This is a genomic window from Phenylobacterium parvum (genome assembly GCF_003150835.1).
GTDB lineage: Bacteria > Pseudomonadota > Alphaproteobacteria > Caulobacterales > Caulobacteraceae > Phenylobacterium > Phenylobacterium parvum.
Window position 1 is genome coordinate 775497 of the sequence record NZ_CP029479.1, and the last position, 110557, is coordinate 886053.

At 70.8% G+C, this 110557-nt stretch carries 109 protein-coding genes, 1 tRNA gene, 1 other RNA gene and 1 pseudogene (2 of these 112 only partly in view); 61 read left to right on the plus strand and 51 right to left on the minus strand.

What is annotated here, in order from left to right:
• On the plus strand, positions 1-63 hold the 3' end of the coding sequence (locus tag HYN04_RS03685; protein WP_110449502.1) for a polyprenyl synthetase family protein. The gene continues 960 nt to the left of window position 1, outside the view; only the last 63 of its 1023 coding nucleotides appear in the window; its start codon lies off the left edge, out of view; its stop codon occupies positions 61-63.
• A gap of 147 nt (positions 64-210) precedes the next feature.
• Here HYN04_RS03685 and fumC read toward each other — a convergent pair whose 3' ends face one another.
• On the minus strand, positions 211-1602 hold the full coding sequence (gene fumC, locus HYN04_RS03690; protein WP_110449503.1) for a class II fumarate hydratase: 1392 nt from the start codon (positions 1600-1602) through the stop codon (positions 211-213).
• Positions 1603-1681: 79 nt separating this feature from the next.
• On the opposite strand from fumC, the gene HYN04_RS03695 reads away from it, so the two are divergent.
• Positions 1682-2059, plus strand: coding sequence for a RusA family crossover junction endodeoxyribonuclease (locus HYN04_RS03695; protein WP_110449504.1), 378 nt, complete (start codon positions 1682-1684; stop codon positions 2057-2059).
• Between the two features lie 123 nt (positions 2060-2182).
• Here HYN04_RS03695 and sciP read toward each other — a convergent pair whose 3' ends face one another.
• From sciP to HYN04_RS03715, 4 genes are all read right to left on the minus strand, one after another.
• Positions 2183-2476: a CtrA inhibitor SciP gene (gene sciP, locus HYN04_RS03700; RefSeq protein ID WP_110449505.1), complete on the minus strand. Its 294-nt coding sequence runs from the start codon at positions 2474-2476 to the stop codon at positions 2183-2185.
• A 166-nt stretch (positions 2477-2642) separates the two neighbouring features.
• Positions 2643-4040 (minus strand): flagellar hook protein FlgE, encoded by a 1398-nt coding sequence (locus tag HYN04_RS03705; protein WP_110449506.1) that lies wholly within the window; start codon positions 4038-4040, stop codon positions 2643-2645.
• Positions 4041-4083: 43 nt separating this feature from the next.
• Positions 4084-4752: a flagellar hook assembly protein FlgD gene (locus HYN04_RS03710; protein ID WP_110449507.1), complete on the minus strand. Its 669-nt coding sequence runs from the start codon at positions 4750-4752 to the stop codon at positions 4084-4086.
• Between the two features lie 4 nt (positions 4753-4756).
• Positions 4757-6553, minus strand: a complete 1797-nt coding sequence (locus HYN04_RS03715) for a flagellar hook-length control protein FliK (RefSeq protein ID WP_162599525.1) — start codon at positions 6551-6553, stop codon at positions 4757-4759.
• 426 nt (positions 6554-6979) lie between these two features.
• Between HYN04_RS03715 and flgK the strand changes: the two genes are divergently transcribed.
• From flgK to mnmA, 3 genes are read left to right on the plus strand one after another with little or no spacing between them, the layout of a single operon-like run.
• The gene (flgK, locus tag HYN04_RS03720; protein WP_110449509.1) at positions 6980-9073 is read left to right on the plus strand and encodes a flagellar hook-associated protein FlgK; all 2094 of its coding nucleotides are present in this window, start codon (positions 6980-6982) and stop codon (positions 9071-9073) included.
• A gap of 11 nt (positions 9074-9084) precedes the next feature.
• Positions 9085-10014 (plus strand): flagellin, encoded by a 930-nt coding sequence (locus tag HYN04_RS03725; protein WP_110449510.1) that lies wholly within the window; start codon positions 9085-9087, stop codon positions 10012-10014.
• 42 nt (positions 10015-10056) lie between these two features.
• Positions 10057-11217: a tRNA 2-thiouridine(34) synthase MnmA gene (mnmA, locus tag HYN04_RS03730; protein WP_110449511.1), complete on the plus strand. Its 1161-nt coding sequence runs from the start codon at positions 10057-10059 to the stop codon at positions 11215-11217.
• On the opposite strand, the gene HYN04_RS03735 is transcribed toward mnmA, so the two are convergent.
• Positions 11195-11902, minus strand: a complete 708-nt coding sequence (locus HYN04_RS03735; RefSeq protein WP_199285989.1) for an SOUL family heme-binding protein — start codon at positions 11900-11902, stop codon at positions 11195-11197. The two genes, mnmA and HYN04_RS03735, sit on opposite strands and share 23 nt — an antisense overlap.
• A 98-nt stretch (positions 11903-12000) precedes the next feature.
• Here HYN04_RS03735 and HYN04_RS03740 point away from each other — a divergent pair, with 98 nt between their 5' ends.
• Positions 12001-13191 (plus strand): acetyl-CoA C-acyltransferase, encoded by a 1191-nt coding sequence (locus tag HYN04_RS03740; protein WP_110449512.1) that lies wholly within the window; start codon positions 12001-12003, stop codon positions 13189-13191.
• 279 nt (positions 13192-13470) lie between these two features.
• Complete coding sequence (locus tag HYN04_RS03745; RefSeq protein ID WP_338418732.1) at positions 13471-13821, plus strand: GNAT family N-acetyltransferase; 351 nt, start codon at positions 13471-13473, stop codon at positions 13819-13821.
• A gap of 9 nt (positions 13822-13830) precedes the next feature.
• On the opposite strand, the gene uvrB is transcribed toward HYN04_RS03745, so the two are convergent.
• Together uvrB and HYN04_RS03755 are read right to left on the minus strand one after the other, a co-directional pair.
• On the minus strand, positions 13831-16083 hold the full coding sequence (uvrB, locus tag HYN04_RS03750; protein WP_110449514.1) for an excinuclease ABC subunit UvrB: 2253 nt from the start codon (positions 16081-16083) through the stop codon (positions 13831-13833).
• Positions 16084-16136: 53 nt separating this feature from the next.
• A complete protein-coding gene (locus HYN04_RS03755; protein ID WP_110449515.1) occupies positions 16137-16751 on the minus strand; it encodes a thioredoxin domain-containing protein in 615 nt (204 codons plus the stop codon).
• A 289-nt stretch (positions 16752-17040) separates the two neighbouring features.
• Between HYN04_RS03755 and HYN04_RS03760 the strand changes: the two genes are divergently transcribed.
• On the plus strand, positions 17041-17838 hold the full coding sequence (locus tag HYN04_RS03760) for a cell wall hydrolase (protein ID WP_110449516.1): 798 nt from the start codon (positions 17041-17043) through the stop codon (positions 17836-17838).
• Between the two features lie 28 nt (positions 17839-17866).
• Here the strand turns inward: HYN04_RS03760 and nadC are convergent, their stop codons facing one another.
• Genes nadC through nadA form a run of 3 tightly spaced genes read right to left on the minus strand, consistent with a single transcriptional unit; the run spans position 17867 to position 21323 of the window.
• Positions 17867-18712 carry a carboxylating nicotinate-nucleotide diphosphorylase gene (nadC, locus tag HYN04_RS03765; RefSeq protein ID WP_110449517.1) on the minus strand — a complete coding sequence of 282 codons (846 nt, stop codon included), beginning with the start codon at positions 18710-18712 and terminating at the stop codon, positions 17867-17869.
• Positions 18709-20229 carry an L-aspartate oxidase gene (locus HYN04_RS03770; protein WP_422385666.1) on the minus strand — a complete coding sequence of 507 codons (1521 nt, stop codon included), beginning with the start codon at positions 20227-20229 and terminating at the stop codon, positions 18709-18711. Before HYN04_RS03770 ends, nadC begins: the two co-directional genes overlap by 4 nt.
• Positions 20226-21323 (minus strand): quinolinate synthase NadA, encoded by a 1098-nt coding sequence (gene nadA / locus HYN04_RS03775; protein WP_110449519.1) that lies wholly within the window; start codon positions 21321-21323, stop codon positions 20226-20228. The genes HYN04_RS03770 and nadA overlap by 4 nt, the downstream gene beginning before the upstream one ends.
• 345 nt (positions 21324-21668) lie before the next feature.
• Here nadA and HYN04_RS03780 point away from each other — a divergent pair, with 345 nt between their 5' ends.
• A complete protein-coding gene (locus HYN04_RS03780) occupies positions 21669-22688 on the plus strand; it encodes a cell wall hydrolase (RefSeq protein WP_241962687.1) in 1020 nt (339 codons plus the stop codon).
• On the opposite strand, the gene HYN04_RS03785 is transcribed toward HYN04_RS03780, so the two are convergent.
• From HYN04_RS03785 to trxB, 3 genes are read right to left on the minus strand one after another with little or no spacing between them, the layout of a single operon-like run.
• Positions 22679-23182: a GNAT family N-acetyltransferase gene (locus HYN04_RS03785; protein ID WP_110449520.1), complete on the minus strand. Its 504-nt coding sequence runs from the start codon at positions 23180-23182 to the stop codon at positions 22679-22681. The genes HYN04_RS03780 and HYN04_RS03785 overlap by 10 nt on opposite strands.
• A gap of 16 nt (positions 23183-23198) precedes the next feature.
• Positions 23199-24497 (minus strand): UDP-N-acetylglucosamine 1-carboxyvinyltransferase, encoded by a 1299-nt coding sequence (locus HYN04_RS03790; RefSeq protein WP_110449521.1) that lies wholly within the window; start codon positions 24495-24497, stop codon positions 23199-23201.
• The gene (gene trxB / locus HYN04_RS03795; protein WP_110449522.1) at positions 24494-25471 is read right to left on the minus strand and encodes a thioredoxin-disulfide reductase; all 978 of its coding nucleotides are present in this window, start codon (positions 25469-25471) and stop codon (positions 24494-24496) included. The genes HYN04_RS03790 and trxB overlap by 4 nt, the downstream gene beginning before the upstream one ends.
• Positions 25472-25599: 128 nt before the next feature.
• Between trxB and HYN04_RS03800 the strand changes: the two genes are divergently transcribed.
• Positions 25600-26277, plus strand: a complete 678-nt coding sequence (locus HYN04_RS03800; RefSeq protein WP_110449523.1) for an META domain-containing protein — start codon at positions 25600-25602, stop codon at positions 26275-26277.
• Positions 26278-26283: 6 nt separating this feature from the next.
• Here HYN04_RS03800 and pseG read toward each other — a convergent pair whose 3' ends face one another.
• From pseG to HYN04_RS03830, 6 genes are all read right to left on the minus strand, one after another.
• Positions 26284-27309, minus strand: coding sequence for a UDP-2,4-diacetamido-2,4,6-trideoxy-beta-L-altropyranose hydrolase (gene pseG / locus HYN04_RS03805; protein ID WP_241962688.1), 1026 nt, complete (start codon positions 27307-27309; stop codon positions 26284-26286).
• 67 nt (positions 27310-27376) lie between these two features.
• Entirely contained in the window at positions 27377-28351 is a 975-nt protein-coding gene (locus tag HYN04_RS03810; protein ID WP_110449525.1) for a mitochondrial fission ELM1 family protein, read from the minus strand.
• Between the two features lie 13 nt (positions 28352-28364).
• A complete protein-coding gene (greA, locus tag HYN04_RS03815; protein ID WP_110449526.1) occupies positions 28365-28838 on the minus strand; it encodes a transcription elongation factor GreA in 474 nt (157 codons plus the stop codon).
• A gap of 125 nt (positions 28839-28963) precedes the next feature.
• On the minus strand, positions 28964-30859 hold the full coding sequence (locus tag HYN04_RS03820) for a transglycosylase domain-containing protein (RefSeq protein ID WP_110449527.1): 1896 nt from the start codon (positions 30857-30859) through the stop codon (positions 28964-28966).
• A gap of 92 nt (positions 30860-30951) precedes the next feature.
• Positions 30952-31452 carry a P-loop nucleotide/nucleoside kinase family protein gene (locus tag HYN04_RS03825; protein WP_162599526.1) on the minus strand — a complete coding sequence of 167 codons (501 nt, stop codon included), beginning with the start codon at positions 31450-31452 and terminating at the stop codon, positions 30952-30954.
• 8 nt (positions 31453-31460) lie between these two features.
• Positions 31461-32258 carry an SDR family NAD(P)-dependent oxidoreductase gene (locus HYN04_RS03830; protein ID WP_110449529.1) on the minus strand — a complete coding sequence of 266 codons (798 nt, stop codon included), beginning with the start codon at positions 32256-32258 and terminating at the stop codon, positions 31461-31463.
• A gap of 105 nt (positions 32259-32363) precedes the next feature.
• Here HYN04_RS03830 and HYN04_RS03835 point away from each other — a divergent pair, with 105 nt between their 5' ends.
• Entirely contained in the window at positions 32364-32885 is a 522-nt protein-coding gene (locus HYN04_RS03835) for a GNAT family N-acetyltransferase (protein ID WP_110449530.1), read from the plus strand.
• 198 nt (positions 32886-33083) lie between these two features.
• On the opposite strand, the gene carB is transcribed toward HYN04_RS03835, so the two are convergent.
• From carB to carA, 3 genes are all read right to left on the minus strand, one after another.
• A complete protein-coding gene (gene carB / locus HYN04_RS03840) occupies positions 33084-36374 on the minus strand; it encodes a carbamoyl-phosphate synthase large subunit (RefSeq protein WP_110449531.1) in 3291 nt (1096 codons plus the stop codon).
• 217 nt (positions 36375-36591) lie between these two features.
• Positions 36592-36798 (minus strand): cold-shock protein, encoded by a 207-nt coding sequence (locus tag HYN04_RS03845; protein WP_110449532.1) that lies wholly within the window; start codon positions 36796-36798, stop codon positions 36592-36594.
• A gap of 187 nt (positions 36799-36985) precedes the next feature.
• Complete coding sequence (carA, locus tag HYN04_RS03850; protein ID WP_110449533.1) at positions 36986-38152, minus strand: glutamine-hydrolyzing carbamoyl-phosphate synthase small subunit; 1167 nt, start codon at positions 38150-38152, stop codon at positions 36986-36988.
• A gap of 148 nt (positions 38153-38300) precedes the next feature.
• Between carA and HYN04_RS13395 the strand changes: the two genes are divergently transcribed.
• The 4 genes from HYN04_RS13395 to rpoD all read left to right on the plus strand — a co-directional run bounded on the left by HYN04_RS13395 (position 38301) and on the right by rpoD (position 43247).
• Positions 38301-38468, plus strand: coding sequence for a hypothetical protein (locus tag HYN04_RS13395; protein ID WP_162599527.1), 168 nt, complete (start codon positions 38301-38303; stop codon positions 38466-38468).
• Between the two features lie 10 nt (positions 38469-38478).
• Positions 38479-39180, plus strand: coding sequence for an HAD family hydrolase (locus HYN04_RS03855; RefSeq protein ID WP_162599528.1), 702 nt, complete (start codon positions 38479-38481; stop codon positions 39178-39180).
• Positions 39181-39382: 202 nt separating this feature from the next.
• On the plus strand, positions 39383-41248 hold the full coding sequence (gene dnaG, locus HYN04_RS03860) for a DNA primase (protein WP_110449534.1): 1866 nt from the start codon (positions 39383-39385) through the stop codon (positions 41246-41248).
• A gap of 70 nt (positions 41249-41318) precedes the next feature.
• The gene (gene rpoD, locus HYN04_RS03865) at positions 41319-43247 is read left to right on the plus strand and encodes an RNA polymerase sigma factor RpoD (RefSeq protein WP_422385658.1); all 1929 of its coding nucleotides are present in this window, start codon (positions 41319-41321) and stop codon (positions 43245-43247) included.
• 270 nt (positions 43248-43517) lie between these two features.
• On the opposite strand, the gene HYN04_RS03870 is transcribed toward rpoD, so the two are convergent.
• A complete protein-coding gene (locus HYN04_RS03870) occupies positions 43518-44138 on the minus strand; it encodes a TIGR02466 family protein (RefSeq protein WP_110449536.1) in 621 nt (206 codons plus the stop codon).
• Between the two features lie 167 nt (positions 44139-44305).
• Complete coding sequence (locus HYN04_RS03875; protein WP_110449537.1) at positions 44306-44527, minus strand: flagellar basal body rod C-terminal domain-containing protein; 222 nt, start codon at positions 44525-44527, stop codon at positions 44306-44308.
• A 120-nt stretch (positions 44528-44647) separates the two neighbouring features.
• On the opposite strand from HYN04_RS03875, the gene HYN04_RS03880 reads away from it, so the two are divergent.
• Both HYN04_RS03880 and HYN04_RS03885 read left to right on the plus strand, forming a co-directional pair.
• A complete protein-coding gene (locus HYN04_RS03880; RefSeq protein ID WP_110449538.1) occupies positions 44648-44956 on the plus strand; it encodes a hypothetical protein in 309 nt (102 codons plus the stop codon).
• Positions 44957-45001: 45 nt separating this feature from the next.
• Positions 45002-45958 carry a TraB/GumN family protein gene (locus HYN04_RS03885; protein ID WP_110449539.1) on the plus strand — a complete coding sequence of 319 codons (957 nt, stop codon included), beginning with the start codon at positions 45002-45004 and terminating at the stop codon, positions 45956-45958.
• 6 nt (positions 45959-45964) lie between these two features.
• Here the strand turns inward: HYN04_RS03885 and HYN04_RS03890 are convergent, their stop codons facing one another.
• On the minus strand, positions 45965-47200 hold the full coding sequence (locus tag HYN04_RS03890; protein WP_199285991.1) for a serine hydrolase domain-containing protein: 1236 nt from the start codon (positions 47198-47200) through the stop codon (positions 45965-45967).
• 136 nt (positions 47201-47336) lie between these two features.
• Here HYN04_RS03890 and HYN04_RS03895 point away from each other — a divergent pair, with 136 nt between their 5' ends.
• Positions 47337-47819, plus strand: coding sequence for a hypothetical protein (locus HYN04_RS03895; RefSeq protein WP_110449540.1), 483 nt, complete (start codon positions 47337-47339; stop codon positions 47817-47819).
• A gap of 169 nt (positions 47820-47988) precedes the next feature.
• On the opposite strand, the gene HYN04_RS03900 is transcribed toward HYN04_RS03895, so the two are convergent.
• Both HYN04_RS03900 and HYN04_RS03905 read right to left on the minus strand, forming a co-directional pair.
• Positions 47989-48795 carry an enoyl-CoA hydratase/isomerase family protein gene (locus HYN04_RS03900; RefSeq protein ID WP_110449541.1) on the minus strand — a complete coding sequence of 269 codons (807 nt, stop codon included), beginning with the start codon at positions 48793-48795 and terminating at the stop codon, positions 47989-47991.
• Position 48796: 1 nt separating this feature from the next.
• Positions 48797-49516 (minus strand): SIMPL domain-containing protein, encoded by a 720-nt coding sequence (locus HYN04_RS03905; protein WP_110449542.1) that lies wholly within the window; start codon positions 49514-49516, stop codon positions 48797-48799.
• Between the two features lie 135 nt (positions 49517-49651).
• Between HYN04_RS03905 and HYN04_RS03910 the strand changes: the two genes are divergently transcribed.
• A tRNA-Ile gene (locus HYN04_RS03910) sits at positions 49652-49727 on the plus strand.
• A 90-nt stretch (positions 49728-49817) separates the two neighbouring features.
• Positions 49818-50192, plus strand: coding sequence for a VOC family protein (locus HYN04_RS03915; protein ID WP_110449543.1), 375 nt, complete (start codon positions 49818-49820; stop codon positions 50190-50192).
• A gap of 74 nt (positions 50193-50266) precedes the next feature.
• Here HYN04_RS03915 and HYN04_RS03920 read toward each other — a convergent pair whose 3' ends face one another.
• The 4 genes from HYN04_RS03920 to HYN04_RS03935 form a co-directional block, all read right to left on the minus strand.
• A complete protein-coding gene (locus tag HYN04_RS03920) occupies positions 50267-50476 on the minus strand; it encodes a DUF1272 domain-containing protein (RefSeq protein WP_110449544.1) in 210 nt (69 codons plus the stop codon).
• The gene (locus HYN04_RS03925) at positions 50477-50653 is read right to left on the minus strand and encodes a rubredoxin (protein ID WP_110449545.1); all 177 of its coding nucleotides are present in this window, start codon (positions 50651-50653) and stop codon (positions 50477-50479) included.
• Between the two features lie 16 nt (positions 50654-50669).
• Complete coding sequence (locus tag HYN04_RS03930; protein WP_241962689.1) at positions 50670-51941, minus strand: cytochrome P450; 1272 nt, start codon at positions 51939-51941, stop codon at positions 50670-50672.
• Between the two features lie 252 nt (positions 51942-52193).
• Complete coding sequence (locus tag HYN04_RS03935; RefSeq protein WP_110449547.1) at positions 52194-52886, minus strand: sulfite exporter TauE/SafE family protein; 693 nt, start codon at positions 52884-52886, stop codon at positions 52194-52196.
• Between the two features lie 44 nt (positions 52887-52930).
• On the opposite strand from HYN04_RS03935, the gene HYN04_RS03940 reads away from it, so the two are divergent.
• The 4 genes from HYN04_RS03940 to HYN04_RS03960 all read left to right on the plus strand — a co-directional run bounded on the left by HYN04_RS03940 (position 52931) and on the right by HYN04_RS03960 (position 57615).
• Complete coding sequence (locus tag HYN04_RS03940) at positions 52931-53428, plus strand: GAF domain-containing protein (protein WP_110449548.1); 498 nt, start codon at positions 52931-52933, stop codon at positions 53426-53428.
• A 108-nt stretch (positions 53429-53536) separates the two neighbouring features.
• Positions 53537-54709: an acetyl-CoA C-acetyltransferase gene (locus HYN04_RS03945; protein WP_110449549.1), complete on the plus strand. Its 1173-nt coding sequence runs from the start codon at positions 53537-53539 to the stop codon at positions 54707-54709.
• A gap of 7 nt (positions 54710-54716) precedes the next feature.
• Positions 54717-55415: an SDR family NAD(P)-dependent oxidoreductase gene (locus tag HYN04_RS03950; protein WP_110449550.1), complete on the plus strand. Its 699-nt coding sequence runs from the start codon at positions 54717-54719 to the stop codon at positions 55413-55415.
• Between the two features lie 76 nt (positions 55416-55491).
• On the plus strand, positions 55492-57615 hold the full coding sequence (locus HYN04_RS03960; protein WP_162599529.1) for a TonB-dependent receptor plug domain-containing protein: 2124 nt from the start codon (positions 55492-55494) through the stop codon (positions 57613-57615).
• 10 nt (positions 57616-57625) lie between these two features.
• Here the strand turns inward: HYN04_RS03960 and HYN04_RS03965 are convergent, their stop codons facing one another.
• A complete protein-coding gene (locus HYN04_RS03965; RefSeq protein WP_110449553.1) occupies positions 57626-58939 on the minus strand; it encodes a PQQ-dependent sugar dehydrogenase in 1314 nt (437 codons plus the stop codon).
• A 136-nt stretch (positions 58940-59075) separates the two neighbouring features.
• On the opposite strand from HYN04_RS03965, the gene HYN04_RS03970 reads away from it, so the two are divergent.
• A complete protein-coding gene (locus HYN04_RS03970) occupies positions 59076-59474 on the plus strand; it encodes an MAPEG family protein (protein WP_110449554.1) in 399 nt (132 codons plus the stop codon).
• 130 nt (positions 59475-59604) lie between these two features.
• Positions 59605-60225, plus strand: coding sequence for a pseudaminic acid biosynthesis-associated methylase (locus HYN04_RS03975; protein ID WP_110451293.1), 621 nt, complete (start codon positions 59605-59607; stop codon positions 60223-60225).
• A 70-nt stretch (positions 60226-60295) separates the two neighbouring features.
• Here HYN04_RS03975 and HYN04_RS03980 read toward each other — a convergent pair whose 3' ends face one another.
• From HYN04_RS03980 to HYN04_RS03990, 4 genes are all read right to left on the minus strand, one after another.
• Positions 60296-60571: an HU family DNA-binding protein gene (locus HYN04_RS03980; RefSeq protein WP_110449555.1), complete on the minus strand. Its 276-nt coding sequence runs from the start codon at positions 60569-60571 to the stop codon at positions 60296-60298.
• A 339-nt stretch (positions 60572-60910) separates the two neighbouring features.
• Entirely contained in the window at positions 60911-60985 is a 75-nt protein-coding gene (locus tag HYN04_RS13810; protein WP_422385667.1) for a hypothetical protein, read from the minus strand.
• Between the two features lie 5 nt (positions 60986-60990).
• Positions 60991-61125: a hypothetical protein gene (locus HYN04_RS13760; protein ID WP_277870416.1), complete on the minus strand. Its 135-nt coding sequence runs from the start codon at positions 61123-61125 to the stop codon at positions 60991-60993.
• Positions 61126-61161: 36 nt separating this feature from the next.
• Positions 61162-61701 carry an HXXEE domain-containing protein gene (locus tag HYN04_RS03990; protein ID WP_162599530.1) on the minus strand — a complete coding sequence of 180 codons (540 nt, stop codon included), beginning with the start codon at positions 61699-61701 and terminating at the stop codon, positions 61162-61164.
• A gap of 83 nt (positions 61702-61784) precedes the next feature.
• Between HYN04_RS03990 and HYN04_RS03995 the strand changes: the two genes are divergently transcribed.
• A complete protein-coding gene (locus HYN04_RS03995) occupies positions 61785-62420 on the plus strand; it encodes a TetR/AcrR family transcriptional regulator (protein WP_110449557.1) in 636 nt (211 codons plus the stop codon).
• A gap of 142 nt (positions 62421-62562) precedes the next feature.
• The gene (gene dusA / locus HYN04_RS04000) at positions 62563-63606 is read left to right on the plus strand and encodes a tRNA dihydrouridine(20/20a) synthase DusA (RefSeq protein ID WP_110449558.1); all 1044 of its coding nucleotides are present in this window, start codon (positions 62563-62565) and stop codon (positions 63604-63606) included.
• On the opposite strand, the gene HYN04_RS04005 is transcribed toward dusA, so the two are convergent.
• The 4 genes from HYN04_RS04005 to HYN04_RS04015 all read right to left on the minus strand — a co-directional run bounded on the left by HYN04_RS04005 (position 63529) and on the right by HYN04_RS04015 (position 65380).
• A complete protein-coding gene (locus tag HYN04_RS04005) occupies positions 63529-64026 on the minus strand; it encodes a TIGR02281 family clan AA aspartic protease (RefSeq protein WP_110449559.1) in 498 nt (165 codons plus the stop codon). The genes dusA and HYN04_RS04005 overlap by 78 nt on opposite strands.
• A 91-nt stretch (positions 64027-64117) precedes the next feature.
• Positions 64118-64279: a hypothetical protein gene (locus HYN04_RS13400; RefSeq protein ID WP_162599531.1), complete on the minus strand. Its 162-nt coding sequence runs from the start codon at positions 64277-64279 to the stop codon at positions 64118-64120.
• A complete protein-coding gene (locus tag HYN04_RS04010) occupies positions 64264-65118 on the minus strand; it encodes an MBL fold metallo-hydrolase (RefSeq protein WP_162599532.1) in 855 nt (284 codons plus the stop codon). Before HYN04_RS04010 ends, HYN04_RS13400 begins: the two co-directional genes overlap by 16 nt.
• 43 nt (positions 65119-65161) lie before the next feature.
• The gene (locus tag HYN04_RS04015; RefSeq protein WP_110449561.1) at positions 65162-65380 is read right to left on the minus strand and encodes a DUF1289 domain-containing protein; all 219 of its coding nucleotides are present in this window, start codon (positions 65378-65380) and stop codon (positions 65162-65164) included.
• Here HYN04_RS04015 and HYN04_RS04020 point away from each other — a divergent pair.
• The 3 genes from HYN04_RS04020 (at position 65379) to HYN04_RS04030 (ending at position 68195) form a co-directional block, all read left to right on the plus strand.
• Positions 65379-65702 carry a hypothetical protein gene (locus HYN04_RS04020; RefSeq protein WP_110449562.1) on the plus strand — a complete coding sequence of 108 codons (324 nt, stop codon included), beginning with the start codon at positions 65379-65381 and terminating at the stop codon, positions 65700-65702. The two genes, HYN04_RS04015 and HYN04_RS04020, sit on opposite strands and share 2 nt — an antisense overlap.
• 95 nt (positions 65703-65797) lie before the next feature.
• Positions 65798-67000 carry an acyl-CoA dehydrogenase family protein gene (locus HYN04_RS04025; protein ID WP_110449563.1) on the plus strand — a complete coding sequence of 401 codons (1203 nt, stop codon included), beginning with the start codon at positions 65798-65800 and terminating at the stop codon, positions 66998-67000.
• Between the two features lie 49 nt (positions 67001-67049).
• On the plus strand, positions 67050-68195 hold the full coding sequence (locus tag HYN04_RS04030) for an acyl-CoA dehydrogenase family protein (protein ID WP_110449564.1): 1146 nt from the start codon (positions 67050-67052) through the stop codon (positions 68193-68195).
• Here the strand turns inward: HYN04_RS04030 and HYN04_RS04035 are convergent.
• Positions 68162-68767 carry a gamma carbonic anhydrase family protein gene (locus tag HYN04_RS04035; protein WP_110449565.1) on the minus strand — a complete coding sequence of 202 codons (606 nt, stop codon included), beginning with the start codon at positions 68765-68767 and terminating at the stop codon, positions 68162-68164. The two genes, HYN04_RS04030 and HYN04_RS04035, sit on opposite strands and share 34 nt — an antisense overlap.
• A 108-nt stretch (positions 68768-68875) precedes the next feature.
• On the opposite strand from HYN04_RS04035, the gene HYN04_RS04040 reads away from it, so the two are divergent.
• The 25 genes and pseudogenes from HYN04_RS04040 (at position 68876) to HYN04_RS04160 (ending at position 97625) form a co-directional block, all read left to right on the plus strand.
• Positions 68876-69772 (plus strand): DMT family transporter, encoded by an 897-nt coding sequence (locus HYN04_RS04040; protein WP_110449566.1) that lies wholly within the window; start codon positions 68876-68878, stop codon positions 69770-69772.
• A gap of 162 nt (positions 69773-69934) precedes the next feature.
• Positions 69935-70663, plus strand: coding sequence for an N-acetylmuramoyl-L-alanine amidase (locus tag HYN04_RS04045; protein WP_110449567.1), 729 nt, complete (start codon positions 69935-69937; stop codon positions 70661-70663).
• Positions 70660-71193 (plus strand): GNAT family N-acetyltransferase, encoded by a 534-nt coding sequence (locus HYN04_RS04050; protein WP_110449568.1) that lies wholly within the window; start codon positions 70660-70662, stop codon positions 71191-71193. Before HYN04_RS04045 ends, HYN04_RS04050 begins: the two co-directional genes overlap by 4 nt.
• 36 nt (positions 71194-71229) lie before the next feature.
• An RNA gene (gene rnpB, locus HYN04_RS04055) (RNase P RNA component class A) lies at positions 71230-71615 on the plus strand.
• 292 nt (positions 71616-71907) lie between these two features.
• A complete protein-coding gene (locus tag HYN04_RS04060) occupies positions 71908-72390 on the plus strand; it encodes a division/cell wall cluster transcriptional repressor MraZ (protein WP_110449569.1) in 483 nt (160 codons plus the stop codon).
• Positions 72387-73316, plus strand: a complete 930-nt coding sequence (rsmH, locus tag HYN04_RS04065) for a 16S rRNA (cytosine(1402)-N(4))-methyltransferase RsmH (protein WP_110449570.1) — start codon at positions 72387-72389, stop codon at positions 73314-73316. The genes HYN04_RS04060 and rsmH overlap by 4 nt, the downstream gene beginning before the upstream one ends.
• On the plus strand, positions 73313-73780 hold the full coding sequence (ftsL, locus tag HYN04_RS04070) for a cell division protein FtsL (protein WP_110449571.1): 468 nt from the start codon (positions 73313-73315) through the stop codon (positions 73778-73780). The genes rsmH and ftsL overlap by 4 nt, the downstream gene beginning before the upstream one ends.
• Complete coding sequence (locus HYN04_RS04075; protein WP_110449572.1) at positions 73777-75534, plus strand: peptidoglycan D,D-transpeptidase FtsI family protein; 1758 nt, start codon at positions 73777-73779, stop codon at positions 75532-75534. The genes ftsL and HYN04_RS04075 overlap by 4 nt, the downstream gene beginning before the upstream one ends.
• 5 nt (positions 75535-75539) lie before the next feature.
• Positions 75540-76988: a UDP-N-acetylmuramoyl-L-alanyl-D-glutamate--2,6-diaminopimelate ligase gene (locus HYN04_RS04080; protein WP_110449573.1), complete on the plus strand. Its 1449-nt coding sequence runs from the start codon at positions 75540-75542 to the stop codon at positions 76986-76988.
• Positions 76985-78385: a UDP-N-acetylmuramoyl-tripeptide--D-alanyl-D-alanine ligase gene (locus HYN04_RS04085; RefSeq protein WP_110449574.1), complete on the plus strand. Its 1401-nt coding sequence runs from the start codon at positions 76985-76987 to the stop codon at positions 78383-78385. Before HYN04_RS04080 ends, HYN04_RS04085 begins: the two co-directional genes overlap by 4 nt.
• A complete protein-coding gene (gene mraY / locus HYN04_RS04090) occupies positions 78385-79497 on the plus strand; it encodes a phospho-N-acetylmuramoyl-pentapeptide-transferase (RefSeq protein ID WP_110449575.1) in 1113 nt (370 codons plus the stop codon). Before HYN04_RS04085 ends, mraY begins: the two co-directional genes overlap by 1 nt.
• Positions 79498-79507: 10 nt before the next feature.
• Positions 79508-80925 (plus strand): annotated as a pseudogene (murD, locus tag HYN04_RS04095) (UDP-N-acetylmuramoyl-L-alanine--D-glutamate ligase).
• Positions 80922-82067, plus strand: a complete 1146-nt coding sequence (ftsW, locus tag HYN04_RS04100) for a putative lipid II flippase FtsW (RefSeq protein ID WP_110449576.1) — start codon at positions 80922-80924, stop codon at positions 82065-82067. Before murD ends, ftsW begins: the two are co-directional and overlap by 4 nt.
• Before the next feature lie 63 nt (positions 82068-82130).
• The gene (gene murG, locus HYN04_RS04105; RefSeq protein ID WP_110449577.1) at positions 82131-83237 is read left to right on the plus strand and encodes an undecaprenyldiphospho-muramoylpentapeptide beta-N-acetylglucosaminyltransferase; all 1107 of its coding nucleotides are present in this window, start codon (positions 82131-82133) and stop codon (positions 83235-83237) included.
• Positions 83234-84649, plus strand: coding sequence for a UDP-N-acetylmuramate--L-alanine ligase (murC, locus tag HYN04_RS04110; protein WP_110449578.1), 1416 nt, complete (start codon positions 83234-83236; stop codon positions 84647-84649). Before murG ends, murC begins: the two co-directional genes overlap by 4 nt.
• Positions 84646-85563, plus strand: a complete 918-nt coding sequence (gene murB / locus HYN04_RS04115; protein WP_110449579.1) for a UDP-N-acetylmuramate dehydrogenase — start codon at positions 84646-84648, stop codon at positions 85561-85563. The genes murC and murB overlap by 4 nt, the downstream gene beginning before the upstream one ends.
• Before the next feature lie 54 nt (positions 85564-85617).
• The gene (locus HYN04_RS04120; protein WP_110449580.1) at positions 85618-86577 is read left to right on the plus strand and encodes a D-alanine--D-alanine ligase; all 960 of its coding nucleotides are present in this window, start codon (positions 85618-85620) and stop codon (positions 86575-86577) included.
• Positions 86543-87418, plus strand: coding sequence for a cell division protein FtsQ/DivIB (locus tag HYN04_RS04125; RefSeq protein ID WP_110449581.1), 876 nt, complete (start codon positions 86543-86545; stop codon positions 87416-87418). Before HYN04_RS04120 ends, HYN04_RS04125 begins: the two co-directional genes overlap by 35 nt.
• An 18-nt stretch (positions 87419-87436) precedes the next feature.
• Positions 87437-88756: a cell division protein FtsA gene (gene ftsA / locus HYN04_RS04130; protein WP_110449582.1), complete on the plus strand. Its 1320-nt coding sequence runs from the start codon at positions 87437-87439 to the stop codon at positions 88754-88756.
• A gap of 204 nt (positions 88757-88960) precedes the next feature.
• Positions 88961-90508, plus strand: coding sequence for a cell division protein FtsZ (ftsZ, locus tag HYN04_RS04135; protein ID WP_110449583.1), 1548 nt, complete (start codon positions 88961-88963; stop codon positions 90506-90508).
• A gap of 320 nt (positions 90509-90828) precedes the next feature.
• A complete protein-coding gene (gene lpxC / locus HYN04_RS04140; RefSeq protein WP_241962691.1) occupies positions 90829-91722 on the plus strand; it encodes a UDP-3-O-acyl-N-acetylglucosamine deacetylase in 894 nt (297 codons plus the stop codon).
• Between the two features lie 95 nt (positions 91723-91817).
• On the plus strand, positions 91818-92720 hold the full coding sequence (locus tag HYN04_RS04145; protein WP_110451295.1) for an outer membrane protein assembly factor BamD: 903 nt from the start codon (positions 91818-91820) through the stop codon (positions 92718-92720).
• 52 nt (positions 92721-92772) lie between these two features.
• Positions 92773-94467: a DNA repair protein RecN gene (gene recN / locus HYN04_RS04150; protein WP_110449585.1), complete on the plus strand. Its 1695-nt coding sequence runs from the start codon at positions 92773-92775 to the stop codon at positions 94465-94467.
• Positions 94460-96574, plus strand: a complete 2115-nt coding sequence (gene ligA / locus HYN04_RS04155; protein WP_110449586.1) for an NAD-dependent DNA ligase LigA — start codon at positions 94460-94462, stop codon at positions 96572-96574. Before recN ends, ligA begins: the two co-directional genes overlap by 8 nt.
• A 1-nt stretch (position 96575) precedes the next feature.
• Positions 96576-97625 carry a zinc ribbon domain-containing protein gene (locus HYN04_RS04160; protein WP_110449587.1) on the plus strand — a complete coding sequence of 350 codons (1050 nt, stop codon included), beginning with the start codon at positions 96576-96578 and terminating at the stop codon, positions 97623-97625.
• A 107-nt stretch (positions 97626-97732) separates the two neighbouring features.
• On the opposite strand, the gene HYN04_RS04165 is transcribed toward HYN04_RS04160, so the two are convergent.
• Together HYN04_RS04165 and HYN04_RS04170 are read right to left on the minus strand one after the other, a co-directional pair.
• Positions 97733-98266, minus strand: a complete 534-nt coding sequence (locus HYN04_RS04165) for a hypothetical protein (RefSeq protein ID WP_110449588.1) — start codon at positions 98264-98266, stop codon at positions 97733-97735.
• Entirely contained in the window at positions 98263-100083 is a 1821-nt protein-coding gene (locus tag HYN04_RS04170; RefSeq protein ID WP_110449589.1) for an aminopeptidase P family protein, read from the minus strand. Before HYN04_RS04170 ends, HYN04_RS04165 begins: the two co-directional genes overlap by 4 nt.
• Positions 100084-100140: 57 nt before the next feature.
• On the opposite strand from HYN04_RS04170, the gene HYN04_RS04175 reads away from it, so the two are divergent.
• Complete coding sequence (locus HYN04_RS04175) at positions 100141-100488, plus strand: GIY-YIG nuclease family protein (RefSeq protein WP_110449590.1); 348 nt, start codon at positions 100141-100143, stop codon at positions 100486-100488.
• Between the two features lie 19 nt (positions 100489-100507).
• Here the strand turns inward: HYN04_RS04175 and HYN04_RS04180 are convergent, their stop codons facing one another.
• The 5 genes from HYN04_RS04180 to HYN04_RS04200 all read right to left on the minus strand — a co-directional run bounded on the left by HYN04_RS04180 (position 100508) and on the right by HYN04_RS04200 (position 105339).
• Positions 100508-101374 carry a 50S ribosomal protein L11 methyltransferase gene (locus HYN04_RS04180; protein WP_110449591.1) on the minus strand — a complete coding sequence of 289 codons (867 nt, stop codon included), beginning with the start codon at positions 101372-101374 and terminating at the stop codon, positions 100508-100510.
• Positions 101371-101787 (minus strand): hypothetical protein, encoded by a 417-nt coding sequence (locus tag HYN04_RS04185; protein ID WP_110449592.1) that lies wholly within the window; start codon positions 101785-101787, stop codon positions 101371-101373. The genes HYN04_RS04180 and HYN04_RS04185 overlap by 4 nt, the downstream gene beginning before the upstream one ends.
• Positions 101784-102677, minus strand: coding sequence for an alpha/beta fold hydrolase (locus HYN04_RS04190; protein ID WP_110449593.1), 894 nt, complete (start codon positions 102675-102677; stop codon positions 101784-101786). Before HYN04_RS04190 ends, HYN04_RS04185 begins: the two co-directional genes overlap by 4 nt.
• A 67-nt stretch (positions 102678-102744) precedes the next feature.
• Positions 102745-105102 (minus strand): ATP-dependent helicase, encoded by a 2358-nt coding sequence (locus HYN04_RS04195; protein WP_110449594.1) that lies wholly within the window; start codon positions 105100-105102, stop codon positions 102745-102747.
• A 33-nt stretch (positions 105103-105135) separates the two neighbouring features.
• Positions 105136-105339 carry a ribbon-helix-helix domain-containing protein gene (locus tag HYN04_RS04200; RefSeq protein ID WP_110449595.1) on the minus strand — a complete coding sequence of 68 codons (204 nt, stop codon included), beginning with the start codon at positions 105337-105339 and terminating at the stop codon, positions 105136-105138.
• A gap of 102 nt (positions 105340-105441) precedes the next feature.
• Here HYN04_RS04200 and HYN04_RS04205 point away from each other — a divergent pair, with 102 nt between their 5' ends.
• Positions 105442-106218, plus strand: coding sequence for a Coq4 family protein (locus HYN04_RS04205; protein ID WP_110451296.1), 777 nt, complete (start codon positions 105442-105444; stop codon positions 106216-106218).
• A gap of 139 nt (positions 106219-106357) precedes the next feature.
• On the opposite strand, the gene HYN04_RS04210 is transcribed toward HYN04_RS04205, so the two are convergent.
• Positions 106358-106531 carry a DUF4169 family protein gene (locus HYN04_RS04210; RefSeq protein ID WP_199285992.1) on the minus strand — a complete coding sequence of 58 codons (174 nt, stop codon included), beginning with the start codon at positions 106529-106531 and terminating at the stop codon, positions 106358-106360.
• 2 nt (positions 106532-106533) lie between these two features.
• A complete protein-coding gene (locus tag HYN04_RS04215) occupies positions 106534-107736 on the minus strand; it encodes a pyridoxal phosphate-dependent aminotransferase (RefSeq protein WP_110449597.1) in 1203 nt (400 codons plus the stop codon).
• A gap of 187 nt (positions 107737-107923) precedes the next feature.
• Between HYN04_RS04215 and HYN04_RS04220 the strand changes: the two genes are divergently transcribed.
• From HYN04_RS04220 to HYN04_RS04230, 3 genes are all read left to right on the plus strand, one after another.
• Positions 107924-108508 (plus strand): DUF4136 domain-containing protein, encoded by a 585-nt coding sequence (locus HYN04_RS04220; RefSeq protein WP_110449598.1) that lies wholly within the window; start codon positions 107924-107926, stop codon positions 108506-108508.
• Between the two features lie 58 nt (positions 108509-108566).
• Positions 108567-109250, plus strand: coding sequence for a TVP38/TMEM64 family protein (locus tag HYN04_RS04225; RefSeq protein ID WP_241962692.1), 684 nt, complete (start codon positions 108567-108569; stop codon positions 109248-109250).
• 265 nt (positions 109251-109515) lie between these two features.
• Positions 109516-110557: the 5' portion of a 2-isopropylmalate synthase gene (locus HYN04_RS04230; protein ID WP_110449600.1), read on the plus strand. The gene runs 536 nt beyond the window's last position; only the first 1042 of its 1578 coding nucleotides appear in the window; it begins with the start codon at positions 109516-109518; the stop codon falls past the right edge of the window.

Here is a 110557-nt window from a genome sequence, read left to right on the forward strand (position 1 = left end):
GCCGACGGTTGGAAGGCCGCCCTGGTCGAGCTGGCCGACTTCGCCGTCTGGCGGCGGATGTAGGCGCCCGGGCGCGGCTGAGCCGCCCTTGACCCCCTCACCCGGCTTCGCCGGGAGCTCCCCTTGGGGGAGCAATCAAGCGCTCTCTAATTCCTCCCCCAAGGGGGAGGTGGCGCGCGCAGCGCGACGGAGGGGGTCTACCGAGGCGACTTAGCCCGGCGAGATCATCTTCTCGGGGCGGACGACCGCGTCGAACTCCTCGTTGGTGACATAGCCGCCGCCGACGGCCTCCTCGCGCAGGGTGGTGCCGTTCTTGTGGGCGGTCTTGGCGATCTTGGCCGCGGCGTCGTAGCCGATCTTGGGCGCGAGGGCCGTGACCAGCATCAGGGAGCGCTCGAGGGCGGCCTTGATGTTGTCCTCGCGTGCCTCGATTCCGACCACACAGTTGTCGGTGAAGGAGACGGCGGCGTCGGCCAGCAGGCGGCAGGACTGCAGGAAGTTGTAGGCCATGACCGGGTTGAAGACGTTCAGCTCGAAGTGGCCCGAGGCGCCGGCGAAGGTCAGTGTGGCGTGGTTTCCGAAGACCTGGGTGCAGACCATGGTCAGGGCCTCGCACTGGGTCGGGTTGACCTTGCCCGGCATGATGGACGAGCCGGGCTCGTTCTCGGGCAGGGACAGCTCGCCCAGGCCGGACCGGGGGCCGGAGCCCAGGAAGCGGATGTCGTTGGCGATCTTGAACAGGGAGCCGGCGACGGTGTTCAGGGCGCCGTGGCTGAAGACCATGGCGTCGTGGGCGGCCAGGGCCTCGAACTTGTTGGGCGCCGAGACGAAGGGCAGGCCGGTGATCGCGGCGATCTTGGCCGCGACCAGCTCGGCGAAGCCGACGGGGGCGTTGAGGCCGGTGCCGACCGCCGTACCGCCCTGGGCCAGCTCGAGCAGGCCCGGCTGGCACAGGCGGATGCGCTTCAGGCCATTCTCGACCTGCTGGGCGTAGCCGGAGAACTCCTGGCCGAGGGTCAGGGGCGTGGCGTCCTGGGTGTGGGTGCGGCCGATCTTGATGATGGGCTCGAAGGCGACCTGCTTGGCGCGCAGGGCGGCAAGGAGGTGCTCCAGGGCCGGAAGGACGTCGTGGTGCACCTGCTCGGCGGCGGCGATGTGCATGGCCGTCGGATAGGTGTCGTTGGACGACTGGCTCATGTTGACATGGTCGTTCGGGTGGACCGGCGTCTTGGAGCCCATCTCGCCGCCCAGCATCTCGATGGCGCGGTTCGAGATGACCTCGTTGGCGTTCATGTTCGACTGGGTGCCCGAGCCGGTCTGCCAGACCGACAGGGGGAAGTGGGCGTCGAGCTTGCCGTCGATCACCTCCTGGGCGGCGGCGACGATGGCCTGGCCGATCTTCGGGTCCAGCCGGCCCAGCTCCACATTGGCCTCTGCGGCGGCGCGCTTGACGATGCCGAGGGCGCGGACGACGGGCCGGGGCTGCTTTTCCCAGCCGATCTTGAAATTGCCGAGGCTGCGCTGGGCCTGGGCGCCCCAGTAGACGGAGGCGTCGACCTCGATGGGGCCGAAGGTGTCGGTTTCAGTGCGGGTCTTGCTCATGGCGGGCCTCCGGTCGAATGTGCCCACCGTTTAGCGGAGACCGGCCAGACTTCAAGGCGGCCGCCGCCGGAGGATGGCCATGGACGCGGGCTGGACCCATCACGGCAAGGTGCGCGCCCGCGAGCACGAGGGGGCCATCGAGGTGGTCGTCGACGGCCTGACCACCCAGACGCGCTACTACAAGCCCCTGATCTACGAGTTCTTCCGCAAGGCCTGGCGGGGCGGCCGGCCGGCCTGGGGGGAGTTCTCGGTCGAGATCGTGATGGACTATGTGGGCGATCCGCCCTGGATGGACCTGGACAACCTGGCCAAGGCCCTGCTGGACGCCATCAAGGGCTATGTCTTCCACGACGACGCCCAGGTGGCGCGCCTGCTGGTGGAGCGCCGGGCCGGCGAGCGCGAGCGGATCTCGATCCGGGTGCGCCGGCTTGGGGACGGGCCGGACAGGGCTGCCTGAGAAGGGGCGGCCTGAAGAGGGCGGCCTGAATAGGGGCGGCCTGAAGGCAGGGCCCTGAAACGCGAAACGGCCGCATCCCGGGGGTGGGGATTCGGCCGCTCGGTCGCCCGCAAGGGCGGTAAGTCAGCGGTACTGCTGGAGCCGCGTGGTCCGGAGCCCGGCCATGCCGTGCTTCTCGATGGACTTCTGCCAGGCCTGGAACTCTTCCTGCGTCAGGGAGTACCGGTCGCAAGCCTGTTCGAGGCTGAGCAGCCCGCCGCGGACGGCGGCCACCACCTCGGCCTTGCGGCGGATCACCCAGCGCCCCGTGTCCGGGGGCGGCAGGTCGCGGATCGTCAGCTGGGCGCCGGTGGGGCCGATGACATAGGCCTCCCCCCGGCTGTTGGTCCGCAGCTGCGGCTGTTGTTGCTGATACATGGCTTTACGCCCTTCCCACCATCAGGTCTTGGACCCACTTTGGCGGGCATCGCATAACGCCCGGTGAAAAATCGTAGTAAACAAAGACCTAATCACAGCTTCCCCCATGTATTAAACCGATACAGTCAAGATGTCTGGCGACGTTAAATCGTGTTAACTTCAAGACTTATCGCTTAATATTGATCAATTCCTCCAGCATCTGGTCGGCTGTGGTGATGATCTTCGAAGAGGCCGAATAGGCTCTTTGAGTGGTGATGAGGCCGGTGAACTCTGCAGACAGGTCCACGGTGGAGGCTTCCAATGCAGAGGACTGGATTTTCCCGGCGCCGCCGAGTTGAGGCTGCTTCACTGAATACTCGCCGGACTCCGTCGACTGGACGTAGGCGTTGCCGCCCACCGCATCGAGGCCGTCGGGGTTGGCGAAGGTGGCGAGGCCGATCTGGGCCACCAGGCGGACGAGGTTGTTGTCGAAGATGGCCGAGACCTTGCCGTCCTCGGCGACTTCCACGCCCACCACGTTGCCGACGGGGGCGCCGTTCGGATTGATCGAGGCCACGGTGGATGTCGCCGCGAACTGGGTGAACCGGTCGATGTCCAGGTCGATGCTCGCCGCCTCGATGCCGAGGGCCGAGGCCCACCGGAGGCCGGCGCCGGCCGAGGAGGCGGCGAGGGCGATGTTGGGCGGGTTGCCGACGCCGGCGGTGACGCCGAACAGGGTCGAGCCCGCCTCGTCGAAGGAGCCGTCGGAGTTGAAGCGCATGATGCCCTGGGCGATCTGGCCGGGCCGGGCGGCGCCCGCCACGTCGGAGGCCGGGACAGAGTAGATCTCGGCGTGCCAGGCGTTGGCGGCGCTGGAGTCCTTCAGGAAGGCCATGGCCAACCGCCGGGTGCCGCCGCCGGAGTCGATGACATTCATCTGGAAGGTGAAGTCGGGCTTGGTGCCGGTGGTCGGGTTGTTGGCGTAGTCCGACAGGGAGGCGACGGTGGCCCCGTTGTAGGTGGCGTCGCCCACCGACCCGGTAATGCCGCGCTTGTCCAGGTTGGCGTTGATGATGACGTTGGACGTCTGCAGGACCTGGGCGCCCAGATCCTTGATGTTGATGGAGTTCATCTGCGTCAGGTCGGACGGGTCGGTGAAGATGTTCCCGGTCGCGTCCGAGGGCCAGCCCTGCAGGTAGTATCCGGAGTCATTCACCAGGTAGCCGTCGGAATCCACGCTGAACGAGCCGGAACGGGTAAAGTACCGCGGGTCCTGCGTGGTCAGGTCTGTGCCCTTGTCGGTGACGACAAAGAAGCCGTTGCCGGCGATGGCGAGGTCGGTCGCCGAGGAGGCCGACTGGATCAGGCCCTGGTTGGCGATGAAGTTGCGGGTCACCGCCTCGACGCCGCCGGCGGAGTACCGGCCCTTGACCACCTGCGAGGTGACCACATTGGCGAAGTTGATCTGGGTCCGCTTGTAGGCGGTGGTGTTGGTGTTGGCGATGTTGTCGGAGATCGCCGCCAGGGATGCCGAGTTGGCGATCAGGCCGGAGACGCCGGCGAGAAGGGCGCTGTTGATGCTCATGGTGTCTGTTTCCCGGGGGGTTGGCGCTTGAGGGGGCGGCGGCCTAGGCGGGCTGCCGGACGGAGGTGACGGCGGTCCAGGGCACCCGGGTTCCGCCAATGGAGAGGATGGACTGGCCTGCCGACTGCTCGACGCCGGTCACGACGCCGCGCTGGAAGACCTTGGAGGTGATCGTGGCGCCGGAGGCGTCGGTCGGGGTGATCCGGAGGCTGTACTCGCCCCCGTCCTGGCGCTTCAGGCCCGTCAGGTCGGACCCGTTCCAGGTGAAGGCCTGGTCGCCGGCCTTGAGGTTGGTCGGCGCCGAGACGGCCACGGTGCGGCCGTTGGAGTCGAGGACCTCGATCTTCACCGAGGCGGCGTCGCGGCCGAGGTTGTAGGACCAGTTCGCCCTGCCGCCCGAGAGGGTGGCCTTGGCGCTGTCGGCGGTGACCTCGCGGCCGATCACCGACACCGCCTGGGCCATGCCCGTGCCGGTGTTGGAGACCAGCTGCTTGAGCAGGTCATTGGAGTACAGTTGCTGCTGCACACCGGTCATCTGCACCAGCTGCTGGGTGAACTGGTTGGAGTCCAGGGGCGAGAGCGGGTCCTGGTTCTGGATCTGGGTGGTGAGCAGCTTGAGGAAGGTGTCGTAGCTGCTGGCCAACTGGGCCTTGCCCAGGGCGCCGATGTCCTGGGTCTTGGCGGGAGTTGCGGTCGTGGGCGTGACGGCCATGGCTTCAGATCCTGATGTCGACGCCGGAGCGGGCGGCCATCCGCCGTCCGCTCAGGGCTTCGGTAATGTCGGAGGGGACTTCCCGGCCCGCCTCGCGCTCCGGCGCGGCGGGGGCGGGGTTGCGGCCGTCCCGGGCGTCGGCCCAGCCAGGGTTGCGGCCCTGGGAGCGGTCGCCGGCAACGTCGAAGGTCAGGCCGCCGGACAGGTTGAAGCCGGCGCTCTCGAGGCTCTTCTGCAGTTCGTCGGCGCGCCGACCGAGTTCCCCCGCAGCGTGGGCGTCCTCGAAGGTGAAGGCGGCCCGGATGCCGCCGGCGGCGTCGATCTCCAGCCGCACGTCGACGCGGCCGAGATCGCCCGGGTTGAGCTCGAGGTCGAAGCGGGTGACCCCGTCATCCAGCCGCCGCGCCATCTGCGCGGCAAGGGCCAGGACGGTCTCGGGCCCGGCCCGGGCGGGAAGGGGGGCGGGCTCAGGGCCGGCAAGATCGCTGCTTCGGGTCTCGACCGCCGGGGCGGCGCCGGAAAGGGTGGGCGCCGGGTCCGCGGCCTCGATCCGGACGGCGAGCTCATCCCGGTCGTCCGAAAGGGACCCCGGCATGTCCGCGCGGGCCTGGAGGGCTTCCACCCGGCCCTCGACGCGCGGTGCGCCCGGGAGCGGGGCGGGAGCCTGGGCCTGGGCCTGGGAGGATGTCCCAACGTCATCCGGCCGAAGGGCGGCGGGGACGTCGCCGGCGGCGGCGCCTTCACGGCGGCGGGGCGTGGCCGGCCGGGCCTCGGAGGCGCGAGCTTCAGGAACCTGGACGCCCGTCGGAAGAAGGGCGGCCTGCCGGGCGGTCTCGACGGGCGCCTGCGGCGAGGGCGACCCGGGGACCTCCGGACCGTCTGCAGCCTCAAGGGGGGGCGACGAGGCGGCCTCGGCCCGCCCCGGAAGCCTCTGGCCCGTGACGGCGATCACGCCGGGGGCGAGCGCCAGGGCGACGGCGGCGGCGGGCGAAGGTGTGGCGGGCGAAGGTGCAACGCCACCCTGCACGGGCGCCGCCAGCGGGGCTTCGGCGCGGGCGAGGCCGCGGGGATCGGAAACCGGGACGGACCCGGTTTCAAGGCCCTCCGGGAGCTTTCCGTCCACCGGTCCCGGGACCGGCTGGAGAGGCGCCGCCGCTGCAGGGGGCGTCGTAGGCGCGATCGCCAGCGGGGCGCCGACCGGGGACATTTCGATCGGGGCCGTGCTGGTCGCGCGCGCGCTGGGCTGAGGAATGGTCGTGGGGGGCGTCCCGGCCACTGAAGCCGCAGGGGACAGCCGCGCCGGGATCGCCGCACCCTCGCGGGGTTCGGGCTGGGACCGCGCCTCCTGCGGGCGCTGGACCGGAGGCGGCGTGAAGGCGCCGGGAATCCCCATTTCGGCGAGGCGGCTGCTGGTCTCGGGGGCAGGTTCCCGAGCGGCGCCGGCCTCAACCTCCGCCCCGGGGCCCGGCTCAATCCTGAGGGCGGCCGAGAAGGCCAGGCCCAGGCCCTCGCGGGAAACCCCCGGCAGGGGCGGCAGTTCCATCGCCAGGGCGACCGACGCTTCGACGGCGGGGAGTTCAGGAGAAGGCGGCGCAAGGTTCCCCGAAGGGAACTCGGTGGGCGTCCGCACAGACTTCAGAATGCCCGCGAGGCTCTCCAGCATGGCGGCGAAGTCGCTTCCGCCCGTGGCCTCGCCACTTACAGACGGGCCAGCCGCAGACGGGCCAGCCACCGACGGGCCTGCCGCCGGCACGAGGCCGGTCGCAAGGGGGGCAAGGATCTGGGCGGCGTCGAGACTCAAGGTGGAACAACCGGGGCCGGGTTCACCCTCCGGCGAAGGGGCGCCTGCTGCGCCTCATGACTTCGCCTCACCCGTCGCAACCTTCGCGCCAACTTCGGCGAGGCCTTTCAAGAGATTGTAAAACAATAGAAAAAGTTCGCGTCCGGCGCCCATCGATCCGGGGGAGGTGCGGTTTTTGCCGGGCGCATTCCCGCCGGGAAGGGCGAGTCCTGCCGCCCTGTCCGGCGCCGCCGGGCGGTGGGCATGGGGCGTGGGAGTCGGACTGGCCCGCCTCTTGCGACCCTGTAGATATCTCAAAGCGGCTGCAGAACTCGCCGCGTTGAAATGAAAGGATTTTTTCGGAGGCCTCGCGCAGGCGAAACCTGAAAAGCCCGGCAGAAATCGCCGGGACTGCGCAACGGTTGCCGGTTGAGGGGGATTATTCCCGTGTCACTCACCGCCGTACTGAGCAATGCGTCGTCGGGTCTCATCGCCGCCCAGGCGGGACTGCGAACGGCCTCTGACAACATCGCCAACGTCAATACGCCCGGTTACGTCCGCAAGGCGATCGACCAGACCCACCGGATCATCGGCGGGGTCGGCGCCGGAACGGAGATCAGCGGCGTCCACCGCATCGTCGACCAGTTCCTGGTGTCCGCAGGCCTGAGCGCCACGGCGACGGCCAGCCGCTGGGATCAGGTCGCCCGCGGGCTGGACAACGCCCAGAGCCTCTTCGGCGACCCCACTTCCGACACGGGCTATTTCGCCTCCCTTGACCGGGTCTGGACCACCTTCGAGGCCGCCGCCCAGAACCCGACATCGGGAATCCTGCGCACGCAGTCGGTGTCTGCGGTCGAGGACTTCTTCAACCAGACCTCCCGGATCAACAGCCAGCTCCGCCAGATGGTGGCGTCCTCGGACGCCAAGGCGATCACCACCACCCAGGACATCAACGACCTTCTCTCCCAGATCGCCCGCCTGAACACGGACATCAGCCGGGCCTCGGTGGGCTCGGGCGACGCCACGGGCGCCGAGAACGTGCAGTCGGGACTGATCGAGAAACTCGCGACCCTGCTGGACATCCAGGTCGCCTCCCGGTCGGCCGGGGGCGTCACGATCCGCTCGTCGGAAGGCTTCGAGCTGGTCGGCGATGTCCCGGCCAACCTGGTCTACCGCTCCACGGACTCCACGCCCGGCTACCTCGCCGTCCAGTACCCGACCGGGGCTGAGCAGCCGATCACGGTGACCGGCGGGGAGATGCGGGCCCTGATGGACCTGCGCGACGGAAGCCTGCCGGGCCTGATGGAGCAGTTGGGCGAGTTCGCGAACCGGGCGGCCGAGCGCCTCAACGCCGCCCACAACGCCTCCAGCGCGGCCCCGGCGCGGGCCCTCCTGGAAGGACGCGACACCGGCCTTGACCTGCCGGCAGCGGTGGGCGGCTTCACCGGCTCCACGACCCTTGCGGTGGCCAACGCCTCCGGGGTGCTCCAGCGCCGGGTGGATATCGATTTCGACGCCGGGACGATGAGCGTCGACGGGGGCCCGTCCACGGCCTTCACCCCCGCCAACTTCCTGGCCAGTCTCAACACCGCCCTGGGCGCCTTCGGTACGGCTTCCTTCTCCAACCGGGCCCTGACCCTCCAGGCGACAGCGCCCAACGGCCTGGCCTTCGATGAGGGGACATCCCAGAAGGCCGGGCGGGGCTTCTCCCACTACTTTGGCCTCAACGACCTGGTCCGAAGCTCGGGTCAGACGGCCTACGAGACCGGGCTCAGGGCCACGGACCCGCACGGGTTCACCGCCGGCGACACCCTGACCCTGCGCATGACCCAGTCGGACGGGCGCCCAATCCGCGACGTCGCGGTGGCGGTCCCTGCGGCGGCGACGATGCAGGACCTGGTCAACGCCCTGAACGCCAACAGCACCGGGGTGGGCCTAGTCGGCGCCTTCGCCCTGGACGCCCAGGGCCAGCTGGCGTTCTCGCCCAGCACCAACCCCCCGGTATCGCTGTCGGTGGTCTCCGACCTGACCAGCCGCGGGGCCGGCGGTCCCTCGATCAGCGCCCTCTTCGGTCTCGGGACCGTCGAGCGCGGCTCGCGGGCCGACCGGCTCACGGTCGACACCCGGATCGTCCAGGACCCGAACAAGCTGGCCCTGTCGCGGCTGGACCTCTCGGTCGCCGCTGGCCAGCCCGCCATCCGGCCCGGGGATGGGTCCGGCGCAAGGGCCCTGGCGGCGGCGGGGGAAACCCGCACGGCCTTCGACCCTGTCGGAACCCTCGGGGCCCTGACGGTCTCGCTCAGCGACTACGCCTCGCAGTTCAGCGCCGCGGTCGGCCGGCAGGCCGAGGCCGCCGAGAGCCGAAGGCTGACGACCCAGGCGGTGTCCGGCGAGGTCGCCGCCCGTCGCCAGTCCGTCGAAGGCGTCAACATCGACGAGGAACTCGTCCGACTCACCACTTACCAGCAGGCGTTCAACGCCTCGGCCCGCATGATCCAGGCGGCCAAGGAACTGTTCGACGTCCTCACGAACATCATCTGAGGAGGCCCTGAATGACCCGGGTATCCACGAGCGGCAACTACAGCTCCGTCCTGACCAACCTCATGTCGGCCCAGCAGCGGCAGATGGAGGCGAGCGACCAGCTCAGTTCAGGCAAGATCGGCACGGACCTGAAGGCCTTCTCCCGCAACGCCCAGGTCCTGACGGCCATGCAGACCCTGAACACCCGGCTGACCGGCTTCACGGAACAGAACGCCTTCACCTCCAACCGCCTGGAGATGCAGGACCTGGCCCTCAACAAGGCGGCGGAGGCGGCGCGCATGACCCGCGACGCCCTGTCCAACGCCCTCGCCGCCGACCGAGCCGACGCCCTGATCACCGAGCTGAAGGGGCAGTTCGCGAACGCCGTGGGGGCGCTCAACACCCGTCACGCCGGGAAGTACCTGTTCGCCGGGGGCCAGGTGGACACCCCGCCGGTCTCCGCCAGGCAGCTGTCGGACCTGACCCTCTCGCCGACCGCCGTGGCGGACTCCTTCCACAACGACGACTACATCGACAAGGCCCGGGTGGATGAGACCACCACCCTGGAGATCGGCCAGCTGGCGGACGACCTGGGCACGCCTATGTTCAACGCCTTCCGTGACCTGCAGGCCTTTGAGGAAGGCGCAAACGGTCCCTTCACGGGCAAGCTCACCGCCGCCCAGCGGACCTTCCTGCAGAGCCAGATCGCGGTCTGGGAAACGGTGCAGGGCGACCTGACCACCGCCGCCGCCCGAAACGGGACGGTCCAGGGCCAGCTGGAGTCGGTCAAGCGCGGCCTGACCGCCCGCCAGAACACGGTCGCCGGAATGATCGGCGATGTGTCGGACGCCGACATGGCCAAGGCCGCCACGGCCCTGACCCAGGCGCAACAGGCGGTGCAGGCCTCGTCCCAGGTCTTCCTGTCCCTGAAGAACGTTTCCCTGCTGAACGTCCTCCAGTAGGGGCGGCTCGCAAATGGCGCCGTGCGGGACTAGATAGGCGCCATGACCGGCGCCCTGCTTTCCGACCGACTTGTGGAGGCGACCCGCCAGGCCGTGGGCCTGCCGGCGGGCGCGCGGGTGCTTGCCGCCATGTCGGGCGGGGTGGATTCCACCGTGACCGCCGCCCTCCTCGCCCGGGCCGGTTACGACGTCTTTGGGGTGACCCTTCAACTCTATGACCACGGGGCCGCCATACAGCGGAAGGGCGCCTGCTGCGCCGGCCAGGACATCCACGACGCCCGCACAGCGGCGGAGGCCCTGGGCATCCCGCACTACGTCCTCGACTATGAGAGCCGCTTCCGCCAGCAGGTGATCGACGACTTCGCCGACGCCTACCTGCGCGGCGAGACGCCGGTGCCGTGCATTCGCTGCAACCAGACCGTCAAGTTCCGGGACCTGGTGGACACGGCCCGGGACCTGGGCGCCGCGGCCATGGCCACTGGCCATTATGTCCGGCGGGGAGAGGGGGATTCACGTCCCCAGCTCCGGCGCGCCGTCGATCCGGCCCGGGACCAGTCCTACTTCCTCTTCGCCACGACCCGCGACCAGCTGGACTATTTGCGCTTCCCCCTGGGCGGCCTGCCCAAGGCCGAGGTCCGAGCCCTGGCGACGGAGCTGGGCCTGGCCGTGGCGGACAAGCCGGACAGCCAGGACATCTGCTTCGTGCCCGAAGGGCGCTACACCACGGTGATCGACCGCCTGAGACCCCAGGGCGCCGAGCCTGGCGACATCGTCCACCTGGATGGCCGCGTGCTGGGCCGGCATGAGGGCGTGACCCGTTACACCATCGGCCAGAGGCGCGGCCTCAGCGTGGCCGTAGGCGACCCCCTGTATGTCGTTGGCATAGACGCCGAAACCCGTCAGGTCCGGGTCGGCCCCCGCGAGGCCCTGGCCACCCGCGCAGTCGCCCTGAAGGAGACCAATTGGCTCGGCGACGAGATCGGGCTGGAGGCGGCGGCGTCCCTTGGGCGCCCGGTGCTGGCGCGGGTTCGCTCGACCGCCGAACCGGTCGCCGCGCGCCTGGGCCTGGAGGCGGGAGAGGCGCGCGTGATCTTCGAGACGCCGGAATACGGGGTCTCGCCGGGCCAGGCCTGCGTGCTCTACGCGCCCGAGGACCCCGACAGGGTCCTCGGCGGCGGCTTCATTGCGTCGGCGCTGAAGTAACCGCTTCCACAGGCCGGGCGACCTCGTTGCGCCTCAGGAAGGGCACGGTCCAGGGCGGGTCGTAGTACCAGGTCACGGGCTCGCCCGAAGCCCGCCATGCCGACCCGGCCAGGGAGGCGTCCAGGGCCTTCTCGTGTCGGGCGACGGCGTCGGCCTTGCCGAGTCCGGAGAACCTCACCACGGCGAAGGTGCGGGCCGGGATCTCGACCAGGCGCACCCTCGGGTCATTGGGCTGGGGCAGGGTGGCCATCGTGTACTTCGAGGGCATGATGAACTGGATCGACCAGGTTTCTGCGCCCGCAGGCTGCTGGACCACCGGGGAGGTCATGGCGATGGACTCGCTGCGGCCCGCCCGGGCCTGGACCACGGGGGCGGTCATGGCGATGGACTGCGAGCCGCCCGCCGCTTCACGGCCCTGCACGACCGGGGCGGTCATGGCCACCGAGGCCTTGGCCGTATTGTCGCCGAAGATGTACCCGGCCACGCGCCGGAAGCCCTCGTTCCGGGCGGTTTCCACGGGACCCTCCACCACCGCTTCCGCGGCGATCTGGGGCGCGTAGCGCCGGATCTCGGCCTCGCCGACCCGGCCCACGACCTCGTAGGGGGGCTGTTCGGTCCCCGCCCGGATGCCGACCAGTTGGCCCACCCCGGCCAGGAGGGTGATCAGGATCTCGCCAAGGCCCATGGCTCTTCTCCGGTTGCGAGGGACCAGTATGGGGCGCCCCGCGCCAGGAGCCAAACCGGGGCGTTCCCGCGCCCTCCCGGCGGTTGTATGAAGGCGGCATGACCCAGACCTCTGATCCCGTCGTCATCGCCGCCTACGCCCGCACGCCCATGGGCGGCTTCCAGGGCGTCCTGTCCGCCGCCAAGGCCACCGACCTGGGCGCCGCCGCCGTACGCGCCGCGGTCGCGCGCTCAGGCGTCGACCCCGCGGGCGTCGAGCAGATCTACATGGGCTGCGTCCTGCCCGGCGGACTGGGCCAGGCGCCGGCTCGCCAGGCGGCCCTCGGGGCGGGGCTGTCCCAGGCCTGCCAGGCGACCACCGTGAACAAGATGTGCGGCTCCGGCATGCAGGCGGCCATCCTGGCCCACGACGCCCTGGCGGCTGGCTCCGCGGACATCATCGTCGCCGGCGGCATGGAGAGCATGACCAACGCCCCCTACCTGCTGGCCAAGCACCGGGGCGGCGCCCGCATTGGCCACGACGTGGTCTCTGACTCCATGTACCTCGACGGCCTGGAGGACGCCTACGAGCCGGGCCGCCTCATGGGATCCTTCGCCGAGGAGACCGCCCGGGCCCACCAGGTCAGCCGCGAGGCCATGGACGCCTACGCGATCCGATCCCTGGAGCGCGCCCGGGCCGCCCAGGCCTCGGGCGCCTTCGACCGCGAGATCGTCGCGGTGGAGATCGCCGGGCGGAAGGGCCCGGAGACGGTCAGCGCGGACGAGCAGCCCGGGCGCGCTGATCCGGCCCGCATCCCGACCCTGAAGCCGGCCTTCGCCAAGGACGGCGCCATCACCGCCGCCAACGCCAGCTCGATCTCCGACGGGGCGGCGGCCCTGGTCCTGACCCGGGCCTCCGTCGCCGAGCGGCTGGGCCTCAGCCCCGTCGCCCGGATCGTCGCCCACGCCGCCCACGCCCAGGAACCGGCGAAGTTCGCCACCGCCCCCGGGCCCGCCCTGCGCCGGGCCTTGGACCGCGCGGGCTGGACCGCCGGCCAGGTGGACCTGTTCGAGGTCAACGAGGCCTTCGCCGTCGTGGCCATGCTGGCCGCCCGGGAGCTCGACATCCCGGACGAGAAGCTGAACGTCAACGGCGGCGCCTGCGCCCTGGGCCATCCCATCGGCGCCTCAGGCGCCCGGATCCTCGCCACCCTGGTCGCGGCCCTGCAGGCGCGCGGCGGCCGTCGTGGCCTGGCCAGCCTCTGCATCGGCGGCGGCGAGGCGACCGCGATGGCGGTGGAGTTGTTCTGAGCCGCGGGTTCAGCTTCGCAAGGTTCGGCTGAGCCGCCGTTGACCCCCTCAGTCAGCTTCGCTGACAGCTCCCCCTTGGGGGAGCAATTGCGTACTCATTCCTCCCCCCAGGGGGAGGTGGCGCGCGCAGCGCGGCGGAGGGGGTCTGTGGCGACCAGGATTGCCCCCTCACCGACCTTCGGTCGGAGTTCTCCCTCGGGGGAGCAATTGCGTTCTAATTCCTCCCCCCAGGGGGAGGTGGCGCGCGAAGCGCGTCGGAGGGGGTCAGCTGAGCCGCCAGTGAGCCCTTCAGCCGGCTTCGCCGGCAGGTCCGAAGGGGACTGGATGCGCCGGGCGAAGAACTGCTCTAGTCTTCATCCCATGACCAGCGCTCTCAAGGACACCGGGGCCCGGTTCGAGATGGTCGAACAGGGTCTGACCTCCTTCGCCGACTACAGGCGCGCGGGCGACCGCGTCATCATCGACCATGTGGAGAGCCCGCCCGCCCTTCGCGGGACCGGCGCCTCGGGCCGGCTGATGGAGGCCCTGTCGGCGGACATCCACTCGCGCGGCCTGAAGATCACCCCTGTATGCGGCTATGCGGCGGCCTGGCTTCGGAAGAGCGCCGCCTACCGGGGCCTGCTCGACTGAGACCCGGCCTCAGCGCCGCTTCGGGCGCCTGCGGGCGGCGGCGGCCTCGGCCCGGCTCTCGGCCCTCAGGGACTTGGCCGCGCTGCGGGCTGCGCCCGAGCCCTCTTCCCCCTCGCCGGAGCCCAGGGCGTCGGCGGCGAACTCCAGGTCCAGCAGCTTGAGCCGCTTGATCTCGTCACGCAGCCGCGCGGCGGTCTCGAACTCCAGGTCGGCGGCGGCCTGGCGCATGCGAGCCTCCAGATCCTTGAGCGTCGCCTTGAAATTGTCGCCAAGGAAGGGCTGGGCGCCGTCCTCCGCCACGCCCGCCGGCACGGTGACCCGGTCCTTCTCGTAGGGGCTGGCGAGGATTTCCTTGATCTGGCTGCGCACGCTCTCGGGCGTCACGCCGTGGGCCGTGTTCCAGGCCTCCTGCTTCTCGCGGCGCCGGCGGGTCTCGGCCATGGCCCGCTCCATGGAGCCGGTCACCTGGTCGGCGTAGAGGATGACCCGGCCGTCCACGTTCCGCGCCGCCCGGCCGATGGTCTGGATCAGGCTGGTCTCGGAACGCAGGAAGCCTTCCTTGTCGGCGTCGAGGATGGCGACGAGGCCGCACTCGGGAATGTCCAGGCCCTCTCGCAGCAGGTTGATGCCGATCAGCGTGTCGAAGGCGCCCAGGCGCAGGTCCCGGATGATCTCGATGCGCTCCAGGGTGTCGACGTCCGAGTGCATGTAGCGGACCCGCAGGCCCTGCTCGTGCATGTACTCGGTCAGGTCCTCGGCCATCTTCTTGGTCAGGACGGTGACCAGGGTCCGGTAGCCCTTGGCCGCCGTCTGGCGGACCTGGTCGATGACGTCGTCCACCTGGGAGAAGCCGTCCTTCGCCACGGGGCGGATCTCCACCGGCGGGTCGATCAGGCCGGTCGGGCGGATGACCTGTTCGGCGAAGACGCCGCCCGCCTTCTCCATCTCCCAGGGGCCGGGCGTGGCCGAGACGCTGACGGTCGCCGGGCGCATGGCGTCCCACTCCTCGAACTTGAGGGGACGGTTGTCCATGCAGGAGGGCAGGCGGAAGCCGTACTCGGCCAGGGTGAACTTCCGGCGGAAGTCGCCCCGGAACATGGCCCCGATCTGCGGGATGGTCTGGTGGCTCTCGTCGACGAAGAGGAGGGCGTTGTCGGGGATGTACTCGAAGAAGGTGGGCGGCGGCTCGCCGGGTCGTCGGCCCGTGAGGTAGCGGGAATAGTTCTCGATCCCGGCGCAGGACCCCGTGGCCTGGATCATCTCCAGGTCGAAGGTGGTCCTCTGCTCCAGCCTCTGGGCTTCCAGGAGCTTGCCGTTCGCCACCAGCCAGTCGAGGCGTTCCTTCAGTTCGGCCCGGATGTGGTTCATGGCCTGGTTCAGGGTCGGCCTGGGCGTGACGTAGTGGCTGTTGGCGTAGATCTTCACCGCAGGCAGGTCCGCGGTGCGCTTGCCAGTCAGCGGATCGAACTCTGTGATGGCCTCGATCTCTTCGCCGAACAGGCTGATCCGCCAGGCCCGGTCCTCGTAGTGGGCGGGGAAGATCTCCAGGGTGTCGCCGCGCCGGCGGAAGGTGCCGCGCTCGAAGGCCTGGTCGTTGCGACGGTACTGCTGGGCGACCAGGTCGGCCATCAGCTTCTTCTCGTCGATCCGCTCGCCCACCTTCAGGCTGAAGGTCATGGCGGTGTAGGTCTCCACCGATCCAATGCCGTAGATGCAGGAGACCGAGGCCACGACGATCACGTCGTCCCGCTCGAGGATCGCCCGCGTGGCCGAGTGCCGCATGCGGTCGATCTGCTCGTTAATCGAAGAGTCCTTCTCGATGTAGGTGTCGGTCCGGGGCACGTAGGCCTCGGGCTGGTAATAGTCGTAGTAGGAGACGAAGAACTCGACTGCGTTGTCCGGGAAGAAGCTCTTGAACTCGCTGTAGAGCTGGGCCGCCAGGGTCTTGTTGGGAGCGAGGATCAGGGCCGGCCGCTGGGTCTCCTCGATCACCTTGGCCATGGTGAAGGTCTTGCCCGAGCCGGTGACGCCCAGCAGCACCTGGTCGTGCTCCCGCCCCTCAAGACCCGCGACGAGCTCGGCGATGGCCGTCGGCTGGTCGCCTGCCGGGGCGTAGTCGGAGACCAGCCGGAAGGGCCGGCCGCCCTCGGACTTCTCCGGTCGGTCCGGCCGGTGCGGACGCCAGGCCAGCTCTGCGGCGGCGGCGTCAAGGGCGAAGACCGCCGAGGCGTCGGCGAGTCCGGGCGGGGGAGCTGCGGGCATGGGAAGAGATTAGGGGGCGGCCGGGGCCGGCGCCAGCCCGCCCTGTGCGAATGTCACGGCTTCCGGCGCGCCTTGAGGGCGGCGGCGTAGGCGGCGTCGATCTCTTCCAGCGTCATCTCGCCCGCCTTCACCTTCACGCCGTTGAAGAAGAAGGTCGGCGTGCTTTCGACCCCGCGGCCTGTCGCCGCCTCCAGCTCCCGGTCCAGGGCGGCCTGGCCGGCGGGGTCCGAGAGGCAGGCGTTGAAGGCCGGTCCTGAGACGCCGCCTTCGGCCGCCGCGGCGATCAGGGTCGAGCGGGCGTCGCCCGTCCGGAACATCTCTTCCTGTCGCCGGAAGATTCCCTCGATCACCGAGTAGTAGCGGGCCGGCCCGGCGCAGCGGGCGAGGAGGAAGCCCGCCGCCGCGACGTTCTGGGGCGGGGTCAGAAGGGGGCGGAGCACGTAACGGACCTTGCCCGTATCAATGAAGCGCGCCTTGAAGGCCGGGAAGACCTCGTTGGCGAACCGGCCGCAGTGCGAGCAGGTCAGGGAAGCGAATTCCTCGACCAGGACCGGGGCGTCCGGCCGGCCCATGATGCGGTCAGGTCCGACTGGCGCTTCAGCAGCCAGGGCCGGCCGGCCGGCGAGTCCGATGAGGGTTGCGGCCAGTAGGGCGATGAACGGGCGCATGGCGGGTCTCCTCGAAGCCCCTCGACAACAGGGGTCCGGGTCCGGAGTCAAGGCGGCCGACCATGCTGCAGTGCAATAAGGACTTGCGAATCCCTTCCCGGGCGTCCATATGCCCGCTCACATCGCCATTGTCTGGCCTCCAGCGTGTAGGAGGCGGGCAGGTCGGTCCGGCCGCCAGCATGAGCAGGGGTCCAGACCGACACAGCTGTCTGGGGGCGCTCCGCCCTCGCCGCACGGGACCTCTCCTTTGTCAGAACCTCACCAGGCGCGCGCCTCCCGGCGCGGAGTCATGAGCGCTGTTCTCCTGGGCGCCAGCCTTGGGATCGCCCTTGGCGCGACCTACCAGTTCGGCCTGCGCGCGGGCGCTTCCGCCGCGCCGCCGCCCTCCGCCGCCCCCGCCGTCGTTTCGCCTCTGGCCGATCCCGGGTCCGCCCCGGCGCTTCGCCCGGAAACCCTTTCCAACGCCCTGCCGGCCTCGCTACGCGCGGAGCCGCGCGCCGCCGCGCCGGTGCGCGACCTCGATTGCCTGACACAGGCGGTCTACTTCGAGGCCCGGGGCGAGAGCCCCGCCGGCCAGGCGGCCGTGGCCCAGGTGGTCCTGAACCGCGTGCGCAAGGCGGGCTTCCCCAAGTCCGTGTGCGGCGTGGTCTTCCAGGGCTCGTCCCGCGGCGCCGGCTGCCAGTTCTCCTTCGCCTGTGATGGTTCCATGAACCGGGGGCGGGAGTCCCTGGCCTGGGCCCAGGCCCGGCACATCGCCTCGCGCGCCCTCGCCGGGGCCGTGATGACCGCGGTCGGCGACGCCACCCACTTCCACACCGTCCATGTGACCCCGGGCTGGAGCCGCGAGTTCCGCCAGGTGGCCCAGGTGGGCCTGCACATCTTCTACCGGAACGGCCGCTCCCAGGCGAAGACGATCCTCGCCGAGGCCCCGTCGACGCCGCCTGCGCCTGAACTCCGGGTCGCCGAGGCCCGGCTGGTCTCCGGTCCGCCCGCAGACGCCATCGAGGTGGTGGAAGCGGCTCCCGCGCCCCTGCATGCCGAGCCCGCCCCGGCCGAGGCCGCGGCGGCGGCGTCTCCGGCGGACTGAGCCCGTCTTCCCGGCCTCCGCCGGGGCTTCAGCCGGCGTCGAGCCCGATGTCCAGCACCGGCGCGGAGTGCGTCAGGGCGCCGACGCTGATCACCTGGACGCCGGTCCCGGCGATGTCCCGCACCGTCGACAGGTCAACCCCGCCCGAGGCTTCAAGGGTGACGCGCCCGGCGGTCATGGCGACCGCCTTGCGCAGGTCTTCCAAGCTGAAATTGTCCAGCATGATGACGTCGGGCGCGAGGGGCAGGGCCTCCTCAAGCTGGTCCAGGCCGTCGACCTCGATCTCCACCTTGACCAGGTGCCCCGCCCCCGCCCGGGCCCGCTCCAGGGCCGGGCGGATCCCGCCGCAGGCCGCCACGTGGTTGTCCTTTATCAGGATGGCGTCATCGAGGCCGAACCGGTGGTTCACCCCGCCGCCGCAGCGGACGGCGTACTTCTCCAGGCGCCTCAGGCCCGGCGTGGTCTTCCGCGTGTCGGTGATCCGCGCCCCGGTCCCGGCCACCGCGTCCACATAGGCCCGGGTCAGGGTGGCGACGCCGGACAGCCGGCCCAGCAGGTTCAGCCCCGTCCGCTCGGCGGAAAGCACCGCCCGCGCCGGCGCCGTCGCCCGCGCCAGCGCCTGGCCGGCCGATATGTCCTCGCCGTCCCGGGCCAGGGCCTCGAAGCGGGCGCCGGGCGCCAGGGCGTGGAGGGACAGGCGGGCGCAGGACAGGCCTGACAGGACCCCCGGCTTCCGGGCGACCCAGGCCACCGACAGCTCGGCCTCGGCGGGCACGCAGGCTTCGCTGGTCAGGTCGCCGGCCCGCCCCAGGTCCTCGGCCAGGGCCATGCGGATCAAGGGTTCGACCAGGAGGTCGGAAATCTCGGGGATCATGCAGCCTTCCGGGACAGTCGCCCGGCCTCCAGGGACACCAGGGTGCGCCGCGCCTCCGCCGAGATTGCGGGATAGTCGGCGCGGAAGTGGGCGCCGCGGCTTTCGCGGCGCTCCAGGGCGCATTCGGCGACCAGCCGGGCGGCGACGAGGGGCCCCGCCCGGCCGGCGCGGGCGCCGAGGGCGTCCAGCAGGGAGAGGAGGCGGCCCAGGCCCGCGGCGTCGCGCACGACACCGGCGTCCCGGCTCATCGCCTTTCGCAGGCGCTGGAGGTCCGGGTCGGACAGGCGGGTCATGGGCTCGGTCCGGAGCGAGGGGCGCAGGGCGACGCTTCGGCGGGCGGCGGCGCGCCCCGCCCGGGCGCCGAAGACGGCCGCCTCCAGCAGGGAGTTCGAGGCCAGCCGGTTGGCGCCATGGACGCCGCTGGAGGCGCACTCCCCCGCCGCGAACAGCCCCGGGATCCCGGTCGCGCCGTCGGCGTCCGTCAGCACCCCGCCCATGTGGTAGTGGCAGGCGGGCGCCACGGGAATGGGCTCGATCCGGGGGTCCAGGCCCGCATCGCGGCAGGCCGCGAAGACCGTTGGGAAGGCTTCCGGGAAATGTGCGCCCACCGCTTCCCGGGCGTCCAGGAAGGCGCCGCGCCCTGCTGCGCGCTCAGCGTGGATGGCGCGGGCGACCACGTCCCGGGGCGCAAGCTCGGCGTCCGGGTGCTGGGCCAGGAGGAAACGCTCGCCGGCGGAATTGACCAGGCGCGCGCCCTCGCCGCGAAGGGCCTCGGTGACCAGGGGCGCCGGGTCCCGGCCGACATCCAGCGCCGTCGGGTGGAATTGGACGAACTCGGGATCGGCGATCACGGCGCCGGCCAGGGCCGCCGCAGCCAGGCCCTCGCCCAGCAGGGCCGCCGGCGTGGTCGTCTCGGCGTAGAGGCCGCCGACCCCGCCCGTGGCCAGGATCACCGCCGGGGCCCGGAAGGCGGTCAGGACCCCGTCGCGTTCGGCCAGGGCGCCGATCACCGCGCCGCCGGCGTCCTGGAGGAGGCCGCGCAGGCGAAGGCCTTCATGCACCTCGATGTGGGCCGCCCGACGCACCTGGGCGATGACGGCCGCCATGACGGCGCGGCCCGCCTGGTCGCCGCCGACCCGCGCCACCCGGGCGCGTCCGTGCGCGGCTTCCCGGCTCAGGACGAAGCCGCCGTCCGCGGTCCGGTCAAAGGGTGCGCCGAGCCCGACGAGACGCTGCACCGCCCCGGGGCCTTCCGCCGCCAGCAGGCCGGCGCGCACCGGGTCGACCAGTCCGGCGCCGGCGGCGACGGTGTCGGCCGCGTGCAGTTCCGGGGCGTCGTCCGCGGCGAGGGCGGCGGCGATCCCGCCCTGGGCCCAGGCCGAACTGCAGCCTTCCCCCAGGGGGACCGGGCTCAGGACCCGGACCCGCCGGGGTGCGGCGGCCAGGGCGGCGGACAGGCCCGCGAGGCCTCCGCCAACCACCAGCACGCCATCGAGGTCGGTGACGTCCATGGTCAGATCAGCTCCACGTCCACGTGGTGGCGGGCGCGCACAAGGTCGTAGCGGGCTGTAACGGCCGGCGGGGGCAGGTCGATCATCCTCTGCACGGCGTCGCGGGCGCGGAGGGCGACAGCCGGGTCCACGGTCACCTCGTAACGGTCCTCCAGCAGGGCCTGGTGGATGTTCTCCAGGGTGATGCGCTTCATGTGCGGGCAGAGGTTGCAGGGGCGCAGGAACTCGGTCTCGACGGCGTCGGCGGCGACATTGTCGGCCATGGAGCACTCGGTGATCAGCACCACCTGGCGCGGCTTTCGGGTCAGGACGTAGTCGTTCATGGCCGCGGTCGACCCGGCGAAGTCCGCCTCCGCGATCACCTCGGCGGGGCACTCGGGATGGGCCAGGATCTCCGCGCCCGGGTGGGCCTCGCGGATCTCGCGGATGTCCTCAGCGGTGAACTGCTCGTGCACCTCGCACCGGCCCCGCCAGGCGATGATGCCGACGGAGGTCTGGCGGGCGACATTACGGGCCAGGAACTCATCCGGGATCAGCAGCACCCGGTCCACGCCCCACTCGCGGGCGGCGTGCTCGACGACCTGGACGGCGTTGGCGCTGGTGCAGCAGATGTCGGTCTCGGCCTTCACCTCGGCCGAGGTGTTGACGTAGGTCACCACCGGCAGGCCGGGATAGCGTTCCCGCATCAGGCGGACATCGGCGGCGGTGATCGAGGAGGCCAGGCTGCAGCCAGCCTTCAGGTCGGGGATCAGGACCCGCTTGTCAGGCGACAGGATCTTGGAGGTCTCGGCCATGAAGTGCACGCCGGCCTGCACGATGACGGCGGCGTCCGTACGGGCGGCTTCCCGGGCCAGGCCCAGGCTGTCGCCGACATAGTCGCCGACCCCGTGGAAGATGTCGGGGGTCATGTAGTTGTGGGCCAGGATGACCGCGTTGCGCTCCCGCTTCAGCTGGTTGATCGCGTGGATCAGGGGCGCATGCAGCCGCCATTCCATCGGGGTGACGTGCCGGCGCACCTTTTCCCAGACGGCGGCGGTGGCCGCCTCGATCTCGGGCGTGAAGGCGGGCAGGGCGGCGGTCCCGGGGTTTGCTGACGGCATCGCAGTCTCCTTTTGCTCAAAATGAGCATTAGAGGGGCGGCGGAAGCGCCGGACGATCCCGGTGCTTCCTCCTGTTATGCTCATTAAGAGCATATCCTGGTCGCAATATGAGGGTCCCGACCCCACTTGGCAAGCGGCGCCCAGTCCGGGCCGGACAAGAGCGCGTGATCCGCGAGGGCAATCGTGCTAGGAGCGCGGCCGTCCAACCCCGGAGGCCCCGCCCTGAGGCAGGCTCAAACCCTTGCGCTGATCGCCGCCCTCGGTGTGCTCGGACTCGGAGCCGCGAGCGCGGGAAGGGGGACGCCGCCCCCCTCGCCAGAAGGGCTGGCCGGGACGGGCGCCCCCGTGGCCCGCGCCTTTTCCGAGCCTGCCCTGCAGGCGCGCTTCGCCTCCCTCTCGCCGTCGCTTCGCGCCCTCGTCGATGCGCCGGGGGCCGCTGGAATGGCGTGGCTGGGCCTGACGCCGGGCTGGGAGCGCCTCGATCTGTCCAACCCCCCGCGCCTCGACCTCACCGCGCCCGACGCCGCCGCCCAGGTCGAGGAAGCCCGCCTGATCAACGCCCTCCGGCCCATTTCCCGTGCGCCCCTGGCCGAGATGCCCGGCTTCCGCCTGGCGGGGGAAACCGAAGACGCCCGCCGCGCCCTGACCTGCCTGACCCAGGCGGTCTACTACGAGGCTGCGCGCGAGCCGGAACTGGGCCAGGCCGCCGTGGCCCAGGTCATCCTGAACCGGCTGCGCCATCCGGGATATCCGAAGTCGGTCTGCGGCGTCGTCTACCAGGGCTCGGCCCGGGCGACGGGCTGCCAGTTCACCTTCACCTGCGACGGCTCCCTGTCGCGGGCGCCGGACCCGGCCCTCTGGGCCAACGCCGGAGCGGTGGCGCGTCGGGCCCTGTCCGGGCATGTGGTCCGCGAGGTCGGGGCGGCCACCCACTACCACGCCGACTATGTCGCTCCCTACTGGGCCCCGACCCTGGTGAAGCTGACGCAGATCGGCGCCCACATCTTCTATCGCTGGACCGGTCCCTCAGGTGAACGGGGCGCTTTCAGCGGCCGGTACGCCGGCGGCGAGGCCTTCCTGACCCCGGCCATCCTGGGCGGGGTGGATCCGCGCACCCAGGCTGGCCTCGACGCCATCGCGCCGCCACCCCCCAGGACCGTGACACTGGCCCTGGCCGGCGAGACCCGGACCTATACCGTCTCTGAGCCGGATGCAGCGGGTAGCCCCGCCCTGCCGGCGCCCGGCCAGCTGTCTCCGGCCCGCCGCCGCCCGACCGCCGAGGAGATCCGCCGGATCAACTCCGCCCTGGCGGCCATGGAGCGCGGCGAGACCGCGCCGGCGACCGAGTCCGGGGTTCAGCCCTGACCGGCTGAGAAGGCGTCCGGATAGGCCACCATCAGCGGCTCATCCAGGGCGCCCTCGACCAGGGCGATCCCCATGAAGGCCGGGCTGCCCGAATAGGGCGCGCTGACCCTCGCAGTCGCGGCCTGGGAGAAGCCGAACTTCGGATAGTATTCGGGATGCCCCAGCACCAGGACGGCGGCGGCGTCGAAATGCCGGGCGGCCTCCAGCCCACGCAGGGTCAGGGCCGAGCCGATGCCGGTCCGCTGCAGGTCCGGGCGGACCGCCAGGGGCGCAAGGGCCGAATAGAGGTTCATGCTGTCGGCCCAGAGCCGGCTGAACATGATGCTTCCCACCAGGTCCCCATCCTTCAGGGCCACCAGCTCGAACATGGCCTCGGCGTCGGCGCGCAGGCGCTCGACGATGCGACGCTCGGCGGTCCCCCCGAAGGCCGCGTCGAGGATGTCGCCGATGGCGGGATGGTCGGCGGCGCGGGCGTAGCGGATCTCGACGGCCATGGAGCCTCCCTTGGGGTCAGTCGCCCGCCACCCACTCCACGTCGGCGCCCAGGGCGTTGAGGTTCTCGACGAAGCGGGGGTGCGCCCTTTGGATCGGCGCAGCGTTGAGGATTGTCGAACGGCCCTCGATGCTGGCGGCCAACATGAAGAGGGCTATGGCCACCCGGATGATGTAGGGGCTCTCGACCGTGGCGGGCATGAGGGGCTTGCCGCCGTAGGTGATCAGCCGGTGCGGGTCGCAGAGCACCGAATGGGCGCCGAACTTGCCGATCTCGGAGCTCCAGCCCAGGGCCCCCTCGTAGACCTTGTTCCAGAACATGACCGACCCTTCGGCGCGCACGCCCAGGGCGATGAAGATGGGCAACAGGTCCGCCGGGACGTAGGGCCAGGGCGCCGCCTCCACCTTGGTCAGGATGTTGGAGGTGAAGGGCTCCTTCACCTTCAGGCCCTTCGGCGCCCGCGCCGTCGACCAGCCGCCTTCGTGGGTCACCTCGACGCCGAACTTGGCGAAGGTGCGGTCAAGCAGGGGAAACTGGTCCACCGAGCCGTTCCGCACCGACACCTCGCCGCCGGTGATGGCGCCCATAGCCAGGAAGGTCGCCACCTCATGGAAGTCGTCGGCGAAGGTGAATTCGGCGCCGGTCAGGCGCTCGACCCCCTCCACGACGATCCGCGAGCCGCCGACCCCCTCGATCTTGGCCCCCATCAGGGCCAGAAAGGCGCAGAACTCCTGGACGTGCGGTTCGCAGGCGGCGTTCGTCAGCTGCGAGCGTCCCGCCGCAGTGGCCGCGCAGAGAATGAAATTCTCGGTGGTCGTCACCGAGGCGTAGTCGAGCCAGTGATCCGAGGCCTCAAAACCCCGGGGAGTGGAGATGTGCAGGGCGTCCGGCTCGCGCCGGACCTGGGCCCCGAAGGTCTGGAAGACCTCGATGTGCGGATCGATCTCCCGGGCCCCAAGGGTGCAGCCCGTCGCATCCTCCTCGATGGTCGCCGCGCCGAACCTGTGGAGTAGGGGCGGGATCAGCATCAGGGTCGAGCGCATCCCGAGGGGCAGGTGCGCCGCCCTGGGGTCGAGGCCCTCGCCGTGATGCACCTTCAGCACGCCGGCCTCGAAATCCATTTCCACGCTCGAGCCGAGGCTGCGGAAGAAGTCGAGGATCTTGCGGACATCGGTGATGTCCGGGACCCGGTGAAGGGTCACGGGCCGGTCGGTCAGAAGGGTGGCGCACAGCACCGGCAGGACGGCGTTCTTGTTCGCCGAGGGGGTGATCCGGCCGCGCAGGGCCCGCCCGCCATTGACGACCAGGCGGGTCACTGGGCGGCCGCCCGGCTGGCGGCGTGGTCTTCCTCGGCCAGGAGCCGGACCGCCTCAAGGGCCGCCATGCAGCCCATGCCGGCGGCGGTGACGGCCTGGCGGTAGACGTCGTCGGTCACGTCGCCGGCGGCGAAGACCCCGGGAATCGCGGTGGAGGCGGTTCCCGCCTTCACCTTCAGGTAGCCCGAGGCGTCCATCTCCAGCTGGCCGGCGAACAGGGCCGAGGCCGGGGCGTGGCCGATGGCGATGAAGACGCCATCGCAGGCCAGCTCGCGGGTCTCGCCGGTCTTGGTCGATTTCAGCCGCACGCCGGTGACGCCCATGGGGTCGGTCTGGCCCAGCACCTCCTCGACCTGGTGGTCCCAGACCACCTCGACCTTGGGATTGGCGAACAGACGCTCCTGCAGGATGGCCTCCGCCCGGAAGCTGTCGCGGCGGTGGACCACGGTGACCTTCGAGGCGAAGCTGGTCAGGAAGAGCGCTTCCTCCACGGCCGTGTTGCCGCCACCGACCACCACGACCTCCTTGCCGCGATAGAAGAAGCCGTCGCAGGTCGCGCAGGCCGAGACGCCGAAGCCCTGGAAGCGCTGCTCGCTCTCCAGGCCCAGCCATCGCGCCTGGGCGCCTGTGGCGATGATTAGGGTGTCCGCCAGCCAGACCTGGCCGCTGTCGCAGGTCAGCCGGAAGGGCCGGACCGACAGGTCGGCGGTGACCACGATGTCATTGATGATCTCGGTCCCGACATGCTCGGCCTGGGCCTGCATCTGCTCCATCAGCCAGGGGCCCTGGATCACCTCGGCGTAACCCGGATAGTTCTCGACATCGGTCGTGATGGTGAGCTGGCCGCCCGGTTGCAGCCCCTGGATCAGGACAGGCTTGAGCAGGGCGCGGGCGGCGTAGACGGCGGCTGTGTATCCGGCGGGGCCGGAGCCCACGATCAGGCAGCGGACGGAGCGGGGAGCAGAGTCAGACATGTTGTCCCTATAGGACCGATTCAGCGCGTGCGCGACTCCGTCGCAGGCCCCGCGCCCCGGGGTCTGGACCGGGGGGGAGGGCGGCGTCACAGTGCCCGTCCAGAGAAGCCGCCAGGGAGGACCCCCTCATGTCATCTGCGAGCCTGCACGCAGCCCTTGTCCTCGCCCTGGGACTGTCCGCCTGCGCCGCCGTCCCGCCCGAACGGGCGCCGGACCTGGCAGGCGCCTGGACGGTCGAGGACCTCGACGCCCGGGGCGTGATCGACCGCGCGCCCCTGTCGGTGACCTTCCAGGAGGGCCGGGTCTCGGCCTTCGCCGGCTGCAACCGCCTGATGGGCGCCTACACCCAGGCCGGCGAGAAGGTGAAGATCGGCCCCCTGGCCTCCACCCGGATGGCCTGCACGCCGGCCCTGATGGATCAGGAGAAGCGGCTGGCCGACTCCCTTCAGGCCGCGGAGACGGTCGGGACCGGCCCCGACGAGGCTGTCAGGCTCTCGGGTCCGGGCGGCCGGAGCCTGCTTCTGCGCCGGGAGTCCCAAGGGCCCTCCGGCCGTGGCCGCCTTGCGCTCCGCTGCGGGGACGAGGACTTCAACGTCACCTTCGGGTCGGCCGAGGCGGTCCTCGAAGGGGCCGGCGGCGCGAGCGAGCGGCTGGCGCGGCTGAACGCCGCCGGCGCCGATCCCGAGGCGCCCCGGGTCTTCACCAATGGCCGGATGACCTTCACGCAGGAGATCGAGGGCGGCCGGTCCGTGACCTTCGCGCGGGGCCGGATGGCGCCGGTTCCCTGCACCCTGCGGGGCGGCTGAGGCGGATCAGACCGCCTGGGCCTTGCGCCCGATGGTCTCCAGGAGGGCCTCGGCCGCACGGCCGGCGCCCTGGCCGTCGCAGACGCCGGCGGCGGCCTCGGAGAGGTGCGACCTCTGCACCGGATCTGTGACCAGGCGCATGATGGCGCGATCGAGGGCGCCGTCGAAGGCGCTGGAGCCGGCGTCCAGCACCAGGGCGGCGCCGCGCTCGGACAGGGCCGCGGCGGCGGCCTTCTGGTTCTCGGCCACCACCACCACGGCCGCAGGCACGCCCAGGGTGCAAATCTCCCAGACGGTCGACCCTGCGCCCGCGACGGCGAAGTCGGCGTCGTGCATCAGGGTGGCCATGTCGGTGGCGTCCACGTGGACATTCAGGCGCCGGTCATGGGACGCCATGCGGGACAGGGTGCGCAGGCTGGGCGCCTGGGCGCCCAGGACCACGTCGATGACCACGTCGCCCAGCCGGGGCCGCAGGCGGTCGACCACCCGGCTCGTCACGCCGCCGACATCGCTGAGCCCCAGGGTCACCAGCACCCGCTTCACGGCCTCGCCGCGACGGCCCAGGGACGAGGCGCGGAGGGCGGCGAAACGGCTGCGGACCGGGGCGAACTCGGGACCCAGCAGGAGGCGCGCATCGCCGTCGGTCAGCAGGGTGTAGTCGAGGGGGCGGCGGTTCGGCCCGGAGTCCAGGACGATGTCGGCCCCCAGGGGCCGGTCGGCCAGGTCGTCAATGACCAGGCAGGCCCGTCCGCCGGCCAGGGCCTCGTGGTCGGGCTGGGCCAGCCGGTAATGGTCGAAGACCAGGGCGTCGAAGCCCTGGCCCGCCAGGGCGGCGGCGAGGCCCGACCGGTCGGTCGCCAGGGCCTCGATCCGGGACATGGCCGGCGCGAAGGTCTCGAGCAGGGGCGCGCTCTCGGCCGTGGCGATGAAGGCGCAGGCCGCTCCCCGCACGCTGAGGGCCTCGGCCAGGGTCAGGCTGCGCATGAGGTGGCCGCCGCCGGCCTCGGGACCGGCGTCGGCGATGAACAGCACGCGCGGCGTCTCGGGAATCATGTCGCGGACAGGGGAGCGCGAATTTGCGGTTTCGGAAAGGGCGACGTCACGGGGCGCTCTGGTCCAGCAGGCCGACGATGGCCGCCGCAGCCCGGCCGGTCTCGTCGAAGGGCGCGCCGGGGAAGAGGTCGAGCCTTCCTTCGAACCTGCGCGCCGCGCCTCGGGCGATCAGGTCCTCGTGCAGGCGGGTGAACTTGTCCGAGCCGCCATCGAGGGGCAGGAGCAGGACCGGCCGGCCGGAAGAGGCGGCTTCGGTCGCCATGTTGGCGCTGTCCTCTGTGACCAGCACCACGTCGGCCGCCGCCAGGAAGGCGAAGTAGGGGTTTTCGCCCGTCCCGTCCCAGATGAAGCCTGGCAGGCCGGACAGGGCCTCGGTCAGGATGCGGCGGGCCGATGCGGGGGTGCGCCGGGAGAAGGTGGTCATCAGCGACCCTCCGGCCTCGGTGACCGCCTGCCTCAGGTCTGCGGCCAGGGTCCGGGCGCGGGCGTCCGAGAGGTCATGGGTCTTGGACTTGCCGCCCACCAGCAGGGCGGCCCGGGGGCGGGGCAGGGGGTCCGTGAGGGGGGCGAAGCGCGCGGCGGCCTCGGCCAGCCGCTCCGCCGTGACCCGGTGCGGAGACCCCGTGACCGGCAGGACGTTGGGGCCGGAGATCTGGTCATGCCGGGGGGCGACGACCAGGTCGAAGGCGCCCCGGGGCGTCCGGGGGTTCTGGATCTGCACCACCCGGGTCCGCCCCCTCGACCAGGACTTCAGGTGCAGGGAGAGGGGCAGGGTGGCGCGGCCGGCGGCGATCCAGAGGTCGGGCCAGGGCGGACGGATGTCCGATCCCTCCTCGAGGGCGGCAAGGGGAAAGGGATTGAGGAACCAGGGCAGGCGGTCCATCCGCCCCTTCCAGCGCACGGTCCGGGTCTCGACCCGGGCCGGGATCAGGCGGGCGACCGCCTCGGCCAGGCCGAGGGCCGGGCCGGCGTTCCCGGCCTTGTCATCCGACACGGCCCAAAGGGTGAGGGGACGGGCCAAGAGCCTGCGGGCCCTAGATCCACTCCACCTTGACGATCTCGTAGGCCTTGACGCCTCCGGGCGTGTTGACCTCGACGACGTCCCCGGTCTCCTTGCCGATCATGGCCCGGGCGATGGGGGAGGTGATGGAGATCTTGCCGGACTTCACGTCCGCCTCATGCTCGCCGACGATCTGGTAGCGGGCCTCGTCCTCGGTGTCCTCGTCGACGACCGAGACCGTGGCCCCGAACTTGACCTGGCGGCCGGACAGCTTGGACACGTCGATGACCTGGGCGCGCGCCATCCGGTCCTCGATGTCCGCAATCTGGCCCTCGATCCAGCCCTGCCGCTCCTTCGCCGCATGATACTCGGCGTTCTCGGACAGGTCGCCGTGGGCGCGCGCCTCTGCGATGGCGGCGATCACGGACGGCCGCTCGATCGTCTTGAGACGCTTCAGGTCTTCGTCGAGGGCGTGATAGCCCTCGGCGGTCATCGGGACTTTTTCCATTACAGGGTGGTCTCGGGTCTGCGCTGGGGACGTGAATCTCACCGCGGGCGCACGCGTCCGTGGGGGGAAAAGGATAGGTCCCGCCGGCGCAGAACTCAAGTGTGCAATGCAGCAAGAGCCTGAAGTCAGGTCTGGGGTTCGGCCGGAACCTTCGCAGGCGCCGCAGGCGGAGGGGGCGGGGACGCCGGTTTTGCGCCCTCAGGGACACCCCCTGGCGGGGGTCCGGGGACCTCTTCCGGCGGCGGAGTCGGCGGCGGGGCGGGCGGTTGCGGCCCCGCAGGAATGGGCGTGGCCGGCAGTCGCTTCACCGCCGTGGCCATGACATTGCGCCAGACCTCGGCCGGCAGGGAGCCTCCGGTCACCCCCTTCATGGGCCGGTTGTCGTCCCGTCCCATCCAGACCACGGTGACGACCCCGCCCGTGTAACCGGCGAACCAGGCGTCCTGGTAGGACGAGGTGGTGCCGGTCTTGCCCGCCAGGTCGCGACCGGGCAGGGCGGCGCGGGTCCCGGTGCCGGAGACCAGCACCTGGCGCATCATCCGGTTGAGGTCCGAGAGGGCGGGGTTGGTGATCACCTGCTTCGCCGGAGGCGGCGCGGGCCGGGTCCAGACGACCTTCCCGCCGGCGGTGCGGATCCGCGAGACGCCCCAGGCTTCGACCAGGCGCCCGCCGCTGGCGAAGGCGCCATAGGACTCGGCCATGTCCATCGGGGTCACCACGCCGGCGCCCAGGGCCATGGCGGGGGTGGTGGGGATGGGGGTGGAGATCCCCAGCCGGCGGGCCGTGTCCGCCACCCGGACCCGCCCCACCTCGTCGGCCAGCTTGACGGCGACGGTGTTCACCGAGCGGGCGAGGGCGGTCTCAAGGGTCATGGGGCCCTGGAAGCCCGGTTCGTAGTTCGAGGGCGACCAGCCTTCCAGGGTGACGGGCTCGTCCACCACCTCGCTGTCCGGGGTGCGACCGGCCTCCAGGGCGGCCAGCCAGACGAAGGGCTTGAAGGCCGATCCGGGCTGGCGCCGGGCGTCGGTGGCGCGGTTGTAGGGGGCGGTGAGGTGGTCGGTTCCCCCCACCAGGGCGCGCACGGCGCCGGTCCCGTCCAGGGTCACCACGGCCCCCTGTTGCACCCCCTGCGGGCCGCCCCGGGTCACGCCGTTGCGCAGGGCCTCCTCGGCGGCTCGCTCCAGGGGCAGGTCCAGGGTGGTCTCGACCACCAGGTCCTGCTTCACCGATCCGGCCCGCCGCCGCGCCTGGGCGTCCATCCAGTCGACGAAGTACTGGGCCGAGGCCTCCGGCGCCCGGGTCCAGACCCTGGGCTTCTCCGCCAGGGCGGCGGCCCGGGCCTTGGGGGACAGGACGCCTGTCTCGACCATGGCGTCCAGGACCAGCTTCGTCCGCTCCGCGTTCCGGGCGGGCTCGTCCACGGGATTGTAGCCGCTGGGCGACTTGGGGATGGAGGCCAGCATGGCGGCCTCTCGGACGGTCAGGCGCGAGGCGGGCTTGTTGAAATACCGCCAGGCGGCCGCCTCCAGTCCCCAGGCGCCCTTCCCGAAATTGATGCGCGACAGGTAGAGGCCGAGGATTTGCGACTTGGTGAAGGCCTGCTCCAGCTGGACGGCGAGGGCCAGTTCGCGGGCCTTCCGCTCCAGGGTCTTCTCCTGGTTCAGGAAGAGGAGGCGGGCAACCTGCTGGGTGATGGTCGACCCGCCCTGGGCGACCCCGCCCTCGGCCAGGTTGGCGGCTGCGGCCCGCGCGATCCCCGCCGCATCGAACCCGGGGTGGCTGTAGAACCGCCGGTCCTCGATGGCCACGAAGGCCGCCGGGACATGGGCGGGAAGGCTGCGGACCTCCACCGGCGGGCCATAGCGGCCGCCGCGCACCCCGATCCGGGCGCCGTTGCGGTCCACGAAGACAACCTGCGGCGCTCGCTCAATGGCCGGCAGGGGCGGCAGGGCGGCGCCTCCGGGCAGGCCCGGCAGGGTGGGCAGGGTCACCGTCGCGGAGGCGAGGAGGCCGATCAACATCCGTCAGGTTCCAGGCGCAGGTTTGGGGCGCGGGCCGGATCGCCCGCCGGGCAAGGCTCGCGCTCGACCGTGGCGACACTTAGGCGGCGGGGTCAGGCGCTCTCGATGACCTCGCAGCCCGCCAGCTCCCCGGCGTCCGGCGCCTCGAAGACACCCTCGGTGAAGTCGAACATCTCGGGCGTCACCACGAAGGAGAAGCCCTCGCCCTGGATCTGGTTGCGCGACAGCACCCGTCCCCGGCGCACCTCCTTCGGGGCGTTGAGGTAGTGGAAGCGCGCCGGCAGCTCGCAGAGCCGGGCGATCTCGGCCACCCGGGCCCGGTCCGAGCGTCGCAGGAGGCCGAGGTCGAGCACCACGGGGGTCCCGGTCGCCATGACCGCCGCCGCCGTCGACCAGATCTGGGCCTCGCAGCGCTCGATCCGCTCCATCAGCCAGTTGAAGTCCGGCTGCTGGGGCATGTCCTGGGCGAAGAGCCGCGCCATCCAGTCGTCGATGGAGAAGCTCACGGCCCGCTCTCGTCGGGCGAGGTCGCCGGCATAGGTCGACTTCCCGGCGCCGGACGGGCCGAAGATGACGTGCAGGGTCGGGGTCACGGCGGGGCTCAACGGACGGTCAAGCCGCCGTCGATGACCATTTCCGCCCCGGTCACATAACGGCTCTCGTCCGAGGCCAGCCACAGGACGCCGTTGGCGATGTCGAGGGGGAAGCCCTTCACGCCCAGGGGCACGGCGGTTTCCGTCAGGGCGTCCAGGGCCAGGTCGCGCTGCGGGCGGGCGTTGTCGCCGGGGCCGCCGGTGCCGATGATGGTGTCCCAGATCGGGGTCTCGATGATGCCGGGGTGCATGGAGTTGACCCGGATCCCGTCCTTGGCGTTGGCGCATTCCATCGCCACCGACTTGGTCATCAGGCGCACGGCGCCCTTGGTGGCGCAGTAGCCGCTCATGTTGGGCGAGCCCTTCAGGCCGGCGATCGAGGAGATGTTGATGATCGAGCCCGTCTGGTGCTCGCGCATCAGGGGCAGGGAATGCTTCATGCCCAGGAAGACGCCGTCGACGTTGATGGCCATCTGGCGCTTGAAGTCGGCGAGGGAGAAGTCGGTGACCGGCCCGGACAGGCCGATGCCGGCGTTGTTGACCAGGATGTCCAGGCGGCCGTGCAGGGCCTTCACCTTGCCGATGGTCTCGATCCAGGCCTCTTCGCTCGTGACGTCCTGGTGCAGGTAGTCCGCCGTGGCGCCCGCAGCGCGCAGGGCTTCGACGGCCTCGCGGCCCTTGTCGTCCTGGATGTCGCTGATGACGATGACGGCGCCTTCCTGCGCCAGCCGCTCGGCGCATCCCAGGCCGATCCCGCTGGCCCCGCCGGTGATGAGCGCCACCTTGCCCTGAACCCGTCCCGCCATGTCCGTCTCCTTCCCGCTTGACCCCTTGGGGTTTTCTCATGCCTAGCGCAGGGCGGCCCGCTTGCCCATAGGCCGCCCCGGCCCGATGCCTTCTGGGAGACGTCCATGTCCGTCGAGATCCGCCCCTGCAGCCCCGGGGACGCCGAGGCCCTGGCCCTGGTCAGCCGGGCGACCTTCCTGGAGTCCTACGCCGACGTCCTGCCGGCGGCGGACATCCTGGTCCACTGCGAGGTCCAGAACCGGCCGGAGCTCTACCGCGACTGGCTGGCCACGCCCGGCTGGCGGGCCTGGCTGGTGGAGAGGGCGGACACCCGCGCGCCCGTGGGCTTTTCCCTGTCCTGCCCGCCGGACCTGCCCCTGCCGACGGGGCCGGGGGATGTCGAGCTGAAGCGCATCTACCTGCTGCACCGCTTCCAGGGCGGGGGCAGCGGGGCGGCCCTCCTGGCCGCGGCCGAGGCGGCGGCCCGGGCCGACGGCTTCGACCGGCTCCTGCTCGGCGTCTATTCGAAGAACGCCCAGGCCCTGGGCTTCTACGCCCGCCAGGGCTTCACCCAGGTCGGCGTGCGCACCTTCCGCGTCGGCGCCAACGACTACGACGACCTCGTGCTGGCCAAGTCCCTGGCCTGACCCGCCGTTGACCCCCTCAGTCGGCTGCGCCGACAGCTCCCCCTGATGGGGAGCAATTGGGGTGGTAATTCCTCCCCCCAGGGGGAGGTGGACCGCGCGGCGGGCCGGAGGGGGTCAGCTGAGGGGCCGGTGACCCCCTCAGTCGGCTTTGCCGACGGCTCCCCCTTGGGGGAGCAATCAGGAGCCGGGCCTAAGCCGTCAGGCGGCGTAGTCCTGCAGGGGGCGGACGTCGAGGGGGCCGTTGGCCATGGCGGTGATGGCCTGGGCGGCCGCCAGGGCGCCGGCCGAGGTGGTGAAGTAGGGGATCTTCATCATCAGGGCGGTGCGGCGGATCTCATAGCTGTCGGCCAGGGACTGCTTGCCCTCGGTGGTGTTGAAGACCAGCTGGACCTCGCCGTTCTTCATTGCGTCGACGATGTGGGGCCGGCCCTCGAGGACCTTGCGCACGCGCTCGACCGCCAGGCCCTGGTCGGCCAGGTAGGTTGCGGTCCCGCCGGTGGCCAGGATCCGGAATCCGCGCGCCAGCAGGAGCTTCACCGGCTCGACGATCCAGGGCTTGTCGGCGTCCTTGACCGAGACGAAGACTGCGCCGGTGGCGGGCAGGACGGTGCCGCCTCCCAGCTGGCTCTTGGCGAAGGCGCGGGCGAAGGCCGGGCCTGGCCCCTCGCCCTCGCGCCGCCAGTCGAGGCCCATGACCTCGCCGGTCGAGCGCATTTCGGGGCCGAGGACCGTGTCCACGCCGGCGAACCGGGCGAAGGGGAAGACCGCTTCCTTGACCGCCACGTGGTCGTAGGGTGTCTCGACCAGGCCGAAGCTGGCGAGGGACTCCCCGGCCATGACGCGGGCGGCGATGGCCGCGAGAGGCTTGCCGATGGTCTTTGCCACGAAGGGCACGGTGCGGCTGGCCCGCGGGTTGACCTCCAGGACGAAGATCCGCGGAGCGTCGGAGTGCGGCTCCTCGATGGCGAACTGGACGTTCATCAGGCCGCGGACGCCGAGGGCGAAGGCCATGGCCTCGGTCTGGCGCTTGAGCTCGGCGATGGTCTCGGGGCGAAGGGAGAAGGGGGGCAGGGAGCAGGCGGAGTCGCCCGAGTGCACGCCGGCCTCCTCGATGTGCTCCATGACGCCGGCCACGAAGACGGTTTCGCCGTCGCACAGGGCGTCGACGTCCACCTCGGTGGCGCGGGAGAGGTACTGGTCGATCAGGACCGGGCTGTCGCCGGACACCTGGACGGCGGTGGTGATGTAGCGCTCGAGCTGTTCGTCGTCGCGGACGATCTCCATGGCCCGGCCGCCGAGCACATAGGAGGGCCGGATGACGACCGGGTAACCGACCTTGTGGGCGCCGGCAAAGGCCTCCTCGCGGGAGCGGGCGATGGCGTTGACGGGCTGGGCGATCTCCAGGCGGTGAAGCAGCTGCTGGAAGCGCTCGCGGTCCTCGGCCAGGTCGATGGCGTCCGGGCTGGTGCCGAGGATGGGGATGCCCGCCTCCTCCAGGGCCTGGGCCAGCTTCAGGGGCGTCTGGCCGCCGAACTGGACGATCACGCCCAGCAGGGTCCCGCGGGACTGCTCGACGGCGATCAGCTCCAGCACGTCCTCGGCGGTCAGGGGCTCGAAGTAGAGCCGGTCCGAGGTGTCGTAGTCGGTGGAGACGGTCTCGGGGTTGCAGTTGACCATGATCGACTCCACCCCGACGTCCGCCAGGGCGAAGGCGGCGTGGCAGCAGCAATAGTCGAACTCGATGCCCTGGCCGATCCGGTTGGGGCCGCCGCCCAGGATGACCGCCTTGCGCCGGTCGCTGGGGTCGCTCTCGCAGTCGGGGACCTGGCCCAGGGCGCCGGTCTCATAGGTCGAGTACATGTAGGGCGTGTCGGCGCGGAACTCGCCGGCGCAGGTGTCGATGCGTTTGAAGACCGGCCGGACGCCCAGGGCGCAGCGGGCGGCGCGCACGGCGCCTTCGGGCTGGCGGACGAGGCGGGCGAGGCGGGCGTCGGAGAAGCCCTGGGCCTTGAGGGCCCGGAAGCCCTGCGCCGTGTCGGGCAGGCCGCCCGCGCGGACCAGGCCCTCCTGGCGGACGAGGTCCTGGAGCTGGCGCAGGAACCAGGGTTCGTAGGAACAGGCGCCGTGGACCTCCTCGACGGTCAGGCCGTGGCGGAAGGCCTGGGCGATGACCCGCAGGCGGTCGGGGGTGGGCGCGCCGAGGGCACGGACCACGGCGGCCTTGCCGGTCTCGGGATCGGCGGCGCCCTCGATCTCAATCTCGTCCAGTCCGGTGAGGCCCGTCTCGAGGCCGCGAAGGGCCTTCTGGAGGCTCTCCTTGAAGGTCCGGCCGATGGCCATGACCTCGCCCACCGACTTCATGGAGGTGGTGAGGTAGGGCTCGGAACCTGGATACTTTTCAAAGGCGAAGCGCGGGATCTTCGTGACGACATAGTCGATCGACGGCTCGAAGGAGGCCGGGGTGGCCCCGGTGATGTCGTTCATCAGCTCGTCGAGGGTGTAGCCCACGGCCAGGCGGGCGGCGACCTTGGCGATTGGGAAGCCGGTGGCCTTGGAGGCCAGGGCCGAGGAGCGGGACACCCGGGGGTTCATCTCGATGACGACCATCCGGCCGTCCGCGGGATTGACCGCGAACTGGACGTTCGAGCCGCCGGTCTCGACCCCGATCTCCCGCAGGACGGCGATCGAGGCCGTCCGCATGATCTGGTATTCCTTGTCCGTCAGGGTCAGGGCCGGCGCGACGGTGATGGAGTCGCCCGTGTGCACGCCCATCGGGTCAATGTTCTCGATGGAGCAGACGATGATGCAGTTGTCCGCCTTGTCGCGGACGACCTCCATCTCGTACTCCTTCCAGCCTAGGACGCTTTCCTCGATGAGCACCTCGGTGGTCGGCGAAAGGTCCAGGCCGCGCTCGACGATCTCGCGGAACTCCTCGACATTGTAGGCGATGCCGCCGCCGGTCCCGGCCAGGGTGAAGGAGGGGCGGATGATGGCGGGCAGGCCGACGAAGGCCAGGCCCTCCATGGCCTCCTCGAGGGTATGGGCGGCCTTGGACTTCGGGCTTTCGAGGCCCAGCTTGTCCATGGCGTCGCGGAACTTCTGGCGGTCCTCGGCCTTGTCGATCACCTCGGCCCGGGCGCCGATCATCTCGACCCCGTAGCGCGCCAGGACGCCGCGGCTCTCGAGGGCCAGGGCGGTGTTCAGGGCCGTCTGGCCGCCCATGGTGGGCAGGAGGGCGTCGGGGCGCTCGGCGGCGATGATCTTCTCGACCATCTCCGGGGTGATCGGCTCGACATAGGTCGCGTCGGCCACGTCCGGGTCGGTCATGATGGTGGCGGGGTTGGAATTGACCAGGATGATCCGGTAGCCCTCGGCCCGCAGCGCCTTGCACGCCTGGACGCCCGAATAGTCGAACTCGCAGGCCTGGCCGATGACGATGGGCCCGGCGCCGATGATCAGGATCGAGGAGATGTCGGTGCGTTTGGGCATGGAAACACTCGCGCGCAGGGCCAGCGCGCGCGCCTGCGCGCTGCGTCCCGGCCGGATTGAAGGCTAAGCCGCCCGTTTAGAGGGGGAGTCGGGGTGGTGCAAGCTTGGATGCCCCGGGCAATCGTCCGCGGGGCTTCCGCCCACAGGAAATCAGGACAAAGAAAAACGGGCCGGCGTTTCCGCCGACCCGTTGAAGAGGTTCCCTTTCGGGATGAGGTCAGACGGACAGGTTGCCCGCAGACATCTTCCCGCTGCGCTTGTCGCGCTCGAGCTCGTAGTTCACCTTCTGACCTTCGTTGAGCGAGCGGAGGCCCGCACGCTCGACGGCGGAGATGTGCACGAACACATCCGGGCCGCCTTCGTCAGGTTGAATGAAGCCGTAGCCCTTGGTTCCGTTGAACCACTTCACGGTGCCGGTAGCCATATTGATCGATCGTCCTTGATAGATAGGCCCGCAACCCCGGAGTTGGGGCGCACGGGATCAAAAATCGAAGGAGGTCGGTAGCAGGCCCGCTGCGTCAGAAGAAGCGTCGAAAAAGCAGCCGAACCTACGAGATTTGACACGTCACTATGACGGAAGGCCAGGGGTCTGGCAAGCCGCACCCCTAAGCTCAGGCCCGGGCGGCCTCCATCAGGTCGGCGAAGCGCCTGAAGAGATAGAGGGAATCCGTCGGCCCGGGCGAGGCTTCGGGGTGGTGCTGGACCGAGAAAACCGGGCGGCCCGAAAGGGCGATGCCGGCGTTGGTGCCGTCGAACAGGGAGACATGGGTCTCCACCACGCCCTCGGGCAGGCTGTCGCGGCTGACCGTGAAGCCGTGGTTCATCGAGACGATCTCGACCTTGCCGGTGGTCAGGTCCTTCACGGGGTGGTTCGCCCCGTGGTGGCCCTGCTCCATCTTCTCGGTGCGCGCACCCAGGGCCAGGGCCAGCATCTGGTGGCCGAGGCAGATGCCGAAGACCGGAACGCCCGAGGCGACCAGCTTGCGGATCTCGGGGACGGCGTAGTCGCCGGTGGCGGCCGGGTCGCCTGGGCCGTTCGACAGCATGACGCCGTGCGGCTTGCGGGCCAGGATGTCCTCGGCGGAGGTCGAGGCGGGCACCACGGTGACCTTCGCGCCAAGGGAGGCGAGGGCCCGCAGGATGTTCCGCTTCACCCCGAAGTCCATGACCACGACCTCGCAGCGGTCCTGGGCGGGGCGGGCGTAGCCCTCGGGCCAGCCGTAGAGCCCTTCCTCCCAGGTGAAGGCCTGGCGGCAGGTGGCGTCCCTGGCCAGGTCCAGGCCCACCAGCCCGCTCCATTCCGCCGCCTGCCGGCGCAGGGCGTCGAGGTCGAAGCGGCCTTCGGGATCGTGGGCGATGACCGCGTGAGGCATGCCCTCCTCTCGGATGCGCCGGGTCAGGGCCCGGGTATCGACGCCGGAAAGGCCGATGACGCCCCGGCGGGCCATCCAGGCGCCGAGGTCGGATTCCGACCGCCAGTTGGCGGGGGGCGTCGGGGCGTCGCGGAAGATGGCGCCCCGGGCGGCGGTGGTGGAGTCGCCGGCGACCTGTTCAATGTCCTCGGAATTGACCCCGACATTGCCCACGTGGGGGAAGGTGAAGGCGACGACCTGGGCCATGTAGGAGGGATCGGTCAGGATTTCCTGGTAGCCCGTCATGGCGGTGTTGAAGCAGACCTCGCCCACCGCCGAGCCGGTCGCGCCGCAGCCGACGCCCTGGAGGACCGTACCGTCCGCCAGGACCAGGACGCCCGTGACGCCGGGGAGGAGATCGCTCATGGCAGGCCGCTCCAGGGACAGGGTTGAGGGCTCGCAAAAAGGCGGGCGAGGATGCACCCTGCCCGCCCTTCGGCCGTTCCGGGTCTGGTAATGACTCGCGGCGGGCCGGTCAATGCGGCGCGCCGGCCGCAGACTCCGGGAGAGCCCCATGTCCGAAACCGCCTTCATCGCCGAGCATCCCTCCACCCGGGCCGTCATCGACAGGGTCCGGGAGGCGGAGTACCGGACCCCGGCGCCGCACCGGACGGCCGGGGCGGTCGACTCCCGGCTCATCTGCATGTCGCCCCGGGACCCCAGCGAAGGCTTTGGAGAATAGCACCGTCGCCATGGCTATCCGCATCACCACGGTCGGCCTCGATGCTGACGACACCCTCTGGCACAATGAGACCCTGTTCCGCCTGACCCAGGAGCGGTTCTGCGACCTCCTGGCGGACCGCGCCGATCCCGGGCCCCTGATGGCGCGGCTTGCTGAGGTGGAGGCGCGCAACCTGCGTCTCTACGGCTACGGGGTGAAGGGCTTCACGCTGTCCATGATCGAGACCGCCATGGAACTCACCCACGGCGAAGCGCCGGCCTCGGTGGTGCGCGAGATCCTGGCGGCCGGGCGCGAGATGCTGACCGAGCCGGTGGAGCCCCTGCCGGGGGTCGAGGCGGCGCTTGAGGCCCTGTCGCTGGACTATCGCCTTGTCCTGGTGACCAAGGGCGACCTCCTGCACCAGGAGCAGAAGCTGGCGGCCTCGGGGCTGGGCGACCTCTTCGCCGCTGTGGAGATCGTCAGCGAGAAGACGGCCTCGACCTATTCCGCCGTCTTCGACCGCCACGGCTCCGGCCCCGGGCGCGCCGTGATGTGCGGCAACTCAGTCCGGTCCGACATCCTGCCGGCCCTGGAGGCGGGCGCCTTCGCCGCGCACGTCCCCTATCCCATGACCTGGGCCCACGAGCACGCCGAGCCACCCGTCGGCCACCCGCGCTTCGCCGAGCTGGCCTCGATCCGCGACCTGCCGGCCTGGGTGGCGGGGCTCGGCTAGGGCCCGGGGTCCCCGCTGCCGTTAACCCCCTCCGGCCCGCTTCGCGGCCCACCTCCCCCTGGGGGGAGGAATGACAGCGCTCAATTGCTCCCCCAAGGGGGAGTTCCCGGCGGAGCCGGGTGAGGGGGTCAATCCAGGTCGCAGCTGCGTCGCCGGCCCCCGGGGCTGGGCGCGGGGGCGGGGCCGGTCTATCCTTCGCCCCGTGCGGTTCGACGAAGCCTTCCTCGATGAGATCAAGTCACGCCTCCGGCCCTCGGACGTCATCGGCCGGACCGTGAAGCTGCAGAAGCGCGGCCGTGAGTTCGTCGGCCTGTCGCCCTTCACCAAGGAAAAGACGCCGTCCTTCTACGTGAATGACGACAAGGGCCAGTTCTTCGACTTCTCGTCGGGCAAGACCGGCGACCTGATCGCCTTTCTCCAAGAGAGCGAGCGGCTGTCCTTCGTCGAGGCGGTGGAGCGGCTGGCGGCCGAGGCGGGCCTGTCCCTGCCAGCGCCGGACCCGCGCTCGGCGGAGCATGAGAAGAAGCGCCAGGGCCTCTCGGACTGGATGGGCCTGGCCGCCCAGTGGTACGCCCGGATGCTGGCGGCCCCCCAGGGCGCCACCGCCCGGGCCTACCTGAAGCGCCGCGGCCTGCCGGCTGCAGACTGGGAGCGCTTTGGCCTCGGCTTTGCGCCCGCCGGGCGGACCGGCCTGAAGGACTACCTCGTCGCCAAGGGCGCGCGGCCGGCGGAGCTGGTCGAGGCAGGGCTGCTGATCGCGCCCGAGGACGGCGGGGCGCCCTACGACCGGTTCCGCGACCGGATCATCTTTCCCATCGTCGAGGGACGTGGGCGCATCGTCTCCTTCGGCGGCCGGGCCATGGATCCGGACGCCCGGGCCAAGTACCTGAACGGTCCCGAGACCGAACTCTTCCACAAGGGCCGCACCCTCTATGGCCTGCCCGAGGCCCGGCGCCTGCTGGCCGCCGCCCCGCCCGACGCCGACATGCCCCTTGTGGTGGTCGAGGGTTACATGGACGTCATCGCCTGCCAGCGGGCCGGCGTCGCCGCCGTGGCGCCCCTGGGCACGGCCCTGACCGAGGAGCAGATGGACCTGCTCTGGCGGCGCCACCCCGAGCCGACCCTGTGCTTCGACGGCGACCGGGCGGGGCGGCAGGCGGCCTTCCGCGCCATGGACCGGGCCCTGCCCCTGCTGACCCCCGGCCGCAGCTTCCGATTCAGCGTGGTGGAAGGGGGCAAGGACCCCGACGATGTCCTGCGGGAGCAGGGGGCTGCGGCTCTCCGGAGCCAGCTGTCGCGGACCAACGGCTTTGCGGAGATGCTGTTCCGGCGGGAGCTGGAGGCCGAGCCCCTGGACACGCCCGAGCGCCGCGCCGGCCTCAAGGCCAGGCTCCGCGCCGCCGCCTCGCGCATCGCCGACAAGGACCTGCAGTCGGCCTATCGCGACGACCTCCTGTCCCGTTTCGAGGCCGCCCTGCCGGCCCGGGCGCCGTCGCCGCAGGGTGGGGATTTCCGGCGCAGGGGCGCGCCCGGCGGGCGGGCCTGGATCGATCCGGCGCCCACGCCCCTGGGCCGCAGCGCCGCCCGGCGCCTGGCCGCCGCCCTCGACCTTCCGGCCGCCGCCCTGATGAAGCAGGCGCTCGCCGATCCGGTCTGCCTGGACGACTGCCTGGAGTCGCCCTTCGCCTCCGCCGGCTTCGGGGAACCCGCCCTGGCCGGATTGGCCAAGGAAATCATCCGGCTGCGTCTGGAGTCTGAACACCTTGACACCCGGGGGCTCGCGCGCCATCTGGCAGGAGGAGATTTTGAAGCTCTTCTGACAGACATCGATCGGGCCGCAGCGAAATCGGGCGCGCCCTTCCTGAAACCGGATGTCTCCCTCGAGGACGCAAGATCGCAGTGGTCGCAGGCCTTCGCCCGCCTCTCGAGGCTGGCGGCCCTCGATGAAGCGTTGTCCGCCGCCAAGGGTGACCTTGGCGGGGCTTTGTCCATGGACGCATTCTCGAGACTGAAAGGTGAGCGCGACCGCCTGCGGCGACAAATCCGAAACTGGCAGGACGAAACCTGACGAAAGCGCGCCCGCGCTGCACCTTTTCGAGATCCGGATTCCCCGCAGGGTCCGGACAGCGGAGACCTTGATGAGCAACACCCCCGCCGAGACCGAAGCCGCCGAGACCCCTTCCAGCGACGGGCCGCTGCTCGATCTCACCGACGCCGGCGTCAAGAAGTTCATCAAGCAGGCCAAGGCCCGCGGCTACGTCACCATGGACGAGCTGAACAAGGTCCTGCCGTCCGAGGAGGTCACCTCCGAGGCGATCGAGGACACCCTGGCCATGCTGTCCGAGATGGGCGTCAACGTGGTCGAGGCCGAAGAGGACGCCGAGGGCGGCGAGGTGGCGGTCCGCGAGGAAACCGCCGTCGTCGAGACCCAGAAGGAAGCCGCCTACGACCGCACGGACGATCCCGTGCGAATGTACCTTCGCGAGATGGGCTCGGTGGAGCTACTCTCCCGCGAGGGCGAGATCGCGATCGCCAAGCGCATCGAGGCCGGCCGCGACACCATGATCCGGGGCCTGTGCGAGAGCGCCCTGACCTTCGAGGCCATCATGGTCTGGCGCGAGGAGCTGGGCACCGGCCGCATCCTCCTGCGCGAGGTCATCGACCTGGAGCAGACCTACGGCGGGGTCAACGCCGCCGCCGAGGCCCTGGCCGAGTCCGCGGAGTCCGCCGAGGTGACCGAGGACGGCGAGGCCGCTGCGAAGGCCGAGGGCGACGATGACGACGACTTCGACGACGGAGCCGGTCCGACCATCAGCGCCATGGAGAGCGAGCTGCGCGAAGGCGTCATGCTCACCCTCGACGCCATCGCCGCCGAGTTCGACGCCTTCCGGTCCCTGCAGGAGAAGCTGGTCGGCAAGCGGCTGAAGGGCGAAGACCTGTCGGAGGGCGACCGCGCCTCTCACTCGGCCGCCAGCGGCGCCATTGTCCAGCACCTCAAGACCCTGAAGCTGAACAACAACCGCATCGAGGCCCTGGTCGAGCAGCTCTACGCCATCAACAAGCGACTGGTCGGCCTGGAAGGCCGGCTGATGCGCCTGGCCGACAGCTACGGCATCGCCCGCCAGGAGTTCCTCAAGACCTACCTGGGCTCCGAGCTCGACCCGACCTGGTCGGACAAGGTCAAGGCCCTGGGCGTCCGCTGGACCAAGTTCGCCGAGAACGAGGCGGGCCAGGTGCTGGCCATCCGCCAGGAGATCGCCTCCCTCGCCACGGAATCCGGCGTGCCGATCGACGAGTACCGGCGCATCGTCCAGACCGTCCAGAAGGGCGAGCGCGAGGCCCGTCAGGCCAAGAAGGAGATGGTCGAGGCCAACCTGCGCCTCGTCATCTCCATCGCCAAGAAGTACACGAACCGCGGCCTGCAATTCCTTGACCTCATTCAGGAAGGCAACATTGGCCTCATGAAGGCCGTGGACAAGTTCGAGTACCGCCGGGGCTACAAGTTCTCCACATACGCCACCTGGTGGATCCGGCAGGCCATCACCCGGTCCATCGCCGACCAGGCCCGGACCATCCGCATCCCGGTGCACATGATCGAGACGATCAACAAGATCGTCCGGACCTCGCGCCAGATGCTGCACGAGATCGGCCGGGAGCCGACGCCCGAGGAACTGGCCGAGAAGCTGGCCATGCCCCTGGAGAAGGTCCGCAAGGTCCTGAAGATCGCCAAGGAGCCCATCAGCCTCGAGACGCCGATCGGCGACGAGGAGGACTCGCACCTGGGCGACTTCATCGAGGACAAGAACGCCGTCCTGCCGATCGACGCCGCCATCCAGTCCAACCTGCGCGAGACCACGACGCGGGTCCTGGCCTCCCTGACCCCCCGCGAGGAGCGGGTCCTGCGCATGCGCTTCGGCATCGGCATGAACACCGACCATACCCTCGAGGAGGTGGGCCAGCAGTTCAGCGTGACCCGCGAGCGGATCCGCCAGATCGAGGCCAAGGCCCTGCGCAAGCTCAAGCACCCCAGCCGCAGCCGCAAGCTGCGCAGCTTCCTCGACAGCTAGGACGGCCGCCTCGGCTGACCCTCTCCGTCCCGGGGCCACGGCCCCGGTCCACCCCCCCTCGGGGGAGGATTTACGGAGCCATTGCTCCCCCAAGGGGGAGCTCCCGGCGAAGCCGGGTGAGGGGGGCAAAACCCGTCTCAGCTGACCCCCTCCGTCGCGCTGCGCGCGCCACCTCCCCCTGATGGGGAGGAATGACCCGGTGATTGCTCCCCCAAGGGGGAGCTCCCGGCGAAGCCGGGTGAGGGGGTCTACGGCGCCTGAGGCCTTGGGCTAGCTCCAGGCGTAGTTGAAGCTGATGGAGATGCGCGGGGTGCGCGCCCGGTTGGGGGGCACTTCGTGGCGGAGCCAGCTTTCCCACAGGAAGACTGATCCCGGCGCCGGCGCCAGGGAGACAAAGGTGCGCTCGGCCTCGGGCGCGTCGGTGCGGCGGGGCGGCGCGGCCATCATGAGGGCGAGGCGCGGGTCCTCCAGCCGCAGGGCCGAGGCGCCGGGCGGTGTGGCGACGTACATTGTTCCCGAGATCACGCTATGCGGATGGATGTGACCCGAATGGCCGGCGCCGGGCTTGAGGATGTTGACCCACAGGCTGTCCATCTTCAGCCGGCCGGCGCCGAGGTCGAGATGAAGGTCCTGGGCGTAGACGGTGACCAGCCGGTCCAGGCGCCGCCGGAGGTCGTCGAAGACGCTGGCCCGCCGGGGCAGGTCGTCGAGGGAGGCGTAGGAGGTGTAGCCGCCGTAGCCGTTCCTCCGGCACCAGTCGCGCCCGGCGACGTCTTCGGCCTCGAGCATGCGGCAGGCGGCTTCCAGGTCGGCGAGGAGGGTCTCGAAGCCCTTCTGCCCGGCCAGGGTGGTTTCGCAGATACGGGTGGGGAAGAGGTCGCGGACGGTCATGCCTGACCGCTAGATCATGTTCCGATAAGTGGGAACCGGTTATCGGATCGAAACATGATCTAACTTTTTGAACTTAGAGCCTGTTTAGTCCCTTCAGACTTTCCGTCTGAAGGGAACAGGCTCTGAGCCTGCGGCGCGCGCCTGTCAAAACCCGGACGTCGCCGGGATCAGGCGAGGATGTCGAGGACCACGCCCTGCATCTGGTCGGCGGTGCGGATCACGGCGGCGTTGGCCGACACCCCGGCCTGGGCCAGCTTCATGTCGACGATCTCCCGGACCACATCGACGTCGACGCCATCGATGCTCATCTTGGAAACCCGCTGGGCGGATTCCGAGAAGCGGTTGGTGGCGGCGATCAGCCCGTACTGGGCGATGGCGATCGGGTTCATGATCTTGGTCTCCGTGACACCATCGTGGACCCCTCGTCGTAAACAAAAAACCCCCGAAAGAGGGTGAACCCGGGTTAAGCTTGCCAGCCTTCCGCCTGCGCCTTCGAAGGGAGCCCGCCCATGATTGTCGCCCTCTGGCTCGCCGCCTCGGTCACCACGGTCTGCCTTGAGCCCGGCGGGGGCCTCAGCCCGGTGATCTGCAAGGCTCCGGCGACCCGCCTCGACGCCCGCCGCGAGGTCTGCGAGTGCCCCACCGGGCGCCGGACCGATGCGCCCCTTTGTGCTGAGGGCGAGACGCCGCCGCCGGAGACACGCCAGTTGAACGCCTTCCGCCGCAAGGCCGGGCAGGACGGCAGCCTGGTCGGGGACCGCTACCGCGACCGGCCCCTGTGCGTGATCCCGCCCAATCCGCAGGGCCGGCGGCCGTGATTCCGCCCGGATGACTGGCCATCAAGAGACCCCGGAGGAACTCCCATGAAACCCGCCTTCCTGGCCCTGGCGTTGGGCCTCACCCTGGCCCTAACCCCCTTCGCCGCCCGCGCCCAGGGCGTCGTCGCCCTGCCAGAGGACCCCGGCGGCGCCATCGTCGAGGAACTCGTCGTCCAGGCCAAGGAGCCCGGTCCGGCCTGGTGGGTGGTGAGCGACGGGGACTCCACCGTCTACATCCTGGGCATGCCCCGGGGCGGCCTTCCCCCGAAGACCGCCTGGGACCGCCGCTATCTCGACCGGAGGCTCAAGGGGGCGAACAGCCTGATCCTGGCGGACTCGGTCCGGATCAAGGTGGGGGTTTCCTCCTTTGGCGAGGCCATGCGCCTCTACCGGAGCCTCAGGTCCGATGTCCCCCTGGAGCGCCGGCTCGAAGAGCCCCTCAGGTCCCAGTTCATCGCCGCCCGCCAGAAGGTGGGGCAGCCGGGCGCGCGCTACGCCAAATGGTCGCCCTTCATCGCCTCCCTGATGCTGGTCGGCGATGCGACGCCCAAGGGATGGGCGGACCCGAGGGCGGACATCGTCAAGGCCGCCCGGAAGGCCAAGGTGAAGCGGGTTGAGGCGCCGGCGCGGGACGCCAGCGACGTGGTCGCAAAGGTCTTCGGCGAGATGAGCCCGGCCCTGGAGATGACCTGCCTGTCCGCGGCGGCCCGCAACGTCCAGGGATCCCGTCCGGCGGTGAACGCCGACGGATGGGTCCGGGGCGACGTCGCCGCCGCCATCAGCGGTCCCCGGGACTACGAGGGATGCCTGCTCCTGCTCAACGGCGGGCCGCAGTTCTGGCGGGCGCTCGTGGCCGACCAGACCGGCCTGATCGCCAACGCCCTGAAGACCCCCGGGCACAGCGTCGCCCTGGTCGACATTTCTTTCCTGGTCGCCGAGGAGGGCGTGGTCCGCCGGCTCGAGGCCCGCGGCCTTACGGTCACGGGCCCCGGCGGGGGCTGAGGCGCCTCAGAAAAGGGGCGGGCCCTTGCCGAGGGCGGCGTAGGTCTGCTTCTGGAAGATGGGCAGGGCGGCGCGGGCGCCCATGCGCTGGCCGGTGGCCACCTGGCTGGCGGATTCCGGGCCCAGCTCCATGGAGTTCTGGATCAGGTAGATCAGGATCAGGTCCTCTTCCGGGTCGGCCTGCCACCAGGTGCCGAAGGCGCCGGGCCAGCCAAAGGCCCCTGCCGAGCCGGCGCCCATCCAGGCCTGCTTCTCCGGGTCGGTGATCACCGAGACGCCCAGGCCGAAGCCCTGGCCCATCCAGAAGGGGATGCCCATGAAGGGGATCTCGCGCTGCTCCGGGGTCAGGCGGTTCGAGGCCATCAGGTTGAAGGTGTCCTCGCGGATCAGGCGCACGCCGTTCAGCTCACCCCGGTTGAGCATGAGCCGGGCGAAGGTCAGGTAATCGTCGACCGTGGAGATCAGGCCGCCGCCGCCCGCGCAGAAGGCCGGCGGATGGTCCTCGTGCACGAAGGAGACGTCCTTGAGGGGCGCGCCCTCCTCGGCCTTGTAGAGCTTGGCCATCCGGTCGCGCTTTTCCGGCGGGCACCAGAAGTCGGTGTCCGTCATGCCGAGGGGCTCGAGGATCCGCGACTTGAGGAAGTCCTGGTAGCTGGTCCCGGCGACGCGGCCGACCAGGAAGCCGAGGACGTCGGTGGCGTGGCTGTAGTGGAAGCGCTCGCCGGGCGCGTAGGAGAGGGGCAGGCCAGCCAGCCGCTCCATCCACATGTCCGGCCCGTGCGGGTTGCCCAGGGGCGGGCCCAGCACATCCTGGTAGGCGTGGGCGATGGGGCCGACCGAGGTGAAACCGTAGGCGAGTCCCGAGCGGTGGGTCAGGAGGTCCTCCACCGTGATGTCGCGCGGCGCATCATAGACGTCGTCGAGGGGGCCGGACGCGGACTTCAGCACCTTCATGCCCGAGAATTCCGGGGCCCACTTCGTGATCGGGTCGTCCAGCCGGAGCTTGCCCTCTTCCATCAGCATCAGGGCCAGAACGGAGGTCAGGGGCTTGGTCATGGAGGCGATGCGGAACATCGTGTCCCGGGTCATGGGCTTGTCGCCGGCGATGTCGCGCTTGCCCAGGGTGTTGAGCTGGACGATCTCGCCCTTGCGCCAGGTCAGGGTGACGAAGCCGGACAGGTCCCCCGCGTCGATCACCCCCTGCAGGGCGCCCGGGATCTTGTTGGTGAGGTTCATGTCCATGGTCGTCCTCCCGCCGGGCGTTGCGCCCCATTCTGCGATTGCGGCCCGTGTTGTCCCGTCCGGCGGCGGGAGCGTCAAGCGCGCCGTCGCTTCCGGCGGGGAAGGGGGCTAGGATGGGGCGTTCCGGAGGTCCGCCATGCCTGCTCGCCGTCTCACCCCGCCCCTCGCCCTCATGGCCGCCCTGGCCCTGGCCGCCGCCTGCGCGCCGGCCCTGCCCAAGGGTGTGGACCCGGTCGCCCTCGAGGCGGCCATCGACGACGCCGTGGGCGATCCCAACACCTGCGTCCTGATCGGCCAGGCCCAGACGGGGCGGCTTGTCTGGCGCTACGGGACCCACGGGGTCTGCGGCAAGGTCTGGCCCGCCTGCAACGGGACCGAGGCGCGCACCGTCGAGGGCCTGCTGAAGACGGCGGGCCGCGAGGGCGCCGAGATCTGGGCCTCCTGCCCCTCCAACGCTGACCGCAGCCGCACCGTCGCCTGGGCCGCCGGCCCCGTGCCGGGCCGCGCCGACCTGGTCTTCACCGCCGTGATGGAGGGGGCGAGCACTCCGCCGGGCATCGTCCTGGGCGACAAGCTGCGCGGCGCCCTGAAACGCGGCGGCCTGTCGCCCTCTTCCTGAGTCCGCCGGGTCCTGAGGGGGCCAAAGGCGACCGGGTTTGACCCCCTCAGCCGGCTTCGCCGGCAGCTCTCCCTGATGGGGAGCAATTGACTCTTCATTCCTCCCCCCAGGGGGAGGTGGACCGCGAAGCGGGCCGGAGGGGGTCAGCTGAGGCAGGGATTGACCTCGCTCAGTCCCCGCTGAACTTCCCCGGGCGCTTCTCGAAGAAGGCCGCCACCCCCTCCCGGAAGTCGTCGCTCAGGCGGGTCAGGAGATACTGGTCCCGGTCCATGAAGGTGGCGGCGTGGTGGTTCGCCTTGTCCAGGGCGTCCACCGCCTCCTTGGTCATGCGCACGGGCAGGGGCGGCAGGGCGGCGACCTTGGCGGCCCAACGCTGCGCCGCCTCGAGGGCGCCGCCGGCCGGGGCGACCTCCTCGCAGAAGCCCCAGGACAGGCCCTCGGCGGCGTGCACGGCCTCGCCGAACATGACGAACTGCTTGGCCCGCGCCGGCCCCACCAGGGCGTGGATTCGCGGAATGGACCGCCAGCTCATGTTGATGCCCAGGGGCACCTCCGGCAGGCGCAGGTAGGCGCCCTCGCCCAGGATGCGGAAGTCGCAGGCTGCGACCAGGGCGCAGCCGCCGCCGATGCAGTAGCCCTCGATGGCGGCGATGGTCACCGCCTCCACCTGCTCCCAGGCCTCGCACATGTCGGGCCCGGCCATGACGGCCTCCCGGGTCTCCAGGAGGGTCGGCCTGCGCCGTTCGCCCTGGGCGGCAAGGTCCGCGCCGGCGCTGAAATAGCGGTCCGAGCCGGTCAGGATCACCGTCGAGATGTCGGTCCGCCGCCGGATGGCGCGGGCGAACTCGGTCAGCTCCACCATCAGGCCGGTGTTCAGGGCGTTGCGGGCCTCGGGGCGATGCAGGCGCACCACCACGGTCGGGCCCTCCTGATCCACCTTCAGGAAGCGCCAGTCGCGGGCGACGGGGTCGTCCATCCTACTTCACCATCTCGAAGACGCCGCTGACCGTGATGCTGAGGTTCAGCTCCCCAGGGGCGACGGGCGGCGGCGGCGCGGCGTCCGCCATGGGCGCGGCCATGGCGTAGGCCTTCATCATCGGGCGGGGCTGGGGGACAAAGCCGCCCTCCGACAGGGCCGTCAGGCGCACGCCCCTGTGGCCCGTGGCCCGGGCGTAGAGGTCGGCCTTGGCGTTCAGCGCCTTCACCGCCGCCTCGCGCGCGGCGTTCTCGGCGGCGAGGGGGTTGGACAGGCCGAAGCTGACCTGGCCGGCGGAGTTGGCGCCGGCGCTGACCGTGGCGTCGATCACCGGCCCGAGGCGCGCCAGGTCGCGCACCGTGGCGGTCACCTGGTTGGCGGCCTGGTAGCCCCTCAGCTCCGGCGGGCGGCCGTTGGGATAGTCATACTGGGGCGAGATCGACAGGCCGCTGGTCTGCAGGTCACGGTCGGCCAGGCCCGCCTTCTTCAGGGCGGCCATCACCCGGGTCATCCGCTCGGAGTTCAGCCGCAGGGCCTCGCCGGCCGTGGGCGCCTCGGTGACCACGCCGAGGGAGACGGAGGCCATGTCCGGCGCCAGACGGCTGACGCCTTCAGCCGAGAGCGTCAGGGTGGCGGGGTCCTCGGCGGCCCAGGCGGGGCGCGCCGCCAGGAGGGGCAGGGCCAGGGTGAGGGCGAGGACGGCGGCGGTTGCGGTCTTCATGGGTCGGCGCTCCTTGTTCGGCAGTCAGCCTAGGACGCCCCCATCCCCGCGCCAACCCTCTGCGCCCGGGCCTGAACCGCGGCTGAACATCCCGGCGCCTTTCGACACGCCAGCCGCCATGCTAACCCGGCGCGGGGGCCTGTAGCTCAATGGTTAGAGCCGACCGCTCATAACGGTCTGGTTGCAGGTTCGAGTCCTGCCGGGCCCACCAGTGCTTCCCCCATTGCCACCACCCCCCAAACCCAGTTGGATGGGCCCCTGACCCTCCCGCACCGGGCGGGCGCTTAATGGGGAGAGACCGATGTTCTCGCACATCATGATCGGCACCAATGACCTGGAGAAGGCCAAGACCTTCTATGACGCCGTGCTCGGCACGCTGGGCGTGCCGCCGGCGCGGGTGGACGGGCACCGGATCTTCTACATCACGCCCACGGGCATCTTCTCGGTGAGCCTGCCGATCAATGGCGAGCCGGCCACCGCCGGCAACGGCGGCACCATCGGCTTCGCCTGCACCACGCCGGCCCAGGCCGACGCCTGGCACGCGGCGGGCGTCGCCTCGGGCGGGACGACCTGCGAGGACCCGCCGGGGGTGCGCGAGGGCGGCCAGGGCAAGCTCTACCTGGCCTATCTCCGCGATCCGGACGGCAACAAGCTGTGCGCCCTGCACCGCATGTGATCCGGGCCTGAGACGGCCCTGCACGAAATCGGGCGGCGTCCTTCGCGGGGCGCCGCCTTTTTCGTGGGCGGCCTTCAGCCTTCCGGCGGGAACCGCTCCAGCAGGGCGGCGGCCCGGGGCGGGCGGGGCAGGAGGACGCCGGAACAGTTCGGGCAGGCGCCGGCCAGCTCGCCCCCGGCGCACGCCTCGCAGAAGGTGCACTCGAAGGAGCAGATGAAGGCGCCGGTCCGGTCGGCGGGGAGGGCGGCGGCGCAGCGCTCGCAGGCGGATTTCATCTTCAGCATTCAGAGCTCGATCATGTCGAAGTCCGACTTGGGCGTCCCGCAGAGAGGGCAGATCCAGTCGGCGGGGATGTCGGCCCAGCGGGTGCCGGGGGCCAGGCCCTCCGGCGGGTCGCCGAACTCTTCCTCGTAGATGTAGCCGCAGGTGCGGCACTGCCAGGTCTTGAAGGCCTCGGCCACGGCGGCGCCCTCCGGCTCACGCCATCTTGAAGCGGATGGGCACCGACTTGGGGCCGCAGACGAAGTTGGCAACCATGTTACGGGGCGCGCCGTCCAGCTCCACGGCCTCCAGGCGGGGCAGGAGTTCCTCCCAGAGGATGCGCATCTCCATCCGCGCCAGGTGCTGGCCCAGGCAGACGTGGGCGCCGTAGCCGAAGGCCACGTGCTTGTTGGGGCTGCGGGTGACGTCGAAGCGGAAGGGGTCGGCGAACTGGGCCTCGTCCCGGTTGCCGGAGGGGTAGCAGAGCATCATCCAGTCGCCCTGGGCGATCTTCTTCCCGGCCAGCTCGGCGTCGGCGGTGGCGGTGCGCATGAAGTGCTTCACCGGCGTGACCCAGCGGATGGACTCCTCCACCAGGCCCGGGATCAGGGAAGGGTCGGCCTTGACCTTCCGGAACTGGTCCGGGTTCTCGGCCAGGGCCCACAGGGCGCCGGCGGTGGTGGACGAGGTGGTGTCGTGCCCGGCGGTGGCGGCGATGATGTAGTAGCTCATGGCCTCCAGGTGGCCGAGGGGCGCGCCGTTCACCTGGCCGTTGGCGATCACGCTGGCCAGGTCGTCGCGGGGCCTGGCCCGGCGGTCCTCGGTGATGCCGTTGAAGTACATCATGAAATCCATGACGACGGACTGGATGGTGTCGACGCCGTTGGCGTTGTTTCCCAGCTCCTCGCCGGTCCGGTTGACGTCCGGGTCGGCGCTGCCGAACAGCTCCTGGGTCAGCTTGAGCATGCGCGGTTCGTCGGACTCCGGCACGCCGATCACCTCCATGATGACGTGCAGGGGATAGAGGAAGGCCACGTCCCGGGCGAAGTCGCAGCGGCCGCCCTGGGCCGCCATGCGGTCGATGAAGCCCCGGGCGATCTCGCGGATGCGCTCCTCCAGCTTGCGCAGGTTCTGCGGCATGAACCAGCCCTGGGTCAGGCGCCGGTAGGCCATGTGGTCGGGGTTGTCCATCTGGACCAGGGAGCGGACGAGGTGGGGGCTGCCGCCCATCATCTCGCGCACCTTCCGGTCGGCCTCGATGGTGGTCAGGGTCGCCGACCGGTCGCCGTTGTGGAACAGCTCGTTCTGCCGCTCGACCTCCAGGATGTCGGCGTGGCGGGTGACCACCCAGAAGGGATCGAAGCCTTCCGGCTGGGCCTGCTCCAGCGGGGCTTCCCGGCGCAGGTAGGCGAAGGCGTCGTCGATCCGCTTGCCGTCGGCATAGGCGCGGGGGTCGACGAGGGTCTGGGCAATGTCCTGGGCGATCACGGGGCGGCTCCCTGAGTGAGTCCTGTGGCCCGGAGGCGGACCCGGCGGGACCATTTCATCAAGTGAGCGGCCGTTCAATAAGGGTCGATCCGGAGGGGCTGTTGACCCCCTCCGTCCCGCTTCGCGGTCCACCTCCCCCTGGGGGGAGGAATGACCCAGAAATTGCTCCCCCAAGGGGGAGCTCCGGACGAAGTCCGGTGAGGGGGTCAACGGCGCTCGGGTATCGTGAAACCCGGGGAGCCGCGCGCGACCTCAGCCCCCGGGCAGGCACAGGCCCGGGGCGGCGCCGGCGGGCCAGACCAGGGTGGCGATGGCGAAGGCGATGAGCGCGCCCCCGGCCGCGAGCCTCAGGGCGGGTCGCGCCCCGGCCCGGACAAGGCTGGAGGCGCCCAGAGCCGTCGCCGTCACCGAGGGCAGGACCCCCAGGGCGAAGCCGGCCATGACCAGGGCGCCGCGGCCCGGGGTTCCCGCCAGCAGGGCGTAGAGGAGGGCGGCGTAGACCATGCCGCAGGGGATCAGGCCCCAGGCCAGGCCCGCCGCCGTCGCCGCCAGGCCGCGCGCCGAGCGCCGGGCCTTCAGCATCCAGCGCCCGAGGGGCTGGAACAGTCGACCCAGGATGGCCGGGGAGGGGACGAGGCCCATCAGTCCCAGCGCCGTCCAGACCAGGACGGCGGCGCTGACCTTCTGCAGGATCCCGAAGGCCTCGGCCATGTCGAGGGCGCCGTAGAGCCCCGCCCCGGCCCAGCCGAGGGCCGCCCCCGCCGCCATGTAGCCCGCCGCCTTGCCCGCCTGGGCCTGGAGGAGGGCGATGAGCCGCCCGCCCGTCGAGGTCCCAGGCGCCGCCGCCAGGGCGATGGAGGCGGCGATGCCGCCGCACATGCCGGCGCAGTGCAGGCTGGAGGCCAGGCCTAGCAGCAGGCCGCCGCCGAAATCCAGGGTGATCATGCACAGCCTCGCCGCCGGTCGTCCGGTGCTGCTATAGAGGCGGCATGGCCGAAGCCTTCAACTCCGTAGAACTCCCCGTGGACAAGGCCGAGCGCTACGCCGCCCTGGCCGATGAGGTCGCCTCGGTCCTGGAGGGCGAGCCCGACCGGACCGCCCGCATGGCCGTGGTGGCCGGCATGCTGGCCCAGTCCTTCCCGCACTTCTTCTGGACGGGCTTCTACAGGGTCGACCCGGAGCGGCCGGGCGAGCTGGTCCTGGGCCCGTACCAGGGCACCCTCGGCTGCCTTCGCATTCCCTTCGGCAAGGGGGTCTGCGGGACGGCGGCCCAGCGGCGGGAAACGGTGGTCGTCGAGGATGTCCACGCCTTCCCCGGCCATATCGCCTGCGACTCCCGTTCCGCCAGCGAGATCGTCTGCCCGGTCTTCGACGCCGCCGGGGCGCTGATCGCCATCCTGGACGTCGACGCCGAGATCCCGGCGGCTTTCGATGCGACCGACGCAGAGGGCCTGAATCGCATCCTGGCGCAGACATTCTCGGCCTGAACCGGCCGCCCGGGGTTCGGAACGGCTTGGCTTCCCCCGCGTCCGCGGCCTATGTTCCCGCCCCGAAGCGCCCCGGGATCGCCCGGGGGCGAAGATGGGAGCGAAGACATGGCCGAGGCCTATATCGTTGCGGCGGGTCGCACCGCCGGCGGCCGCAAGGGCGGCAAGCTGAAGGACTGGCACCCGACGGACCTCGCCGCCGTCGTGCTGAACGACCTGGTCGACCGGACCTCGATTGATCCGGCCGCCGTCGAGGACGTGGTCATGGGCTGCGTCATGCAGGTGGGCGAGCAGTCCACCAACGTCGCCCGCAACGCCGTGCTGGCCTCCAAGCTGCCCGAGAGCGTGCCCGCCACCAGCGTCGACCGCCAGTGCGGCTCGTCCCAGCAGGCCCTGCAGTTCGCCGCCCAGGCGGTCATGTCCGGCACCATGGACGTGGTCATCGCCGCCGGCGTCGAGAGCATGAGCCGCGTGCCCATGGGCCTGTCGGTCTCCCTGCCGGCCCAGAACGGCTTTGGCGTGCCCAAGAGCCCCTGGCAGGAAGAGCGCTATCCCGGCATCCAGTTCTCCCAGTTCATGGGCGCGGAAATGGTCGCCGAGAAGTACAACCTGACCAAGGACCAGCTGGACGAGTACAGCTATCGCAGCCACCAGCGCGCGATCGCGGCGACCCAGGCCGGCGCCTTCAAGGACGAGATCATCGGCGTCGAGATCAAGGACGCCGACGGCAACACCGTCATCCACTCCGTGGACGAGGGCATCCGCTTCGACGCCAGCCTCGACGGCATCCGCGGCGTGAAGCTGCTGCGTGAGGGCGGCCGGATCACGGCGGCCTCCTCCAGCCAGATCTGCGACGGCGCCTCGGGCGTCATGGTGGTCTCGGAGCGCGCCCTGAAGGAGCACAACCTGACGCCCCTGGCCCGCATCCACCACCTGTCGGTCATGGGCCATGACCCGGTGATCATGCTGGAAGCCCCGCTTCCCGCCACCGAGCGCGCCCTTAAGCGGGCCGGCATGAAGGTCGAGGACATCGACGTCTTCGAGGTCAACGAGGCCTTCGCCTCGGTGCCGGTCGCCTACCTCCAGCGCCTCGGCGTCGACCCCGAGAAGCTCAACATCAACGGCGGCGCCATCGCCCTGGGCCACCCCCTCGGCGCCTCGGGCACCAAGCTGATGGCGACCCTGCTCAACGCCCTCAAGGGCAAGGGCGGCCGCTACGGCCTGCAGACCATGTGCGAAGGCGGTGGTCTGGCCAACGTGACCATCATCGAGCGCCTGTAAGGCGCCGGTGACCGGCAGACGGATCGTCGTCACGGGGGCCTTCGGGGTCCTCGGCGCTGCGGTGGCGAAGGCCGCTGCGGCGGACGGCGGCCGCCTCGCCCTCCTGGACTTTGCGCCCGCGCCCCCGGACGGCCTCGTCGCCGACTGTGGGCCGGGCGTTTTCGTGCGTGGCGGGGTCGACCTGACCGATCCGGCCTCCGCCGGGCCGGCGCTGGACGCCGCCGCCGCCGCCCTGGGCGGGATCGACGCCCTGCTCAACATCGCCGGCGGCTTCGCCTGGGAAACGCTGGATGGCGGTGAGGCCGCCACCTGGGACCGGCTCTACCGGATGAACGTGACGACGGCGGCCAACGCCTGCCGCGCCGCCCTGCCGCACCTGCGCGCCTCGGCGGCCGGGCGGATCGTCAATGTCGGCGCCAACGCCGCCCTGCGCTCGGGCGCGGGCATGGGCGCCTACGCCGCCTCCAAGGCCGGGGTCCATCGCCTGACCGAAAGCCTCGCCGAGGAGCTGAAGGCCGACCGGATCACGGTCAACGCCGTCCTGCCCTCCATCCTCGACACCCCCGCCAACCGGGCCGACATGCCCAAGGCCGACCCCGCGCTCTGGGTCTCTCCGGCGGAGCTTTCCGCCGTCATCCTCTTCCTCGCCTCCGAGGCGGCCTCCGCCGTGACCGGGGCCCTGGTCCCGGTGACCGGACGGGTCTGAAACCCGGTAGGCGCCTTTTTGCTGGCCCTTGCGGGCGTTGCGGGTCAGACTCAGGCCTCGGGAGGGTTGTGTTTCCATGCTTGTGTCCGTTCTCGCCGTGGTCTCCGGCCTGGCCCTCGCCGACCCTCAGGCATCCCAGGGCCCAGCCCCGGCCCCAACCCCGGTCCCGGCGCCGCCCGCTGCCGAAGCGACGGCCGCCGCCCCGGCGACGCCCCCCGTCCAGCAGGGTGTGATCTCCTATCCCCCGTCCTTCTTCGCCGACGTGGGCCCCTCCACCGCCCTGGAGATGGTCCAGCGCCTTCCCGGCTTCAGCTTCGACCGCGGCGCCGCGGTGCGGGGCCTGTCCGGTTCCGGCGGGAACGTCCTCATCGACGGTGAGCCTCCTGTCTCCAAGAATGACAGCCTTGAGGAGATCCTCCGACGCATCCCGGTCTCTTCGGTCCAGCGCATCGACGTCGTCCGCGGCAGCGCCCCAGGCATCGACATGCAGGGCCGCACGGTGATCGCCAACGTCATCCGCAAGTCTTCCTCCGGCGTGAAGGGAGCTTTTGTCTGGACCATGTGGCCCATCGGCGATGGCCGGTTTTTCTATGGCCCCAGGGCTGAGATGCAGCTGCGGCAGGGACAGCGCCTGATTGAGCTTTCGTTCGTCCTGGGCAAGGGCCCCAATGACACCGCGGGTGACGGCGACCGGATCCGGGTCGACGCGAACGGCAACACCCTCATCCGTTCGAACATCGACTTTGACGCCCAGGGGGCCCGCCGTTGGCTGGTCGGGGCCTTCGAGACGCCTTTCGCCGGCGGCCGCCTGCGGCTCAACGCCGCCTACATCGGCGGGGAGGCGGACAGCGAGTACTATGACGACATCCTGTTTCCTTCCGTCTACCGCGAGTACCAGTACTTTTCGGAGGATCGGGCCCAGAGCGAGATGGGGCTCCGCTGGAACCGGCGCGCCGGAGCGAACCAGGTCGACGTGGTCGCCTTCCAGCAGTGGAACAAGACGGACAACTACTCCCGCTTCGACAGCCCAACCCTTTCCCGGCTTTTCCTGAACACGAAGGACATCTCCGAGACGGTCTCCCGCGTGAACCTGCGCCGGACGGTCAGCCCTTCCCTGAATCTCGAGGCCGGAGTGGAGGGCGCCCTGAACACACTGGACTCGGCGACCAGCCTGAAGATCAACACTACGGTCATCCCGCTGCCGGCCGCCAATGTGCGGGTGGAGGAGAAGCGCGGCGAGGTGTTCGGGTTGGCGGCCTGGAGGGTCTCGCCTAAGCTGGCCCTCGAATTCGGCGTCCGCCAGGAGGCCTCCACCGTGACCTCGACCGGGGACGTGGAACTCGAGAAATCCCTGGCCTTCACCAAGCCCCGGCTGACGGCGACCTGGGCGCCGATTGACGACCTTCAGGTGAGGGGACGCATCGAGCGCGAGGTGACCCAGCTCAACTTCGACGACTTCGTCGCCAACAACAGCGTCACCCAGACTGGTGCGGTCGTCGCCGGAAACCCGGACCTTTCGCCCATGCAGGCCTGGGTGGCGGAACTGGCGGTGGAGCGCCGTTTCCTCAAGCAGGGGGTGGCGATCGTCACCGTGCGCCGGTGGGAACTGAAGGACGTGATCGACCGGGCGCCGGTCTACCTCGGCAACCTGGTCGCTGATGCTCCCGCCAACATCGGGGATGGCTGGCGCAATGAAATCCAGTTCAGCCTGAGCGCGCCCCTGGACCGTCTGGGCCTGAAGCAGGCCACCCTCAAGGCCCAGGTGTCCCTGCGCGAGACCGAGGTCACGGACCCCACGACCGGTGATCCACGGCCCATCTCATCCCTGCTGACCTTCGGCGCCCCGCCGCCCATCTCCGCGGTCCGCGAAACCGAGTGGGAGCTCCACTACACCCAGGACCTTCCGAAGCTGAAGTCCACCTGGGGTTTCGACATCATCGGGCCCTACATCGACCACTACTACAGGCTCTCGGAGATCGAGACCCAGAAAAGCGAGATCAGCATCCTGATCTTCGGGGAATGGAAGGCGCGTCCGGATATCTCACTTCGGGTGGAGCTCCAGTCCCTGGCCAAGGACACCGCCCGGGTCCGCGACGTCTGGTCGGGTCCGCGGAATACGGCGCCCCTGCAGTACAGGGACTTCCGCAACCTCCAGTACGACGGCGCCATCCAGTTCCGCCTGCGCAAGACCTTCGGCTGAGGCGGGGGCCTCAGGGGGTCTTGGGGGCGATCCGCCAGATCGCCTTGCCGCTGTCGTCCGCCACCAGCAGGGCGCCCTTGCCGTCGACCGCCACGCCGACCGGCCGGCCGCGAGTCTTGCCGTCCCCGGTCAGGAAGCCGTCGAGGAAGACTTCCGGCGGCCCGGAGGGCTTGCCGCCCGCGAAGGGCACGAAGACCACCCGGTAGCCGTTGAAGGGCTTGCGGTTCCAGGAGCCGTGCTGGCCGACGAAGGCGCCGCCCCGGTACTTTTCGGGGAAGGCTTCCGCCCGGTAGAAGGCCAGACCCAGAGAGGCCGTGTGGGAGCCCAGGGCGTAGTCGGGCTTCAGGGCCTTGGCCACGAGGTCGGGGCGCTGGGGCTGCACACGTTCGTCGACGATCTGGCCGAAATAGCTGTAGGGCCAGCCGTAGAAGCCGCCGTCCCGAACGCTGGTCATGTAGTCGGGCACGAGGTCCGGCCCCAGCTCGTCCCGCTCGTTCACGGTCGTCCAGAGAGCGCCGGTGACGGGCTCGAAGTCCAGGCCGTTGGGGTTGCGCAGGCCGGTGGCGAACAGCCGCCCGGTCTTGGCGACGGGGTCGATCGCCCAAATGGCCGCCCGGCCTTCCTCTTCGGCCATGCCGTTCTCGCCGATGTTCGAGTTGGAGCCTACGGTGGCGTAGAGGGTCTTGCCGTCGGGGCTGGCGAAGACGTTCTTGGTCCAATGGTGATTGCGGCCGGCGGGCAGGTCGAAGACCCGCTCAGGCTGACCGGAGACCTTGGTGTCGCCGGCCTTGTACGGCAGGCGCACGATCCCGTCGTCCTGGGCGACGTAGAGGCTGTCGCCCACCAGGGTCATGCCGAAGGGGCGCCGGATGTTCTCGGCGAAGGCGGTCTGGAGCTCCGCCAGGCCGTCGCCGTCGGCGTCGCGCAGCAGGGTGATCCGGTTCGGGCTAGTCCTCTGGATGGCGCCTGCCTGACCCATCAACAGGTTGGCGACGTGGTCGCGGAAGCCGGGCTTGCCCTTCTTCTCCGAGGAGGACTCCGCCACCAGGACGTCGCCGTTCGGCAGGACCAGGAGCCAGCGGGGATGGGCCAGGGCGCCGGCGAAGCGGGTGACCTTGAAGCCCTCAGGCGCCCGGGGCGCTTCCGAGCCCGTCCAGCCCACCGGCTTGGCGATGGCGATCTGCGGCGCCAGGGCCTGGGAAGGCGGGGGCAGTTTCGGGTCCGGGCCAAACCCCGCCAGGGGGTCAGGCGAACCGCCGGCGGAGCAGGCGGCGAGGACGAAGACGGCGCCCAGGGCCAGGGGCCGAAGCTTTCGGGTCAGCATGTCCGGATCTCCTTGAACTTCCATAATCGCCCGCCGAGGCGGGAACGCCAAGGGGCCGTTGACGCGGGGCGTGAAGCGGCCGAGCCTTCCCCTGCGTGACCGGCCCGCTCCGGGCCGGCGCACATGGGAGGGAAAAATGCCGATTGAACTCAGGCTTCTTGTTTATTCGACCGCCCTGCTTCTTGTCCTTGTGGTCATCCAGGCCGTGGCCGGTGTCCGTTCCAAGGGTCTTCAGGTCATGGCGGACGCCCGCGACGGGCTCAGCCCGCCCGAAGGGTTCCATGCCCGCGCCCTGCGGGTGGTGGACAACCACCGAGAGGGGCTGACCCTCTTTGCCCCCCTGATCCTCGTCGCCGCGGCGACAGGCAACCTGGGCGGGGCGGCGACGGTTCTGGGCGCCAAGCTTTTCTTCTATTCCCGCCTGGCCCACGCGGTCATCTACCTGGCGGGCCTGCCCAAGATCCGTCCGCTGGCCTGGGTCGTGGGCCTGGTCGGGACCCTGATGGTCCTTGCCGCCGTCCTCGGGATCGCCTGATCCCGGCCCAGTCGCGTGGATGTCGCGGGCCGGCGTCTCGCCGCCGGTCCGCGCCTTCCTGACCCGCGTTGACCTTGCCGGGGAAGCAGCCAAGCATGAACCTGCAGGCCGGCATACGGGAAGGAAGACCATGGCGTTCAGGACCGAACAGGAAGCCTTCTGGGCGGGCGGCTTCGGTGACGACTACATGTCGCGGAACCAGGGCGAGAAGCTCATCACCTCGAACGTGGTCCTGTTCGGGAACATCCTCCGCTCCGCGCCCGGCGTCCGCTCCGTGGTGGAGCTGGGCTGCAATATCGGCCTGAACCTGCAGGCCCTGAACCGGATTGACCCGGAAATCGCCCTGCGCGGCTACGAGATCAACGCCAACGCCGCACAGAAGGCGCGCGACCTGGGGATCGCTGACATCCACCAGCAGACCATCCTCGAGACCCTCCCCGACGAGGGACGACATGACCTCGCCTTCACCAAGGGGGTCCTCATCCACATTCACCCGGACGAGCTTCCGAGGGTCTACGACAACCTCTTCGCGCTCTCGCGGCGCTACATCCTGGTCTGCGAGTACTACAACCCCAGCCCGGTGACGGTGACTTATCGCGGAAACGCGGACCGTCTCTTCAAGCGGGACTTCGCCGGCGAGTTGATGGATCGCTTCGGCCTCAGGCTGGTCGATTACGGATTCACCTACCGGCGGGACAACTATTTCCCGCAGGACGACAGCACCTGGTTTCTTCTGGAAAAGCCGCTCTGAGGCGGAGGCGCGAGCGCTGGGGCCCGGCGCAGGCGGACCGGCGCCGGGGCGCCGGTCCGTGACGCGGGTCTTAGCCCAGGGCGTCCTTGAGAGCCTTGGCGGGCTTGAACTTCAGGGCCTTCGAAGCGGCGATCTGGATGGTCGCGCCGGTCGAGGGGTTGCGGCCCGTACGGGCCGGCTTGGACTGGACGGCGAACTTGCCGAAGCCGGGCACGGAAACTTCGTCGCCCTTGGCGGCGGCGTCGCGGATGGCCGCGAAGGTGGCCTCGATCGCGGCCTTGGCCTGGGCCTTGGTGAGCTTGGAGTCGGTCGCAGCGACGGCGTCGACCAGGTCGGAGATGTTCATGAGATACCTTTCAAGCAGGGAATCGCTTGGCAAGACCCTGCCAAGCCCCGCCGCATATGTCACCTGCGGGAAATGCCAGAATGAGCTTGGAATCCGGCGTTTCTGGGGTCGTTGACCTGGCCTGGCGCCCAGCGAGCGGCCTTACGCACTTCCGCAGACCGCTCGGCATCCCCCGCCGAAGCCCTCGTTTGAGGTAGGCCTGACCGTATCGGCCCGGCGTGACGGCCAGCGCCTAGCCCGAAGCGCCACCACCGCAGGGCGCACCGCCAGGAGCGCTAGGGCCGGGACCACGCTGCCGGGTACGAAGAAAAGGTGGGTGCAGGTCGCGCCGACCATCAGCTAAGCCAGCCCCGAGGCGGCGGCGATGGCGAGCCTCGGGACGAGCAGTCCGATCGCCCCTGCAAGCTCAAGCACGCCGATCAGGATGCGGAGCCACTGCCCGTACCCAGCGCCTCGATTGTCGCCACGGCCTCATGGTAGCCGGTGAACTTACGATACGCGGTCATGGGCAAGACCAGGGCCAGGGTGATCTGGAGCATCCATGCAAGGCGCATTCGCCAGTCCGTCGAGGGGATCTTCGGCGCCCTGGCTCAGGCTGCCCTTCGCGCTGTCCGGAAGGCCGAGCCCACAGCCCAGAGCCATGTCGCAGCCGTGGTGACCAGCAGGACTGGCGGGCCCACGAATTCGAAGGCCCAGAACAGCGCTCCACCTCCGAGGAAGAGCAGGGCGAGCTGGACCTTCGTCACCAGTCCCTCCTGCAACGCGCTACGGGCGATGAGCAGATTCACTGGGACATAGAGGAGCAGCGCCGTGATCAGTCCCGGGCTGAAGTCCGAGAAGGCGATGGTCCCGCCCAGGTGGAACAGGGCGTTGTGGACCTGTGTGGCCATCAGGAAGAGGATCGCCGCGCAGGCGGTAACCCGGGTGCGCAGGGTGGCGTGGAGAAGCAGGTAGACCAGGGTGACGCCAGAGAGGACGACAAGGACGGCCTCGGTGCTCAAGGCGTTGTTGTCCGGGAAGTAGCGCAGTCGCCACTCCCTGAAATTGAACAGGAGGTGCTCCTCGCCGTGGTGGATGGCGTAGGCCAGCGGGGCCAGGAGCAGGGCGGTCTGAAAGGGCAGGCGGGGCAAGGGCGGTCTCCGGGCTGTCTCGCCTATCTTGCAGGCCACTTATTTGACTATCCAGTCAGTTAGTGGATCGATACACCCCGTCCATGACTTCCAGACCCCGCTACAGGGGGCTTCGCCGGACATCGAACCGGGAGGCCCTGATGCTCGCTGCGGAAGAATTGCTCGGCGGGCGCGCCGCCAGCGCGGTTTCGGTGGACGAGATCGTCGACCGGGCCGGAGTGGCCAAGGGCACCTTCTACAATCACTTTTCCAGCAAGGAGGATCTCGGCTGGCAACTGGCGCAGGCGATCCGCCTTGAGGTGCGGGACCGGATTGCAGACCGGAAGGTGGTGAGTTCCGATCCGGCCGTGCACCTCGCCATCGCCGTCATCCTCTTCCTGGACCTGGCCCGTCGACGGCCGAACCGCGCCCGGATCCTGTCGATCCTGCTGTCGCAGGTCTCGGATGCCGACGCCGAACCGAACAGCAGGGTCCGCCAGACCCTTGACGCCGGCAGGTCGGTTGGCCGGTTCAGGTTCGGTTCCATCGACGCTGCGATGATCGCGGTGATCGGCATTGTCTCCGCCGGCATCCAGAGCCTTGTCGATCACGAGGTCCCGGATGCGGGTGAACGGATCGCCAGCCTCGCTGCTCACGCCCTCGCCAGCCTCGGGCTCTCGCGGGAAGACGCAGACGACGTGGTCGGCCACCCCCTGCTGGCGGGGCTCGTTCAGGACTGAGATCGACCTGTACCGCCGCCCTGACCCCGGCAGTTGCTGGGTTCGCCCGGTTTGCATGGGCGATGCCCCCGGTCTAATCACGCGCCAAGGCCGCGCCCACCCGATCCCGGCGAGTGGGCGGGCGGTGAAAAATGCACTCGACATGACCACGTCAGCCCACCGCTTCTCCGTCGCCCCGATGATGGACTGGACGGACCGTCATTGCCGGTCCTTCCACCGGGTGCTGACGCGGCGCGCCCTCCTCTATTCCGAGATGGTCACCAGCGCCGCCGTGCTGCATGGCGACCGCGATCGCCTGCTGGGTTTCGATCCGGCCGAGCATCCCGTCGCCCTTCAGCTGGGCGGCAGCGACCCGGGCGAGCTGGCGCAGGCGGCGCGGATCGGCGAGGCCTTCGGCTACGACGAGATCAACCTGAACGTCGGCTGTCCGTCCGACCGGGTGCAGTCCGGGCGCTTCGGCGCCTGCCTGATGCTGGAGCCCGCCCTCGTGGCCGACTGCATGGCGGCGATCCGCGCGGTGGTCCGGGTTCCGGCCACCGTGAAGTGCCGGATCGGGGTGGACGACCAGGACCCGGAGGCCAGCCTGTTCACCCTGGTGGACGCCTGCGCGGCGGCGGGGGTGGAGACCTTCATCGTCCATGCGCGCAAGGCGATCCTGAAGGGCCTGTCGCCCAAGGAGAACCGGGACATCCCGCCCCTGAACTACGATCTGGTCCGGCGGCTGAAGCAGGAACGGCCAGGCCTGACCATCGTCCTCAACGGCGGGATCGGCGGGCTGGACGCCGCCGAGGACCTGCTGGCCGACTTTGACGGGGTCATGCTGGGCCGCGCCGCCTACCATGACCCGGGGCTGCTGGGAGAGGTGGACGCCCTGATCTTCGGCGAGGGCGAGGTCGTGACGCCGGAGGCGGCTGTGGAGGCCTACCTGCCCTATGTGGAGGCGCGCCTGGCGGAAGGCGTGCCCCTGGCGGCCATGACCCGGCACATGCTGGGCCTGTTCCAGGGCCGGCGCGGGGCGCGGGCCTGGCGGCGCCTGCTGACGGTGGAGTCGGTGCGGCCCGGGGCGGACGTGCAGGTGATCCTGCGGGCCCTGGCCGAGGTCGCCGGATCAGGGGTGCAGTCGGAGGGTGTCCGGGTTGGCCTCGAAGCCGGAGAGCCGCCTCAGGAAGCTCATGCCCAGCAGTGAGGCGTCGGTGTCCCGGTCCAGGACCAGGGCGTCGACATTCCGCACCACGGCGCCGTCGACGGCCACCGAGGGCAGGGTGATGCGCGCCGCCCGGGCCTCGCCGGCGGCGGTGGCCACCTTCAGGCCGTAGGTCAGGGAGTCCGGGTCCAGGCCTATCCGCCGGGCGTCGGCGGCGGTGAGGGACACCACAGTGGCGCCGGTGTCGACCAGCATGCGGACTGACTGGCCATTGATCTGCGCCTGCGCCCAGTAGTGGCCGTCCCGTCCCATGGCGATGGCGGCCGGCGGCGGTGCGGCGGGGCGGGGCACGGGCAGGAGGGCCGTGGAGGCGCGGACCGCCGGGGCGAGCACCATAACCGCCTGGCCAGCGGCGACCGCGACGACGGCGGCGGTCAGGGCCAGGACGGCCTTCCTCTGCATGTCCGCCGTCCCTCCGGATCCGGTTCCAACGGAGCGGAAGCTAGTCCGGGATGGTTAGCCGGATGTGAACGGGCCGGGCCGCAGGACGGCCTCAGAGCTGGCCGAAGCGGATCTCGTCTGAGCCGGCGGGCAGGTCGATGGTCATGCCGTCCCGGGCCAGCCGCCAGTCGAGCGGGCCGCCGGCGTCCATGCCCCGGGTAAAGGCCTCGGGCGTGAAGATCGGCAGGCCCGCCTGGGTCAGGTGATAGAGCACCAGCCGCCTTGCCCCGCCGCCCGGGCGATGTCCGCGGCTTCCACCGGGGTGGTGTGGTAGGTCAGGGTATCGGCCATCATCGAGCTCGTCCGGGCGTTGCCCATACCCTTCAGGGCCTGGGAGAGCTGGCGGGTCATGGCTTCGCTCTGGGCCTCATGCAACATGACGTCGACGCCCTTCGAGGCTTCGGCGAAGGCGGGCCACTTCATCGTGTCGCCACTGATCGAGACCGACCGTCCACGGTAGTCGAAGCGGTAACCGAAGGCCGGGCTCACGGGGTCATGGGACACCCGGATCGCGGTCACGGTCAGGTCCCCGTCGCGCAAGGCCGTCGCGGTGGATGCGCCCGCCGGGATGCGGATGACCCGGGGCTCGATCCGGCCGGCGGCGATGGAGAAGCGGAAGCCGTCGCGCTCGTGGTGCGCGCGGCGGAAGACATGGTCGTTCTCGTAGGCCTGGTTGAACCCTCGCGCGACCTTGTCGACCCCCGAGGGGCCAACCAGGGCCAGGGGACGCTCGCGGCCCTGGACCCAGCTCTGCATGTTGAACTCGCCGAGGTCGCCGATGTGATCGGAATGCAGGTGGGTGAGGAAGACCGCCCTGGCCACGCTCACCGGCAGGCGCCAGGTCATCAGGTTCTCGGTGGACTCCGGTCCGACGTCCACAAGGTAAAGGGCGCCCGCCGCCTGGACGACGATGCAGGGTTTGGCCCGGTCCCGCACGGGCAGCGGCCCCGAGGTGCCCGCAAGAACGACTTTCAGGCCGTCGCCCGCCGTCTGGGCGGCGGCGGGGGTTGCGGCGAGGGCGGCGAGGGCCGCCATCAGATGTCTCCGGTTCATGCCGGGCGGCTCCTTCATGTGGGTTGGGGGTTTGGCCGCGTTCTCAGGAGAACATGGCCAGCTTCTCGGGGCGGATCAGGCTGCGGCGCGCCGGCAGCTCGGCCATGACGGCGTCGCGGGCCTCGGGCGTCATCTTCGACCAGCCCGCCACCTCGTTCAGCCGGCGGTAGCAGCCCATGCAAAGGCCGCTTTCGCCGTCGACGACGCAGACCTTGATGCAGGGCGTGCGCACCGCCTGCGGGGGAAGATCCGGGTCGCTCATGGCTGTCGTCGTGTCTCCGGGGGCGGGAAACCTCTTCATCGCTGGCCAAGGGCCGCGCTACAAGTCCCCGATGTTGATCCCGGTCCTTCTCCTGCTCGCCGCCGCCGAACCCCGGGACGCCGGCCAGGGGAGGGCGTCGGTGGACTGCAGGGTCGCCGAGGGCGGGCGGCTGGAGGACTGCCGGCTGGTCTCAGAGGCCCCCTCCGGCGCCAACGTCGGGGCCTTTGCCCTGCAGTTGGCCCGAAACACCCGGGTGGCCCCCGATGACCGCCGGATCCGGGCGGGCCGGATCGTGCTGGCCTTCCGGATGAAATTGCCCTGAACCGGGCCCGGGCGCGGCTTTTCAACGGCCGGTCCTTCACCTATGTGGAGCGGCGGAAAGGCGCGTATCGCCGCGCCAGACGCCGGAGCTCTCACATGAACCTGGATTTCTCCCCCGAGGACAACGCCTTCCGCCAGGAAGTCCGCACCTTCATCGCCGAAAACTATCCCAAGGCGCTGCGTGAGAAACAGGAGCGCGGCGAGACCCTCGGCAAGGAGGATTACCTCTCCTGGCACAGGATCCTGGCCAAGAAGGGCTGGGCCGTCCCGTCCTGGCCGGTCGAGCTGGGCGGCACGGGCTGGACCCCCACCCAGAAGTACATCTGGTCCGAGGAGCAGGCCCGGGCCGACACCCTCGGGGTCCTGCCCTTCGGCGTCTCCATGCTGGCGCCGGTGCTCTACACCTTTGGCACCGAGGAGCAGAAGCAGAAGTTCCTGCCGGGCATCCGCGACGGCCAGGTCTGGTGGTGCCAGGGCTATTCCGAGCCGGGCTCGGGCTCTGACCTCGCCAGCCTCAAGACCCGCGCCGAGCGCGTGACCGGCGACGACGGCAAGGAATACTACATCGTCAACGGCCAGAAGACCTGGACCACCCTCGGCCAGCATGCCGACTGGGGCTTCTTCCTGGTCCGCACCGACCCCGACGCCAAGCCGCAGTCGGGCATCTCCTTCCTGCTGATCGACATGAAGAGCCCCGGCATCTCGGTGCGCCGCATCACCACCCTGGAGGGCGGCCACGAGGTCAACGACGTCTTCCTCGACAACGTGAAGGTGCCGGTCGAGAACCGGGTCTTCCATGAAAACCAGGGCTGGACCTGCGCCAAGGCCCTGCTGGCCCACGAGCGCTCCGGCATCGCCGGCGTCGCCCGGTCCAAGCGTGGCCTGGAGCGCCTGCGCCAGATGGCCTCCACCGAGCTGTCCGACGCCGGCGGCGCCCTGATCCAGGACGCCTTCTTCCGCCGCAAGGTGGCCGAGCTGGAGATCGACCTGACGGCCCTGGAGTTCACAGAGCTGCGCACCCTGGCCGGTGAGTCCAGCGGCAAGGGCCCGGGCCCGGAGAGCTCGATCCTCAAGATCAAGGGCACCGAGATCCAGCAGCGCCTGCAGGAGCTGGCCCTGGAGGCCGCTGGCCACTACGGCGCGCCCTTCCTCGGCGAGGCGGGCCACAATTCCGGCATCGGGCCCCAGCACTCGCTGGACCTGGCCGGCGACTACTTCAACGGCCGCAAGACCTCGATCTACGGCGGCTCCAACGAGATCCAGCGCAACATCATCTCCAAGATGGTGCTGGGACTCTAAAGAACCCTAGGGAAACTCAGGAGGGGCTGCGGCCCCGGGCGGGACACAGATGGATTTCAGCTTCACCGAAGAACAGTCGATGCTCCGCGACACCGTCGCGAGCTACCTGGCCGACAACTATGGCTTCGACCAGCGCCGGGCGGCCCTCGGGCGAGAGCCACACTGGCGGCCGGACGTCTGGAGCGCCTTCGCCGACGAGCTGGGCATCCTGGGCGCGGCCTTCCCGGAGGCCCTCGGCGGCCTGGGCGGCGGCTACACCGAGAACATGGTGGTCATGGAAGAGCTGGGCAAAGCCCTCGTGGTCGAGCCCTACCTCGGCACGGTGGTCATCGGCGGCGGCTTCCTGAAGCACGGCGCCCCGGCCGGCGCGGATGAACTGATCGGCCAGATCATCGCCGGCAAGGCCATCTTCGCCTTCGCCTACGCCGAGCCCCAGGGCCGCTACAACATCCGCGACCTGAAGACGACCGCCCGCAAGGACGGGGCGGGCTACGTCCTGAACGGCCACAAGGCCGTGGTGGTCGGCGCCCCCTACGCCACCCACCTGGTCGTCACCGCCCGCACCGGCGGCGGCCAGCGCGACGCCGGCGGGATCTCGGTCTTCATCGTGCCGAAGTCGGCCAAGGGCGTGACCACCCGCGACTATCCGACCGTCGACGGCTTCCGCGCCTCGGAGGTCTACTTCGAGAACGTCGCCCTGGGCGCCGAGGCCCGGATCGGCGGCGAGGGCGAGGCCCTGCCCCTTGTCGAGAAGGTCATGGACGAGGCCATCGCGGCCACCTGCGCCGAGGCCTGCGGCGTCCTGCGCCGCCTGCAGGAAGGCACGGTCGAGTACACCAAGCAGCGCAAGCAGTTCGGCGTGCCGATCTCGTCCTTCCAGGTGCTGCAGCACCGGATGGTCGACATGTTCATCCAGCTCGAGCAGTCGATCTCGATGACCTACATGGCCACCATCCGCCTGTCCGACAGCGACGCCGAGCGGGCCAAGGCCGCCTCAGCCGCCAAGGTGCAGATCGGCAAGGCCTGCAAGTTCGTGGGCCAGAACGCCATCCAGCTGCACGGCGGCATGGGCATGACCGACGAAATGGCCATCGGCCACTACTTCAAGCGCGCCACCATGATCGAGGGCCTGTTCGGCTCCACCGACCACCACCTGGCGCGTTACGAGGCCCTGTCGCTCGGCGCGGCGGCCTGAAGCTCGGCCGCCAGGCGCGCGCGCTCGGCGGCCATCTCGGCGCGGAAGCCCTCGGTGGACCAGAGGCGGAAGTCTCCGGTCGCGTAGGCTTCCGCGTTCCTCCTGTAGAGGAAGGCGTTCAGCCGGTTGGCCAGGGTGTTGTCCCGGGTGCGCGTCACCGCGCCCGGCGATCCCATGACGATGGAGCCGGGCGGGATCACAGTGCCCTCCTTCAGGAAGGCGCCGCCGGCCACGATGGACCCCGCGCCGATCCGGCAGCCGTCCATGATGGTGGCGCCGATGCCGATCAGGCAGGCCTCGCCGATCTCGCAGCCGTGCAGGGTGACGTGGTGGGTGATCGAGCAGTCGGCGCCCACGAAGGTCCCCGTGCCGGCGCCCACGTGGATCATCACGAAGTCCTGGATGTTGGCCCGGGGGCCGATCACCACCCGGTCGCTCTCGGCTCGGACCACCACGTTGCACCAGACCGAGGCGCCGGGATGAATCTCGACCTCGCCGAACAGCCGGGCCGAGGGGTCGATCCAGGCCGCGCCCAGGTCCTTCACGTCCGGTCCGAGAAAGGGTCCGCTCATCCGCGCCTCCGTTTGCGCGAGCCTCGCCCAGGCGGCGCCTCCTGACAAGACGTCCGCGACGGGCGGAAAGCCGTTGCCCTTGTCGCCAAAGCGGGCGAAAGCCCCGGCATGAGCCCGCGCGACTTTGGCCTGATGACGCTGGTCTGCCTGATCTGGGCGGCCAACTCGATCATCTCCAAGCTCGTGATCGCCAACCTGGGCGCGCCGCCCATGTTCTACGCCGCCCTGCGTTTCGCCGTCGTCCTGGCGGTGGTCTGGCCCTGGCTCCGGAATGTCCCCCGGCCCCTCTGGCGGATGATCGTGGTGGGTCTGTGCATGGGCTGCGGCACCTTCGCCCTGGTCTTCTTCGCCCTGCAGACGGCCAGCCCCTCGGCTGTGGCCATCGTGAGCCAGCTGGGGGTCCCGGTCACGGCTGTCCTGTCCTGGTTCCTCCTGGGCGAACGCCTGGACGCCCGCCGGATCGTCGGGACGGCCATGACCCTGGCGGGCGTGGTCCTTGTCATGTGGAATCCCGACGGCCTGCACATGTCGGCGGGCCTGCTCTTCGTCGTCGCCTCGGCGGTGATCGGTTCCTTCGGCGCCGTGCTGATGAAGCAGATCGAGGGGGTGAAGCCCCTGCAATTCCAGGCCTGGGTTGGCCTGACCTCTGTGATCCCGACCCTGGGCTTCACCCTGGCCCTTGAGCAGGGGCAGGGGGCGGTGGTCGCCGCCAATCCCTGGGCCCTTGGCGCGGCGGTGCTCTTCTCCGGGCTCATCGTCTCGGTTCTGGCCCACACCCTCTACTACACCCTGATCCAGCGCTACGAGGCGACCCTGGTCTCGCCCCTGACCCTGATGACGCCGATCTTCACCATCGCCATGGGCGTGGTCTTCACCGGCGACGTGGTCGACCTGCGGATGGCGTTGGGCGCCGCACTCGCCATGGCCGGCGTCCTGGTCATCGCCTTCCGCTTCAACCAGCTCGCCCGCCTGGTCCTGCTCTTCGGCCGCGGCCAGGGCGCCTGACACGCCCTCCAGTTCCTCCCCCAGGGGGAGGTGGGCCGCGCAGCGGGCCGGAGGGGGGCAACGGCATCCAAGCTGGCGCCGCCCTGATCCCCCGCAGCAGGGAGCGCCACCCTCGCCAAAATCCGGATGCGGCCGCCGCCGATTGGCCCTAGCTTCCCGGCCATGGACTACATCGACGCCCCGTCGCCGAACTTCGACGCCCGGACCGCCCCGCCGGACATGATCGTGCTGCACTACACCGGCATGAAGACCGGCGAGGCCGCCCTGGCCCAGCTGCGCGACCCGACCCCGGGCGGGCGGGTCAGCTCCCACTACCTGGTCGAGGAGGACGGTCGGGTGTTCCGCCTTGTGGATGAGGCCCGTCGCGCCTGGCACGCCGGCGTCTCCTCCTGGAAGGGCCAGACAGACATCAACAGCCGTTCCATCGGGATCGAGATCGTCAATCCCGGTCACGAGTTCGGCTATCGCGACTTCCCCGAGCCCCAGGTCGCCGCCGTCATCGCCCTGGTGGGCGACATCCGAAGCCGCTGGACCATCGCCGACGGCGACATTGTCGGCCATTCCGACGTGGCCCCGGCCCGCAAGCCGGACCCGGGGGAGCGGTTCCCCTGGAAACGCCTGGCGGCGGCGGGGCATGGCCTGTGGGTCGAACCCCCGCCTGCGCCCGGCGCGCCCCTGGCCGAGGGGGAGGAGGGGGCCGCCGTCTTCGCCTTCCAGGCCGGCCTGACCCGGCTGGGCTACGACTGCGCGCCCACTGGACGCTTCGACGCCGCCACCCGGGAGGTCGTCACGGCCTTCCAGCGGCACTGGGTGCAGAGCCGCATCGACGGGGTCGCCGACGGCCTGACCCGCGCCCGGCTGATCGCACTCCTGCGGCTGGCCGGCGGATGATCACCGATCCGCCCCGGGTGGACGGCTTCGAGCTGCGCGCCCTGTCCGAGGCGGACGCCGCGGGCCTGCGGGACCTCTTCTCCGACCCGGAGGTCTGCGCCTTCATGGACATCGAGCCCCTCCAGACCGAGTTCGAGGCCCTCGACATCATCGACTGGGCCGAGGCCCAGGCGGCGCAGGGCCTGGGCGTACGCTGGGGTATCCGACGGCCCGGGGATCCGCGCCTCATCGGTACCGTGGGCTTCAACCGGATCGAGCGCAGCCGGGGCCGGTGGGGCGAGATCGCCTATGACCTCGCCCGCGACCAGTGGGGGCGGGGCGTCATGTCGACGATCCTGCCGGCGGTGACCGCGCGGGGCTTCACCGACTTCGGCCTCTTGCGCCTGGAGGCCATGGTGACGGTCGGGAACGCGCGCTCCTGCGCCCTCCTTGAGCGCATGGGATTCCACCTCGAAGGGGTCCTGGCGCGCCGCGGCTGGTGGAAGGACCGCGCCTGGGACCAGATGGTCTTCGCCCGCCTTGCCGATTGACGCCCGGCGTCCACAGGGCCACTGGTAGCCGCGGAACCAGACGGCCGGGCGGTCGCTCCTGTCCTTCGGGGCAGGGGAGGAAAGTCCGGGCTCCACTACGACATGGCGGCGGGTAACGCCCGCCGGGGGCGACCCCAGGGATAGCGCCACAGAGAGCAGACCGCCCCGGTCGCGGCCGGGGCAAGGGTGAAAGGGTGCGGTAAGAGCGCACCGCGGACCCAGCAATGGGGACGGCATGGCAAGCCCCGCCAGGAGCAAGACCGAATAGGGACCCCGCGCCGGAGCGATCCGGCAGGGCTGTCGCAGGCCCAGGGGTCCGGGTAGGTCGCGAGAACCGTCCAGCAATGGGCGGTCCAGAGGAATGATCGCCGCGCCCGTTTCGGCGGGCGGCACAGAACCCGGCTTACAGGCCGTCTGGTTTCCATCTCTTCCCCAGATCCACGGTTATCAACAGAAGGCCCGCACGCCGGGGCTGAACAACCTGTTGTTCCCTGTATGAGCTGTGGAGGGCGAGTGGAAATTAACCATATTTGAATGAAAATCAGCTGGAATTACTGGATACTGAAATCCAGAGTCATTGTTTCCCATCTGATCCCATGATAGCCCATTGGAACCCTGAACAGGCGTCCTGGCGCACGGCTCACGCCGCGGCCGCCGCCGTTCGGGGATTGGCAGGGGCGCAGCCAGAGGGGCTGCAGGACGGGACGCTGCGGGATGTTCATCTCGACGTTCGAAAAGCAGCTGGACGCCAAGCGGCGCATCGTCGTGCCGCAGGAGTTCCGCGCGGCCGTCGCCGGCCCCTTCGACGGGGTGGTCTGTTTTCCCTCCATCGAGGCCGACTGCATCGAGGGCGGCGGCCAGGTCCTGTTCGACCGTTACCTGGGGGTGATCGAGGAGCTGGACTTCGGCGATCCCTTGCGCTCGGCCCTGGAAACCTCTGTCCTGGGCGGCATGGCGCGCCTGAGTTTCGACACCGCGGGCCGGATCACCCTCCCCGAGACCCTGTGCGACGCCTTCGGCCTGACGGACTGGGTGGTGGTGGTCGGCCTGGGCGACCGGTTCCAGATCTGGGAGCGCGACGCCTTCCAGGCCCATCGCGCCGCCCAGAGGGAGCTGGCCCGGGACGGCCTCGCCCAGCTCCGCGCCGCGCAGAGGGCCCAGAGGTCCGGACTGTCCGGCGCAGGATCGGCGGGATGACCTCGCCGCACCTCTCCGTCCTGCTGGAAGAGGTGGTCGCCGCCATCGCCCCCGCGCCCGGTCGCCACGTCGTGGACGGCACCTTCGGGGCGGGCGGCTACACGCGAGCCTTCCTCGCCGCGGGCGCCCGCGTCACCGCCTTTGACCGCGACCCTTCCGCCGCCCGGTTCGCCGAAGGCCTGGGCGCAGGCTTCACCCTGGTCTGCGCGCCCTTCTCCACCCTGGCCGACGTCCTCGGCGAGGCCTCGGTCGATGGCGTGGCCCTGGATCTCGGGGTCTCGTCCATGCAGCTGGACGAGGCCGAGCGGGGCTTTTCCTTCCTGCGCGACGGCCCCCTCGACATGCGGATGGGCGACCATGGCCCGACAGCCGCCGACATCGTCAACACCGGTGAGGCCGCCGAGATCGCGCGCATCCTGTGGCTCTATGGCGAAGAGCGGCAGTCCCGGCGGGTCGCCGCCGCCATCGTCCGCCGCCGCGAGGTCGAGCCCTTCACCCGCACCACCGACCTGGCCGAGGTGATCGAGCGGGCCCTCGGCGGCCGGCGCGGCGCCCGGGTCCATCCGGCCACCCGGTCCTTCCAGGCCCTGCGGATCGCCGTGAATGACGAACTGGCGGAGCTGGAGGCCGGCCTTCTGGCCGCCGAGCGCGCCCTGCGGCCGGGCGGACGCCTCGCCGTCGTGACCTTCCACTCCCTCGAGGACCGCATCGTGAAGGGCTTCCTGGCTGAGCGGTCGGGCCGCACGCCGGGCGGTTCGCGCCATGCGCCCGAGGCGCCGCGCGGCGCGGACCCCAGCTTCACTCTCCTGTCGGCCCGGTCGACCGCGCCGGCGGAGGCCGAGACCGCCGCCAATCCCCGCGCGCGCTCCGCCCGCCTCCGGGCCGCGGAGCGCACAGCATCCCCCGTCTGGAGGGCTGCGGCATGAACCTTCTCGAGCGCCGCCTGCTGGGCTTCCGGGCCCTGGACATCGCCCTCGCCGTCTTCCTGGTGGCCCTTATCCTGGGAGTCTACCTGGCCAAGACCCTGGCGGGGGGAGAGCGCGGCCAGATCGCCGCGGCCGAGCGCCAGATCGTCCAGGAGCGGCAGCGCATCGTCCTCCTGGAGGCCGAGGTCGCCCATCTCGAACGCCCGGACCGCCTGACCGCCCTGTCGCGGGCCTATGCCGGCCTGGGCCCCGTGGCGGCCGGCCGGGAGATCACCCCGCAGGGTCTGGCGGACGCCCTCCAGTCGCCCCAGGCGCCTGGCGCCGTCGTCCCCGTGAGCGCGGCCCCGGTCCCCTCGGCCCTGGAGACCGAGACCTCCAGCGTGGCCGAGGACGATCCCGCCGCGCCCGCCGCGTCCACTCCCGCCACTCCCGCCGCCGCCAAGTCCCCGGAGCCGAAACCATGAGCCTGATTCATACAGGTCTGCCCGCCCCCGGCTGGCGCTGGATCAAGGACCGGCTCTGGAGCCTGGAGCGCGCCTTCGAGAAGTCGCGGGCCTCCGGCCGCGCCGAGAATGACGCCCGCATCCGGATCTTCGTGGTGATGGTCCTCTTCCTGGCGGGCTTCGCCTGCCTGGCGGTGGGGGCGACCCGCCTGGCGCTTTTCTCCGGGATCGACGTGGCGGGCGTGCGTGGCGGCGGCGCGGGCCCGGGCCGGGCGCCCCTGGTGGACCGGCGCGGGGCCCTGCTGGCGGCGGACCTGCCCTATTACACCCTCTACCTCGACCCGCGTGACGTCTGGGACCGGGCGGAGACCCGTGCGGCCGTGCTATCGGCCCTTCCCGACCTTTCCGTCACCCGGCTTGACCGCGCCCTGAAGTCGTCGCGCCGGACCTTCCTGGCCGGTCCCCTCTCCCCCCGGGAGCGGGATCGCGTCCACGCCCTGGGCCTTCCGGGCCTGGTCTTCGAGCAGGAGCCCCGCCGTGTCTATCCGCTGGGGAATTCCGCCGCCCACCTGATCGGCTTTTCCGACACCGGCGGCGAGGGCCTGGCCGGCGCGGAAGGCGCCCTCAACGACCGGATCCGCGCTGGGGCCCCGGACCAGCAGCCCACGCCCCTGTCAATCGACGTCCGGGTGCAGGCCGCCCTGGACGACGAGCTGAACGCCGCGGCGACCCGCCTTCAGGCCAAGGGCGCAGTTGGCCTGATCACCAACGTCCAGACCGGCGAAATCCTCGCCATGTCCTCCTGGCCCGCCTTTGATCCCAACCACGCCGGGGAGTCCTCGCCGGACCAGCTGCGCAACCGCGCCGTCGCCTCGGTTTTCGAGATGGGCTCGACCTTCAAGGTCTTCACCCTGGCCGTGGGCCTCGATACCGGACAGATCACCCCCGAAACCGTCTTCAGCACGACCAAGGGCATGAACATCGGCTCGCGGGTGATCCGCGACCTGCACGCCGTCGGTCACGACATGACGGCGCGGGACATCTTCCTGAAGTCCTCCAACATCGGCGCCAGCCAGATCGCCCTGAAGGTCGGCGGGCCCACCATGACCAACTATTTCGAGGCCTTCGGCCTGTTCAAGGCGGCGCCGATCGAGCTGTCGGAATCGGCCCGGCCCATCCTGCCGCGGGAGTGGAATCCGAACACCGTGGCCTCGGCCTCCTTCGGTCACGCCATCTCGGTGTCGCCCGTCGCCCTGGCGGCGGGGGTGGGCTCGGTGCTCAACGGCGGTCGCTACCTGCCCCTGACCCTCCAGCCCATGCGGGCTGGCGCCCGTCCCCAGGGCCGGCAGGTCTTGAAGGAAGAGACCTCCCGCCAGATGCTCGACCTGATGCGGCGCAACGTGCTGGAAGGCTCCGGCCGCCGGGCCAATGCGCCAGGCCTGCGGGTCGGCGGCAAGACCGGTTCCGCCGAAAAGGTCATCGGCGGGCGGTATGTCCGCGACAAAGTCCTGGCCTCCTTCGCCGGGGTCTTCCCGACCGACGGCGCCCTGTCCGATGACCGGTACATGGTGCTGATCATGATCGACGAGCCGGTCGCCGACGCCGAGTCGGGCGGCCGCACCGGCGGCCTCACCGCCGCGCCGACCGCCGGCAAGGTCATTGACCGGGTCGCCCCCTTCCTGGGCGTGAACCGCCGCTTCGAGCAGGTCGCCGCCCTGCCGGCGCCCGTCGTTGCGCCCGTCCAGACGGCTCCGGCCCCTGCGGGTGGACGCTGACCGCCATGCGACTGTCCCGCATCCTCCAGAGGGACCTACCGGTCGATCCGGAGATCACCGCCGTGACTTCCGACAGCCGCAAGGCCGGGCCGGGCGTGCTCTTCGCCGCCCTGCCGGGGGTGGCGCGGGACGGCGCCGACTTCGCGCCCCAGGCGGTGGCCGCCGGCGCCGCCGCCGTGCTCTGCGGCCGGGACCTGCCTGGCCTGGGGGTTCCCGTCGTCGTCTCCGGGGATCCGCGCCGGGCCTACGCCCTGGCCGCCGCCACCCTCCAGGGGCGTCAGCCCGAGGTGGTGACCGCGGTCACCGGGACGAACGGCAAGACCTCCGTCGCCGGCTTCCGCCGCCAGATCGCCTCCGCCTCGGGGCGGGTGTCGGCCAGCATGGGCACCCTGGGCGTCCGCATTTCCGAGGCTGGCCGGGAGGATGTCGTCGTGACGCCCCCCGGGCTCACCACGCCGGACGCGGGGGACGTGGCCGTCCTGCTCGCCGAGCTGGCGGACCGCGGGGTGACCGACCTGGCCCTCGAAGCCTCGTCGCACGGCGTCGACCAGCGCCGCCTCGATGGCGTCCGTCTGTCGGCGGCCGCCTTCCTGAACCTGACCCAGGATCACCTCGACTATCACGGCGACATGGCCAGCTACCAGGCGGCCAAGCTTCGCCTGTTCGACACCCTCCTTCCTCGGGGCGCGCCGGCGGTCCTGAACGCCGACTCCCCGGCCTTTCCGGCCTTCGCCGCCGCGGCGACCCTGGCCGGCGCCGACCTGATCACCTTTGGAGAGGCTGGCCGCGACCTGCGCCTGACAAAGCGCGAGCCCCGGCCGGGCGGACAGGTCCTGACCCTGGCCTGCGCGGGCCGGGAATGGCGGGTGGACCTGCCCCTGGCCGGCGCCTTCCAGGCCATGAACGCCCTGGCGGCGGCGGGCCTCAGCCTGGCCGTCGGGGATGCGCCCGAGGCGGTCTTCGCTGCGCTCGAGGGGCTTTCCGGTGCGCCCGGGCGGCTCCAGAGGGTGGGCGCAGCCCCGGGCGGCGGCGAGGCCTATGTGGATTACGCCCACACCCCGGACGGGCTGGAGACGGTGCTGGCGGCCCTTCGGCCCCACGCCTCCGGCCGGCTGGTGGTGGTGTTCGGCGCTGGCGGCGACCGGGACCGCACCAAGCGCCCCCTGATGGGCGAGATCGCGGGCCGGCTGGCCGACCGGGCCATCGTCACCGACGACAATCCCCGCAGCGAGGACTCCGCCGCGATCCGCGCCGAGGTCCGGGCCGGTCATCCGGGCCTTGAGGAGATCGGCGACCGTCGCGCGGCGATCCGCGCCGCCGTGGCCGACCTGCGCGAAGGCGATGTCCTGGTGGTGGCCGGCAAGGGCCACGAGCAGGGCCAGACCATCGCTGGCGTGGTCCATCCCTTTGACGACGTCGCCGAGACCCTGGCGGCCCTGGAGGTGCGCGCATGACCCGGCGGTTCCTGTGGACGGGGGCCGCCCTGGCGCGGGCGACCGGCGGCAAGCTCTCCCAGGCCTTCCAGGTGCGGGGGGTCTCCATCGATACCCGGAGCCTCGAGCCCGGCGACCTTTTCGTGGCCCTCGGCGGCGCGCGCGACGGTCATGACTTCGTCGGCCAGGCCATGGCGGCGGGGGCGTCCGGGGTGCTGGCCTCGCGTCCCGTGGACGCCCCGCACGTCCGGGTGGCGGACACCTTCATCGCCCTGCAGTCCCTGGCCCTGGCCGCCCGGGAGCGGGCCGTGGACGCCCGCCGCGCGGCGGTTACGGGCTCGGTCGGCAAGACCAGCGTCACCCAGGCGGTGGCGGCGGGCCTGGCCCGCGCCGGTCGCGCCCACGCCTCGGTCAAGAGCTACAACAACCACATCGGCGTGCCCCTGACCCTGGCGCGGATGCCCGCCGAGACAGAGCGGGCGATCTTTGAGATCGGCATGAACCACGCCGACGAGATCACGCCCCTCTCGGGGATGGTGCGCCCCCACGCGGTGGCGATCACCACGGTGGGGCCCGTCCACGTGGAGAACTTTCCCGACGGCGAGACCGGCGTGGCCCGGGCCAAGGCCGAGATCTTCGACGGCGCCGCCCCGGGCGCCGTGGCCGTCCTGAACGCCGACAACCGCTGGTTCGGGTGCCTTTCCGCCCGCGCCCGCGCCCGCGGCCTGGCCGTGCGCAGCTTTGGCCGCGCCGAGGGCGCCGACGCCCGGCTGCTGGACTTTGCCGTGGACGCCGGGCGCGGCGTCGTGCGCGCGGAGATCGACGGCCGGCCCTTGGACTTGAGCCTCTCCCAGACCGGCGCCCACTGGGGCCTGAACGCCATGTGCGTCCTGCTCCTGCTGGACGCCCTGGATGTGCGGCGCGAGGACGGGATCGGCGCGCTTTCCGCCTTTGAGGCCCTGCCGGGCCGGGGCGCCGAAAGCCTGGTCCGGCTGCCGGGCGGCGGCGGCTTCACCCTGGTCGACGAGAGCTACAACGCCAATCCGATCTCCATGGCGGCCACCATCGGCTCGCTCGGCGCACGCCGGGCGGAGGGGCGGCGCATACTGGCCCTCACCGACATGCTGGAACTGGGCGAGGAGGCTCCGCGCTTCCATGCCGACCTGGCCCGTCCCATCGCGGACGCCGGGATCGACCTCGTCTACTGCGCCGGCCCCCTGATGAAATCCCTCTGGGACGCCCTTCCTTCGACTCGGCGCGGCGGTTACGCCGGTCAAGCGCCGGAACTGGCGTCCATGATCGCCGGGGCCCTGAGGCCAGGCGACCTGGTGATGGTCAAGGGGTCCAACGGGTCGCGGGCGGGGCAGGTCGCCCAGGCGCTTCGCGCCCTGGATCCCCGGACCGAGGGGGCGGGCTGATGCTGTACTGGCTGTACGAACAGGCAATCGCGGCGGGGGTTTCCCTGCCCCTGCTCAACCTCATGAAATACCTGACCTTCCGGACCGGGATGGCGCTGTTCACGGCCCAGCTCGTGGTGGTCCTGATGGGGTCGCGGTTCATCCGCTGGATGCAGGCCAAGCAGGGCCGCGGCCAGCCTATCCGCAGCGACGGCATAGAGCGCCACATCCTGGAGAAGTCAGGCACCCCCACCATGGGCGGGGTGATGATCCTGGCGGGCCTGTTCACCGGCGCCCTTTTGTGGTGCGACCTGTCCAACGCCTATGTCTGGGCCATCCTGCTGGTGACGGCGGGCTTTGGCGTGCTGGGCTTCATGGACGACTACGCCAAGGTCACCCGGCAGAGCACGGCCGGGGTGTCGGGGCGGCTGCGGCTGGTCGTCGAGACCCTGCTGGCCGGCGGCGCGGTCCTGATGATGGTGCTCTGGGGCCGCGAGGCGGCGCCGGGCTCCAGCCTCTACACCAGCGTCGCCCTGCCGGTGTTCAAGGACGTCCTGATCAACCTGGGATGGTTCTATCTCGCCTTCGGCGCCGTGGTGATCGTCGGGGCGGCGAACGCGGTGAATTTCACCGATGGCCTCGACGGCCTCGCCACCGTGCCGGTCATGATCGCCGCGGCGGCCTTTGGCCTCATCGCCTACCTGGTCGGCAACGCCGTCTTCGCGACCTACCTCCAGCTGCATGTCGTGCCCGGGGTCGGCGAGGCGGCGGTCTTCTGCGGGGCGGTGATCGGCGCCGGCCTGGGCTTCCTCTGGTACAACGCCCCGCCCGCCAAGATTTTCATGGGAGACACGGGGTCCCTGGCCCTCGGCGGCGCCCTGGGCGCCGTCGCCGTGGCGACCAAGCACGAGATCGTCCTGGCCCTGATCGGCGGCCTCTTCGTCGCCGAGACCCTGTCGGTGATGATCCAGGTCGCCTACTTCAAGCGCACCGGGAAGCGCATCTTCCTGATGGCGCCCATCCATCATCACTTCGAGAAGCTCGGCTGGTCAGAATCGACCATCGTCATCCGCTTCTGGATCATCTCCGTCATGCTGGCCATCCTGGGCCTGGCGACGCTGAAGCTGAGGTAGGGGAGGGCGCTTGATCCCGGTTCGCGGCTTCGAAGGCAAGACGGTCGCCGTCTTCGGGCTCGCCCGGACCGGCCTTGCCGCCGCACGCGCCCTCGTTGCCGGAGGGGCCGAGGTCGCTGTCTGGGACGAGCGCGCCCAGGGCCTCGCGGCCGCCCAGGCCGAAGGCCTGGAGATCGTCGACCTGTCGGTGGCCGAGTGGTCGCGCTTTGACGCCCTGATGCTTTCGCCCGGGGTGCCCCTGACCCATCCTGAGCCGCACTGGACCGTGCGGATGGCGCGCCAGGCCGGCGTGGAGATCCTGGGCGACGTCGAGCTTTTCGCCCGGACGGTAAACCTCGCCCCCGCCCACAAGCGGCCGAAGATCATCGCCATCACCGGCACCAACGGAAAGTCGACCACCACGGCCCTGATCGGGCACCTCTGCGCCCATGCCGGGCGGGACACCCGGGTCGGCGGGAACATCGGGGTGGGGGTGCTGGACCTTCCGGACATGCACGGCGGCGCCGTCTATGTCCTGGAGCTCTCCTCCTACCAGCTGGACCTGACCACCAGCCTCCGGGCCGACGTTTCGGTCCTGCTGAACATCTCGCCGGACCACCTGGACCGTCACGGCGGGATGGAGGGCTATGTCGCCGCCAAGCGGCGCATCCTCATGAACCAGACACTTGGGGACACCGCCGTGATCGGCGTCGACGATCCCTGGGGCCAGAGGCTCTGCACCGAGGTCAAGGCCTCCAATCGGCGCACCCTTGTCCCGATCTCGGCCTCCAAGGCCATCGGCCGGGGGTCTACGCCCTGCAGGGCGTGCTCTACGACGCCACGGGCGACCGGGCGGTGCAGGTGGCGGACCTTAACCGGGCGCGCTCTCTTCCGGGCCGCCACAACTGGCAGAATGCGGCGGCCGCTTACGCGGCGGTGCGCGGCCTGGGGACCCCGGCCGCCGACATCGCGGAGGGGCTTCTCGGCTTCCCCGGCCTGGCGCATCGCATGGAGACCGTCGGGCACATCCGCGGCGTGCGCTTCGTCAACGACTCCAAGGCGACCAACAGCGACGCGGCCCGCCAGGCCCTGTCCAGCTATCCGCGGGTCTACTGGATCGCCGGCGGCCGCCCCAAGGACGGTGGGATCGACGCCCTGTCCGACCTCTTTCCACGCATCGAGCGCGCCTACCTGATCGGGGAGGCCGGCCCGGCCTTCGGCGAGGCGCTCGAGGGTCGCGCGCCCCACGTGCAATGCCTGGACCTCGCTGCGGCGGTGAACCAGGCCTTTGCCGACGCCCAGGCCTCGGGGCAGGGGGGGATCGTCCTCCTGTCGCCGGCCTGCGCCTCCTTTGACCAGTTCGCGGATTTCGAGGCGAGGGGCGAGGCCTTCCGGTCCGCCGTGATGGACCTCGCCGACCATGTCGCCCGCACGGGGGACGCCGCATGAGCCCCAATCCCGCCCACCAGGCCTTCGCCCGCTCCGACCGCTCGCCCATCGGCGTGTGGTGGTGGACCATGGACCGTTGGCTCCTTGGCGCGGTGGCCGTGCTCCTGCTGCTGGGCGTGCTGATGTCCTTTGCCGCCAGTCCCGCCGCCGCAGCGCGGATGAATGTCGGCGATCCCTTCCATTTCGCCCTGAGGCAGTGCGTTTTCGCTGCCGCCGGCGCGGCGATCCTCGTAGGCGCCTCCCTGCTGGACGATCGGGGGGTCCGACGCGTGGCCTTCGTCGTCTACATCGGCGCCATACTGGTCATGGCGGCCCTGCCTTTCATCGGCCACAGCGCCAAGGGTGCGACCCGCTGGCTCGACCTCGGGGGCTTCTCGCTCCAGCCCTCGGAGTTCATGAAGCCGGCCCTGATCGTCCTGGTGGCCTGGATGTTCGCCGAGGGGCAGAAGGGACAGGGCGTTCCCGGCGTCACCATCGCCTTCCTGCTCTACGGGATCTCCGTCGCCCTGCTCCTGATCCAGCCGGATGTCGGGCAGACCATCCTGATCACCATGGCCTTCGGCGCCGCCTTCTGGATGGCGGGGGTGCCCATTTCCTGGGTCATGGGCCTGGGCGCCTCGGCCGTCGCGGGCCTCGCCTCGACCTACTTCCTGTTCCCGCACGTCGCCAGCCGCGTCGACCGGTTCATGAATCCGGACGCCGCCGACACCCACCAGGTCGACCGCGCCGCCGAGGCCATCGCCGCCGGGGGGCTGATCGGCCGGGGACCGGGCGAGGGCGTCATGAAGCGCCACGTCCCTGACCTGCACACCGATTTCATCTATTCGGTCGCGGCGGAGGAGTACGGCCTTGTCTTCTCCCTGGCCCTGATCGGACTCTTCGGCTTCCTGGTCGTGCGGGGGCTCTACCGGGCCCTGAAGCTCTCCGACCCCTTCCAGCAGGTGGCGGCGGCCGGCCTCTTCGTCCTGGTGGGCGAGCAGGTTCTGATCAACGTCGCGGTCAACCTCAACCTGATCCCGACCAAGGGCATGACCCTGCCGTTCATCTCCTACGGTGGCTCCTCGATGCTGGCCATCTGCCTGACCCTGGGCCTGGCCCTCGCCCTGACCCGCCGCCGGCCAGGCGCCTACGCCCAGGGCTGACACCGCCGCCGGGGCGCGGCGCGCCCCCTACCCAATCCCCAGGGACTCCCGTAAACCCCGCCCATGCAGAAGATCGCCGTCGTCGCCGCCGGGGGAACCGGGGGCCATCTCTTCCCGGCCCAGGCCCTGGCCGAGGCCCTGATCGCCCGAGGCTGGCGCATCGTCCTGGCCAGCGACGAGCGCGTGGCCGCCCTCGCCGAGACCTTTCCCGCCGAGCAGAGGATCGGCCTGTCGGCGCGGAGCTACCGGCCCGGCGACCTGATCGGCATGGCCCGGGCGGGCCTCGCCATCTTCGCCGGCGTACTCCAGGCCCGAGCCGCCTTCCGCGAGATCAAGCCCGACGTGGTGGTTGGCTTTGGCGGCTATCCCTCGGCGCCCGGACTTCTCGCCGCCCTGACCCAGAACCGGCCCACCGTCCTGCACGAGCAGAACGCGGTCATGGGCCGGGCGAACCGCCGGCTGGCGGGCCGGGTCCGCGCCGTGGCCTGCGCCTTTCCGATCCTGCAGAAGGCGCCCCCCGGCGTCTCCGAGCGGGCCGTGGTGGTGGGCAATCCCGTCCGGGCCGAGATCCGCGCCATCGCCGGGACTCCCTATGATCCGCCGGGCGAGACCGGGCCGATCCGGCTCCTGATCACCGGTGGCAGCCAGGGCGCGCGCCTGCTCTCCGAGCTGATGCCCGCCGCCATCGCCGCCCTGCCGGAGTCCCTCCGGGATCGCCTCGAGGTCCAGCAGCAGACCCGAAAGGAAAGCCTGGACATCGCCCGCCAGATCTATGCCGACGCCAACGTGAAGGCCGAGATCGCGCCCTTCTTCCGCGACATGGCGGGTCGACTGAAGGCTGCTCACCTGGTGATCGGCCGGTCCGGCGCCGGATCGGTCTGCGAGTTCGCCATCGCCGGCCGGCCCTCGATCCTCGTCCCCCTCGCCGTGGCCCTGGACGATGACCAGGGGCAGAACGCCCGGGTCATGGCCGAGGCCGGCGGCGCCGTCATCGCCCGCGAGGACCAGCTGACTGTCGAGACCATGTCCAACGCCCTCGCCCGGCTGCTGGTCGCTCCCGACCGGCTGTCCCGCATGGCCGCCGGCGCGGCCAGCCTTGCCCGGCCGGACGCCGCCGAGCGCCTGGCCGACCTGGTCGAGGCCGTGGCCGCCGAGGGACGCGGACGATGAACCGGCGCCGCCCCACCCCCTTTGACCTCGGCCCGGTGCACTTCGTCGGGATCGGCGGCATCGGCATGAGCGGCATCGCCGAGATCATGCTGCGGGTGGGCTACACGGTTCAGGGCTCCGACGCCCGGGCCAGCGCCAACACCGAGCGGCTGGAGAAGCTCGGCGCACGGATCTTCATCGGCCAGGATCCCCGGAACCTCGAGGGCGCCTCGGCGGTCGTCTATTCCACCGCCATCCGCCCGGACAATCCCGAGCTGGTCGAGGCCCGCGCCCGGCGCTTGCCCCTGGTCCGGCGCGCCGAGATGCTGGCCGAGCTGATGCGCCTGCAGTTCTCGGTGGCGGTCGGCGGCACCCATGGCAAGACCACGACCACCTCCCTGGTTGCGGCCCTGCTGGACGCCGGCGGCCTGGACCCCACGGTGATCAATGGCGGGATCATCAACGCCTACGGCGCCAACGCCAAGGTGGGGCAGGGCGACTGGATGGTGGTCGAGGCCGACGAGTCCGACGGCACCTTCCTGCGTCTGCGCGCCACCTGCGCGGTGGTGACCAACATCGACCCGGAACACCTGGACCACTACGGCTCCTTCGACGCCGTCCGCCGGGCGTTCCGCGAATTTGTCGAGAGCGTGCCCTTCTACGGCTTCGCCGCGGTCTGCACCGATCACCCGGAAGTCCAGGCCATGGCCGCCCGGGTGGAGAACCGGCGGCTGGTCACCTACGGGGTCAATCCCCAGGCCGAGGTCCGCGCCGAGCGGATCGAGATGGGCCCCGACGGCTGCCGCTTCGACGCCGTGATCCGTCCCCACGACGGGCCCGCCCTGCGCTGGGACGGGCTCCACCTGCCCATGGCCGGGCACCACAACGTGCTCAACGCCCTGGCGGCCATCGCGGTGGCGCGTGAACTCGGCGTGTACGAGGCGGGCGTGCGCAAGGGGCTCGCCGGGTTCGGCGGCGTGCGGCGGCGGTTCACCACCACGGGCGTCGCCGGCGGCGTCCGGGTCATCGACGACTACGGTCACCATCCCGTGGAGATCGCCGCCGTCCTGCGGGCCGCCCGGGCGGTCACCGGCGGCAAGGTCCTGGCCGTCGTCCAGCCGCACCGCTATTCGCGCCTGAAGGACCTGTTCCAGGACTTCTGCTCCTGCTTCAACGACGCCGACACGGTGATCGTCTCGGACGTCTACGCCGCGGGCGAGACGCCGCTTGCCGGCGCCAGCCGGGATGACCTGGTCGAGGGCCTGCGTCGGCATGGCCACCGCCGCGTCCTGCCCCTGCCGGGACCCGACGCCCTGGCCGCCCTGGTCAAGGCCGAGGCGTCGCCCGGTGACCTCGTGGTCTGCCTGGGGGCCGGGGACATCACGGCCTGGGCCTACGCCCTGCCGGGCCAGCTTGAGGCCCTGTCCCCGTGACCTGGCGCGACCGGTTGCCGCAGGTCCGCGGGCGACTCCTGAAGGACGAGCCCCTGGCCCCATTCACCTGGCTTCGGGTCGGCGGACCGGCGGACGTGCTCTTCCTGCCGGCGGATGAGGCCGACCTCGCCGCCTTCCTGGCGGCCCTGGACCCGGCGGTTCCCGTCACCCCCCTGGGGGTCGGTTCCAACACCCTGGTGCGCGACGGCGGCGTCGAGGGGGTGGTGATCCGTCTCGCCGGGCGGGCGTTTGCGGGCATCGAGCGGGTCGGGGACTTGCGCCTTCTGGCGGGCGCCGGCGCCCTGGACGCGCACCTGGCGCGCGAGGCCGCCGCCGCCGGTCTGGCCGGGCTGGAGTTCTACCGGGGCGTACCGGGCTCGGTGGGCGGGGCTCTGGTCATGAACGCCGGATGCTACGGCGCCGAGACCGCAGATGTCCTGGTCGAAGCCCGGGCCGTGACCCGGGACGGCCGCATCGTCCAGGTCCCGGCCCCGGAGATGGGCTTCAGCTACAGGCGCTGCGCCCGGGCGGCCGCCGGCGACCTGGTCTTCACAGCTGGCCTGTTCGAGGGGCGGCCGGACGATCCCGCCGCCATCACCGCCCGGATGGACGAGATCACCGCCCGGCGGGAGTCGAGCCAGCCGATCCGCGAGAAGACCGGCGGATCGACCTTCAAGAACCCCGAGGGCCATTCCGCCTGGAAGCTGGTGGACGCCGCCGGCTGGCGGGGCCGGGCCTTCGGCGGAGCCATGTTCTCGCCCCAGCACGCCAACTTCCTGATCAATACGGGCGAGGCCACGGCCGCCGACCTGGAGGGACTGGGCGAGAAGGTCCGGGCCGAGGTCGAGGCCCAGACCGGCGTCCGGCTCGACTGGGAGATCCGGCGGATCGGCCGCCCCGCCGGCGCGGCTTGACAGGGCCCGCCGTCCGCGCGAGGCCCGGCCCCGCCTTTCGAGAGGAGCGCGCCCATGCCGGAAGCTGATTCCCGACCCCTGGCCGGCCGCCATGTCGCCGTCCTCCTGGGCGGGCTTTCCTCGGAACGCGAGGTCAGCCTGGTGTCCGGCGCCGCCTGCGCCGATGCCCTCGAACGGCTGGGCGCAAAGGTCAGCCGGGTCGACGCCGGCCGCGACCTCGCCCAGGTCCTTTCCCGGCTTAATCCCGACGTCTGCTTCAACGCCCTGCACGGGTCGTGGGGCGAGGACGGCTGCGTCCAGGGCGTCCTGGAGACCCTGGGCCTGCCCTACACCCACTCCGGCGTACTGGCCTCGGCCCTGGCCATGGACAAGACCCGCGCCAAGGCCGTGCTGGCGGCGGCGGGGGTCACGGTGCCCGGCGGCGGGCTCTACGACCGGCGCGAGGCGGCTGCGGGCCATGTCCTGCCGCCGCCCTATGTGATCAAGCCAAATGCCGAGGGCTCGTCCGTCGGCGTCTTCATCGTCGAGGCCGGGGCCAATTCGCCCCCCGAGGCCATCGCCGCCGAGGACTGGGCCCTGGGCGACCAGGTGCTGGTGGAACCCTACATCCCGGGCCTGGAACTGGCGGTCGGGGTGATGGACGGGCGCGCCATGACCGTCACCGAGATCGTGCCCGCGGGCGGGTTCTACGACTATGACGCCAAGTACGCCGAGGGGGGTTCTACCCACGTCCTGCCAGCCCGGATTTCTCCGGCCGCGAACGCGCGGGCGATGCGCATGGCCGAGGCCGCGCACGCCGCCCTGGGGTGCACGGGCGTGACCCGTTCCGACCTTCGTTATGACGACGTTAACGACATTCTGGTTCTCCTTGAGGTGAACACGCAGCCCGGCATGACGCCGACCTCACTCGTCCCCGAGCAGGCCGCCGCGATGGGTGTGGCGTTCGACCAACTGGTGCTCTGGATGACGGAGGACGCCCATGCCCGCGGCCATGCGGGGAGGACCGTCGGCTAGGCCGACCGGACAGGGCGCGGCGACTGCCGCAGCCCGGGGCCGGACGGCTGCGCCCGGCGGCGGGCTGTCGGCCCCGACCATCCTTCTCGCCGCCCTTGGCGTGCTCCTGGCGGCCCTCATCCTCATCCTCGCCACCGGCGGACGCGGCGCGCGGATCGTCGCCACAGTGGGAGAGGGCGTTTCCGCACGGCTCGCCGGCGCCGGCTTCCGGCTCGCCGCCGTCCGGATCAAGGGCGCCTCGCCCCTGGCCACCGCAGACATCCTGAGGGCCGCGGAACTCTACAAGGACCAGCCCCTGGCGGGCCTCGACCTCGACGCCGTGCGGCGCCGTATCGAGTCCGTGGGCTGGGTGCATGACGTCCGGGTGGTGCGGCTCCTGCCGGACACCCTTCTCATCCAGGTGGTGGAGCGCCGGCAGCTGGCGATCTGGCAGGCGGGTGGCCGCCGGCAGGTGATCGACGTGCGCGGCGCCCCGATCCCCGAGGCCGACCCGGCCCGCTTTCCCGCCCTTCCGCTCGTGGTCGGGGCCGGCGCCAATGTGGGCGCGGCGGACCTTCTGCTTGAGCTGAGCCGGCGTCCCGCGGTCCTGTCGCAGGTCGACGCCCTCGTACGGGTGGACCAGCGGCGCTGGGACCTGAAACTGAAGTCCGGCGGGGTCATCCAGCTGCCGGCCGAGGGCGAGGCTGCGGCCCTGCGCCGGCTGGACGACCTGGACCGGGCCTCAGGCATGATGCGGATCGGCTTTGACCGGCTGGACCTTCGGGATCCGACCGCCGTGGCCGTGCGTCCGCGCCCGGGCGGCGCCGCTCCGGCGGCTGGGGAATTGGCGACAGAGGGATGACGGGGGTGTCGGGTGACCATGCTTGAAGCGAGTCGGGAGTCCCGCGACGGGTTGAAGGCGGCGCTGGGGCGACCCCAGGTAACGGCGGCCGTCGACCTGGGCGCCAGCAAGGTCGCCTGCTTCATCATGAAGCCTGACGGCGTTCGGCGGGTGGACCGGACCCTGACCGCCTCGGGCGTCGCCCACGTCCAGTCCCGGGGAGTCCGGAACGGCGCGATCGTCAACATCGACGAGGCCTCCGAGGCCGTGGCCCAGGCCGTCGAGCGGGCCGAAAGCATGGCCGAGGTCCGGGTCCAGGGCGTCACGGTCACCACCGCCGGCGGCCAGCTGGCAGGGCGGCGTGTGGCGGGCCGCGTCTCGCTGGGCGCCCGTCCCATCTCCGACGAGGACCTGGCCCGCGCAATCCGCTCGGCCATGGCCCAGCTGAAGCTCCAGGAGCGCAAGGCCATCCACATCCTGCCGGTCTCCTGGTCGGTGGACGCCCAGTCCGGGATCCGCGATCCCCGCCAGATGTTTGGTCGCGTTCTGGGGGTGGAACTGCTGGTGGTGACCATCGCCGAGGCGGCCTACCGGGTGCTGGCCACCTGCGTCGAGCGCGCCCACCTGACCTTTGAAGGCGTCGCCGCTGCGCCCTTTGTCTCGGCCCTCGCCGCCCTCGAGGAGGATGAGATGGACCTCGGGGCGGTCTGCATCGACATGGGCGGCGGCTCCACCTCGGCGGCGGTCTTCGCCGGCGGCAGCCTGGTGCATGTCGAGACCGTACCGGTCGGCGGCCACCACGTGACCTCGGACATCGCCCGCGGTCTCTCGACCTCCTGGGCGGGCGCCGAACGGATCAAGACCCTGCACGGGTCGGCCATCGCCTCGGCCAATGAGGACAAGGAAATGATCGAGGCGCCGCCCCGGGGCGACGACCCCGGCGCCGGGCCGGTGATCGCGCCCCGCTCCCTGCTCAAGGGGATCATCGCCCCCCGGGTCGAGGAGACCATGGAGATCCTGCGCGACCGGCTGAGGGCCTCCGGGGTTCCGGTGGAGCCGGGCGCAGGCCTGATCCTGACCGGCGGCGCGAGCCAGTTGGCCGGCGTGCGCGAGGTCGCCCTGCGCGTCTTCGACCGCCCTGTCCGCCTGGGCCGTCCCCGCCGGGTGCCCCACCTGGCCGACGCCGCTTCCGGACCCGCCTTCTGCGCGGCGGCCGGCGTCCTGCAGAGGGCCGCATTCGGACCCCGCGAGGCGGTTCCGTCCCGCGCCCTGGTCAATTTCGGCGTCCGCCGGGAGCCCCTCGACGCGCGCACGAATCCCGTCATCCGGGCGGCGGTCTGGCTTCGCGACAACCTCTGAACCGGTCGGGCGGCCACCTCGTCGCAAAACCGTCGATTTTGTGCACAGGAAAGCACGTCCGAGCCTCGACGCGCCTCCGACTCGGGCTAGGTAATTAACCCCGAATTAAGGGCGACGGGGAGACTGTTAACCCTGTCGTCGGACCGGTTCGCCTGGGTTTTCCAGGGGCGCCAGGTCAACCTGACGGAGGACGCGAGGGGTCTCATGGCAATTGCACTTTCCGCGCCGCGCGCGACCGAACTCAAGCCGCGCATCGTCGTCTTCGGGGTGGGAGGCGCCGGCGGGAACGCCGTCAACAACATGATCGACGCTGGCCTGGAAGGCGTCGAGTTCGTGGTCGCCAATACGGACGCCCAGCAACTGGCCTTCGCCAAGACCGACCGCCGCATCCAGCTCGGCGTCACCGTCACCCAGGGCCTGGGCGCCGGCGCCCATCCCGAGGTGGGCATGAGCGCCGCCGAGGAATCCATTCCCGAGATCGGTGAGCACCTCGACGGCGCCCACATGGTCTTCATCACCGCCGGCATGGGCGGCGGCACCGGAACGGGCGCTGCGCCGATCATCGCCAAGCTGGCGCGTGAGCGCGGCATCCTGACCGTCGGCGTGGTCACCAAGCCCTTCCACTTCGAGGGCCGCCACCGGATGCGCCTGGCCGACAGCGGCATCTCCGAGCTGCAGCGCTATGTCGACACCCTGATCGTCATCCCGAACCAGAACCTGTTCCGCGTCGCCAACGAGCGGACCACCTTCGCCGAAGCCTTCGGCATGGCCGACCAGGTCCTGCACTCGGGCGTGCGTTCCATCACCGACCTGATGGTGCTGCCCGGCCTGATCAACCTCGACTTCTCCGACGTCCGCACGGTCATGACCGAGATGGGCAAGGCCATGATGGGCACCGGCGAGGCCGAGGGCGAGGACCGCGCCCTGATGGCCGCCAGCAACGCCATCCAGAACCCCCTGCTGGACGAAGTGTCCCTGCGCGGCGCCAAGGCGGTCCTGGTCAACGTGACCGGCGGCCTGGACATGACCCTGCTGGAAGTCGACGAGGCGGCCAACGCCATCTCCGAGCAGGTCGATCCCGAGGGCAACATCATCTTCGGCGCCGCCTTCGATCCGACCCTCCAGGGCAAGATCCGCGTCTCGGTGGTCGCCACCGGCATGGACGGTGCGTCCATGTCCGTGATCGAGCCCCGCCCGGCCCGCGCCACCACCCCGCCGCCCACCATCCGCATTCCCGAGGCGTCGGCTGAACCCGCCCCGGCTCCGGCGCCCACATATGTTGAACCGGCTCCGGCGCCTGTTGCGGCGGCCTACGTCGCCCCGGCGCCCGTCGCCGCCGACACCACCCTCTTCGGCGAGGCTTCGGCGGAAGCCGCCGATCTCCTGGCGCCCGAGCAGGGCGACCTCCTGTCCGCGGCCGCCCCGGCCCCGGTCGAGGCGGTCATCGAGCCCGCCCCGGCTATCCGTCCCATCGACGCTCCGGTGAAGAAGATCGTCGACCCCAGCGTGGCGACCGATGAGGACCTGGACGATCTCTTCCGCAATCCGATCCCGGCGTCTGCCCCTCAGTCCCGTCCAGGCGGCTTCCGCCTCTGGGGTCAGAAGCGCCCTGCGGCCCGGTATGAGCCGCCCCCGGCGGCGGCCTCTCCCCGTGCAGGCGGCGCCCTGCCTGTCGAGACGCCCAGCGAAGCCGCTGCGCCCGAGGGCGAGGACCTCAACATCCCGGCCTTCCTGCGCCGCCTCGCCAACTAGGCGCCGCGCGCAACAGCCCCTCAGCAGACCCCCTCCGGCCCGGGGCCTCGCCCCGGTCCACCTCTCCCTGGGGGGGAGGAATTCGGGGGCCATTGCCCCGCCAAGGTGGAAATCCGGGAAAAACCCGGTGAAAGGGTCTGCGGCCCCAAGGGCGGATGGCCATTCCGGCGGTGTCTTCACTCCCTGAAATACAAGAGATTCCAGATACCTGGCGCCAGAAACATTGCGAAACGCAACGTGTTTTGCGGCGCCGCAGCAAGCTCCTTATCTCCGCCGTGACGGAGTGTGTTTCCGTCCTGTGTGATCCGGAGGCTTCCATCGTGGCCGATCTTGCGTACCAGCACACCGTCGCCAACCCCGTCCGGTTTTCGGGCATCGGGGTCCACACCGGCGTGCAGGCCCGTGTCGCCGTGCTGCCGGCCCCGGCTGGGGCTGGCCTTGTCTATGTCCGCACCGACGTGCAGGACCGCGACAACCGCATCGCCGTGAGCGGCGAGGCTGTCTGCAAGACGCAACTCGGCACGGTGATCACCAACGCCGCCGGCGTCACGGTCGCGACGATCGAGCACCTGATGGCCGCCCTGGTCATGTCCGGCGTGGACAACGCCGTGATCGAGATCGACGGCCCGGAAATGCCGATCATGGACGGCTCGTCCCTTGACTTCATCCGCGGCCTCGACCGGGCGGGCGTTCGCCGCCAGGGCGCCCTGCGACAGGTCATCGAGATCATCGACGTCATCGAGGTCATCGAAGGCGACAAGCGCGCAACCCTTCGTCCGTCGGACGGTTTCGAGGTGGCCTTCGAGATCGCCTTCGGCTCGCGCGCCATCGGGCGCCAGGCCGTGGACCTTCGGATGGACCCGGCCGCCTTCCGCCGTGAGCTGGCCGACTGCCGGACCTTTGGCTTCCTGCACGAGGTCGAGGCCCTGCGCGCCATGGGCCTGGCCCGGGGCGGCTCCATGGACAACGCCGTGGTCATCGACGGCGACGAGATCATGAACCCCGAGGGCCTTCGCCGGCCCGACGAGTTCGTCCGCCACAAGGCCCTGGACGCCATCGGCGACCTCTACGTTCTGGGCGCGCCTGTGCTCGGCCGGTTCGAGGGCGTCCTGGCCGGTCATGCCCTGAACAACGCCCTGGTCCGCGCCCTGCTGGCCACGCCGCACGCCTGGCGCCTGAGGACCCTCGCCCCGGAACTGGCCGAGGCGGTCTGAGCCGTCTTCCGCGCCGCGAGCGTTGGCGCAGGCCTCGGGCTCGTGTAGAACCTGGAACGGTCAGGCGCGGGGGCGCGCTCTTGTCCTTTGAGGTGATGGTGTCCGTGCTTCGCAGATCCTGGACCACGCCGGCCCTCGTCGGCCTGGCCGCCGCCCTTACCCTCGCCGGTTGCGCCGCCCAGCCCAAAAAGCAGAGGCTGGTCTACGAGGAGCGCCCTGTCGAACTCCTCTACGCCACGGGCTCCTCGCGGCTGGACGCCCGCCAGTGGAGCCAGGCGGTGGACTATTTCGCCGAGGTCGAGCGCCAGCACCCCTATTCGGAGTGGTCCCGCCGGGCGATCCTGATGACCGCCTACGCCAACTACCAGTCTGGCAACTACCTCGAGGCGATCGGCGATTCGGACCGGTTCCTGTCGCTCTACCCGGGCAACCCGTCAGCCGCCTACGCCCACTATCTGAAGGCCATCTGCTATTTCGACCAGATCGTCGACGTGGGCCGTGACCAGGCGGCCACGGGTCAGGCCCTTGCGGCCCTGCGCGACGTGGTCCAGCGCTATCCCAAGTCGGAATTCGCCGCCGACGCCCGGCTGAAGATCGACATGGTCAACGACCAGTTGGCTGGCAAGGAGATGGCGGTCGGGCGCTACTACCTGCGTCATGGCGACACGCTTGCCGCGATCGGCCGGTTCCAGACCGTGCTCCAGCGCTACCAGACCACCACCCATGCGGCCGAGGCCCTCTACCGCCTGGTGGAGGCCAATCTCACCCTCGGCCTGATGGAAGAGGCGCGCCGCAATGGCGCCGTGCTGGGCTACAACTATCCCGGGGATTACTGGTACCGCGAGGCCTACGCCCTCCTGACCTCCAAGGACCTCAAGCCCCCCGTCACGCCGGACGGCAAGGCCAAGCGGCGTTTGCCCCTGCCTTTCGTCAAGGATCCCTCCAAGACGCTGACCCCCCAGTCCGCAGGCCTGGCCGTTCCTCCGGGGGCGGGCTGACCGGCGGTCAGCCGGGCTTCCGGTCCGGCCGATTCGCGGCGAACCTGATCCCATGCTGACCGGCCTCTGGATTCGCGATGTCGTCCTGATCGAGGCGCTGGACCTTTCAGTCGGTCCGGGCCTCACCGCGCTGACAGGTGAGACCGGGGCCGGCAAGTCCATCCTGCTCGACGCCCTGGGCCTGGCGACCGGCGCCCGGGCGGAGTCCGGCCTGGTCCGTCGCGGGTCCGCCCAGGCCAGCGCCTCGGCCGCCTTTTCCCCACCCCCGGGGCATCCCGTCTGGAGCCTTCTCGAGGCGCGCGGCCTGGAAGCGGCCCCCGGCGAGGACCTCATCCTGCGGCGGGTCCTGTCGGCCGACGGCCGCAGCCGGGCCTTCGTCAATGACCAGCCCTCCAGCGTCGGCGCCCTGCGGGAGATCGGGGCCCTGCTGATCGAGGTCCACGGCCAGCATGAGACGGTCGGCCTGCTGGACGCCCGCACCCATCGGGACCTTCTGGACGCCTACGGCGGCCACGCCCCCCTGGCGAAGGCCACCGCCCAGGCCTGGGGCGCCTGGCGCGAGGCCGAGGCGCGCCTGGAGGCCCTGGGCCGGGACGCCGCCGCCCTGGAGGCCGAGGCCGAGGAGGCGGGGCGCCTGCTGGCCGAGCTCGACGCCCTGGCGCCCGAGGCCGGCGAGGAGACCGCCCTGGCCGAGAAGCGCGCGGTCCTCGGCGCCGCAGAAAAGGCCCTGGCCGACATCAACCTGGCGGGCGAGGCGCTTGAGGGCCTGCCCCCGCGGCTGGCGTCAGCCCTTCGCGCCCTGGGCCAGGCCCGCAGCCGCGCCCTCGCCGCCGGCGCCGCCGCCGAGGGACCCGCGGTCCAGCGGCTGGCCGAGGCCGAGGCGGCCCTGGACGCGGTGTTCAGCGGCCTGCAGGAGGCCGAGGCGGCCGTCGAGTCTGCGGCCTCGGCCTTCGACTTCCGCGCCGACGACCTGGAAAAGGCCGAGGAGCGCCTCTTCGCCCTGCGGGCGGCCGCCCGGCGGATGGGCTGCGCCGTCGAGGCCCTGCCGGAACGCCGACAGGCCCTGGCCGAGCGTCTCGCGCGCCTGGACTCCGGCGAGGCGGAACTGGCGGCCGCAAGGCGAGAGGCCGCCGAGGCCGAGGGCCGATACATCGCGGCCGCCGCGGCCCTGACCGCCGCCCGGCGCGCAGCGGCGGAGGCCCTGGCCCTGGCGGTGGAGTCCGAGCTTCCGCCCCTCAAGCTGGAGCGCGCCCGGTTCCGGGTGGCCCTGGAGACCCTCGCCCCGGACCGCGCCGGCCCCGGCGGCTGCGACCGCATCCTTTTCGAGGTGGCGACCAATCCGGGCGCCCCCTTCGGCGACCTGACGACGGTGGCGTCCGGGGGCGAACTCGCCCGCTTCGCCCTGGCCCTTAAGGCTTCCCTGGCCGGCAGGGGAGGGGAGCCGCCCCTGATGATCTTCGACGAGGTGGACCAGGGCGTGGGCGGGGCCGTCGCCGACGCCGTGGGCCTGCGCCTGCGCCGGCTGGCGCGGGAGGGCCAGGTCCTGGTGGTCACGCACTCGCCCCAGGTGGCGGCCCGGGCGGACGCCCACTGGCGGATCGCCAAGGCGGGCGATGACGAGGCCCTGCGCACCCGGGTCGAGGTCCTGGATGCGGCCGCCCGGGAGGAGGAGATCGCCCGCATGCTGGCCGGCGCCCAGGTCACCAACGAGGCGCGCGCCGCCGCCAGGGCCCTGATGCATGCCTGAGATCCCTGTCTCCGACCTGACCGAAGCGCAGGCCGCCGAGGAACTGACCCGGCTGGCCGACGAGATCGCCGCCCATGACCTGGCCTATCACCAGGCTGACGCCCCGGTCATTTCCGACGCCGAATACGACGCCCTGCGGCGACGCAACGCCGCCATCGAGGCGCGCTTCCCGCACCTGGTGCGCGAGAACTCCCCCTCCCTGAGTGTGGGCGCCGCCCGGTCCGACCAGTTCTCGCCTGTCGAGCATGGCGCGCCCATGCTGTCGCTGGACAACGCCTTCTCCGACGACGACGCCCTGGAGTTCGACTCCCGGGTTCGCCGCTTCCTGCGACTCGACGCCGCCGACATCGCCTACACGGCCGAGCCCAAGATCGATGGCCTTTCGGCCTCCCTGCGCTACGAGGGCGGGGTGCTGGTGCGCGGCGCGACCCGCGGGGACGGCCGGGTGGGCGAGGACGTTACGGCCAACCTACTGACGATCGGCGACATTCCCCGCCGTCTGTCCGGCTCCGGGTGGCCCGAGGTGATCGAGGTGCGGGGGGAGGTCTATCTCTCCCACGCCGCCTTCGCCGGGCTGAACGCCCAGGCCGAGGCCGCCGGGCAGAAGACCTACGCCAATCCGCGCAACGCCGCCGCCGGCTCCCTGCGGCAGATCGATCCGCGCATCACCGCCAGCCGGCCCTTGGCCTTCTTCGCCTATGCCTGGGGCGAGACCAGCGCCCCTTTCGCCGACACCCAGTGGCGGGCCCTGTCCCTCCTGGCGGAGTGGGGCTTCGTCACCACCCCCCAGTCGCGCCGGGTCGAGGGCGCCGAGGGCCTCCTGGCCGCCTATCGCGAGATGGAGGCCGCCCGGCCGCACCTGGGCTTCGACATCGACGGGGTGGTCTACAAGGTGGACCGGCTGGACTGGCAGCAGAGGCTGGGCTTCATCACCCGGACCCCGCGCTGGGCCATCGCCCGCAAGTTCCCCGCCGAGCAGGCCCGGACGGTCCTGACGGCCATCGACCTGCAGGTGGGGCGTACCGGCGCCGTCACCCCGGTCGCCCGGCTTGTCCCCGTCACGGTCGGCGGTGTGGTGGTCGAGAACGCCACCCTGCACAATGGCGACGAGATCGCCCGCAAGGACATCCGGGTCGGCGACACGGTCATCGTCCAGCGCGCCGGAGACGTCATTCCCCAGATCGTCGGGGTGGTGGAGGCCGAGCGCCCCGACCCGCCGCCGGCGCCCTTCGCCTTTCCCGAGGTCTGCCCCTGCGCCCTCGCCACCCCCCTGGTGCGCGAGACCACCGCCTCGGGCGCCGAGACCGTGGTGCGCCGCTGCTCAGGCGAGTTCGCCTGCCCCTTCCAGCGCATCGAGCACCTGCGCCACTTCGTCTCCCGCCGGGCGTACGACATCGAGGGTTTGGGCGAGAAGCAGCTGGCGGCCTTCTTTGATCGCGGCTGGGTGCGCGAGCCCGCCGACATCTTCCGCCTGGCCCGCGACGCCGGGCGGCTGGAGGAACTGCGCGGCCTGGACGGTTATGGCGAGACCAGCGTCGCCAACCTCGCCGCCGGGATCGAGGCGCGGCGCGACATTCCCCTCGACCGCTTCATCTTCGGCCTGGGCATCCGCCACATCGGCGAGACCACTGCGATGGTCCTGGCGCGCGGCTACGGCTCGGCCGACGCCTTCCTGGCCGCCATGGACCGGGTCGCAGCCCGGGATCCCGAGGCCGTCGAGGAGCTCGACGCCCTGGACCAGGTGGGCGGCGCCGTCATCGAGGCCGCCGCAAGCTATTTCGGCGAGGCCCACAACCGGCGGATCGTGGCCGAGCTGGTCGCCGAGCTGACCATCCGCGACGCTGAGCGTCCGCGCCAGGACACCGCCGTGGCGGGCAAGACCGTGGTCTTCACAGGCGCCCTGGAGCGGATGACCCGGGACGAGGCCAAGGCCCGCGCCGAGTCCCTGGGCGCCAAGGTGGCGGGCTCGGTCTCGAAGAAGACGGATATCGTAGTGGCCGGCCCGGGCGCCGGCTCCAAGCTCAAGACCGCCGAGTCCCTGGGTCTCCAGGTCTTGACGGAAGCCGAGTGGCTTGAACTCATCGGCGACGCCAGTCCAGGAGGATGACGTGAAGGGTGAGAGATCACGGGAGCGCCTGTTCCAGGTCCTGAACTGGCTGGTCTCCATCGTCCTGGCCGGTTTCCTGATCGGCTTTGGCGGGCTGGTCATCGGCGACCTGCCCAAGGTCTCCAGTCCGGTGACAATCGAACAGTTCATGCCGGCCGGGCGGCAGGCCGAACTGGAGGCGGCCAAGCAGCGGTTCGAGACCGAGCGTTCCGACCTCCTGCCCAGGCTCGAGGCGTCGGGGGAGAAGCGCGACCGGGCGACGGAGACCTACACCTCCGCACGCGAGGCCTTCGACAACTGGGTGAAGACGCGCACCGCCACCGGCGACGGCGGCCAGGACGCCGAACTCGTCGCGCGCACCCGCGAACTCGACCGGCTGAAGGCCGTCCAGGATGCGGCCCGGGCCGAACATGACGCCGCCTCGGACGCCGTCACGGCCCTGGGTGAGCGGGAGGCCGCCGCCGACAAGGCCCTCGAGGCCCTGCGGACCGCGGCGGAGCCCGCCTACAAGCAGGCCCGCTTCCTCCAGGACCTCAAGGTCTTCCTGATGCGCCTGGCCCTGACCCTGCCCCTGCTGGGCATTTCGGCCTGGATGCTCATGCGCAAGCCCCGGGGCGACTACTGGCCCTTCAAGCGCGGCTTCATCCTCTTCTCGGCCTTCGCCTTCTTCGTCGAGCTTGTGCCCTACCTTCCGGACTACGGCGGTTATGTCCGGTTCGGGGTCGGCATCCTCTTGACCGTCGTGATCGGCCACTTCCTGATCCGCTCCATGCGCACCTACCTGGCGAAGCGCGAGGCCGACGAGCAGAAGGCCGAGCCCGAGCGGGTCCGGGCCATCACATACGACGAGGCCCTGAAGAAGATTGGCGCCCGTACCTGTCCCGGCTGCGACCGCGGCCTGCCGACCGTGGAGGGCGCCCAGCTCGACTACTGCGTCCACTGCGGCCTGCGCCTCTTCAACCACTGCAACGCCTGCGAGACCCGCAAGTTCGTCTTCTTCCGCTACTGCATGGCCTGCGGCTCCCCCGCGACCGCCGAAGGCGAAGGCTGAACCGCCGCTGGCCTCCTCACCTGGTTTCGCCGGGAGATCCCCCACGGGGGAGCAATTGGCGCCTCTTTCCTGCCCCCAAGGGGTAGGCGCAGCGGCCCTTCCGCAGGCTAGGGCCGGGCTGGGCGTCGCTTCAGGGCGGCCTCGTCCTCGGCGATGGAGGCGCGCAGGGTGTCGGTCAGCCATTCATCCGGCCGGCCGTCCGGGCGAGGATCGGCGAGGTCGGCGATGCGCCAGCCTTCCCCCTCGGGGGTGAGGCGAAGGAGGAGGGTGACGGGCGGGTCTGAGGTGGTCAGCCGCACCCGGAGCCGGGCTGTCAGGCCCTGGCTCCACGGCCGGGTCTCCACCTTCAAGATCCTGTAGGCCGCCTCGTCCCAGTCCTGGCAGCTGCACAGCGAGATGGGCTCAACAGGGTCCAGCCCCGGGGTGGCGCCGATGCGCCCGTCCCTTAGGGTCTCTGCGCGCCGGTAGAGGGCGAGAAGACCCGCAGACAGGGCCGCTTCGTCCTGAGACAGGCGCGGGTCGGGTCGGGGCCCGTAGCGGGAATAGACCCCGGACAGGAAGTCGCCGGGGCTCATCGCCCGGGCTTCCGGCGCCAGGCCGGCGAGGACCAGGGCGGCCAGGAAGCCCGCCGCCCGCCTCATCCGGCAATGGGCGCGCAGGCGGCCTTTAGCCAGTCGCGGACCGGCCCGTCGAGGTGCGGGCCGATCTCGGCCAGGACCCGGGCGTGGTAGGCGTCCAGCTGGTCCCGCTCCGCGGCGGTGAGCAGGTCGGGCAGGATCAGGGTCCGGTCGATGGGCGCCAGGGTCAGGGCCTCGAAGCCCAGCATGGGACGCTCGCCGCCGGGGATGGTCCGGGGCGAGGTGACATACTGGAGGTTCTCGATCCGGATGCCGTAGGCGCCCTCCTTGTAGTAGCCCGGCTCGTTGGAGACGATCATCCCGGGCTGGAGGGCCACGGAATTGGGGGCCTTGGCGATCCGGTGCGGACCCTCGTGCACGCCCAGGAAAACGCCGACGCCGTGGCCGGTGCCGTGGTCGTAGTCGAGGCCGCGCGACCAGAGGGCGGCCCGGGCGAAGGCGTCCACCGCCGAGCCCGTCGTCCCCGCCGGGAACCTCAGGGCCGCCAGGGCCAGGTGGCCCTTGAGCACCAGGGTGAAGCGCTCGCACATCTCGCGGCTGGGCGTCCCGATGGCCATGGTCCGGGTCACGTCGGTGGTGCCGTCGGGATACTGGCCGCCGGAATCCACCAGCAGGAGGGAGCCCTGCGCCGTGCGCGTGTTGGTCTTCTCGGTGGGGTGGTAGTGCGGCAGGGCGGCGTTGCCCTGGGCGGCGGCGATGGTGTCGAAGGACAGGTCGGACAGGCCCTCGACCTCCTCGCGGAAGGCCTCCAGCCGACTGGCGACCTCGATCTCGTCGGGCAACAGGGCCTGGGCCTCGGTGGCCACCCAGTGCAGGAAGCGGGTCAGGGCGACGCCGTCGCGGACGTGGGCGCTGCGGGAGCCGGCGATCTCAACCGGGTTCTTGCAGGCCCGGGGCAGGGCGCAGGGATCCTCGCCCCGCAGGACCTGGGCGCCGGCGGCTTCCAGGGCGTCGAAGTAGAAGGCCGGGGACTGGGCCGGATCGACCAGCACGACCTTGCCCTTCAGTTCGGCCAGGGCGCCGGGCAGGTCCGCCGGAGTCTCCAGACGCACCCCGTTGCCCAGCCAGGCCGGCAGTTCCGGGGTCACCTTGACGGGGTCGAGGAAGAGGCGCGCCGAGCCGTCGCGGTTCAGGATGGCCTGGGCGAGCGGCAGGGGCGTGCGGCTGACGTCGCCGCCCCGCACGTTGAACAACCAGGCGATGGAGGCCGGGGCGGTCAGGACCGCAGCCTCCGCCCCCTTCGCCACCAGGCCCTCGCCCAGCCGGGCGCGCTTTGCGACGGAGTCCTCGCCGGCGAAGTCGAGGGCGTGGGGGCGCACCGGCGCCGTGGGCTGGGGCGGTCGGTCGGCGCCCCAGGCGACGTCCAGCGGGTTGGGATCGACGGGCTTCAGGATCGCCCCCGATCGGATGGCGGCGTTCCGCAGGTGTCCCAGGGCGTCAGGGCTGTGCAGGCGCGGATCGTAGCCGATCACCTGGCCGGGGCGGGTGTTGGCCTCGACCCAGGCCGGGACCCCGCCGACCACCAGGTCGCAGATCTCGAACAGGGACGTATCCACCTGGGCCCGGACCTGGATGGTGTAGCGGCCGTCCACGAAAACTGCGGCCCGGTCGGCCATGACGATGGCGGCCCCGGCCGAGCCGGTGAAGCCGGTGGCCCAGGCCAGCCGGTCGTTGGCGGCGGGCAGGTACTCGTTCTGGTGCTCGTCCTCGTGCGGGACCAGCAGGCCGTCGAGCCCCTGGGCGGCCATGGCGGCGCGGATGCGGGGCAGGTGGAGGGACCCGTAGGACGGATCGGCGGATTCTTTGAAGCTCTGGCGCATGAGCGCTATCTAGGCCCGACGGGCGGGGCGCGCAAAGGCCCTGCAGACAGGAGAGTCATGTCGCGCGAGGACCGCAGGGCCCAGGTCCAGGCCTGGAAGGAGGGGCGCAAGTCCCGGGCGGGGATCTTCCGTGTGGCCTGCGCGCCGGCGGGGAAGGCCTGGCTGGGCGTGAGCCGGAACCTCGACGCCCAGCAGAACAGCATCTGGTTCAGCCTCCGGCACGGCGGCTCGCCCAACCGCGAGATGCAGGCGGCCTGGAAGGCCCATGGCGAGGACGCCTTCGCCTTCGACGAGGTCGAGGAGATCGATGTCGAGGAACTCAGCGCCTACCTGGTGAACCAGCGCCTGCAGGAGCGGCTCAAGCACTGGTGCGCCGAGTTGGGTGCGGGCCGGGTGGTCGCCTGACGGGTCGGCGCCTGAAGGCTCAGGACCGCTGGATCACCAGGGTCGCCCAGGCGTCGCGGTGGATGCGGCGCAGCAGGCGGAAGCCGCGGGAGCGGTAGGCCGCCAGCACCCGCCGTTCCTGGGTGCGCAGGAGGCCGGACAGGATGGCGACCCCGCCGGGCCGCAGGGCGCCCCGGATGTCCTGGGCCAGGGCCACCAGGGGCGGGGCCAGGATGTTGGCGAAGACCAGGTCATAGGGCGCGGCGGAACGCACCCGCTGGTGGCCGAGGCCCGAGGCGTGGACGAACTCGGCCCGGGCGCCGTTCAGGGCCGCATTCTCCCGCGCGATGCGGACGGAGGGGGCGTCGATGTCCGTGCCGCGGGCCAGTCGCGCGCCCGTGCGGGCGGCGGCGATGGCCAGCACGCCGGTGCCCGCGCCCACGTCCAGCACCTTGTCGAACCGGCGGGCCTTGAGGAGGTCGTTCCAGGCCTGGAGGCAGCCCACCGTGGTGCCATGGTGACCGGTGCCGAAGGCCGCGCCGGCCTCGATCCGCAGGGCGATGGCGTTGGGCGGCACCTGGCCCCGGTCATGGGCGCCGTAGACGAAGAACCGGCCGGCGCGCACCGGGGGCAGGCCCGAGAGGGACATGGCCAGCCAGTCGGCGTCGGCCAGGGGCTCGACGGTCACGACCAGGCCGGGCTGGGCGGCCAGGCGGGCCTTCAGGGCGTCGGTTTCCTCGGAGGTCGTGGGAAAGGCGTCGATCCGCCAGACGTCGTGGTCCTCGTCTTCCTCCAGGATGGAGTAGGTCGCGCCCTCCAGGACCGGGTCTGCGTCGAGGCTGGCGGCGGCGGACTCGGCGGCCGCCCGGGGCCCCCGGGCGATGATCTGGACGGCGTCTTCGCTCATTCGCCCTCCTTAGGGCGGTCCGGCGCGGAAGGCGAGGGGGCGGAGGCCTCGGGCGGCGGTGCAGGCGCGCTCAGGGGGTCCGGAAGGCTCGTGACCACCTGTGGATCAGGCGCGGGCGGAGTCGTCTCCGCTTCCTCCTCCTCCCAGGCCGCGAGGGGCGGGACGTAGCCGGGCGGTGGCTGGCGGGAGTCTGTGCCGACCACATAGTCCGGGACAGGCCCCGAGCCCGACCATCCGCCTGCACCCCAGCCCCCGGTGGGATCGGCTCCTCCGACCGGCCCGGCGGGCGGGCCCATGAAACCGGCGGGCTCGACCAGGTCGCGCCGGAAGTCGCCGGGCTGGGGCCGCAGGAGGGCCCCGGCGATCAGGCCGAGGCAGGCGAAGGCCGCCGCGCCGGCCAGTTCGACCTTCATGCGGCCCGGCGCACGGCCCGCTCGATCAGGTCGCAGACCGTGGGAACAAGGGGGGCGGGGATGTTGTGGCCCATGCCGTCCAGGACGTGCATCTCGGCTCCGGGAATGCAGGCGGCGGTGTCGTGGCCGCCCTCCACCGGGACCAGGGGATCATCCGCCCCGTGGATCACCACCGTGGGGGCGGTGATGCGGCGCAGGGCCTCGCGTCGGTCGCCGCTGCCCAGGATGGCCGCGTACTGGCGCAGGAAGCCCACGGGATAGTAGGCGCGCCGGAAGGAGGCCTCGATCCCGGCGCGCTCGGCGGCCTCGTCATACAGGCCGGCGGGCCCCGCCATCACCCGGGCCGACTTCAGGCCATGCTCGAGGAAGGCGTCCAGCTCCTGGTGCGGGTCCGGCCCCCGGTTGACCAGGAAGGCCACGGCCTCGGGCTTGGCCGGCGGCAGGGTGGGATTGCCCGTGGTGGACATGATCGAGGTCAGGGAGCGCACCCGGTGCGGGTGCTCGGCGGCCAGCATCTGGACGATCATCCCGCCCATGGAGGCGCCCACCACATGGGCCGAGCCCAGGCCCAGGCCCTCGATCACGCCGGCGGCGTCCGCCGCCATGTCGGAGAGGAAGTAGGGCGCGTCCGGCCGGCGGCCCTCGCGCACGGCCGTGGCGACGTCGCCAATGCTGGGCGGCGGGGCGTCTTCGAAGCGGTGCGAAAGGCCAACATCGCGGTTGTCGAACCGCACGACGCGATAGCCGCGCCGAGCCAGGTCGCCGACCATGTCCATGGACCAGCGGATCATCTGGGCGCCCAGGCCCATCACCAGGACGATGGGCTCGCCGCCCTCCGGCCCGTGGATGTCATACTCGATCCCGATGCCGTTCGCCGTCAGTCGCGCCATGTCCGTCTCCCGTGAGGTTCGGGGCACGATGGCGCGCCGGCCGCCGGGCCGCAAGCGCGGCGAGGGGTCAGGCCTTCTCGACGAAGCTGTCGAGCACCTTCTTCTCGCCGGCCTTGTCGAAGGCCACGGTCAGCTTTGAGCCCTCTGCGACGAGGACCCGGCCATACCCGAACTTCTGGTGGAAGACCCGGTCGCCCCGGGCAAAGGCGCTGGACTGGGGGTCGGAGACGGCGAGAAGCCGGCCCTCGCCCTCGATGACCGCCTTGCGGTTGACGGGAGCGGCCGGACGGGGCCGGTCCTGGGCCCGCCGCCAGCCGGGAGAGTCGTAGCCGGAGCCGAAGGCCGGGGTCTCGTCCCAGCGGCTCGACGCCGCCTGCATGCCCGGCCCGCCGCTGAAATAGCCGGTCTCGGAGACCGCCTCGACATGGGCCTCCGGCAGTTCGTCCACGAAGCGGCTGGGCAGCTGGCTGGTCCATCGGCCATAGACGAGGCGGTTAGCGGCGAAGCTGATCCGCGCCGACTTCCGCGCCCGGGTCAGGCCGACATAGGCCAGGCGCCGCTCTTCCTCGAGGCCCTTCTCGCCGGTCTCGTCGAGGCTGCGCTGGGAGGGGAAGACCCCTTCCTCCCAGCCGGGCAGGAAGACCAGGGGGAACTCCAGCCCCTTGGCCGAGTGCAGGGTCATGATCTGCACGGCGTCGGCCTGGGGGCCCCGGTCCATGTCCATGACCAGGGAGACGTGCTCGAGATAGGCCTGCAGGGTGTCGAAGGCGTCCATGGACTGGACCAGTTCCTTCAGGTTCTCCAGCCGGGTCTGGGCGGTGGGGGTGCGGTCGGCGCGAAGGGCGTCGGTGTAGCCGCTTTCCTCGAGGATGGCCTCGGTCACGCGGGCGTGGTGGGTGTCGCGGGCCAGGGCCGTCCAGCGATCCAGGTCGCGCAGGAAGTTCGCCAGGGAGGTGCGGGTGCGGGCCGGCAGCTCGTCGGTGACGGCGGCCTCCCGGGCGGCGGCCAGGGCCGAGACGCCCGAGGCCCGGGCGATCTGGAACAGCTTCTGGACCGAGGCCTCGCCGATGCCCCGGCGCGGGGTGTTGATGATGCGCTCGAAGGCCAGGTCGTCGTCCGGCGACTGGACCAGGCGCAGATAGGCGTGGGCGTCGCGGATCTCGGCCCGCTCGAAGAAGCGCGGCCCGCCCACCACCGTGTAGGGGATGGACATGAGGACAAAGCGTTCCTCGAAGGCGCGCATCTGGAAGGAGGCCCGGACCAGGATGGCCATGTCGCGATAGGCGAGGGGCGCCTCGTCGCGCTCGCCCCGGTGGGCGCGCTCGATCTCCTCGGCCACGAGGCGGCTCTCGGCCTCGCCGTCCCAGACCCCGCGCACCAGGACCTTGGCCCCGCCTTCCGCCTCGGTCCACAGGGTCTTGCCCAGCCGGCCGCGGTTGGCGGCGATCAGGCCCGAGGCGGCCCCCAGGATGTGGGCGGTGGAGCGGTAGTTGCGCTCGAGCCGGATGACCTTGGCGCCCGGGAAGTCCTTTTCGAAGCGCAGGATGTTGTCCACCTCGGCGCCCCGCCAGCCATAGATCGACTGGTCGTCGTCACCCACACAGCAGACATTGCCCCGCGACTGGCCCAGCAGGCGCAGCCAGAGGTACTGGGCGACATTGGTGTCCTGGTACTCGTCGACCAGGATGTAGCGGAAGCGGCGGTGATACTCCTCCAGGATGTCCGGCCGGGCCTGGAGCAGGGTCAGGTTGTGCAGCAGGAGGTCGCCGAAGTCACAGGCGTTCAGCACCCTCAGGCGCTCCTGGTAGGCCCGGTAGAGCTCCTGCACCTTGTTGCCGGCGAAGCCCGCGCCCTCGGAGGAGGGCAGCTTCTCGGGCGTCCAGCCGCGGTTCTTCCAGTGGTCGATCAGGCCGGCCAGGGCCTTGGGCGTCCACCGCTTCACGTCGATGTTCGCCGCCTCCATCACCTGCTTGATCAGGCGCTCCTGGTCGTCGGTGTCGAGGATGGTGAAGGTGGACTTCAGCCCGACGATCTCGGCGTGCCGGCGCAGGATCTGGGCGGCGATGGAGTGGAAGGTGCCCAGCCAGCGCAGGCCCTCGGCCTCGGGCCCCAGGATGGCGGCCAGGCGCTCGCGCATCTCCCGCGCGGCCTTGTTGGTGAAGGTGACGGCGAGGATCTCCCAGGGCCGGGCCCGGCCGGTGGCCAGGATGTGGGCCAGCCGCGTCGTCAGCACCCGGGTCTTGCCCGTGCCGGCGCCCGCCAGCACCAGGACGGCGCCGTCGACCGCCTCCACGGCCTCGCGCTGCTCGGGGTTGAGCCCCTTGAGGTAGTCGGGCTCGCCCACCGGGCGCAGGCCCGCCGCCGCCCTCTGGCTGAGGCTCAGGGGCCGCTCGCCCCCGCCGTCGTGTGATTCCGTCTCCGACATGGGAACGGATGTAGCACGCGCAGCGGCGTGGATTCAGCCCTTCGACTGCAGGGCCGCGACCCGGCAGGCCGAGGCGAGGGGGCGCTCGCCGCGGCCGGCGTCGATCTCGGCGAGGAGGACCGAGAGGCGCACGCCCCGGGCCGTCGCCATGGCCTCGAGCGCCGCCCAGAACTCCGGTTCGAGGGCCAGGGAGGTGGCGTGCCCGGCGAGTTGGACGGAGCGTTTGGCGAGGGTCATGGCCAAAAGGCTTACACCTGATCGCTTGACTGCGTCAGGCCCTTGAATCCCGCCCGGGCCGGCGTTACCTCCTCGTCAACTGAACAGTGTTTAGTGGACGACATGACCGCCGACGTTCTGCCTGCCGACACCCCCCTCCCGAAGCCCCGTCGCGACTGGGGCGCCGCCCTGAGGGCCCTGCGCCGCCTGCTGCGCGACAAGGAGGACACCCGCCAGGTCTTCGAGATCATGCGGGCCCTGACCGGCGACGCCATGAATGAGAACTACCGTCGGCTCTACACCACGCCCCGGGGCGGCCGCATCGCCTACCAGCGGGTCGAACTGGCCCGGAAGCTGATGGATGAAGCCTGGCTCGACACCTTCCCTGAGGGGTCCGTCGGCGCGGCCTACCGCCACTTCATCCGCAGCCAGCAGATCTCCGCCGAGGGCCTGGCCGAGGTCAGCCGAGAGACGGGCGGCGAGATCGATACCCCGCACCCGGTCGCCTGGATGGCCCGCCGCACCCGGGATGTCCACGACGTCTGGCATGTCCTGACCGGCTATGGCCGCGATGGTCTGGGCGAGGCCTGCCTGGTGGCCTTTTCCTATCCCCAGACCCGCAGCCTGGGCTGGGCGCTGATCGCCCTCGGGGCCATCTCGCGCACCCGCGGCGGCCGCTATCCCTACGCCAAGGCGATCTGGCAGGGCTACCAGCGCGGCAAGGCGGCCCGCTGGCTGCTGGGCGAGGACTATGAGGCGCTGTTCGCCGAGCCCCTGGACCAGGCCCGCCGCCGGCTGGGGATCACCCCTCCGACGGTTTATGACGCCATCCCGCCCGAGGCCCGCGACATCGTCGCCAGCCCGACCCCGGCCGGCGCGCCCGTCCCGGCGGCCGCCTAGGCGGCGAGTGCTGAGAGGGGGATTGACCCCCTCAGTCAGCTTCGCTGACAGCTCCCCCTAGGGGGAGCAATGACGCCCTAATTCCTCCCCATCAGGGGGAGGTGGACCGCGAATGCGGGCCGGAGGGGGTCTGCGGAGGCTAGGGCTCGAGGCGCTTGCCGTCGAGGTGGCGGGCGGTGCGGGATGCGTCCGCCTGGGCCCGGGCCTTCTCCGCCTTGGTGCGGCCGAAGGCGACGCGGTTCTCGGCGGCCTGGGCCTTGTCCGCCGCCTTCGCCCGGGCCTTGCGGGCCTTGGAGAGGCTGACGAGGGTCACGGTCACTTCACCGAGGCGCAGAAGCGCTGGATGCGGCCGCAGGCGTCTTCCAGCACCGCCTCCGAGGTGGCGTAGCTGATGCGGAAGAAGGGCGAGAGACCGAAGGCCTCGCCGAACACCACCGCCACGCCCTCGGTCTCCAGCAGCTCGTTGGCGAAGTCCTTGTCCGAGCCGATCACCCGGCCCGACGGGGCGGTGCGCCCGATCAGCTTCTCGCAGGAGGGATAGACGTAGAAGGCGCCCTCGGGGGTCGGGCAGACCAGGCCGGAGGCCTGGTTCAGCATGGAGACCACCAGGTCCCGGCGCTTCTGGAACAGGGCGGCGTTGGGCTTGATGAAGTCCTGGGGCCCGTTCAGGGCCTCGACGGCGGCGTACTGCGAGACTGAGCAGGGGTTGGAGGTGGACTGGCTCATGACCTTGGCCATCAGCTTGATCAGGGGCTCGGGGCCCGCGGCGTAGCCGATCCGCCAGCCGGTCATGGCGTAGGCCTTGGAGACCCCGTTCATGGTCAGGGTGCGCTCGTAGAGGGCCGGCTCGACCTGGGCGATGGTCCAGAACTTCACGTCATCGAACATCAGGTGCTCGTACATGTCGTCCGTCAGGATCCAGACCTGCGGGTGGCGCAGCAGGACCTCGGCCAGGGCCTTCAGCTCATCCTTGGTGTAGGCCGCGCCCGAGGGGTTGGAGGGCGAGTTGAGGATCAGCCAGCGGGTGCGCGGGGTGATCACGGCCTCCAGCTCGGCGGGCTTCAGCTTGAAGCCGCTGGCCGCGGTGGTCGGGGCGAAGACCGGGGTCCCGCCCGCCAGCAGGACCATGTCGGGATAGCTGACCCAGTAGGGCGCCGGCACGATGACCTCGTCGCCCGGGTTCAGGGTGGCCATCATGGCGTTGAAGATGACCGGCTTGCCGCCCGGTGAGACGTTCACCTGGGAAGGCTTGTAGGACAGGCCATTCTCGCGGGCGAACTTGGCGGCGATGGCTTCCTTCAGCTCGGGGATGCCGTCGACCGTGGTGTACTTGGTCTTGCCCTCACGGATGGCGCGGATCGCGGCGTCCTTGATGTTCTCCGGGGTGTCGAAGTCGGGCTCGCCGGCGCCGAGGCTGATGATGTCGCGGCCCTGGGCCTTCAACTCGCGGGCCTTCTGGTCGGTGGCCATGGTGGCGGACGGCTTGACCCGGGCGAGGGTGGCGGATTCGAGCGACATTTGGGTCTCCTGGACGGGAGTCTTTTGGCTGGGCGGGGTTTATCCGAACCGCTCCCTCAGGCATAGGCGTTGCGTGCGCTGCGACCGCCCCCAAGCCTTACCTGCTAAACCCTGTCTTGCGTGACAGCGTGCAGCCAGAGCACCATGCCTCCGCCCTGTTCCCTCTGATCCTGCTGGAGTCTCCCGAATGAAGACCCGTCACCTGATCGCCGCCGCCCTTTCCGCCGCCGCGCTCGCCGCCGCCGGCTGCGCCTCCACGCCCAATGTACGGGTGATGTCGGATCCCTCCGCCGACTTCACCCAGTACCGCACCTTTGGCTTCGCCAGCCCCCTGGGCACCGACCGCGGCGGCTACCAGAGCGCCGTCTCCCAACAGCTCAAGACCTCCGCCCGCACCCAGCTCGAGGCCCGCGGTCTTCGCTATGTCGAGGCCGACCCGGACCTGGTCGTGAACTTCAGCGCCACCCTGGACGAGAAGCTCCGCGTCTCGACCACGCCGACCGCGACGATGGGCGTGGGCTACTACGGCTATCGCACGGGCATGTATTCGGCCTGGCCGATGTATCGCGACGAGACCACCGTCACGCCCTACAACGAGGGTACGCTGAACATCGACATCGCCGACGCCCGCCGCCGGCAACTGGTCTGGGAAGGGGTGGTCCGCTCCACGGTGACCGAGAAGACCCGGTCCAACATCGGTCCGGCCCTCGACAGCGCGGTGGCCAACGCCTTCGCCAAGTATCCTGTCCCGGTGGCTTCCCCTGCCAAGTAGCCCTGAAGGACCGTCCCCCGGCGGGCCGCTCGGGCGGCTGTTCCGGATGGTTGCGAACATGGATGGACGCGCCTGGGTCAGCCTGGGCGTTTCCTTCCTCCTGTTCGGCGGCGTGGGACTTGTCTTCGTCTTCGGCGCCCGCCTCCTGGGCTTCGACAGCGAGGCGGCCCTGGAGGGCTGGTTCGGCGCGGCCCACGGCCCCTGGGCCCTGCCCGCGGCGGTGGCGGCCTTTGCGGCCCTGGCCTTCCTCGGCGCGCCCCAGTTCGTGCTGATCGCCGCCGCCGTGGTCGCCTTCGGACCCTTGGCTGGGTCGGTCTACAGCTGGGTGGGAACCATGGTCTCGGCCCTGATCGGCTTTGCGGTCGGTCGCGTCGCCGGGGCCAGGACCCTGAGGATCTTCTCCGGGGAGGGCCTGGACCGCTTCATGGCCCTGATCGGCCGCAATGGCTTCCTGGCCTCCCTCCTCGTGCGCCTGGTGCCTTCGGCGCCGTTCATCGTGGTCAACATGGCGGCGGGGGTGACGCCGATGCGAACCCTCGACTTCGCCGGGGGCACGGCCCTGGGCATCATTCCCAAGATCGCCCTGACCGCCTTCGCCGGCGGCGCCGCCTTTCGCGCCCTGACCGGAGGTGGAATCGGTCATGTGGCCCTGCTGGTCCTGGCCGGAGCGACCTGGATCGGGATGGGCCTCCTGGCGCGGGAGTGGGTGCGAAGGGTGACAAGTTCGACCCCGGAGGCGTAAATTCTGGGAGAAATCTTGCGCGATAGAGGTTTTCTCGCGCCTGCACGGCAAAACTCTTGCGTCAAATCCAGGTCGCGGCTAAGAGCGGGACATGCAGATCGAGCGCACATGGACGCCTTCGGCCCCCGGCGGGTCGTTCGGGCTTCTCCTTCGGGGGCTTAGCCGCCCCTGGGCGCCGACCCTGGCCTAGCGAACGCGCGGCCGGGCGCCCAGGGGATCCTCCCGACGCCCATTCCCGTTCAGGCCCAGATTTACCGAGAGCAACATGACCACTGACACCCGGACTCCTTCCGACGACCGCAGCCGCGTGATCGTCTTCGACACCACCATGCGCGACGGCGAGCAGTCGCCCGGCGCCTCCATGTCCCTGGACGAGAAGCTGGAGCTGGCCAAGATCCTCGAGGACATGCGGGTCGACGTGATCGAGGCGGGCTTTCCCATCGCCTCCAACGGCGATTTCGAGTCCGTCCGCCGCATCTCCGAGATCGTCACCGAGAGCACGATCTGCGGCCTCGCCCGGGCCGGGCAGGCCGACATCGAGCGCTGCGCCGAGGCCATCCGCCCGGCCAGGCGCGGCCGCATCCACACCTTCATCTCCACCAGCCCGGTCCACATGAAGTGGAAGCTCCAGATGGAGCCCGACACAGTGCTGGAGATGGTGACCAAGTCCGTGGCCCACGCCCGCAACCTGTGTGGCGACGTGGAGTGGTCGGCCGAGGACGCCACCCGTACCGAGCGCGATTTCCTGCGGCGCTGCGTCGAGGCCGCCATCCGCGCCGGCGCCACGACCATCAACATCCCCGACACCGTCGGCTACACCTATCCCTCAGAGTACGAGGCGGTCTTCCGCGACCTGATCGAGAACGTACCGGGCGCGGACAACGTGATCTTCTCCACCCACTGCCATAACGACCTGGGCCTGGCCGTGGCCAACAGCCTGGCCGGCGTGCAGGGCGGGGCCCGGCAGGTCGAGGTCGCCGTCAATGGCATGGGTGAGCGGGCCGGCAACGCCGCCCTCGAGGAAGTGGTCATGGCCCTGAAGGTCCGCGGCGACCGGCTTCTCTTCGACACGGGCGTCCAGACCCAGCACATCACCCGCGCCAGCCGCTACGTCTCGGCCATCACCGGCTTCCCGGTGCAGTACAACAAGGCCATCGTCGGCAAGAACGCCTTCGCCCACGAGAGCGGCATCCACCAGGACGGGATGCTGAAGAACGCCGAGACCTACGAGATCATGCGTCCCGAGGACGTGGGGCAGGGCGGCACCAACCTGGTCATGGGCAAGCATTCGGGCCGCCACGCCTTCC

Bases quoted from the DNA above. Each gene is read 5' to 3' on its own strand.
- HYN04_RS04175 (WP_110449590.1), top strand. From the start codon at position 100,141: ATGTCGCGCGAGGACCGCAGGGCCCAGGTCCAGGCCTGGAAGGAGGGG.
- ligA (WP_110449586.1), top strand. From the start codon at position 94,460: ATGCCTGAGATCCCTGTCTCCGACCTGACCGAAGCGCAGGCCGCCGAG.
- HYN04_RS03900 (WP_110449541.1), bottom strand. From the start codon at position 48,795: ATGGACGACCCCGTCGCCCGCGACTGGCGCTTCCTGAAGGTGGATCAG.
- HYN04_RS04075 (WP_110449572.1), top strand. From the start codon at position 73,777: ATGAGCCTGATTCATACAGGTCTGCCCGCCCCCGGCTGGCGCTGGATC.
- HYN04_RS04215 (WP_110449597.1), bottom strand. From the start codon at position 107,736: ATGTCGCTCGAATCCGCCACCCTCGCCCGGGTCAAGCCGTCCGCCACC.
- HYN04_RS03845 (WP_110449532.1), bottom strand. From the start codon at position 36,798: ATGGCTACCGGCACCGTGAAGTGGTTCAACGGAACCAAGGGCTACGGC.
- HYN04_RS04165 (WP_110449588.1), bottom strand. From the start codon at position 98,266: ATGAGGCGGGCGGCGGGCTTCCTGGCCGCCCTGGTCCTCGCCGGCCTG.
- HYN04_RS13760 (WP_277870416.1), bottom strand. From the start codon at position 61,125: ATGCGCCTTGCATGGATGCTCCAGATCACCCTGGCCCTGGTCTTGCCC.
- uvrB (WP_110449514.1), bottom strand. From the start codon at position 16,083: ATGCCCGCAGCTCCCCCGCCCGGACTCGCCGACGCCTCGGCGGTCTTC.
- HYN04_RS03800 (WP_110449523.1), top strand. From the start codon at position 25,600: ATGTCATCTGCGAGCCTGCACGCAGCCCTTGTCCTCGCCCTGGGACTG.
- HYN04_RS03820 (WP_110449527.1), bottom strand. From the start codon at position 30,859: ATGTTGATCGGCCTCCTCGCCTCCGCGACGGTGACCCTGCCCACCCTG.
- sciP (WP_110449505.1), bottom strand. From the start codon at position 2,476: ATGTATCAGCAACAACAGCCGCAGCTGCGGACCAACAGCCGGGGGGAG.
- HYN04_RS03735 (WP_199285989.1), bottom strand. From the start codon at position 11,902: ATGGGCCTTGGCGAGATCCTGATCACCCTCCTGGCCGGGGTGGGCCAA.
- HYN04_RS13395 (WP_162599527.1), top strand. From the start codon at position 38,301: ATGTCCGAAACCGCCTTCATCGCCGAGCATCCCTCCACCCGGGCCGTC.
- HYN04_RS03885 (WP_110449539.1), top strand. From the start codon at position 45,002: ATGAAACCCGCCTTCCTGGCCCTGGCGTTGGGCCTCACCCTGGCCCTA.
- HYN04_RS03975 (WP_110451293.1), top strand. From the start codon at position 59,605: ATGGCGTTCAGGACCGAACAGGAAGCCTTCTGGGCGGGCGGCTTCGGT.
- HYN04_RS03740 (WP_110449512.1), top strand. From the start codon at position 12,001: ATGACCCAGACCTCTGATCCCGTCGTCATCGCCGCCTACGCCCGCACG.
- fumC (WP_110449503.1), bottom strand. From the start codon at position 1,602: ATGAGCAAGACCCGCACTGAAACCGACACCTTCGGCCCCATCGAGGTC.
- HYN04_RS04030 (WP_110449564.1), top strand. From the start codon at position 67,050: ATGGATTTCAGCTTCACCGAAGAACAGTCGATGCTCCGCGACACCGTC.
- mnmA (WP_110449511.1), top strand. From the start codon at position 10,057: ATGACCGGCGCCCTGCTTTCCGACCGACTTGTGGAGGCGACCCGCCAG.
- carA (WP_110449533.1), bottom strand. From the start codon at position 38,152: ATGAGCGATCTCCTCCCCGGCGTCACGGGCGTCCTGGTCCTGGCGGAC.
- HYN04_RS03890 (WP_199285991.1), bottom strand. From the start codon at position 47,200: ATGGACATGAACCTCACCAACAAGATCCCGGGCGCCCTGCAGGGGGTG.
- HYN04_RS04080 (WP_110449573.1), top strand. From the start codon at position 75,540: ATGCGACTGTCCCGCATCCTCCAGAGGGACCTACCGGTCGATCCGGAG.
- HYN04_RS04225 (WP_241962692.1), top strand. From the start codon at position 108,567: ATGGATGGACGCGCCTGGGTCAGCCTGGGCGTTTCCTTCCTCCTGTTC.
- HYN04_RS03755 (WP_110449515.1), bottom strand. From the start codon at position 16,751: ATGCGCCCGTTCATCGCCCTACTGGCCGCAACCCTCATCGGACTCGCC.
- HYN04_RS04145 (WP_110451295.1), top strand. From the start codon at position 91,818: ATGGTGTCCGTGCTTCGCAGATCCTGGACCACGCCGGCCCTCGTCGGC.
- HYN04_RS04060 (WP_110449569.1), top strand. From the start codon at position 71,908: ATGTTCATCTCGACGTTCGAAAAGCAGCTGGACGCCAAGCGGCGCATC.
- HYN04_RS04170 (WP_110449589.1), bottom strand. From the start codon at position 100,083: ATGCGCCAGAGCTTCAAAGAATCCGCCGATCCGTCCTACGGGTCCCTC.
- HYN04_RS04005 (WP_110449559.1), bottom strand. From the start codon at position 64,026: ATGCAGAGGAAGGCCGTCCTGGCCCTGACCGCCGCCGTCGTCGCGGTC.
- HYN04_RS04125 (WP_110449581.1), top strand. From the start codon at position 86,543: ATGCCCGCGGCCATGCGGGGAGGACCGTCGGCTAGGCCGACCGGACAG.
- HYN04_RS03895 (WP_110449540.1), top strand. From the start codon at position 47,337: ATGCCTGCTCGCCGTCTCACCCCGCCCCTCGCCCTCATGGCCGCCCTG.
- HYN04_RS03785 (WP_110449520.1), bottom strand. From the start codon at position 23,182: ATGGCCGTCGAGATCCGCTACGCCCGCGCCGCCGACCATCCCGCCATC.
- HYN04_RS04190 (WP_110449593.1), bottom strand. From the start codon at position 102,677: ATGGCGCGACTGACGGCGAACGGCATCGGGATCGAGTATGACATCCAC.
- HYN04_RS04180 (WP_110449591.1), bottom strand. From the start codon at position 101,374: ATGAGCGAAGACGCCGTCCAGATCATCGCCCGGGGGCCCCGGGCGGCC.
- carB (WP_110449531.1), bottom strand. From the start codon at position 36,374: ATGCCCAAACGCACCGACATCTCCTCGATCCTGATCATCGGCGCCGGG.
- ftsA (WP_110449582.1), top strand. From the start codon at position 87,437: ATGCTTGAAGCGAGTCGGGAGTCCCGCGACGGGTTGAAGGCGGCGCTG.
- HYN04_RS03875 (WP_110449537.1), bottom strand. From the start codon at position 44,527: ATGAACCCGATCGCCATCGCCCAGTACGGGCTGATCGCCGCCACCAAC.
- HYN04_RS04045 (WP_110449567.1), top strand. From the start codon at position 69,935: ATGGACTACATCGACGCCCCGTCGCCGAACTTCGACGCCCGGACCGCC.
- ftsL (WP_110449571.1), top strand. From the start codon at position 73,313: ATGAACCTTCTCGAGCGCCGCCTGCTGGGCTTCCGGGCCCTGGACATC.
- HYN04_RS03960 (WP_162599529.1), top strand. From the start codon at position 55,492: ATGCTTGTGTCCGTTCTCGCCGTGGTCTCCGGCCTGGCCCTCGCCGAC.
- HYN04_RS04035 (WP_110449565.1), bottom strand. From the start codon at position 68,767: ATGAGCGGACCCTTTCTCGGACCGGACGTGAAGGACCTGGGCGCGGCC.
- mraY (WP_110449575.1), top strand. From the start codon at position 78,385: ATGCTGTACTGGCTGTACGAACAGGCAATCGCGGCGGGGGTTTCCCTG.
- HYN04_RS04205 (WP_110451296.1), top strand. From the start codon at position 105,442: ATGACCGCCGACGTTCTGCCTGCCGACACCCCCCTCCCGAAGCCCCGT.
- HYN04_RS04200 (WP_110449595.1), bottom strand. From the start codon at position 105,339: ATGACCCTCGCCAAACGCTCCGTCCAACTCGCCGGGCACGCCACCTCC.
- HYN04_RS04120 (WP_110449580.1), top strand. From the start codon at position 85,618: ATGCCGGAAGCTGATTCCCGACCCCTGGCCGGCCGCCATGTCGCCGTC.
- murG (WP_110449577.1), top strand. From the start codon at position 82,131: ATGCAGAAGATCGCCGTCGTCGCCGCCGGGGGAACCGGGGGCCATCTC.
- HYN04_RS04085 (WP_110449574.1), top strand. From the start codon at position 76,985: ATGACCCGGCGGTTCCTGTGGACGGGGGCCGCCCTGGCGCGGGCGACC.
- HYN04_RS04020 (WP_110449562.1), top strand. From the start codon at position 65,379: ATGGCTGTCGTCGTGTCTCCGGGGGCGGGAAACCTCTTCATCGCTGGC.
- HYN04_RS04195 (WP_110449594.1), bottom strand. From the start codon at position 105,102: ATGTCGGAGACGGAATCACACGACGGCGGGGGCGAGCGGCCCCTGAGC.
- recN (WP_110449585.1), top strand. From the start codon at position 92,773: ATGCTGACCGGCCTCTGGATTCGCGATGTCGTCCTGATCGAGGCGCTG.
- HYN04_RS03835 (WP_110449530.1), top strand. From the start codon at position 32,364: ATGTCCGTCGAGATCCGCCCCTGCAGCCCCGGGGACGCCGAGGCCCTG.
- HYN04_RS04185 (WP_110449592.1), bottom strand. From the start codon at position 101,787: ATGAAGGTCGAACTGGCCGGCGCGGCGGCCTTCGCCTGCCTCGGCCTG.
- rsmH (WP_110449570.1), top strand. From the start codon at position 72,387: ATGACCTCGCCGCACCTCTCCGTCCTGCTGGAAGAGGTGGTCGCCGCC.
- rpoD (WP_422385658.1), top strand. From the start codon at position 41,319: ATGAGCAACACCCCCGCCGAGACCGAAGCCGCCGAGACCCCTTCCAGC.
- HYN04_RS03705 (WP_110449506.1), bottom strand. From the start codon at position 4,040: ATGAGCATCAACAGCGCCCTTCTCGCCGGCGTCTCCGGCCTGATCGCC.
- HYN04_RS03970 (WP_110449554.1), top strand. From the start codon at position 59,076: ATGCCGATTGAACTCAGGCTTCTTGTTTATTCGACCGCCCTGCTTCTT.
- trxB (WP_110449522.1), bottom strand. From the start codon at position 25,471: ATGTCTGACTCTGCTCCCCGCTCCGTCCGCTGCCTGATCGTGGGCTCC.
- HYN04_RS04040 (WP_110449566.1), top strand. From the start codon at position 68,876: ATGAGCCCGCGCGACTTTGGCCTGATGACGCTGGTCTGCCTGATCTGG.
- ftsZ (WP_110449583.1), top strand. From the start codon at position 88,961: ATGGCAATTGCACTTTCCGCGCCGCGCGCGACCGAACTCAAGCCGCGC.
- dusA (WP_110449558.1), top strand. From the start codon at position 62,563: ATGACCACGTCAGCCCACCGCTTCTCCGTCGCCCCGATGATGGACTGG.
- HYN04_RS04025 (WP_110449563.1), top strand. From the start codon at position 65,798: ATGAACCTGGATTTCTCCCCCGAGGACAACGCCTTCCGCCAGGAAGTC.
- HYN04_RS03940 (WP_110449548.1), top strand. From the start codon at position 52,931: ATGGCCGAAGCCTTCAACTCCGTAGAACTCCCCGTGGACAAGGCCGAG.
- HYN04_RS03945 (WP_110449549.1), top strand. From the start codon at position 53,537: ATGGCCGAGGCCTATATCGTTGCGGCGGGTCGCACCGCCGGCGGCCGC.
- HYN04_RS04050 (WP_110449568.1), top strand. From the start codon at position 70,660: ATGATCACCGATCCGCCCCGGGTGGACGGCTTCGAGCTGCGCGCCCTG.
- HYN04_RS03880 (WP_110449538.1), top strand. From the start codon at position 44,648: ATGATTGTCGCCCTCTGGCTCGCCGCCTCGGTCACCACGGTCTGCCTT.
- ftsW (WP_110449576.1), top strand. From the start codon at position 80,922: ATGAGCCCCAATCCCGCCCACCAGGCCTTCGCCCGCTCCGACCGCTCG.
- HYN04_RS03995 (WP_110449557.1), top strand. From the start codon at position 61,785: ATGACTTCCAGACCCCGCTACAGGGGGCTTCGCCGGACATCGAACCGG.
- HYN04_RS03855 (WP_162599528.1), top strand. From the start codon at position 38,479: ATGGCTATCCGCATCACCACGGTCGGCCTCGATGCTGACGACACCCTC.
- HYN04_RS03980 (WP_110449555.1), bottom strand. From the start codon at position 60,571: ATGAACATCTCCGACCTGGTCGACGCCGTCGCTGCGACCGACTCCAAG.
- HYN04_RS03695 (WP_110449504.1), top strand. From the start codon at position 1,682: ATGGACGCGGGCTGGACCCATCACGGCAAGGTGCGCGCCCGCGAGCAC.
- HYN04_RS03935 (WP_110449547.1), bottom strand. From the start codon at position 52,886: ATGATCACCCTGGATTTCGGCGGCGGCCTGCTGCTAGGCCTGGCCTCC.
- HYN04_RS04015 (WP_110449561.1), bottom strand. From the start codon at position 65,380: ATGAGCGACCCGGATCTTCCCCCGCAGGCGGTGCGCACGCCCTGCATC.
- HYN04_RS03965 (WP_110449553.1), bottom strand. From the start codon at position 58,939: ATGCTGACCCGAAAGCTTCGGCCCCTGGCCCTGGGCGCCGTCTTCGTC.
- murC (WP_110449578.1), top strand. From the start codon at position 83,234: ATGAACCGGCGCCGCCCCACCCCCTTTGACCTCGGCCCGGTGCACTTC.
- HYN04_RS04220 (WP_110449598.1), top strand. From the start codon at position 107,924: ATGAAGACCCGTCACCTGATCGCCGCCGCCCTTTCCGCCGCCGCGCTC.
- HYN04_RS03915 (WP_110449543.1), top strand. From the start codon at position 49,818: ATGTTCTCGCACATCATGATCGGCACCAATGACCTGGAGAAGGCCAAG.
- HYN04_RS03920 (WP_110449544.1), bottom strand. From the start codon at position 50,476: ATGCTGAAGATGAAATCCGCCTGCGAGCGCTGCGCCGCCGCCCTCCCC.
- nadA (WP_110449519.1), bottom strand. From the start codon at position 21,323: ATGCCGTCAGCAAACCCCGGGACCGCCGCCCTGCCCGCCTTCACGCCC.
- HYN04_RS03830 (WP_110449529.1), bottom strand. From the start codon at position 32,258: ATGGCGGGACGGGTTCAGGGCAAGGTGGCGCTCATCACCGGCGGGGCC.
- HYN04_RS03725 (WP_110449510.1), top strand. From the start codon at position 9,085: ATGACCCGGGTATCCACGAGCGGCAACTACAGCTCCGTCCTGACCAAC.
- HYN04_RS03710 (WP_110449507.1), bottom strand. From the start codon at position 4,752: ATGGCCGTCACGCCCACGACCGCAACTCCCGCCAAGACCCAGGACATC.
- greA (WP_110449526.1), bottom strand. From the start codon at position 28,838: ATGGAAAAAGTCCCGATGACCGCCGAGGGCTATCACGCCCTCGACGAA.
- HYN04_RS03870 (WP_110449536.1), bottom strand. From the start codon at position 44,138: ATGACCGTCCGCGACCTCTTCCCCACCCGTATCTGCGAAACCACCCTG.
- HYN04_RS03760 (WP_110449516.1), top strand. From the start codon at position 17,041: ATGAGCGCTGTTCTCCTGGGCGCCAGCCTTGGGATCGCCCTTGGCGCG.
- HYN04_RS03905 (WP_110449542.1), bottom strand. From the start codon at position 49,516: ATGAAGACCGCAACCGCCGCCGTCCTCGCCCTCACCCTGGCCCTGCCC.
- nadC (WP_110449517.1), bottom strand. From the start codon at position 18,712: ATGATCCCCGAGATTTCCGACCTCCTGGTCGAACCCTTGATCCGCATG.
- HYN04_RS04010 (WP_162599532.1), bottom strand. From the start codon at position 65,118: ATGAACCGGAGACATCTGATGGCGGCCCTCGCCGCCCTCGCCGCAACC.